At 56.1% G+C, this 115,343-nt stretch carries 92 protein-coding genes and 1 tRNA gene (1 of these 93 running past the window's edge); 35 read left to right on the forward strand and 58 right to left on the reverse strand.

From position 1 onward, the window contains the following. Positions 1–377: 377 nt before the first annotated feature. The 6 genes from pepT to Q1Q75_RS01135 all read right to left on the reverse strand — a co-directional run bounded on the left by pepT (position 378) and on the right by Q1Q75_RS01135 (position 7,895). Positions 378–1,622 carry a peptidase T gene (pepT, locus tag Q1Q75_RS01110; RefSeq protein ID WP_300667163.1) on the reverse strand — a complete coding sequence of 415 codons (1,245 nt, stop codon included), beginning with the start codon at positions 1,620–1,622 and terminating at the stop codon, positions 378–380. Between the two features lie 67 nt (positions 1,623–1,689). After that, the gene (locus tag Q1Q75_RS01115; protein WP_300667164.1) at positions 1,690–2,682 is read right to left on the reverse strand and encodes an oligopeptide/dipeptide ABC transporter ATP-binding protein; all 993 of its coding nucleotides are present in this window, start codon (positions 2,680–2,682) and stop codon (positions 1,690–1,692) included. Further along, positions 2,679–3,653, reverse strand: a complete 975-nt coding sequence (locus Q1Q75_RS01120) for an ABC transporter ATP-binding protein (protein ID WP_300667165.1) — start codon at positions 3,651–3,653, stop codon at positions 2,679–2,681. The genes Q1Q75_RS01115 and Q1Q75_RS01120 overlap by 4 nt, the downstream gene beginning before the upstream one ends. Positions 3,654–4,102: 449 nt before the next feature. Continuing rightward, the gene (locus tag Q1Q75_RS01125) at positions 4,103–4,957 is read right to left on the reverse strand and encodes an ABC transporter permease (RefSeq protein ID WP_300667166.1); all 855 of its coding nucleotides are present in this window, start codon (positions 4,955–4,957) and stop codon (positions 4,103–4,105) included. A gap of 9 nt (positions 4,958–4,966) precedes the next feature. Continuing rightward, positions 4,967–5,896 (reverse strand): nickel ABC transporter permease, encoded by a 930-nt coding sequence (gene nikB, locus Q1Q75_RS01130; RefSeq protein ID WP_300667167.1) that lies wholly within the window; start codon positions 5,894–5,896, stop codon positions 4,967–4,969. A 454-nt stretch (positions 5,897–6,350) separates the two neighbouring features. Continuing rightward, positions 6,351–7,895, reverse strand: a complete 1,545-nt coding sequence (locus tag Q1Q75_RS01135; RefSeq protein WP_300667168.1) for an ABC transporter substrate-binding protein — start codon at positions 7,893–7,895, stop codon at positions 6,351–6,353. 553 nt (positions 7,896–8,448) lie between these two features. Here Q1Q75_RS01135 and Q1Q75_RS01140 point away from each other — a divergent pair. Beyond that, positions 8,449–8,751, forward strand: a complete 303-nt coding sequence (locus Q1Q75_RS01140; protein WP_300667169.1) for a Dabb family protein — start codon at positions 8,449–8,451, stop codon at positions 8,749–8,751. Positions 8,752–9,262: 511 nt separating this feature from the next. Continuing rightward, positions 9,263–9,640: a hypothetical protein gene (locus Q1Q75_RS01145; RefSeq protein WP_300667170.1), complete on the forward strand. Its 378-nt coding sequence runs from the start codon at positions 9,263–9,265 to the stop codon at positions 9,638–9,640. A gap of 90 nt (positions 9,641–9,730) precedes the next feature. On the opposite strand, the gene Q1Q75_RS01150 is transcribed toward Q1Q75_RS01145, so the two are convergent. The 8 genes from Q1Q75_RS01150 to Q1Q75_RS01185 form a co-directional block, all read right to left on the reverse strand. Beyond that, positions 9,731–10,390, reverse strand: coding sequence for a TetR/AcrR family transcriptional regulator (locus Q1Q75_RS01150; RefSeq protein ID WP_300667171.1), 660 nt, complete (start codon positions 10,388–10,390; stop codon positions 9,731–9,733). A 213-nt stretch (positions 10,391–10,603) separates the two neighbouring features. Further along, positions 10,604–12,385, reverse strand: a complete 1,782-nt coding sequence (locus tag Q1Q75_RS01155; RefSeq protein ID WP_300667172.1) for an acyclic terpene utilization AtuA family protein — start codon at positions 12,383–12,385, stop codon at positions 10,604–10,606. A 285-nt stretch (positions 12,386–12,670) separates the two neighbouring features. Continuing rightward, positions 12,671–13,450 (reverse strand): enoyl-CoA hydratase-related protein, encoded by a 780-nt coding sequence (locus Q1Q75_RS01160; RefSeq protein WP_300667173.1) that lies wholly within the window; start codon positions 13,448–13,450, stop codon positions 12,671–12,673. 143 nt (positions 13,451–13,593) lie between these two features. Continuing rightward, a complete protein-coding gene (locus Q1Q75_RS01165; RefSeq protein ID WP_300667174.1) occupies positions 13,594–14,118 on the reverse strand; it encodes a biotin/lipoyl-containing protein in 525 nt (174 codons plus the stop codon). Positions 14,119–14,766: 648 nt separating this feature from the next. Then, positions 14,767–16,254 carry an acetyl-CoA carboxylase biotin carboxylase subunit gene (accC, locus tag Q1Q75_RS01170; RefSeq protein ID WP_300667175.1) on the reverse strand — a complete coding sequence of 496 codons (1,488 nt, stop codon included), beginning with the start codon at positions 16,252–16,254 and terminating at the stop codon, positions 14,767–14,769. A 373-nt stretch (positions 16,255–16,627) separates the two neighbouring features. Continuing rightward, on the reverse strand, positions 16,628–18,244 hold the full coding sequence (locus Q1Q75_RS01175; RefSeq protein ID WP_300667176.1) for a carboxyl transferase domain-containing protein: 1,617 nt from the start codon (positions 18,242–18,244) through the stop codon (positions 16,628–16,630). A 276-nt stretch (positions 18,245–18,520) separates the two neighbouring features. Next, entirely contained in the window at positions 18,521–19,558 is a 1,038-nt protein-coding gene (locus Q1Q75_RS01180) for an acyl-CoA dehydrogenase family protein (protein WP_300667177.1), read from the reverse strand. Between the two features lie 13 nt (positions 19,559–19,571). Further along, complete coding sequence (locus Q1Q75_RS01185) at positions 19,572–20,714, reverse strand: acyl-CoA dehydrogenase family protein (RefSeq protein ID WP_300667178.1); 1,143 nt, start codon at positions 20,712–20,714, stop codon at positions 19,572–19,574. A gap of 1,013 nt (positions 20,715–21,727) precedes the next feature. Here Q1Q75_RS01185 and Q1Q75_RS01190 point away from each other — a divergent pair. Together Q1Q75_RS01190 and Q1Q75_RS01195 are read left to right on the forward strand one after the other, a co-directional pair. Continuing rightward, positions 21,728–23,377, forward strand: a complete 1,650-nt coding sequence (locus Q1Q75_RS01190; RefSeq protein WP_300667179.1) for a BCCT family transporter — start codon at positions 21,728–21,730, stop codon at positions 23,375–23,377. Positions 23,378–23,397: 20 nt separating this feature from the next. Then, on the forward strand, positions 23,398–24,081 hold the full coding sequence (locus Q1Q75_RS01195; protein ID WP_300667180.1) for a serine protease: 684 nt from the start codon (positions 23,398–23,400) through the stop codon (positions 24,079–24,081). 142 nt (positions 24,082–24,223) lie between these two features. On the opposite strand, the gene Q1Q75_RS01200 is transcribed toward Q1Q75_RS01195, so the two are convergent. The 3 genes from Q1Q75_RS01200 to ispG all read right to left on the reverse strand — a co-directional run bounded on the left by Q1Q75_RS01200 (position 24,224) and on the right by ispG (position 29,153). After that, positions 24,224–26,374: a bifunctional (p)ppGpp synthetase/guanosine-3',5'-bis(diphosphate) 3'-pyrophosphohydrolase gene (locus Q1Q75_RS01200; RefSeq protein ID WP_300667181.1), complete on the reverse strand. Its 2,151-nt coding sequence runs from the start codon at positions 26,372–26,374 to the stop codon at positions 24,224–24,226. A gap of 129 nt (positions 26,375–26,503) precedes the next feature. Beyond that, positions 26,504–28,024 (reverse strand): proline--tRNA ligase, encoded by a 1,521-nt coding sequence (gene proS, locus Q1Q75_RS01205; protein ID WP_300667182.1) that lies wholly within the window; start codon positions 28,022–28,024, stop codon positions 26,504–26,506. Between the two features lie 55 nt (positions 28,025–28,079). Beyond that, entirely contained in the window at positions 28,080–29,153 is a 1,074-nt protein-coding gene (gene ispG / locus Q1Q75_RS01210) for a flavodoxin-dependent (E)-4-hydroxy-3-methylbut-2-enyl-diphosphate synthase (RefSeq protein WP_300667183.1), read from the reverse strand. Between the two features lie 473 nt (positions 29,154–29,626). Here ispG and Q1Q75_RS01215 point away from each other — a divergent pair, with 473 nt between their 5' ends. Both Q1Q75_RS01215 and Q1Q75_RS01220 read left to right on the forward strand, forming a co-directional pair. After that, positions 29,627–30,025, forward strand: a complete 399-nt coding sequence (locus Q1Q75_RS01215) for a hypothetical protein (protein ID WP_300667184.1) — start codon at positions 29,627–29,629, stop codon at positions 30,023–30,025. 159 nt (positions 30,026–30,184) lie between these two features. Next, positions 30,185–30,394: a rubredoxin gene (locus Q1Q75_RS01220; protein ID WP_300667185.1), complete on the forward strand. Its 210-nt coding sequence runs from the start codon at positions 30,185–30,187 to the stop codon at positions 30,392–30,394. Between the two features lie 213 nt (positions 30,395–30,607). Here the strand turns inward: Q1Q75_RS01220 and Q1Q75_RS01225 are convergent, their stop codons facing one another. From Q1Q75_RS01225 to rpmF, 13 genes are all read right to left on the reverse strand, one after another. Then, the gene (locus Q1Q75_RS01225; protein WP_300667186.1) at positions 30,608–31,234 is read right to left on the reverse strand and encodes an MBL fold metallo-hydrolase; all 627 of its coding nucleotides are present in this window, start codon (positions 31,232–31,234) and stop codon (positions 30,608–30,610) included. Between the two features lie 172 nt (positions 31,235–31,406). Then, entirely contained in the window at positions 31,407–31,811 is a 405-nt protein-coding gene (gene nusB / locus Q1Q75_RS01230) for a transcription antitermination factor NusB (RefSeq protein ID WP_300667187.1), read from the reverse strand. Next, on the reverse strand, positions 31,812–32,291 hold the full coding sequence (gene ribE / locus Q1Q75_RS01235) for a 6,7-dimethyl-8-ribityllumazine synthase (protein WP_300667188.1): 480 nt from the start codon (positions 32,289–32,291) through the stop codon (positions 31,812–31,814). A 101-nt stretch (positions 32,292–32,392) separates the two neighbouring features. Next, on the reverse strand, positions 32,393–33,622 hold the full coding sequence (locus Q1Q75_RS01240; protein WP_300667189.1) for a bifunctional 3,4-dihydroxy-2-butanone-4-phosphate synthase/GTP cyclohydrolase II: 1,230 nt from the start codon (positions 33,620–33,622) through the stop codon (positions 32,393–32,395). Positions 33,623–33,681: 59 nt separating this feature from the next. Continuing rightward, complete coding sequence (locus Q1Q75_RS01245; RefSeq protein ID WP_300667190.1) at positions 33,682–34,338, reverse strand: riboflavin synthase; 657 nt, start codon at positions 34,336–34,338, stop codon at positions 33,682–33,684. A 79-nt stretch (positions 34,339–34,417) separates the two neighbouring features. After that, a complete protein-coding gene (ribD, locus tag Q1Q75_RS01250; protein WP_300667191.1) occupies positions 34,418–35,518 on the reverse strand; it encodes a bifunctional diaminohydroxyphosphoribosylaminopyrimidine deaminase/5-amino-6-(5-phosphoribosylamino)uracil reductase RibD in 1,101 nt (366 codons plus the stop codon). Between the two features lie 49 nt (positions 35,519–35,567). Beyond that, on the reverse strand, positions 35,568–36,029 hold the full coding sequence (gene nrdR, locus Q1Q75_RS01255) for a transcriptional regulator NrdR (protein WP_300667192.1): 462 nt from the start codon (positions 36,027–36,029) through the stop codon (positions 35,568–35,570). Positions 36,030–36,072: 43 nt separating this feature from the next. Further along, positions 36,073–36,528, reverse strand: coding sequence for a cytidine/deoxycytidylate deaminase family protein (locus Q1Q75_RS01260; protein WP_300667193.1), 456 nt, complete (start codon positions 36,526–36,528; stop codon positions 36,073–36,075). 81 nt (positions 36,529–36,609) lie between these two features. Then, on the reverse strand, positions 36,610–37,854 hold the full coding sequence (glyA, locus tag Q1Q75_RS01265) for a serine hydroxymethyltransferase (RefSeq protein WP_300667194.1): 1,245 nt from the start codon (positions 37,852–37,854) through the stop codon (positions 36,610–36,612). Positions 37,855–38,307: 453 nt separating this feature from the next. Further along, positions 38,308–38,769, reverse strand: a complete 462-nt coding sequence (gene rpiB, locus Q1Q75_RS01270) for a ribose 5-phosphate isomerase B (protein ID WP_300667195.1) — start codon at positions 38,767–38,769, stop codon at positions 38,308–38,310. A 122-nt stretch (positions 38,770–38,891) separates the two neighbouring features. Next, positions 38,892–39,122, reverse strand: a complete 231-nt coding sequence (gene acpP / locus Q1Q75_RS01275) for an acyl carrier protein (protein WP_300667196.1) — start codon at positions 39,120–39,122, stop codon at positions 38,892–38,894. 17 nt (positions 39,123–39,139) lie between these two features. After that, positions 39,140–39,889 carry a 3-oxoacyl-[acyl-carrier-protein] reductase gene (gene fabG, locus Q1Q75_RS01280; protein WP_300667197.1) on the reverse strand — a complete coding sequence of 250 codons (750 nt, stop codon included), beginning with the start codon at positions 39,887–39,889 and terminating at the stop codon, positions 39,140–39,142. A 77-nt stretch (positions 39,890–39,966) separates the two neighbouring features. Next, a complete protein-coding gene (gene rpmF, locus Q1Q75_RS01285; RefSeq protein WP_300667198.1) occupies positions 39,967–40,149 on the reverse strand; it encodes a 50S ribosomal protein L32 in 183 nt (60 codons plus the stop codon). 344 nt (positions 40,150–40,493) lie between these two features. Here rpmF and gltX point away from each other — a divergent pair, with 344 nt between their 5' ends. Together gltX and Q1Q75_RS01295 are read left to right on the forward strand one after the other, a co-directional pair. Then, on the forward strand, positions 40,494–41,897 hold the full coding sequence (gene gltX / locus Q1Q75_RS01290) for a glutamate--tRNA ligase (RefSeq protein ID WP_300667199.1): 1,404 nt from the start codon (positions 40,494–40,496) through the stop codon (positions 41,895–41,897). A gap of 271 nt (positions 41,898–42,168) precedes the next feature. Beyond that, a tRNA-Gln gene (locus Q1Q75_RS01295) sits at positions 42,169–42,242 on the forward strand. Between the two features lie 123 nt (positions 42,243–42,365). On the opposite strand, the gene amrB is transcribed toward Q1Q75_RS01295, so the two are convergent. The 9 genes from amrB to Q1Q75_RS01340 all read right to left on the reverse strand — a co-directional run bounded on the left by amrB (position 42,366) and on the right by Q1Q75_RS01340 (position 54,767). Next, the gene (gene amrB, locus Q1Q75_RS01300) at positions 42,366–43,220 is read right to left on the reverse strand and encodes an AmmeMemoRadiSam system protein B (RefSeq protein ID WP_300667200.1); all 855 of its coding nucleotides are present in this window, start codon (positions 43,218–43,220) and stop codon (positions 42,366–42,368) included. A gap of 443 nt (positions 43,221–43,663) precedes the next feature. Next, positions 43,664–45,217: a carboxyl transferase domain-containing protein gene (locus tag Q1Q75_RS01305; protein WP_300667201.1), complete on the reverse strand. Its 1,554-nt coding sequence runs from the start codon at positions 45,215–45,217 to the stop codon at positions 43,664–43,666. A 201-nt stretch (positions 45,218–45,418) separates the two neighbouring features. Beyond that, a complete protein-coding gene (locus Q1Q75_RS01310; RefSeq protein ID WP_300667202.1) occupies positions 45,419–46,771 on the reverse strand; it encodes a sodium ion-translocating decarboxylase subunit beta in 1,353 nt (450 codons plus the stop codon). Between the two features lie 57 nt (positions 46,772–46,828). Continuing rightward, complete coding sequence (locus Q1Q75_RS01315) at positions 46,829–48,892, reverse strand: biotin/lipoyl-containing protein (protein ID WP_300667203.1); 2,064 nt, start codon at positions 48,890–48,892, stop codon at positions 46,829–46,831. A gap of 17 nt (positions 48,893–48,909) precedes the next feature. Continuing rightward, complete coding sequence (locus Q1Q75_RS01320; protein ID WP_300667204.1) at positions 48,910–49,146, reverse strand: OadG family transporter subunit; 237 nt, start codon at positions 49,144–49,146, stop codon at positions 48,910–48,912. Positions 49,147–49,915: 769 nt separating this feature from the next. Then, positions 49,916–51,097, reverse strand: coding sequence for a pyridoxal phosphate-dependent aminotransferase (locus Q1Q75_RS01325; protein WP_300667205.1), 1,182 nt, complete (start codon positions 51,095–51,097; stop codon positions 49,916–49,918). Positions 51,098–51,930: 833 nt separating this feature from the next. Continuing rightward, positions 51,931–53,058, reverse strand: coding sequence for a tRNA guanosine(34) transglycosylase Tgt (gene tgt, locus Q1Q75_RS01330; protein WP_300667206.1), 1,128 nt, complete (start codon positions 53,056–53,058; stop codon positions 51,931–51,933). 467 nt (positions 53,059–53,525) lie between these two features. Further along, positions 53,526–54,578 carry a tRNA preQ1(34) S-adenosylmethionine ribosyltransferase-isomerase QueA gene (gene queA, locus Q1Q75_RS01335; protein ID WP_300667207.1) on the reverse strand — a complete coding sequence of 351 codons (1,053 nt, stop codon included), beginning with the start codon at positions 54,576–54,578 and terminating at the stop codon, positions 53,526–53,528. A 3-nt stretch (positions 54,579–54,581) separates the two neighbouring features. Then, complete coding sequence (locus tag Q1Q75_RS01340) at positions 54,582–54,767, reverse strand: DUF2065 domain-containing protein (protein ID WP_300667208.1); 186 nt, start codon at positions 54,765–54,767, stop codon at positions 54,582–54,584. An 871-nt stretch (positions 54,768–55,638) separates the two neighbouring features. Between Q1Q75_RS01340 and gatB the strand changes: the two genes are divergently transcribed. After that, entirely contained in the window at positions 55,639–57,084 is a 1,446-nt protein-coding gene (gatB, locus tag Q1Q75_RS01345; RefSeq protein WP_300667209.1) for an Asp-tRNA(Asn)/Glu-tRNA(Gln) amidotransferase subunit GatB, read from the forward strand. A 1,374-nt stretch (positions 57,085–58,458) separates the two neighbouring features. On the opposite strand, the gene Q1Q75_RS01350 is transcribed toward gatB, so the two are convergent. Then, on the reverse strand, positions 58,459–59,610 hold the full coding sequence (locus tag Q1Q75_RS01350; protein WP_300667210.1) for a hypothetical protein: 1,152 nt from the start codon (positions 59,608–59,610) through the stop codon (positions 58,459–58,461). 636 nt (positions 59,611–60,246) lie between these two features. On the opposite strand from Q1Q75_RS01350, the gene Q1Q75_RS01355 reads away from it, so the two are divergent. Then, complete coding sequence (locus tag Q1Q75_RS01355; protein ID WP_300667211.1) at positions 60,247–61,689, forward strand: VCBS repeat-containing protein; 1,443 nt, start codon at positions 60,247–60,249, stop codon at positions 61,687–61,689. A gap of 393 nt (positions 61,690–62,082) precedes the next feature. Continuing rightward, complete coding sequence (gene sat, locus Q1Q75_RS01360; protein ID WP_300667212.1) at positions 62,083–63,354, forward strand: sulfate adenylyltransferase; 1,272 nt, start codon at positions 62,083–62,085, stop codon at positions 63,352–63,354. 620 nt (positions 63,355–63,974) lie between these two features. Here the strand turns inward: sat and Q1Q75_RS01365 are convergent. From Q1Q75_RS01365 to aprB, 6 genes are all read right to left on the reverse strand, one after another. Continuing rightward, positions 63,975–64,157: a hypothetical protein gene (locus Q1Q75_RS01365; RefSeq protein ID WP_300667213.1), complete on the reverse strand. Its 183-nt coding sequence runs from the start codon at positions 64,155–64,157 to the stop codon at positions 63,975–63,977. A gap of 773 nt (positions 64,158–64,930) precedes the next feature. Next, complete coding sequence (gene qmoC / locus Q1Q75_RS01370) at positions 64,931–66,103, reverse strand: quinone-interacting membrane-bound oxidoreductase complex subunit QmoC (protein ID WP_300667214.1); 1,173 nt, start codon at positions 66,101–66,103, stop codon at positions 64,931–64,933. A gap of 100 nt (positions 66,104–66,203) precedes the next feature. Continuing rightward, a complete protein-coding gene (locus Q1Q75_RS01375) occupies positions 66,204–68,528 on the reverse strand; it encodes an FAD-dependent oxidoreductase (protein WP_300667215.1) in 2,325 nt (774 codons plus the stop codon). 6 nt (positions 68,529–68,534) lie between these two features. After that, positions 68,535–69,806, reverse strand: a complete 1,272-nt coding sequence (locus Q1Q75_RS01380; RefSeq protein WP_300667216.1) for a CoB--CoM heterodisulfide reductase iron-sulfur subunit A family protein — start codon at positions 69,804–69,806, stop codon at positions 68,535–68,537. A gap of 324 nt (positions 69,807–70,130) precedes the next feature. Continuing rightward, the gene (aprA, locus tag Q1Q75_RS01385) at positions 70,131–72,110 is read right to left on the reverse strand and encodes an adenylyl-sulfate reductase subunit alpha (protein WP_300667217.1); all 1,980 of its coding nucleotides are present in this window, start codon (positions 72,108–72,110) and stop codon (positions 70,131–70,133) included. Between the two features lie 66 nt (positions 72,111–72,176). Next, positions 72,177–72,614, reverse strand: a complete 438-nt coding sequence (aprB, locus tag Q1Q75_RS01390; protein WP_300667218.1) for an adenylyl-sulfate reductase subunit beta — start codon at positions 72,612–72,614, stop codon at positions 72,177–72,179. 856 nt (positions 72,615–73,470) lie between these two features. On the opposite strand from aprB, the gene Q1Q75_RS01395 reads away from it, so the two are divergent. Together Q1Q75_RS01395 and Q1Q75_RS01400 are read left to right on the forward strand one after the other, a co-directional pair. Continuing rightward, the gene (locus tag Q1Q75_RS01395) at positions 73,471–74,196 is read left to right on the forward strand and encodes a YkgJ family cysteine cluster protein (protein ID WP_300667219.1); all 726 of its coding nucleotides are present in this window, start codon (positions 73,471–73,473) and stop codon (positions 74,194–74,196) included. A 244-nt stretch (positions 74,197–74,440) separates the two neighbouring features. Then, a complete protein-coding gene (locus tag Q1Q75_RS01400) occupies positions 74,441–75,259 on the forward strand; it encodes an SDR family oxidoreductase (RefSeq protein WP_300667220.1) in 819 nt (272 codons plus the stop codon). Positions 75,260–75,611: 352 nt separating this feature from the next. On the opposite strand, the gene Q1Q75_RS01405 is transcribed toward Q1Q75_RS01400, so the two are convergent. From Q1Q75_RS01405 to Q1Q75_RS01415, 3 genes are all read right to left on the reverse strand, one after another. Further along, entirely contained in the window at positions 75,612–76,388 is a 777-nt protein-coding gene (locus tag Q1Q75_RS01405; protein ID WP_300667221.1) for a YkgJ family cysteine cluster protein, read from the reverse strand. A 106-nt stretch (positions 76,389–76,494) separates the two neighbouring features. Then, positions 76,495–77,076, reverse strand: a complete 582-nt coding sequence (locus Q1Q75_RS01410; protein WP_300667222.1) for a YkgJ family cysteine cluster protein — start codon at positions 77,074–77,076, stop codon at positions 76,495–76,497. A gap of 83 nt (positions 77,077–77,159) precedes the next feature. Then, complete coding sequence (locus tag Q1Q75_RS01415) at positions 77,160–78,218, reverse strand: deoxyguanosinetriphosphate triphosphohydrolase (protein WP_300667223.1); 1,059 nt, start codon at positions 78,216–78,218, stop codon at positions 77,160–77,162. A 265-nt stretch (positions 78,219–78,483) separates the two neighbouring features. Between Q1Q75_RS01415 and Q1Q75_RS01420 the strand changes: the two genes are divergently transcribed. From Q1Q75_RS01420 to Q1Q75_RS01510, 19 genes are all read left to right on the forward strand, one after another. Next, entirely contained in the window at positions 78,484–79,041 is a 558-nt protein-coding gene (locus tag Q1Q75_RS01420; RefSeq protein WP_300667224.1) for a type I restriction enzyme HsdR N-terminal domain-containing protein, read from the forward strand. 91 nt (positions 79,042–79,132) lie between these two features. Continuing rightward, entirely contained in the window at positions 79,133–79,648 is a 516-nt protein-coding gene (locus Q1Q75_RS01425) for a nucleoside deaminase (protein ID WP_300667225.1), read from the forward strand. A gap of 660 nt (positions 79,649–80,308) precedes the next feature. Further along, positions 80,309–80,803: a translation initiation factor IF-3 gene (infC, locus tag Q1Q75_RS01430; RefSeq protein ID WP_300667266.1), complete on the forward strand. Its 495-nt coding sequence runs from the start codon at positions 80,309–80,311 to the stop codon at positions 80,801–80,803. 255 nt (positions 80,804–81,058) lie between these two features. Beyond that, positions 81,059–81,256 carry a 50S ribosomal protein L35 gene (gene rpmI, locus Q1Q75_RS01435; RefSeq protein WP_300667226.1) on the forward strand — a complete coding sequence of 66 codons (198 nt, stop codon included), beginning with the start codon at positions 81,059–81,061 and terminating at the stop codon, positions 81,254–81,256. Between the two features lie 213 nt (positions 81,257–81,469). Then, the gene (gene rplT, locus Q1Q75_RS01440; protein ID WP_300667227.1) at positions 81,470–81,823 is read left to right on the forward strand and encodes a 50S ribosomal protein L20; all 354 of its coding nucleotides are present in this window, start codon (positions 81,470–81,472) and stop codon (positions 81,821–81,823) included. A gap of 192 nt (positions 81,824–82,015) precedes the next feature. Further along, positions 82,016–83,023, forward strand: a complete 1,008-nt coding sequence (gene pheS, locus Q1Q75_RS01445; protein WP_300667228.1) for a phenylalanine--tRNA ligase subunit alpha — start codon at positions 82,016–82,018, stop codon at positions 83,021–83,023. Between the two features lies 1 nt (position 83,024). Next, complete coding sequence (gene pheT / locus Q1Q75_RS01450) at positions 83,025–85,454, forward strand: phenylalanine--tRNA ligase subunit beta (protein WP_300667229.1); 2,430 nt, start codon at positions 83,025–83,027, stop codon at positions 85,452–85,454. A gap of 306 nt (positions 85,455–85,760) precedes the next feature. Further along, positions 85,761–86,090: a MerR family transcriptional regulator gene (locus Q1Q75_RS01455; RefSeq protein ID WP_300667230.1), complete on the forward strand. Its 330-nt coding sequence runs from the start codon at positions 85,761–85,763 to the stop codon at positions 86,088–86,090. Positions 86,091–86,452: 362 nt separating this feature from the next. Continuing rightward, positions 86,453–86,983: a ribosome maturation factor RimP gene (gene rimP / locus Q1Q75_RS01460; protein WP_300667231.1), complete on the forward strand. Its 531-nt coding sequence runs from the start codon at positions 86,453–86,455 to the stop codon at positions 86,981–86,983. Further along, positions 86,983–88,530: a transcription termination factor NusA gene (nusA, locus tag Q1Q75_RS01465; RefSeq protein ID WP_300667232.1), complete on the forward strand. Its 1,548-nt coding sequence runs from the start codon at positions 86,983–86,985 to the stop codon at positions 88,528–88,530. The genes rimP and nusA overlap by 1 nt, the downstream gene beginning before the upstream one ends. A gap of 104 nt (positions 88,531–88,634) precedes the next feature. Then, positions 88,635–91,580 carry a translation initiation factor IF-2 gene (gene infB / locus Q1Q75_RS01470; RefSeq protein ID WP_300667233.1) on the forward strand — a complete coding sequence of 982 codons (2,946 nt, stop codon included), beginning with the start codon at positions 88,635–88,637 and terminating at the stop codon, positions 91,578–91,580. A 149-nt stretch (positions 91,581–91,729) separates the two neighbouring features. Beyond that, positions 91,730–92,146, forward strand: coding sequence for a 30S ribosome-binding factor RbfA (gene rbfA, locus Q1Q75_RS01475; protein WP_300667234.1), 417 nt, complete (start codon positions 91,730–91,732; stop codon positions 92,144–92,146). A 105-nt stretch (positions 92,147–92,251) separates the two neighbouring features. Further along, positions 92,252–93,214: a bifunctional oligoribonuclease/PAP phosphatase NrnA gene (locus tag Q1Q75_RS01480; protein ID WP_300667235.1), complete on the forward strand. Its 963-nt coding sequence runs from the start codon at positions 92,252–92,254 to the stop codon at positions 93,212–93,214. Positions 93,215–93,221: 7 nt separating this feature from the next. Then, positions 93,222–94,133, forward strand: a complete 912-nt coding sequence (gene truB, locus Q1Q75_RS01485; protein ID WP_300667236.1) for a tRNA pseudouridine(55) synthase TruB — start codon at positions 93,222–93,224, stop codon at positions 94,131–94,133. A 262-nt stretch (positions 94,134–94,395) separates the two neighbouring features. Next, positions 94,396–94,665, forward strand: a complete 270-nt coding sequence (gene rpsO, locus Q1Q75_RS01490; RefSeq protein WP_300667237.1) for a 30S ribosomal protein S15 — start codon at positions 94,396–94,398, stop codon at positions 94,663–94,665. A 230-nt stretch (positions 94,666–94,895) separates the two neighbouring features. Then, positions 94,896–97,109 (forward strand): polyribonucleotide nucleotidyltransferase, encoded by a 2,214-nt coding sequence (locus Q1Q75_RS01495; protein ID WP_300667238.1) that lies wholly within the window; start codon positions 94,896–94,898, stop codon positions 97,107–97,109. Continuing rightward, entirely contained in the window at positions 97,027–98,352 is a 1,326-nt protein-coding gene (locus Q1Q75_RS01500) for a pitrilysin family protein (RefSeq protein ID WP_300667239.1), read from the forward strand. The genes Q1Q75_RS01495 and Q1Q75_RS01500 overlap by 83 nt, the downstream gene beginning before the upstream one ends. Positions 98,353–98,541: 189 nt before the next feature. Beyond that, a complete protein-coding gene (gene dut / locus Q1Q75_RS01505; protein ID WP_300667240.1) occupies positions 98,542–99,000 on the forward strand; it encodes a dUTP diphosphatase in 459 nt (152 codons plus the stop codon). Between the two features lie 302 nt (positions 99,001–99,302). Beyond that, the gene (locus tag Q1Q75_RS01510) at positions 99,303–100,103 is read left to right on the forward strand and encodes an MBL fold metallo-hydrolase (RefSeq protein WP_300667241.1); all 801 of its coding nucleotides are present in this window, start codon (positions 99,303–99,305) and stop codon (positions 100,101–100,103) included. 1,968 nt (positions 100,104–102,071) lie between these two features. On the opposite strand, the gene Q1Q75_RS01515 is transcribed toward Q1Q75_RS01510, so the two are convergent. The 4 genes from Q1Q75_RS01515 to Q1Q75_RS01530 all read right to left on the reverse strand — a co-directional run bounded on the left by Q1Q75_RS01515 (position 102,072) and on the right by Q1Q75_RS01530 (position 107,428). Further along, positions 102,072–102,647: a TetR/AcrR family transcriptional regulator gene (locus Q1Q75_RS01515; RefSeq protein ID WP_300667242.1), complete on the reverse strand. Its 576-nt coding sequence runs from the start codon at positions 102,645–102,647 to the stop codon at positions 102,072–102,074. Positions 102,648–102,669: 22 nt separating this feature from the next. Then, positions 102,670–103,725 carry a two-component system response regulator gene (locus tag Q1Q75_RS01520; protein ID WP_300667243.1) on the reverse strand — a complete coding sequence of 352 codons (1,056 nt, stop codon included), beginning with the start codon at positions 103,723–103,725 and terminating at the stop codon, positions 102,670–102,672. Between the two features lie 75 nt (positions 103,726–103,800). Further along, positions 103,801–104,820, reverse strand: coding sequence for a two-component system response regulator (locus Q1Q75_RS01525; protein WP_300667244.1), 1,020 nt, complete (start codon positions 104,818–104,820; stop codon positions 103,801–103,803). Then, positions 104,807–107,428, reverse strand: coding sequence for an ATP-binding protein (locus tag Q1Q75_RS01530; RefSeq protein WP_300667245.1), 2,622 nt, complete (start codon positions 107,426–107,428; stop codon positions 104,807–104,809). Before Q1Q75_RS01530 ends, Q1Q75_RS01525 begins: the two co-directional genes overlap by 14 nt. Positions 107,429–107,736: 308 nt before the next feature. Here Q1Q75_RS01530 and Q1Q75_RS01535 point away from each other — a divergent pair, with 308 nt between their 5' ends. From Q1Q75_RS01535 to Q1Q75_RS01545, 3 genes are all read left to right on the forward strand, one after another. Continuing rightward, positions 107,737–108,135 (forward strand): acyl-CoA thioesterase, encoded by a 399-nt coding sequence (locus tag Q1Q75_RS01535; RefSeq protein WP_300667246.1) that lies wholly within the window; start codon positions 107,737–107,739, stop codon positions 108,133–108,135. Between the two features lie 53 nt (positions 108,136–108,188). Continuing rightward, positions 108,189–108,869: a zinc metallopeptidase gene (locus tag Q1Q75_RS01540; protein ID WP_300667247.1), complete on the forward strand. Its 681-nt coding sequence runs from the start codon at positions 108,189–108,191 to the stop codon at positions 108,867–108,869. 99 nt (positions 108,870–108,968) lie between these two features. Beyond that, positions 108,969–111,152, forward strand: coding sequence for a cation-translocating P-type ATPase (locus Q1Q75_RS01545; RefSeq protein ID WP_300667248.1), 2,184 nt, complete (start codon positions 108,969–108,971; stop codon positions 111,150–111,152). Positions 111,153–111,297: 145 nt separating this feature from the next. On the opposite strand, the gene rsxA is transcribed toward Q1Q75_RS01545, so the two are convergent. The 5 genes in view from rsxA to Q1Q75_RS01570 are tightly spaced (at most 19 nt apart) and all read right to left on the reverse strand, a layout consistent with a single transcriptional unit that may run on beyond the window. After that, entirely contained in the window at positions 111,298–111,873 is a 576-nt protein-coding gene (rsxA, locus tag Q1Q75_RS01550) for an electron transport complex subunit RsxA (RefSeq protein ID WP_300667249.1), read from the reverse strand. 19 nt (positions 111,874–111,892) lie between these two features. After that, positions 111,893–112,486, reverse strand: a complete 594-nt coding sequence (locus Q1Q75_RS01555; protein WP_300667250.1) for an electron transport complex subunit RsxE — start codon at positions 112,484–112,486, stop codon at positions 111,893–111,895. After that, a complete protein-coding gene (gene rnfG / locus Q1Q75_RS01560) occupies positions 112,486–113,091 on the reverse strand; it encodes an RnfABCDGE type electron transport complex subunit G (protein ID WP_300667251.1) in 606 nt (201 codons plus the stop codon). The genes Q1Q75_RS01555 and rnfG overlap by 1 nt, the downstream gene beginning before the upstream one ends. 1 nt (position 113,092) lies before the next feature. Further along, a complete protein-coding gene (locus Q1Q75_RS01565) occupies positions 113,093–114,049 on the reverse strand; it encodes an RnfABCDGE type electron transport complex subunit D (RefSeq protein ID WP_300667252.1) in 957 nt (318 codons plus the stop codon). Then, positions 114,042–115,343: the 3' portion of a 4Fe-4S dicluster domain-containing protein gene (locus Q1Q75_RS01570; protein ID WP_300667253.1), read on the reverse strand. The gene runs 3 nt beyond the window's last position; only the last 1,302 of its 1,305 coding nucleotides appear in the window; the start codon falls outside the window, past its right edge; the stop codon is at positions 114,042–114,044. Before Q1Q75_RS01570 ends, Q1Q75_RS01565 begins: the two co-directional genes overlap by 8 nt.

The raw sequence follows: 115,343 nt of genomic DNA on the forward strand, positions 1-115,343 counted from the left end.
TGGCTCACCTCGCCGCCGGAGGCCACCCGCTTTCGAGGTGGCTCACCTCGCCGCCGGAGGCCACCCGCTTTCGAGGTGGCTCACCTCGCCGCCGGAGGCAACCTGCTTTCGAGGTGGCTCACCTTGCCGCCGGAGGCCGCCAAGTTGAAGAGGCCTCCGGCAACCCTGCCGGTGGTCAAACTTTTGCCAAGTTTGACCACCGGGGTTTGGCAAACAGGTTTTAATCATCAATCGACGTCATGGCACCTTGGGTCACTGGCGACCCCATCAGCGAATGTGATCGCCCTGAGGAACGAAGGGTGGGAGCATTCGCCACCCGCTTTCAAGGTGGCCCACCTTGCCGCCGGAGGCTTTTTTTCATCCCTTCATCTTTTCCCCTACTCCGCCCAATACCCCACCACGCGTGCGCAGATCAGTAAGGCCTTATCCATGTCCTGGAGGCTGACCCATTCCATGGGGCCGTGGGGGTTTTGCATGCCGCAGAAGATGTTGGGGGTGGGGATGCCTTTTTCGGTCATGAGGGAGCCGTCGGTGCCGCCGCGGAAGGCGAGCATATTGGGGATAAAACCCTCATCGAGGTAGGCTTTTTTGGCGAGTTCGACGGGGCGCATGTCGTTTTCGAGCCAGTAGCGCATGTTGCGGTATTCGGGTCTGATGGAGCAGGTGATGCGGGCGCGGGGCTCGGTTTTGGCGACGAGGGCGCAGGTTTCGTTGAGGAGTTCGGCCTGTTTTTCGAGGCCGATCAGCTCGAAGTCCCGGAGGTTGAGTTTCAAGGTGGCTTCGGCGGCGTTGCCGGAGATGCTCTCTGTGAAGATAAACCCTTCGCGGCCTTGGGTGGATTCGGGGCTCAGGCGGTGCTTGGGCAGGATCTCGATGATTTTGGAGGCGAGGTAGAGGGCGTTAACCAGGCGGTCTTTGGCGCAGCAGGTGTGGATGGAGACGCCTTTTATGTTGATCTCGGCCTGATCGGCGGAGAAGGTCTCGGCCACGAGGTCGCCGGGGTTTTCACCGTCCAGGGTGTAGGCAAAATCGGCGTGGATATCTTCCATGAAGGCGTCGGTGACGCCTCTGCCGATCTCTTCGTCGGGGGTGAAGCCGATGCGGACATCGCCCCGGGGAATTTCCGGGTTATTGCGTAAATAATCGATGAGGCCCATGACAATGGCGACCCCGGCCTTGTCATCGGCGCCCAGGAGGGTTGTGCCGCTGGCCGTGACAATGTCTTCGCCTTTTTTGCCTTTCAGGTGCGGGTTCTCCTCGGGATCGATGACCACTGCCGGATCGTCGGGCAGCACCATGGTGTTTCCGTCCCAGCCATGATGCACAATGGGTTTTACCCCTGCCGCATGAAAGGAGGGGGCGGTGTCCACATGGGCCACAAAGGCGATGGTGGGGATCTTTCGGTCCGTGACGTTGCCGGGGAGGGTACCGAACACGGCCCCGTAATCCGTGAGGTGGGCGTCTTCAATGCCCACGGCTTTTAACTCTTCCACCATCATGCGGGACAGGTCCATCTGGCAGGCCGTGCTGGGGGCCGTGGGAGAGGACGCGTCGCTCTGGGTGTCTACTTTGCAGTATCGGACAAATCGTTCTTCAAGTGTTTTTATGCGTGGGTCAGACATGGTGTCTCCTTTGATTTGATGCAGAGAGAAAGGGACAAAAAAGCGTGCCTCCGGAGGCATGCCCTTTTTAACCGGCATTCACCGCGTTCGGCATCTCCTTTGCCATGACGGCTTCGGCCAGGTGGCAGGCGACGAAGTGGCCGGGGTTGACCTCTTTGAGTTCGGGGGTTTCGCTGGTACAGGCTCCGATTTTTTTATAGTAGCAGCGGCCTGCGAAGCGGCATCCGGGGGGCGGGTTGATGGGGCTGGGGACGTCGCCTTCGAGGATGATGCGTTCTCTCTCGAGGTTGGGTTTGGGGATGGTGATGGCCGAGAGGAGCGCCCGGGTGTAGGCGTGGACCGGGGCTTTAAAGATGGTTTTATAGTCGGCCATCTCCACGATGCGGCCTAAGTACATCACAGCGATACGATCCGACACGTGGTGGACCACGGAGAGGTCGTGGGAGATGAAGAGGTAGGTGAGGCCCATCTCTTTCTGGAGGTTGTCCAGAAGGTTCAGGACCTGGGCCTGGATGCAGACGTCTAAGGCCGACACGGGTTCGTCCAGGACGAGGAACTCGGGGTTCAGGGCCAGGGCGCGGGCGATGCCGACGCGCTGGCGTCGTCCGCCGTCGAGCTCGTGGGGGTAGCTGTTGGACAGGCGATTGCCTAAGCCCACGATGTCCATGAGTTCCCGGACGCGTTTGGCGCGGTCGTCGCTGGAGCCGATCCCTTTAACGTCCAGGGGCTCGGAGATGAGATCCGAAACGGAGAGGCGGGGGTTCAGGCTGGAGTAGGGGTCCTGAAAGACCATCTGCATTTTGGAGCGCATGGCCTTCATCTCTTTTTTCGGCAGAGGCAGGATGTCGTTGCCGTTGAAGATCACCTGGCCTGAGGAGGGCTCCAGGAGCCGGATCACGGCCCGGCCCGTGGTGGACTTTCCGCAGCCGGATTCACCGACCAGCCCTAAGGTCTCGCCTTTTTGGATGTCAAAGCTGACATCGTCCACGGCGTGCAGGGGGCCTTTTTTGGTGTCGAAGTATTTTTTCAGGTTCTGAACCTGGATAAAGGGCGCGGTCATGCGGCACCTCCTTGGAGAAAGCAGGCCACCATGTGACCGTTTTCAAGGGTGACGGGTTGTGGGGTCTCAGTGCTGCAGCGAGGCATGGCGTTCTTGCATCGGGGGTGAAAGGGACAGCCTTTGGGCATGTCCGTGGGGTCTGGGGGCAGGCCCGGAATAACGGCGAGGCTTTCCCGCTCTTCTTCCACGTTGGGGATGGAGGCGAAGAGGCCCTGGGTGTATGGGTGTCTGGGCGTTTCAAAGAGGAGCTCGGTGGTGGCCTCTTCCACGATGCGTCCTGCGTACATGATGGCCACGCGGTCGCAGGTTTCGGCCACGATGCCGAGGTCGTGGGTGATCATGATCATGGCGGTGTTGAATTTTTTCTTCAGGGCTTTCATGAGCTCCAGCACCTGGGCCTGGATGGTGACGTCCAGGGCGGTGGTGGGCTCATCGGCGATGAGCAGGGCCGGGTTGCAGGCCAGGGCAATGGCGATGATGACCCGCTGTTTCATGCCCCCGCTGAACTGGTGGGGGTATTCGCTGGCGCGTTCCGGCTGAATGCCCACGGTCTCCAGCATGGTGAGGGCCGCTTTCAGGGCCTCTTCCGCGGAGAGCTTGTTGTGCAGGGCGATCATCTCCGCCACCTGCTCGTCCACGGGCATGATGGGGTTTAAGGAGGTCATGGGATCCTGGAAGATCATGGCGATCTTGCCGCCCCGGATTTTTCGCATCTCCGCGTCAGAGGCCTGGTTCAGGTCTGTTCCCTCAAAAAGGATCTCTCCGCCGGTGATGCGGCCGGGAGGATCTGCGATGAGCTGCATGACAGAAAGGGCCATGGTGGTCTTTCCGGCCCCGGTCTCCCCCACAAGGCCCAGGGTCTCGCCCCGGTCGATGGAGAGATGAAGACCGGCAACCGCCTCGACGGCCCCGTTGTCTGTTGCGTACCGGACGCTCAAGTCTCGGATGGATAGTAAGGGTGTGTTGGACATATATAGTTAACTCCGGTTAGGGCTGGGTTAAAAAAGCAAGCCTCCGGCGGCGAGGTGTGCCACCTCGAAAGCAGGTTGCCCTTGCGCTTCGCCCGCCATTAAAGCGGGTGGTTGTTCGGGTATTGCCACAAGTTTCGAGAGGCTGTGTACCCTCTGTCGTGACTCTTTGTGGGGCATCAGCGGCAAGCGTCGCTACGTTGGGAAAAATCATCTTCAAAGCGGGCTATTCTGCTCTTAACTCATGGCTTCCATCGACCTCACTGACGTGAGGTAAATGCATTCACAACGTCAAGGGTCTTGTGACACAATTTGGGTTACCTCCAGCCTTGGAGGCGGGCGCAGCCCGCAGGGAATGCGAATGTAATTTGGCCCGAGGAACGAGGGACAAAGTGCATTCGCTATCTGCTTTCAAGGTGGCCCACCTTGCCGCCGGAGGCTCGTTTTTCCCCTTAGTTTCTCAATTTAGGATCCAAGGCGTCCCGAAGGCCGTCGCCCAGGAAGTTGAGCCCCAAAATGGTGATCATGATGGCCATGCCGGGGAAGATGGTCATGTAGGGGTAGTCCCGGATGAACTCGCGTCCGCCGGAGAGCATGGCACCCCATTCCGGTGTGGGGGGTTCCAGGCCGAGGCCGATAAAGCTTAAGCCTGCGGCGGTCAGGATGGCAAAGGCGACCCCTAAGGTGGCCTGTACGATGATCGGGGCCATGCAGTTGGGCAGGATGTGGCGGAAGATGATCCGCAGGTCGCTGGATCCCACGGAGACGGCGGCTTCCACAAATTCCTGGTCTCGGATGGAGAGGACCGAGGCCCTGACAAGACGCGCGTATTGGGGAATCGCAGCGATGCCCACGGCCAGCATCAGGTTCAGGAGTCCGGGTCCCAGGGAGGCGGCCACCGAGATGGCCAGGAGCAGCTGGGGAATGGAGAGCAGGATATCCATCAACCGCATGAGGATGTTGTCGGTGCGCCCGCCGTAATACCCGGCCACAGCGCCGATAAAGCCGCCGACCATAACGGAGAATCCCACGGCCACAAAGCCCACCTGCAAGGAGATGCGGCTGCCGTGGATGATGCGGCTTAAGATGTCCCGGCCGAATTCATCGGTGCCGAACCAGTGAAGCTTGGACGGTCCTTCCAGGGTGGCGAACAGGTCCTGCTCGTCAAAGGGGAAGGGGGCGATGATGTCTGCCAGGAGGGCGGTGGCAAGCAGGCCGAACAGAATACAGAGGCCTATCATGGCCATGCGGTTTTTTTTCAGACGGGCAAAGACCTGGCCCCAGAGAGAATTTTTCTTGGTCTGCACGGAGGCTCCTTATGAATATTGGGATTTAATGCGTGGGTCGAGCCAGGCATAGAGAAGGTCCACACCCAGGTTGACCAGGCAGAAGGCCAGGGCGATGAAGAGCACGCCCCCCTGGACCATGGGATAATCCCGCATCTCAATGGAACTGACCATGAGGCGTCCCAGTCCCGGAATGGAGAAGATGATCTCGGTGAGCACCGCGCCGCCCAGAAGAATACCGAACTGAATGCCGGCAATGGTGACCACAGGGACCAGGGCGTTGGGCAGGGCGTGCTTCCAGATGACCACGCTCTCCTTCTGGCCTTTGGAACGGGCCGTGCGGATGTAGTCCTGACGGACCACCTCCAGCATACTGGATCGGGTCATGCGGGTGATGATGGCCACGCTCTGGAGCCCTAAGGTGACGGCGGGCATGATCATGGCCTGGACGGAGTCAAAACCGGACGGAGGCAGCCAGCCCAGTTTCACCGTAAAAAGCAGGATGAGGAGAAGGCCTAACCAGAAGACCGGCATGGAGATGCCGATAAGGGCAAAGAGCGTGACAATGTTGTCGAAGATCGAGTATTGCCTCACCGCCGTCACAATACCGCAGGGAATCCCCACCAGCAGGGCGATGCCCATGGCCAGCGCGGAGAGCTTTAAGGTAACGGGAAAGGCCGTCATCAGCTCATTCCACACGGGCCGCTTGGTGATGTAGGAGCGGCCGATGTCTGCGTGAACCACGGCTTTGTATACATAGCGGCCGAACTGAAGAAGAAAGGGGTCGTTAAGGCCCATCTCCGCCCGCAGGTTGTCCACATCCACCTGGGGAGCCTGTTCTCCCAGCACCATGCGGGCCGGGTCACCGGGTGTGACGTACATCAGGGCAAAAACAATGAAGACAACGCCGAGAATCACAGGGATTAACATGGCGCATCGTCTCAGAATATAGCCGAGCAATTCGACCTCCTTACTGCAAGAGTTTTGAAAAATGGTGCCGGCAAAGGCTAATAAAGCCTGCATCCGGCGGCGAGGTGGGCCACCTCGAAAGCATATGGCGAATGCGCTTTGTCCTTCGTTTCTCAGGTCAAATCGTATTCGCCTTCGGCTCGGGCGTCGCCCGACTCCAGAGTTTGGAGATGATGCCAAGGGTGTCATACGTTTCAAAGGGTGTGGGGTTATACGAAAACCCGCTCCCTGGGTTACGACGTCTCATGAGGCAACGAACCAAGCGTCGGACTTATTTGGCCCATACTTCGGATGTCTCAGGATCGTGTCCACAGCCTTGAAATGATGGGGCTGCCTGTGTTCTCCTCCCGCATGAAAGGCAGTCGGAGGTTGCCCCGAGGGGCAACCTCCGACTGAGATAAGGGGTGCAGGGGATCGTCCCCTGCACGCCGGAGGCAATGGTTTACTATTTCTTCATCTTCACGTCATAGAGGGCGTGGAAGCCGTAGGGGCTGGGCTCGAAGCCTTCCAGGTAGTCCTGGACGCCATAGGCGATTTTTTTGTTGGCCAGGAAGACCCAGGGCGCTTTTTCACGGAGTTGGTCCTGGATTTCAAAGTACAGGGCCTTCCGGGCATCGCCGTCGGGGGTGATGCGGGCTTTATCGAGGAGGGCATCCACCTCGGGGTCGCCGAAGGCTGCGAAGTTGTTGCCGCCGATCTGCGAGGAGTGGAAGGTGGGGTAAACCGCCATGTCAGGGTCGGGAGTCTGGCAGGTCCAGCCCACGATGAAGAGCTCATGCTTGTTGTCTTTCAGGCCCTGGAGGTAGGCGCCCCACTCCAGTACCTGGATTTTGACGGTGACACCGATTTTTTTAAGCTGGGCCTGGATGATGGTGGCCATGTCCACGCGAACCTTCTTGGAGTTGGTCCAGAGGATGGTGGTCAGGCCGTCGGGGTAGCCCGCCTCGGCGAGGAGTTTCTTCGCTTTGGTGAGGTCTGTTTTCGAGGGCTCAAGGTCGGTGTTGGCATATTTGACGTTGGGGGCGATGGGGCCGAAGGCGGGGAAGGCGTTGCCTCTGAACACGGCTTTTACACTGCCCGGGATGTTGATGGCCAGGGTCAGGGCCTGACGGAGTTTTTCGTTGTCGTAGGGGGCCTTGCTGCAGTTGAAACCCATGTAGGTGGTGGCGGTGTCCACCAGGGTCTGGAGTTTCAGGTTTTTGTTGGCTTTTACGCGGGAGACGTCGAGGGAAGAGACCTCAAAGGCAATATCGATATCGCCGCTCTCCAGCTCAATGGTGCGGTTGGAGGCTTCGGGGATGACGCGCAGGACCATCTTGGGGAATTCAGGCTTGTTGCCGTGGTACCCTTCGAAAAGTTCCAGCTCGATGCGGTCGCCTTTTTTCCAGGCGGTGAGTTTGTAGGGGCCAGTGCCGACGGGGTTAAACCCGTAGTCGTTCCCGGCCGCTTCCACAGCCTTCTGGTTGAGAATGACTCCGCCACCGAAGTGGGTCAGGGCGGCCAGGAAGGAGCTCATCGCCTCTTTGGTTTTTACCTCAAAGGTGAGGCCGTCGATTTTTTTAAAGCCGTCCGGGTCGATGACCCCGAGGATGTGGCGGACAGAGGCCCCTTTTTCATAGGCGCGCTTCAAGCTGTAAAGGGCATCATCAGCGGTGAGGGTCTCTCCGTTATGAAATTTTACCCCTTTTTTCAGGGTGAACCGGTAGGTCTTTCCATCCACGCGATCAATCTTTTCTGCCAGGCTGGGGACGATATTGCCTTGGGCATCGATGGCCACGAGGGTTTCATAGATCTGGCGCATGGCGTTGGAAGAGGCCACGTCGTTGGTCATATAGGGATCAAGGGTCTTGGCGTCATAGGTGGTGGCAACCACCAGGGTATCCGGGTGTTTGGGCGTTCGGGCCAGGGCGCTTGGCACGGTGATCATGCTGGCGAGCAGGACCATGAGACCGCCTTTGGCCAGGCGGCTATACGAGATGTTCCAATTCATGGGTATACCTTTCCGTGTGATTAGAAATAGTGAGGGTTTTCAGTCGCATTCTTCATTTTTTCTATTCATTTCTTTGTCTTGTTATGAACCGCTTAAAATTTAGACAAAACAATAAAATCCTAATTGAAGAATATTTTATTACCATGCCTTTTGTTGTCTGGCACGGTTTTTTCATCGATGGCCTAAGAGGCCTGAAAATAGGGGCTTTGGGTCTGGGAATCAGAGAGGAACACGCGGTGATGCGGGGGTCTGGGTAAAATCAAGTAAGTTTTTAAGATGGATAGATCGTTTTGCCTATGTGGCGGGGGGCTTTTGATTTTGCTGATGACGATGGGGCAGGAGCGCTTCTGCGTGAAAACGAGCTGACAGCGTGTCGGCGGGCTGATACAGTCTGTCTGTTATACAAATGCTGTTTGAGAACAGGATACATGTTCTCTTGCCGCTCGAAGGAAAAGACCTTTATTGATGCCGTTTCCGAGACGTTTTACGGGAGACGGGATAACCGCATATCTCGCAGTCAAGGCTGCGGGATGACGAGACCAGGGAGGATTAAATGATCAAGCATGTCGTGGCATTTCGTATCAAAAAAGAGTTCAGTGAAAATGAAAAAACAGAGGCCATGAATAAAATGAAATCCCTTTTGGACGCCCTTCCTCCGAAAATTGCCGAGTTGAAAGCCGCCGAGGTGGGCCTTAATTTCAACCCCACCGATGCCGCCTTTGACGTGGTGCTGACCACCTCCCACGACAGCGTGGAGGAGCTCAACACCTATGCGGGGCACCCCGACCACCTGGAAGTACTGGCCTACATCCGTTCCGTGATCTCCGAGCGTGTTGTGGTGGATTACGAGGTGTAACGCAGCAGAACAAATATACTTCTCGGAAGACAATCCCCGGAAATATCCGGGATAGGGCCGTGATTTCATCCTGAATGGATGGATCACGGCTTTTTATGTTGCGCGGGTGTCCTGATCATCATGACATCCCGGTTCGTTCAATTTACTGAACAACTCTGCGATTCACCATAGTGAATTTCAGGTATTCACCCAAGATAGTGAACGTAAAAAAGTCAATTTCTATAAACAGTATACCTGCCGTTGCGAAATGCCGAACATTTTTCGGCTCGTTAAACCAATGATTTTTTTGAGTATTTTAGAGTTTTCTGCATCGTCCCACCCACTTGGAAAAGAGAATCCTGTTTTTTGCCAACAATGGAACAGAACGTGCAAATCCTAATAAGCAAGACTCCAGGTCACTCCCAAAGGCGCACCAATGGCTGAACCCTCGGCCCTCTCCTCCGACTCTATCTGACTGGCGCATGTTGACGACCTGGCGCACCACGTTCCATAAAAAAAACAGGAGTCGGCTATGAAATACCTGATGATTTTTATATGTGCGATGACCTTGATGGGGTGTGTTTCTTCTTCGGGGTGGAGAGTGGATACACAGGAGGTGGAACGCGAGGTGTCGAAAACCCTTCAGCTTTTTCCCTCCCAAACCAACTACCGGATCCTGATTGTGCCGGATACCGTGGCCGTGGCGGCCGAATACACCCGCATCTACGGTGGCTCAACCCAGGCCCCCGCCTTTTATTCGTCCATAGAAAACCTGATCGTGATTCCTCGAGAGTGCGAGCTGAATATTCTTCGTCATGAGATCGGACATGCCGTGGTCCAGGCCTACTTCAAAGCTCCCATTCCCACCTGGCTCCATGAAGAACTGGCCCAGCGGGCAGAACTCCCCTGAATCGGCTATTTCATTGAAAGCATCCCATGCCGTGGGCTGTTCCTGAAACAACGACTGTCGAGTGATGTCGTGGGTCGATGGCTTCAGCCTCTATGGCTTGAGAAACCGTTCCACCCCTGCCACCAGAAAGGTCACGGCGTCATCCCCCACTTTGAGAATATCCGCCTTGTCATCGTTCCAGAAGAGGTAGTTGTAGGCCACCCGTTCGTAGATCCCGACGATGCTGACGGCCAGCACCTCGGCGGATTCCGGCGTGGTTAACGGGCGGTTCATGTTTTCAGCCATGAAAAGGATCGCTTTTCGGACGTCCTCGGTGAGCTGGGTGAAGCCTCTTTTACGTGCTTTTTCCACCTCTTCGCTGTGGCCCACCGCTTCCCGGAAAAGAAGGGTGACTTTTTCAGGGTGAGGGATGCAAAAATCTTTGAAGAAGGAGATCCCGGCCCGCCTGAAACCATCCAGGGACCCGTCAGACTGGCTGAATTCAGATCCCACCAGCTTTCGCAGCTCATAGGCGATCTCCTCGGTGAGGCGGATGAGGAGGGTCTCCTTGTTTTTAAAATAGAAGTAGACCGTGCCCACGGAGACTTCCGCTGCGTTGGCGATCTCACTGGCGCTGGTCTGGTGAAACCCTTTTTCCACGAAGAGCGAGAGCGCCGCATCCAAAATGGTGCGTTCTCTGTAGGCTTTTTCCCGTTTACGCCGGGTGGTGGAGGGTTTCTCTTCTATGGGGGCTTGCGTGTTTTCCTGCATGCATCTCTCCAAAATCTGCAATTATATTTTGACTCGTCCACATTCCATAGCAAAATCCACAACGCGGGCCAACCCAAAGAGGCGCGTTGTTGGTTCTTTAGACGGCATGCGGTGCGCACGGCGCACCCTGCCAGCTGATTCGTGAAGTTGTGGGCCTCCCGGGGCCTGTAGGGTGCGGCTCCCGCACCTTCTGGCGTAGCGCAAATCAACGGCCTATGTTTTGACACTTTTTATAAGTGACGTCGGGACCTCGATGGTTTGGCACCGGAGGTATTCGCCTAAGGTCTTGGCCTGGGCATCGATGCGGGAGGAGGCGGCCACGCCATCGCCTAAGAGCCCCCGGATATAGAAGTTTACGGCCTTCAGATTGGGGAGGGTCCAGCGGTCGATGGGGTAGGGGGCCAGGTCCGGGAGGAGCTCTTTAAGGCGCGCCGGGGTGAGGGCCTCCTCCAGGAAGTGAAAGGCCTCCGGGGTTTTGGCCCAGACGCCTAAGTTGGCGTTGCCGCCTTTGTCTCCGGAGCGGGTGGCAAAGAGGCGGCCGAAGGGAAGGGCAACGGGGTCGGAGAGTTGGAGGGCCGGACTTTGGGGGTTGTCCGGCTGCAAGGTTCCGGCACCGTTGCCCTGAATGGGGTCGATGAGGAGGGTCTGGTGGTTGATGTGAACGGCTTCACAGAGGTTGCCCTTGTCGATGAGGGTCGGCCAGTGGATGATCTCGGGCACGGCCGGGGCCGGGGGGGCGGTGAGGTTGAAGCCGGGGATGGAGGAGAGGGCGAGCTCCACCACCTTGGCGGTGAAGGCGCGGCCCACTTTTTTTTCGTCCGGGTCCCGGACGGTGATGCGAAGAAGGCTCATGGCCTCCTCCATGCGGTGGGGGGAGGCATGACCGCTGCGCAGGAGCTGAGTCTCTACTGAGGCGAATCGCTCTCGCCCGCCCAGGCTGGTAAAGAGCATCTCTGTAACGATGCGGGCTTTTTCGTCCAGATCCAGCCCGGTGAGAAGAACCGAGACCGAGTTTCGGTATCCGCCGAGGGTGTTGATGCACACCTTGGCCGTGGCAGGGGGGGGTGTCCCCTTGCAGCCGGAGAGTCGGACCTGGTCTTTTCCGGCGGCCTGGATTTGAAGGGTGTCGAAGCGGGCGGTGACGTCCGGGTTGAGATAGGCCGGGGATTCGATCTCATAAAGAAGCTGGGCCGTGACCGTCCCCACGGAGACCAGACCTCCGGTGCCCCTGTGTTTGGTGATGACAGAGGAGCCGTCCGCTTCCATGATGGCCAGGGGGAACCCCATCTTCTTCCAGGAGGGGATCTCCTCAAAATGGGAGTAGTTGCCGCCCGTGGCCTGGGTGCCGCATTCAATGATATGACCGGCTGCCACCGCCCCGGCCAATGCGTCCCAGTCGTTTCGTTTCCACCCGAAATGCCAGGCGCTGGGGCCGGAGACCAGGGCCGCGTCGGCCAACCGGCCACCGATGACGATGTCTGCGCCCTGGCCAAGGGCTTCGGCCACTCCCCAGCCCCCTAAGTAGGCATTGGCCGTGATGGGAAAGACCCTGCCCTCGGAGAGAGCCGTGCCTCGGTCCAGGTGAATAAACTCCTCCCCGCCTTTCTGGAGACCCGCCAGGTTCGGCATGAGATCGTCCCCTTCAATGCAGGCGATTACCGGGGAGAGCCCCAATTCCCTGGCCAGCGCCTCAAGGGCGGCACAGAGTCCCTTCGGGTTCAATCCCCCTGCGTTGGCCACCACACGAATACCTCGATCCAGACAGGTCCCCATCACCTGCTCCATCTGCTTTAAAAAGGTTCCCGCATACCCCTGCGACGGGTCCTTGCGTCGGGACTTGAAAAGAAGGGCCATGGTCAGCTCCGCCAGGTAATCCCCGGTGAGCACATGGATCTCCCCCCCCTCCACCATCTCCTTCATGGCCGAAAAACGATCCCCGAAAAATCCGCTGCAGTTGGCAATGATTAACCTGTCGCTGGCCTGTTCGTGTGGCATGATCTCTCCTGTTGTCGGTAAAGGGGTGCGGTGGAAAGGCAAAAAAAACGTGCCTCCGGCGGCGAGGTGAGCCACCTCGAAAGCTGATTGCCGAAACGCTTTGTCCCTCGTTGCCATGCCCATCATGGGCGGTGATACCCGCCCCTGCCGGGAGTCGATGGCGTCGTGCCGATATGTTGGTCAATTGCCTGGGTAGAGGCTCATCAACCCATGATGGTTGCCACGGGCGCAGCCCGTCAGCGAATGAGATGGCCTGAGGAACGAAGGCCAGGAGCATTCGCGATCCTATGTTCCTGTAAACTCTGGAGCCCTTTTTTCCCTGAAGGCTTGAATCCCTTCGGCTGCGTCTCGGGTGCCGATGACACGGGTGAGGGCTTCGGCGAGGTGGTCGACGGCTTTGTCAAAGGGCAGGGTCTCCACGGCGGAGAAGGCCTCCTTGCCCAGACGCAGACCAATGGGGCTTTTGCCGGCCAGGAGGGTGAGGAGGGCGACGGTCTCTTCCGGCAGTTTTTCAGACGGGTGCACGGCCGTGACCAGGCCCATGGAGAGCGCTTCGTCGGCTTCGATCATCCGGCCGGTGAGGATCATCTCCATGGCTTTTTTTCTGGGAACGTTCCGAAAGATGAGGGCGCCGATCATCATGGGAAAAAGGCCCACGTTGACCTCCGGGGTTCCGAATCGGCTTTTTTCATCGGCCAGCACCATGTCGCAGGCGAGCATGAGCCCCATGCCGCCTGCCAGACAATACCCCTGGACCATGGCCACGGTGGGCTTGGAAAAGGCGTAGATCCGGTTGAGGAGCCGGGCGTAGGACAGGGCCGCGGGCAGGGCGTCTCCGGCAGCCTTCATGGCTGCGCCCAGGTCGGCCCCGGTGCAGAAGGCCCGCGTTCCAGCCCCCTTGATCATCACACATCGCACAGCGGCGTCTTTCTCCGCCGCATCCAGGCAGTCGTGGAAGAGGTCAATGGCCTCAGGACTCAAGGCGTTTCGCTGGGCCTCCCGGTTGATGACGATGCAGGCGACAGAATCGGTGACTTGATAAATCAGGTGGGGTGCGTCTGACATGAGAGTCTCCTTTATTGTGAAAAAGCGATGCCTCCGGCGGCAAGGTGTGCCACCTTGAAAGCGGGTTTGCGAATGCGCATCGGGTGACATAATTCTGGGATGAAAAGCGTCCGCATTCGCGTGAAGGGTGAGGGGGTGCCTCCTTATCCCCCGGTCCCCGTTTTTTCTTCCTCCGGGGTGATGGGTTCCAGATTGACGAGAATCTCGCCGGGCATCACCTGGTCGCCGGGGGCGGTGTTGATGGACGAGATTCTGGCGTCAAAGGGAGCGGTCAGGGTGGTCTCCATCTTCATGGCGGAGACGGTGACCAGGGGGGTGCCTTTATCCACCTGATCTCCAAGGGAAACGAGGATGGCCAGGACCACCGAGGGCATGGGGGGCGTGACGTCGCCGGGCATGTCGTCTTTTGCACTGCTGGTGTCGGGGAGCCGGTCGGCATCCAGGACCTCCACGGGGACGCCGTCTATGGTGATCCGCTTTCCGCCTTCGATCACTTCCACACAGGCCAGCCGGCTGCGCCCGTTTATAAAAAGGTGCATTTGCTTCTCACCCACGGGCATGGCAGAGACGATGAAGGGGGTGCCGTCTATTTCTGTGGAGAACCCCTTTTTGCGGGTGGTGCAGGAGAGGGTGGTTTCGATCATTCCTGTTTTGCATCGATAGTCCATGGAGGCCTCCATGCTGCATAAAAAGGTGTTTGGTTCCTGGTTCTTCGTTATGGAGTCGCTACGCTCTGTCAGTGAGAAAAAACGTTCTTGTTTGTGGAATCGCAAACCGCTTACGAAGCGGTTCACCTCGGCGGTGTGAGTCAAAACGACGCGGTGATGTGCATATAAGAGCTGGTGCCATTGCGTTCTTTCTGGGCGCGCCGTGCTCCGCCGCGGCTTTTTTTGTCGGGGGTTGGCCCCCGGTATGAACTGTCTCAACAGTCAAAACGTGCCATGCCCATGGTCTCTCATCCCCAACGAGTGATTAACCCGGCGGTTAAAGGCATGAATGTCGAGGGGCACGATCACCCCGACAACGCTGACATCTCTTCCACTGATGCCTTGCATATGAGCGCACCCAACTCGTGAAATATCCGGGTTAGGCCTCCGGCGGAGTTATTACGGTTAAACTCAACGGATGAGTTGAATTGTACCCACCTGCAGCATACGAACTTGCGACGCATTGTGCGTTCCCTTGCACTCCATGCGAATGCGGACGTATTTCAGCCCGGAGTTACGACACCCGAAGCGCATTCGCAAACCCGCTTTCAAGGTGGCACACCTTGCCGCCGGAGGCTGCTTTTCATGCGCTGAAGAGTTGCCCCTGCTTTATATCCGAAACGCTCCCAGCTGGGTCCATGGGGACGGTTGTTCTGTGGGGCCTGCCATGGAGGGTGCTTTTTGGCCGAAGAGGTCGTGGGCCACGTAGGCGAGCAGGGCCTCGGTGAGGGGAAGGGTTGGTTTCCAGTCGGAGAGCTCCTGGTCGATGGTATCGGTGGTGACCTCTCCCTTTTCGAAGGTCTCTGATTCCAAAAGTTCGATGAGAAAGGGGACCGGGCTTGCGATTCCCGTGATGACGGTTTGTTTGAGGGCCTGGATCATGCGCTGGGTGGCGGCTTTGCGGTCCGATCCGAAGGTGATGATCTTGGACAGGATGGGATCGTATTCCATGGGCACGGTCCATCCTTCGTAGACGCCGCTGTCCACGCGGACCCCGGGCCCTGAGGGCTCCACCAGGGTTTCCAGAGTGCCGGGGGAGGGCATGAAGCCGTTGGCCGGATCTTCGGCGTAGATGCGGCACTCCACGGCGTGGCCCCGGGGGATGATTTCATCCTGGGAGAGGGCAAGGGGGGCTCCGGCGGCGATGCGGATCTGTTCCCGGACCAGATCGACGCCGGTGACGAGTTCCGTGACGGGATGTTCCACCTGGAGGCGGGTGTTGACCTCCAGGAAGTAGAAATTCATCTCGGCGTCCACCAGGAACTCGAAGGTTCCCGCATTGGTGTAGCCGACGGCTTTTGCCGCTTTTACCGCAGCCGCGCCCATTTTTTCGCGCATGGCCTTGTCCACCACCGGCGAGGGGCACTCCTCCACGATTTTCTGGTGACGTCTCTGGGCTGAGCACTCCCGTTCGATGAGGTGAATCACGGTGCCGTGGGTATCCGCCAGAATCTGCACCTCGATGTGGCGGGGTGCTACCAGATATTTTTCAATATAGACCTTGCCGTTTCCGAAGGCGGCCTTTGCCTCTCCCGCTGCCGAGGCCAGGGCGGCTTCCAGCTCTGCCGGTCTTGCCACCGTGCGCATCCCCTTGCCCCCGCCGCCTGCCGCGGCCTTTACCACCACGGGATACCCCATGGAGAGCGTCGCCGCCTCCAGCTCTTTCAGAGTGTTTTCACCCCCCAGGGTTCCGGGGATGATGGGAAGCCCCTCCTCCGACAGCCGCTTCCGCGCCGCAATTTTGTCTCCCAACAGGCGAATCACCTCGGCCGACGGGCCGATAAAGATCAATCCGTGAGCCTCGCATTGCTCCGAAAAATCGGCGTTTTCCGCCAGAAACCCGTACCCCGGATGAACCGCCCCGCACCCCGTGGCACGGGCTGCCTGGATGATGGCCTCCATATTGAGATAACTTAAAGCCGCCTCGGCCGGACCGATGCATACCGCCTCATCAGCCATCATCACATGGGCCGCTTTGCGATCCACCTCCGAATAGACCGCCACCGTCCCGATCCCCATCTCACGGCAGGTCCGCATAATCCGAACCGCAATCTCCCCTCGATTGGCAATCAATATCTTATCAATGGTCTGGGTCATTTTTTTGCCTCGTATGGTCAACATCGGGTTAAAAAACATGCCTCCGGCGGCGAGGTGAGCCACCTCGAAAGCTGATTGCCATTGCGTTTCGCCCTTCGTTCCTCAGGGCAAATCGCAATGGCGTTCGCCGCGGGCTGCGCCCGCCTTGAAAGCTGATGACTATGCGGGTATTTTCACAAGCTCCGTAAGGGTAGGGGGACGGTGTTGTCACGTTGCCGTAAATCGGCTTTAATCTGGGTGGCTCCTCGTGCCCAAAAGCCGGTCATCGCATCAGCGAATGTGATCACCCTGAGGAACGAAGGGTGAGAGCATTCGCAACCCGCTTTCAAGGTGGCACACCTTGCCGCCGGAGGCTTTTTTTCTCTTCCCCTTTTTACATCCGAAACACCCCAAACCCCTCTTTGTCGTCGCGTAAGGGGGCATTGAGCGCGGCGGAGATAGAGAGGGCCAGGACGGTGCGGGTGTCTTTGGGGTCGATGATGCCGTCGTCCCAGAGGTGGGAGGTGCTGTAGTAGGCGTCTCCCTCCTTTCGGGCGGCGTCCATGACCGGGACTTTGATCGCATCGACCATCTCATCGGTTAAGGGGGGTTGGGCTTCCCGGGCGAGCTGGTCATTTTTAACGGTGACGAGGACGCCAGCGGCCTGTTCTCCGCCCATGACGCCGATCTCGTGGCTGGGCCAGCTCCAGAGGAGTCGGGGGCTGTAAGCTCTGCCGCACATGCCATAGTTCCCGGCACCGAAGGAGGCGCCGACCATGATGGTGAATTTGGGGACGGAGGCGGTGGCCACGGCGTTGACCATTTTGTGGCCGTCTTTGGTGATGCCCTGGGCTTCGTAGGCCTTGCCGATGATGTAGCCGTTGATGTTTTGAAGAAAGACCAGGGGAATGCCGCGTCGGTCACAGAGCTGGATGAACTGGGTGGCTTTGAGGGCGCTTTCGGAAAAGAGGATGCCGTTGTTACCGAGGATGCCTACGGGGTAGCCGTGGACGCGGGCGAAGCCGCAGACCAGGGTGGGGCCGTAGAGGGGTTTGAATTCGTGGAAGTCGCTGCCGTCCACGAGGCGGGCGATGATCTCCCGGACGTCGTAGGGGATCTTCAAGGCGTGGCTGGTGATGCCGTAGATCTCTTCGGGATCGTAGAGGGGATCCTTGGGGGGCTCCATGGAGAGGGCGCTTTTGCCGTTGCCGGGCAGGTGCCGGATCGATTCCCGCACCATGGCCAGGGCCTGGGCGTCGTTGTCCGCCTGGTAGTCTGAGACCCCGGATTCCCGGCAGTGAAGGTCGGAGCCGCCAAGCTCTTCGGCGGTGACCACCTCGCCGGTGGCGGCTTTGACCAGGGGTGGCCCTCCCAGGAAGATAGCGCCGGTGCCTTTGACGTGGATCACCTCGTCGCTCATGGCCGGAATATAGGCGGCCCCGGCCGTGCAGAGGCCCATGACCGCCGTGATCTGCGGGATGCTTTTTTTGGACATCATGGCCTGGTTATAGAAAACCCGGCCCCCGTCGTCGATGTCGGGAAAAACCTCGGACTGCAGGGGGAGAAAGGCGCCACCCGAGTCGATGAGGTAGACGGTGGGCAGGCGGTTTTCCATGGCGATGGCCTGGCATCGGAGGGTTTTTTTCACCCCCATGGGGTAGACGGTGCCCCCTTTGATGGTGGGGTCGTTGGCGTGGACCATCACCTCGCGGCCATGCACCACCCCGATGCCCATGACACTGCCCGCTCCGTGTACCTTGCCGTCATATTGCCCGTAAGCCGCCAGAGCCCCAATCTCCAGAAAAGGCGTGTTGCGATCCAACAGAAGGTCCAGGCGTTCTCGCACCGAGAGCTTGTTTTGCTGGGCCAGCCGAGACCTCGCCTTTTCCGATCGGGTCTCCCGTGCCTCATGGAGCCGCTCCTTTAACAACCCCACCCGCTCAGTCATCGTCTCAAAATTCTTTCGATAGGCGTCAGACTTCGTATCAACCCTGGATTTGATGACAGCCATAGATTCTCCTTTTAAAAAGAACGCCTCCGGCGGCAAGGTGGGGCCACCTTGAAAGCAGGTTTGCGAATGCGAGTCGGGGGGCGTCACTTTGGGCTGAAATGCGTCCGCATTCGCGCAGAGTGTGACGGACGGCATCGTCCGCCACGTGTGCCTGAGCTGTTGGTTTCCATTGCCCCGGAAAAGCGTGCCTTCTATGGTTAAAGATCGGGGAAGCCTCCGGCGGCAAGGTGGCACACCTTGCCGCCGGAGGCTTTTTCTTTCTTCCTTCCCTACCCCCTAATATTTCAGCAGCATGTTCCCAATGGCCTCTTTGGTCTGGCCCACGGAGGGGCCTTCCACGCGCAGGGCCTGGATGGCGGCGAGGCGATCGGCGGGGCCTCCTTTTTTAAAACCGTTTTCGCCCATGACCTCCAGGGCCGAGGAGATGATTTCATTGGCGGCATCGCTGCAGAAGACCCGGGCACAGCTGGAGGCCATGGCGGCGTCGCTTGCGTTTGCGTCAATAAGGCCTGAGGCGTTGGCCGACATGAGGCGGCTGGTTTGGAGCAGGGTGTACATGGTGGCCAGTTTGAAGCCGATCTCTTGTTTTGCGATGGGGGGCTTTCCGCCTTCGGGGCAGGTTTTAGCGGCGGTTTTGGCCTGGTCAAAGAGGGCGGCGGCGTGGCCGGTGGCCTCGGCGATCTGGATTCTGTTTTTCAGGAGGTCCAGGAAGGGGGCCAGGGGTGTTTTTTTGCTCAGAATGGCCACCTGGGTATCGGGAAGAAAGGTTTCATGGGCCGTGAGGGTGTACAGGCCGGTGGCTCCCTGGGTGAGGGAGACGTCTCCGGTCTCTTTTTGGAAAAGAAAAAGGGCCGGGGACTCCTCGACGGTCCCGGAGGCGAGGATCACGTCGGCGCTTATGGCTCCGGGAATGGCTGTTTTGGTTCCGTTGATGAGATACCCCTTGTCGTGGGGTTTACCGGTGAGGTCGGGTTCTCCTTCGGCTTGATCCAGGGCGGCGGTGGCCAGTATTTTTCCCTGTTGGATGGGCGTGACCCAGGTGGCGTGCCAGGCCTCGGGTCCAAATCGGCGCAGGGTGGTGGCTGCGATGCGCAGGCCGTATTCCATGGTGCGGTAGGCCGCGGGTTTCCATTGGGCCAGGCGCTCCTGGGCCCCGGGGAGTGCCCCTGCGAGACCGTTTTCGCCAAGGGTGGCGTATCCGGTCCAGGCGAGCTTTGAGATGAGATTTTTGGGTCGTACTTCGGTGGTTTTGCCAAGGATGGTTTCCAGGGAGTGAAACAGGTCGAGTTCGTCCTGGCTGTAGTCGAAATTCATGGGCGGTCCCCCCTTATATCATTTTAGAGATGATCATCTTTTGAACATCGGAGGTGCCGCCGCCGATGGGGGCCAGGCGGCCATCCCGGAAGATGCGCTCCATGCCGTATTCATGACAGTAGCCGTACCCTCCGTGGAGAAGGACGGCGTCGTTGCTGGGGCCGAGGAGCCAGTCCCCCACAAAGAGTTTGGCCACGGCCGCTTCCAGGTGATTGAGGGGTTTGCCCTGGCCTTTGCACCAGGCGATGCGATAGACGAGGAGTTTCGCCGCTTCGGCAAAGATCTTCATGGCGGCGAGTTTCTCTTTGGTGGCGTAGAATTTGCCGATGGGGCGACCGAATTGTTTGCGCCCTTTGGCGTAGGTCACCGACCGGGCCAGGGCGTGGTTCATGCCGCCCACCATGGGGGAGAGCAGGGCGCTTCGGTCCCACTCCACGGTTTGCATGGCCATGAGAAAGCCCAACCCCTCCATGCCGACCAGGTTCTCTGCCGGGATGACGCAGTTGGAGAAGAAGAGCTCGGATGTCTGGGAGCTGCGGCAGCCCAGTTTGTCCATGGGCGGACCCGCTTCGAATCCGGGGGTGCCTTTCTCTACGATAAAGGCGGAGATGCCGTCGTGGGCTTTTTCGGGGTCGGTTTTGGCATAGATCAGGGCCACATCGGCGATGGGTCCGTTGGTGATAAAGGTTTTGCTGCCATTTAAGACATAGGTGTCGCCCTTTTTGAGTGCCGTCGTCTTCATGGCTGAGACGTCGGAGCCTGCGTTGGGTTCGGTGAGTCCCATGCAGCCGATCTTGTCTCCAGAGATAAGGGGGGGGAGAAAGCGCGTTTTCTGGGCGTCGGTGCCGTGGCAGTAGAGGGTGTCGGCACAAAGGAAGGAGTGGGCGCCGTAGGAGAGGGTGAGCCCGCCGTCGACTCCGGCTTCCCCCAGGGCCTCTCCGGCCAGTACGGTGGTGACCACATCGGCGCCACCGCCTCCGTACTCTTCCGGAAAGTGGAGCCCGAGGAGGCCGAATTCGCCCATTTTATGGAAGGCTTCAAAGTCAAAGGTGTGGTTGCGGTCGTGTTCTGCCACCCGGGGGACGATTTTTTCCCGGGCGAAGCGAATGACCTCTTTTTTGAACATGAGCTGTTCTTTGGTAAACGCGAATTCCATAGGGCCTCCAGCGGTGTGTTGGATAAGTCCCGGCGATCAGGCGGGGCCGGGTGGGAAGCTTGGGTGAAACGCAATTCCAAAATTGAATGATGTTCAGAATAAAAATACAATTCATTTAAAATGTCAAGAGAAGAGTGATTTAAATAGGGGCGGGCAAGGGAATTAAGGCCCGATTATTATTGTTAATGGATCGGGCTCTCTGTCTGGCGGGACCCGGAGAGGTCCTTTCCCACTTAAATTAGGAAAAGGTGGTTTTTGAATAGCCTGTTGTGCGAAAAATATATTTTTAAAAACAGAAGGCTATGGCCATGATGGATGGCGCTCTGCCGAGAGATTGGCTGTGCTGATTGGGTATGTGTGGCCGTTAGCATTATAATAACAGGGGTTTTAAACCGGGGGAATATATGTTAGCCTGTTCACGTTAATGCGAGATGACTGATTTTGATGCATGTTTTGATATCTCATTTGTTTTACCTTTTTCAATAAAAGCAAATTGTTGTATTATGACTTGTGTAGTTCTTTTACCGCCGGACATTGTTTGTTGGTTTAAGGTATAAAATAAGGAATCATCCCGCACGCATATTCGTCCCCTGGGAAAATGCGGAAGACCCCACCCGTTGGAGGCTTCAGCCTTTGTGCAGGGGATTGGAATCCGGTTGTCCCGGAGAGATGCAAGAGCCTAGTGAATGAAGGTCCGGGGAGGGAATCCCACCGGGTGACCCAGGTTCTTGGGATGGAAAATGAGCCCGGCGGTAATGTGCAGTGGCTGTGCATAAAATTCAGAACATGGTTTCGGAAGGCAAGACGCATTCCGGCCGCCTGATTTTTTTGCATGGGTTCTGCGTGGCCGTTTTTCGGCAAGAGCACCCGAGGAAATCAGGCCATGAGGCTGTGGTTTCTTGGGGTGTACGGCCGGGTTTCATGATGTACCAAAGGCTTTTTAATTCGGCCTACGTTCAGGTATCGCCATCGCCTCTTCGGGTTTACATATTACACTCAGAAGAGGTTTTTTTATGGCTAACAGTGATTTGCACCTGCAGGACCCGCCCGGTCCCTCACCCGAGTCCTCAGACTCCGCCCCCCTTTTTGATGTTCACCCCCAGGTTTTTTTCTCCTCAGCGGCCATTATCGTAGGCTTTGTGATTTTCACCATTTTTTTTCATAAGAAAGTGGGTGACTTTTTTGGGCCTCTCCAGGCTGCGATCTCCACGAACGCCGGCTGGTTTTTTATCTGGACCATGAACATCATCTTGTTTTTTGCCCTTTATCTCATGTTCAGCCGGTATGGAGATATCCGTCTGGGGGGAGATGACGCCGAACCTGATTTCAGTACCAAGAGCTGGTTTGCCATGCTCTTTTCCGCGGGCATGGGAATCGGGCTTCTTTTCTACGGGGTGGCAGAGCCCATGTTTCATTTTGGTGCCGGTCCATTTCCCACCTCGACGCCGACGGAAGCGGCTCGCAATGCCATGGCCATCACCTTTCTTCACTGGGGGTTTCACCCCTGGGCGGTCTACTCCATCGTGGGCCTGGCGCTGGCCTTTTTCAGCTTCAACAAAGGGTTGCCTCTCTCCATTCGTGCGGTGTTTTATCCCCTTCTGGGAGAGCGGATCCATGGCTTCTGGGGAAACCTTATCGATATTCTCGCCACCGTGGCCACTCTCTTTGGCGTGGCTTCTTCTCTGGGGTTCGGGGTGCAGCAGATCAACGCGGGGCTTGCCCACCTTTTTGGCTGGGAACAAAGCGCCACCGTTCAGCTTCTGCTGATCGCAGGCATTACGGCCATTGCGACGACCTCGGTGGTGAAAGGCCTGGATGCGGGAATTCGAAGGCTTTCTGAGCTTAATGTCTGGTTGGCCTCGGGGCTGTTGCTCTTCGTCCTCGTGTGCGGACCGACTCTCTTTATTTTTAACGGGCTCCTTGAAAACATCGGGTCGTATGTTCAGAATTTTGCGAAACTGGCCACCTGGAGTGAGACCTTTGAGAACACGAGCTGGCAGAATGGCTGGACGGTGTTTTACTGGGGCTGGTGGATTGCCTGGTCTCCCTTTGTGGGGATGTTTATCGCCCGTGTGTCCAGGGGACGTACCATTCGAGAGTTCATTATGGGGGTTCTTTGTGTGCCCGCCTTCGTGACCTTTGTGTGGATGACGGTTTTCGGAAACACCGCGTTGTATATTGAGATGTTCGGTGGCGGCGGCATCGCCAAGGCCGTGGCCGAGAACGTTCCGGTTTCACTTTTTGTGCTTCTTGAGAACTTTCCCTTTTCAAACGTCTCCTGCATGCTGGGGATTCTTGTGGTGGTGAGTTTTTTCGTTACCTCCTCGGACTCCGGTTCCATGGTGATCGACATCATCACCGCCGGCGGAAATCCAGATCCACCCGTTCCCCAGCGTCTTTTCTGGGCGATCCTCGAGGGGGTGGTTGCCGCGACGCTTCTTCTCTGTGGTGGCCTGGCGGCCCTGCAGTCTGCGGTTATTGCCACGGGGCTTCCCTTTGCCGTTGTGCTGATCATCATGTGTGTGAGCCTTAAAAAGGGGTTGAATGAATACCTTGGGGTTCAGACCTTCAGTGTGAAAACCGGGAAAAAGAAGGGCGACGAGTTTGAAATTGAAGGGGCCGAGGCGCCCCATGTGATTTTTGGCCGTAAGAAAAGCGCCTGATCTGCAAAGGAGAAAATGAGATGCTACAAGATGTGAGTCAGAAATTTGCAGGTGGGTGCATGATGCTGGTGCGCAAGAAAGAGAGTGCGGTGGTTTTTCTGGGCACCGCCTTTCTCATGCACGAAGACGGTTATCTTTTGACGGCGGCTCATTTGCTGGAAGAGGACTCGGAAGGGCTGATGGTGGTTCCGACCTCCAATCCGGACGATTTTATGCCGATCAGCCTGGACAAGGTGTCCGCCATGAGTGTTTCTGTGCCGGCCGTGGACAAGATTCATAACGTCGCGGTCCTCGAAATTGACCGAAACCTGCGCATCAAGACCCCGGATCATCTGGGGGGGACCACCGAAAATTTTAGCATGGGGACCAGTGTCCTCAGCCTTGGGTTTCCTTTTGGTCATGATGAGATGCACAATCTGGTGGTGCAAAGTGCCATCTTGAGTTCCAAGGTGTGCTCCAGAAATGGGAACCGTCTGCTTCTTTTTGACGCCATGGTGTACGATGGCGTGGCCGGAGGTCCCCTGGTCAGTGGCGACAGCGGTCGTGTGGTCGGGGTGGTGATCGGGCGTTTTTCCCCTGTGGAAGATGGGGGCGATTTTGCCCGGGGCAGTCGTCCTTCCGGGTACGATACCCAGCTCAGCTATGCCGTTTCTATTGAGTATGGTCTCGCCCTGATGGAGAACATGGGGCTTGATGTGGTCTGATAAAGCCTCTTTGCATTGAGTGACGTGATAAAAAAAAACGCCTTCGGAGAATCCGAAGGCGTTTTTTTTATGAAATTTTCGGGGTGTTAAAGGGCTCTGGCTTCACTGTCAGGGGCTCGGAAGAGCTCCCGGGCGGGGCGTCTTAGTCCCCGATACGCCGTGCTTCCCGGACGGAGCGGAGGCGTTTGATGTTTTGAATGACCTTTTTGATCTGGTCGGTGTTGCTGACGTTCAGGGTAAAGGTGCATTCGTACCCGCCTTGTTCCTGGCGGCTCATGACGAGGTCCACGATGTTGGCGTCGCTGTCGCTGATGGCCGAGGTGATTTTGGCCAGGAGCCCCACCTGGTCTTGGGAGCGTACGAGGATGCTGACGGGAAGGCTTTCCTGGGTTTCACTGGCCCAGCTGACGTCCACGCAGCGTTCCGGGTTCATGGTCAGGGCGTTGATGCAGTTGCTGCGGTGGATGGTAATGCCCTGGCCTTGGGTCACGTAACCGCTGATGTCATCGCCTGGCACGGGGTTGCAGCATTTCCCAAGGCGGATGAGGATGTTGTCGATGCCTTTAACGATGATGGCATCGTTCTCCTTTTTCTTCTTGGACCGCCCCATGAGGCGGTCCAGGAGAGAGGGCTCCGAACGGGCGGATTTGGGATCCTGGGGGAGAAATTTATTGGCCACCTGCCGGGGGGTGACTTTGCCGTAGCCCACATTTTCGATGAGGGAGCTGATCCCTTTGTACCCGAAGGTGGTGGAGGCCTCTTCCATTTCCGGGGTGGCGGAGAGTTTGTTGAAGTTGAGGCTGTGCTTTCGGAACTCTTTTTCCAGAAGGTCTTTGCCAAGGGCCACGCTGTGCTCTTTTTCTTCGGATCGGATGAAGTGGCGGACACGGGACCGGGCTTTCACGGTTTTTACGAAACCAAGCCAGTCCTTGCTGGGGGTGTTCCCCTTGGTGAGGATGACCTCTACGGCATCGCCGGTCTGCAGCTCGTAGGTCAGAGAGACCAGGCGGCCGTTGACTTTGGCCCCGGTACACTGGTTGCCCACCTCGGTGTGGATGGCGTAGGCGAAGTCGATGGGGGTGGCGCCCTTGGGCAGGGTTTTTATGTCCCCTTTGGGGCTGAAGACGTACACCTCGTCCTGGAAAAGGTCGATGCGGACGTTTTCCATGAACTCCCCGGGGTTATTCACATTTTCCTGGTTCTCCACCAGGTCCTGAACCCAGGCGTAGGCTTCTCCCAGCTTGTCGTCGGCCACCTTCCCTTCTTTATACGACCAGTGTGCGGCGATGCCGGATTTGGCGACCTTGTCCATCTCCTTGGTCCGAATCTGCACCTCAATGCGCCGGCCTCCCGGCCCCACCACCGTGGTGTGAAGGGATTGGTACATGTTGGGTTTGGGGACGCCGATGTAATCTTTGAATTTGCCGGCGATGGGGCTCCAGATGCTGTGGATGATGCCCAGGGCGGTGTAGCACTCCGGGATGGTATCGAGGATGATGCGGAAGGCCACGATGTCGTAGATCTCATCAAAGGTGAGCTGCTGGGTGACCATTTTGTGATAGATGCTGTAGAACTGCTTGTATCGGCCCATGACCAGGCCTTGTAGGCCGGTCTCTTCCATGAGCTTCCGGATGCGGTTTTTGGTGGAGGTGACCATCTCTTCCCGCGCCAGCTGGTCGTCCTTCACCTGCTCTCGGATGTGCCGGTACTCTTCAGGCAGGAGGGTGTCAAAGGCCATGTCCTCCAGTTCCTGCTTGAGCCAGTAGATCCCCAGCCGTGAGGCGATGGGAACGTAGAGTTCCATCGTCTCTTTGGCGATCTGGCGTTTTTTTTCTTCCCGTTTATGAAACTTAAGGGTCCGCATGTTGTGGAGGCGGTCGGCCAGTTTGATCAAGATCACGCGGATGTCATTGGCCATGGCCAGGATCATCTTGCGGATGCTTTCGGCCTGGCGCTGCTGGGAGGTGGCAAAGCTGAGTTTGCTGAGTTTGGTGACACCGGCCACGATGTGGCAGACACCGGTCCCAAAGTACTGGGCGATCTCCTCTTCGGTGGCGTGGGTGTCTTCCACGACGTCGTGGAGCAGGGCGGCGGCCACGCTCTCCACGTCGAGTCTCATGTCGGCCAGGATGTAGGCCACTTCCAGGGGGTGGGTGAGGTAGGGTTCTCCGGACAGTCGTGTCTGGCCGTCGTGGACGCGTGCAGAAAAGATGTACGCTCTCTCCACAATGTCCAGATCGGCATCGGGATGGATTTCAATAATTCTGTCCAGAATATCGTTAATACGGATCATCGTTGTACTGCTGCCTCACCACATGGCCGACGAAGGCCGTTTCGGGGTTGGTGACGCACAGGCTTGGCCTGTGGGTCGGGGGCCAAAAAAGAACGGGGCCTTCACACAAGGCGAAGGCCCCGTGGGGTATCAATAGGCTTTGGCAAAGACCACGCGTTTTCTGCTGGGTTTTCCGCAGCAGATACAGGTGCCGTCCTCTTCTTCCCCTTCAAAGGGGATGCAGCGGATGGTGACCTTCAGGTCGTTTTTAATGCGCTCTTCACAGGCGGCATCGCCGCACCAGTGGGAGAGGGCAAAGCCGCCATGGATTTCCGGCTTCTCTTCGCTCGTGGGGGTGAACCAGGCGTAGAAGGCCTCCTTGTCATCCATGCGGGTGGTGTTCTCCTTGCGGTATGCAAGGGCCCGGTCGTAAAGAGTGGCCTGGATTTCGTCCAGAATGTCGGGGAGGGTGGCCAGGAGTTCTTCCCGCGTTACGCCGCGTTTCTCTTTGGGGGAGAGGTCGCGACGGGCCATGAAGACGGAGTCTGAGGCCATGTCCCGAGGGCCGATCTCGGCTCGCACAGGGATTCCTTTTTTAATCCAGTCCCAGCCCCGGGCACCGCCGATCTCGCGTTCGTCCACCTCCACCTCGATGTTTCGGCCGTGGTAGCTCACCTGGGAGAGCTCTTCGGCCAGGTTGCGGGTGTAGGCCAGGACCGCCTCTTTCTCTTCGGGTTTCCGGAAGATGGGGAGAAGCACCACATGGGCAGGAGCGATACGGGGGGGCATGATCACGCCGTCGTCATCGCCGTGGGTCATGATCATTCCACCGATGAGGCGGGTGGAGGTGCCCCAGGAGGTGGTCCAGGCATGCTCTTCTTTTTCGTCGGCGCTCTGGAAGGTGATGCCGGAGCTCTTGGCGAAGTTCTGACCGAGGAAGTGGGAGGTTCCGGCCTGAAGGGCTTTTCGGTCCTGCATCATGGCTTCGATGCAGAGGGTGTCCACCGCGCCGGGGAAGCGTTCGGAATCGGATTTTCGACCGCGGATCACGGGGATGGCCAGGAACTCTTCGGCAAAGCGGGCGTACACTTCAAGCATCTGTTCGGTGCGGGCGAAGGCCTCTTCGGAGGTGGCGTGGGCGGTGTGGCCCTCCTGCCAGAGGAATTCGCTGGTCCGGAGGAAGGTTCGGGTGCGCATTTCCCATCGGACGACGTTGGCCCACTGGTTGATGAGGACGGGGAGGTCTCGGTAGCTGGAGATCCACTTGGAAAAGGAGTCGCCGATGATGGTCTCGGAGGTGGGCCGTACGATGAGGGGTTCGGCGAGTTTGCCGGCCGGAACCAGGCCGCCGTCAGGCCCCGCTTCGAGGCGGTGGTGGGTCACCACGGCGCACTCTTTGGCAAATCCTTCGACGTGTTCCGCCTCTTTTTCAAGGAAGCTCAAAGGAATAAAGAGGGGGAAATAGGCGTTTTTCACCCCGGTCTTTTTGAACAGGCCGTTCATGGCTTGCTGGATGTTTTCCCAGAGCGCGTAGCCCCAGGGTTTGATCACCATGCAACCGCGTACGGGGGAACTCTCGGCCATGTCGGAGGCCTTGACCACCTGCTGGTACCATTGGGGGTAGTCTTCGGTTCGGGTGGGGGTGATAGCTGTCTGCACCTGTTTTGCCATTGTTGTCCTCTTGCGTAGAGCGGCCGGCGCTGTGAGCGGGCCGTCAGTGTTTAAGTCAGATTTTCTTTTCAAAGGTGTCGATGGCGGCCAGGAGCACCTCCACCAACTGGTCTTCGGGAAATTTTTTGACCAATTTCCCCTTTTCAAACAAAATGCCGATGCCGTTGCCGCCTGCAATGCCGATGTCGGCTTCTTTGGCTTCACCGGGGCCGTTGACCACACAGCCCATGATGGCAATCTTCACCGGTGTTTTTCTTCCCAGCAGAGCCTTGTCTACCTTTTCTACGATGGAAAAGAGATCGATGTTGCAGCGGCCACAGGTGGGGCAGGAGACAATCTCCGGCCCGAAGCGCCGGAGCTCCAGTGATTTTAAGATCTCCTGGCCCACGCGGATCTCCTCCACGGGGTCCCGGGTCAGGGAGACGCGCAAGGTGTCACCGATCCCCTCGGCGAGGAGCATGCCGATGCCAAGGGAAGACTTCACCACCCCCGGGAAAAGAGATCCCGCCTCGGTGACCCCGACATGCAGGGGGTAGTCCACCTGACGGGAGAGGAGGCGGTAGGCCTCCACGGTTCGGGTGACGTCGGAGGCTTTGAGGGAGATCTTGATATCGGAAAAATCCAGATCCTCCAGAATACGAATATTCTCCAGGGCGCTGGCCACCATCGCTTCCGGGGTGACCCCGTTAAAACGATCCAGGATTTCCTGGGAGAGGGAGCCGGCGTTGACCCCGATGCGAATGGGCAGCCCGCGTTCTTTGGCGCAGGAGACCACCGAGACAACCTTGTCACGGCTACCGATGTTGCCGGGGTTGATCCGCAGGGCATCGGCCCCGTGTTCCGCCGCAGCCACGGCCAGTCGGTGGTCGAAGTGGATATCGGCCACCAGGGGAATGGAGATCTGTTTTTTGATGGCGGAAATGGCTACGGCCGCTTCCATGCCGGGGACGGCCACCCGAATGATTTCACATCCCACCTCTTCAAGGCGGTGGATCTGTGCCACGGTCGCCGTGATGTCTTCGGTATGGGTGTTGGTCATGGATTGAACCGATACCGGGGCGTCACCTCCCACGGCCACGTCACCCACATGGAGGGTTCGGGTCTTTCTTCGTGTCTGAACCAAGGGCATGGGTCTTGTCTCTTCCGCCGGAAGGGCCTGTCGGGATGCGAGTAGGGCAGGCCAGAGTGGGCCTTGGGGGGGTCACCCCCGGCGATTCACTGCGGGCTTCCGAAAGCGCCTTTCAGCTGGTATTGTATCAGACGGGAGCGACGTGAACCAGATGGTTCTCCAAAATCCCGTCACGATGGGTGTTTGGGAATGATCATCGCAATGCGTCGGTCAACCCGACCGCCTTTTCCGAAAACCATGGGAGAGGCCCCTGTCCCTGGGGCGCGGTGTGCCCCTCCGATGTATCGAAATCACCGGCCGGTTAAGAGGATGGGGGGGCCTTGCTGCTGGCGGAAACCATCACGATAAATGTTGGAAAAGAGTATCAGAACAGCCCAGCCCATGGCAAGGGAAATGAAGCTGGGCAAAGGCCCGTCACATGGGCGCTTGACGCAAACACCAGACCAGAGATCAGATTATGAGGAGGACGCGGCATGGGGTTGATAAATGAAGCGGTGGAACAAGGCCTGGCAGCGGTTGCCAGGGAGGGTCGCATCAGCTGTGCAGCGGCCCTGGCGACGGCCTTTCGTTGCGGTATTACGCCAGGGGAAGTCGGGGACTGTATCGATGCGATGGGGCTTCGCATTCATTCCTGCCAGTTGGGCCTGTTCGGCTACGGACCTGGAAAGCAGAAACGAATCCTGATGCCAGAGGTTATTTCTGACGAGGTGGCGGCTTGGGTGTCGCGTTGCGCCGAGGCGAAAGGCCACGTTACCTGTGAAGAAATTTTTACCCGGGCCAAGGGAGAGGGGCTCTCTCGCGCGCTCCTGGCCGGGGCCTGTGAAAAGACGGGCGTCAAGATTCGAGAGTGTCAGCTGGGGGCCTTTGGTTAACAGGCACGGAGCTCCGTTCCTGCCGCGGTAAAACAGGTTGGAATATTAATGAAAAACTTGATATTCTTATTCCGTATTCCCATTCCGTCTGATCGTTTGACCGCAAGACCTGCCCATTTCCCGTTTTAGATTTTTTAACCTATCGAAGGAGGTGTTTTCATGGCCTTACCCAAAGACATGTATCAATGCCAGGTTCACAACTGTGGGTATGTTTACGACCCGGATCAAGGGGAGCCGAAGACAAGCACGCCTCCCGGAACAGCTTTCAAGGATTTGCCTGAGGACTGGGCCTGCCCCTTCTGTCAGGCGTCTAAGAAAAGCTTTCGGCCCCTGGCCGGACCGGGGTCGGTGATGGAGGAGGGGGTTTGAGAGTGCCGTAAGGTACCCGATATCCTGGGGTGCCGAATGAGAATGGGCCGTGCCTGATCCGGAAAAGGGTTGGGTACGGCTTTTCTTGTCGGGGAAAAGGGGTGAGCGGAGACTTTAAAAAGGGCGATGGTGGCGGGGCCTGTGAGAAGGGGGGGTGCCGTGATAGGCCAGGGGGCTGCCGAATGGGCGGATCCCCTGGCCGTCGGAGGCGTCTTACTTCAGAAAGGGGTTGTACTGCTTTTCGGTGCCGATGGATGTTTTCGGGCCGTGTCCGGTGTAGATGACGGTGGCATCGGGGAGAGAAAACAGCTGATTTTTAATGCTGGAGATGAGGGTCGCGTAGTTTCCGCCAGGCAGGTCGGTGCGCCCAATGGAGCCATAGAAGAGGGTGTCCCCTGCGAAGGCGACATTGTCCTCTTTGCAGTACAAGGTGATGCCGCCGGGCGTGTGGCCCGGAGTGTGCAGGACAGTCAGGCTCTTCTCACCAAAGGTGATGGTGTCTCCGTCCGCTATGAAGCGGTCGGCGGGGGGAGAGTTTTCCGCCTGCAGTCCGAAGGCCATGGCTGTGACGGAGAGCTCCTGAAGCATGCCGGCGTCGGCTTCATGGATCAGGATGTCAGCGCCCGTGGCCTCTTTGAGGCGTTTGTTGGCACCCACATGGTCAAAATGGCCGTGGGTGTTGATGATGGCGGTGACTGTGAGGTGCTCGTCGGCCAGGGCTTTTAAGATACGGTCGGCGTCGTCACCGGGGTCGATGACGGCGGCCTGGCGTGTGGCTTCACATCCGAGGATGATGCAGTTCGCGCCGATGGGGCCTACAACAAGATCTTTGATCAGCAAGGTCGGATCCTCCTTGACTCTCTGCAGCGAGAGGATGGTTGGTCCAGACCTGTTATGGCCTCAGAGAGGGCCTCTGGGGCGTCATGTCGGTCCGGGATCGGATTCCACTTGGGTGGCGAAGGCCCGGGAGGGGTCAAACGGGGTTGGACACCCTCCCGGCGTTATCGGTGTTTCATTTGTTGTCAGCGGATATGGCGTCTAAAATACCGTTGATAAAAGCGCCTGACTCTGCGGTTCCAAAGTGTTTGCCGATTTCAATGGCTTCGTTGATAGCCACCTTGTCCGGCACGTCGTCCAGGAACAGGATCTCAAACACCCCCACGCGCAACGCGTTTCGATCCACGGAAGACATGCGGTAGACCTTCCAGTTCTTGGATCGGTTTGCGATGGTGGCGTCAATCTCCTCCCGGTGAGTCATCACACCTTCTGTCAGCGTATCGAAAAAGGGAAGAAACGCTTCTCTGGTGATAAAATGCTCGCGAAAGAGTGCCACCGCCTCGTGGCGGTCATTGGTCTGTATGTCCGCAAAAAAGAGAGCCTGTAGTGCAAGCTCCCGTGCGCCTCGTCTTACTCCCATTTACTTCTGTCCTTCATCCATGACGGTCATGAGGTTGGCCATCTCAATGGCAGCCAGGGCGCAGTCAAAGCCTTTGTTCCCTGATTTGGTGCCGGCCCGTTCGATGGCCTGCTCGATGGTATCGGTGGTAATGACTCCGAAAATGACGGGGATGGACGCATCCAGGCTGACCTGGGCGACGCCTTTGGAGACTTCGGCGCACACATAGTCAAAGTGGGGTGTAGCGCCTCGGATGACGGCTCCCAGGCAGATCACGGCGTCATATTTTTGAGTCTGCACGGCTTTTTTGGCCAACAGGGGAATTTCATAGGCGCCGGGGACTTTGATGATGTCGATGTCGGCGTCGTTTGTCCCGCTTCGTGTCAACCCATCCACGGCACCGCCCACAAGGCGTTCGGTGATAAAGTCGTTGAAGCGGCTCACGACGATGGCAAATTTTTTGCCTTCGGAAATCAGGTTGGATTGAATAATATTGGGCATGGTGAGTCCCTTTTCCTCTATGGTGTCTGTCAAAATGTGAAAACAGGAGCGACGATGGGGCCAATCGCTCCGGGTTCATTTTTGGGCGCTTGTCCCTCTCCCTACATGTTGTGGGAGTCTTTTTTTGTCTCAATTTTCAGGGTGTGACCCATCTTAAGCTTTTTGCACGACAGGTAGCCCTGATTGTGGATGTTGGTGTGCACTTCAATGGGCACCTGCTCTACCACGGAGAGCCCATAGCCCTGAAGGCCAACCATTTTCTTCGGGTTGTTGGTCATCAGGCGCATCTTGCGGACCCCGATATCGGCGAGCATTTGAGCCCCGATGCCGTAGTCCCGGAGGTCGGCCTTGAATCCGAGTTTTTCGTTGGCCTCCACCGTATCGTATCCCTGGCGCTGGAGCTCATAGGCCTTCAGCTTGTTGACCAGGCCGATGCCGCGTCCTTCCTGGCGCAGGTAGAGAATGACCCCGGCCCCTTCATCGTTGATGCGGGCCATGGCGCGTTGGAGCTGGTCGCCACAGTCGCACTTCAAGGAGCCGAAGATGTCGCCGGTCATGCATTCGGAGTGAACGCGGACGAGGACGGGGTTTTCCGGATCGATCTCCCCTTTGACCATGGCGATGTGGGTGAGGTTGTCCAGATCGTTCTCGTAGGCGATGATGCGGAAATCCCCTCCAAAGGAGGTGGGGATGACGGTTTCCGCAGCCCTTCGAACAAAGGACTCTTTTTTCATGCGGTATTCGACCAGATCCGCCACGGTACAGATGCCGATGCCATGCTCTTTGCTGAACGCCTCCAGGGAGGGCATGCGGGCCATGGTGCCATCGTCGTCCATGATCTCACAGATCACGGCCGCGGGTTTCAGGCCGGCCAGGCGCGAGAGGTCGACGGACCCTTCGGTTTGCCCCACGCGGACCATGACTCCACCGTCGCGTGCACGCAAGGGGAAGATGTGGCCTGGGCGGGCGATGTCGGCGGCCGTGGTTTTGTCGGCCACCGCCGTGAGGATGGTGGTGGCGCGGTCTGCCGCAGAGATGCCAGTGGTGACGCCCTCCTTGGCTTCGATGGAGACGGTAAAACCGGTACCGAACTGGCTGGTGTTGTCATCCACCATCATGGGCAGATCCAGATGATCACACATCTGGGAGGACATGGGCAGGCAGATGAGACCCCGTCCGTATTTGGCCATGAAGTTGATGGCTTCGGGGGTGACCGCCTCAGCGGCCATGGTGAGATCTCCTTCGTTTTCCCGGTCTTCATCATCGGCAAGGATGACCATGCGACCGGCGCGAATCTCTTCAATGGCTTCTTCAATGGAAATAACGGGCATAGCAGACTCCTCATTACACTCTATATGAAAGAGGCCAGGGAGCGGCCCCTTTTTCTCACTTATAAAAACCCTTTTTCGGCCAGAAAGGCGACGTCGATGGACGAGGGTTTCGTGTCTGGGTCACCTTTTGGGGTCATGAGAAATTTTTCGATGTACTTTCCCACCATATCCGTCTCAATGTTGACTATGGAGCCCGGTTGTTTGAAGCCGATGCTGGTGATGTCGGCGGTGTGGGGGATGATGCTCAAGGTGAAGGTGGTGTCCGTGACCTCGTTGATGGTGAGGCTGATGCCGTCCACGGCAACGGACCCTTTTTCGATCATGTAGCGGGAGAGATGTTTGTCAACGGCGATGGTTATGATGACGGCATTGGAGAGGCGCTCTTTGCTGACGATGGTGCCGACGCCGTCCACATGGCCAGAGACGATGTGGCCGTCCAGCCGGTCGGAGAGGCGCAAGGCTCGCTCCAGGTTGACCCGGGAGCCGGGGCGGATGGAGGAAAAGACAGTGCGGCGGATGGTTTCGGGGGCGACGTCCACTTCAAAGCGCTGGCCGTCAAGGACCACAGCTGTGAGGCAGCTGCCGTTGACGGCGATGCTGTCCCCGAGCTTGACACGGTCGAGGGAAAAGTCGGCCTCAATGGTGAACCGGGACCCCTGGCCTGTGGGGCGAATGTCCCTGATGGTTCCGAATCCTTCAATAATACCGGTGAACATACCTCATCGCCTCTTTCAAGAAAGCCTTTTCTGTGGGGACTCACATCCAGCATGCCCCAAGCGGGGAGCCGTGGAATCTCTACAGGTAGCCCTCGATCATTACGTCATTGTCAAAGTGTCGAACGGCAACACGGGAAAGGGTCAGTGCCTCATTCATGGAGAGGGGTCCTTTTCCTGCCGTGATGGGAAATCCGTCGTCTCCGGTGAGGAGTTTGGGCGCGAGGTAGATGCGGAATTTGTCCACGATCTTCGCGTCCAGGGCGGATTTGAGAAGGGTGGCCCCCCCCTCGATGAGGAGACTCTGAATCTTCTCTTTTCCCAGAATGGCCATCAGAGAGGCGAGATCCACACGCTGATCCTTCAAAGGAACCTCCAAAACGCGCGCGCCGGCGGCCTCTAATCGGGCCTTCTTTTGCCTGGCTTCACAGGGTTCCTCGGGGATCTTGCCGCAAACAACGATTGTATCAGAATCGGATTTGAGCTGCAATACCCTCGCGTCTTCATCCATGGAGAGGCGGCTGTCCAGAACGATGCGGATGGGATCTTTCCCGCCAGTCTCCAGGCGACAGGTGAGGGAGGGGTTGTCGGCTTTTACCGTCCCGATCCCCACCATAATAGCGTCCACCGCATGTCTCAGCTCGTGGACATGGCGCCTCGATTTTTCTCCGGTAATCCACTGGGAGTGGCCGGTGGAGGCGGCCGTCCGTCCGTCTAAGGTCGCGGCGCTCTTGGCGATGACAAAGGGGCGGCCTGTCTGGACATGTTTGATGAATCCCTCATTGATCGCCTCGGCCTTCTCCCGGAGAAGGCCACAGGTCACCTCAACGCCTTGGGCCCTGAGGCGGTCGATGCCGCCTGCGGCCACCGGGTTGGGGTCTTCCATGGCGATGAAGACGCGCCGTATGCCGGCGGCGAGAATCTTTTCCGTGCAGGGCGGGGTTTTGCCGGTGTGGTTGCAGGGCTCCAGGGTGACGTAGATGTCGGCTCCCCTGGCTTCCTCGCCCGCTTCGTCCAGGGCAAAGACCTCGGCATGGGGGCCGCCGCAGACTTTGTGCCGCCCGCGTCCCACGACCTGTCCGTTTTTGACCACCACCGCTCCAACGGCGGGGTTGGGGGAGGTCCACCCGATGCTCCGTGTTGCCAGAGCCAGGGCCATCTCCATATATTCATGAGCCTCCATGGCTCCCCCTTTCTGTGTCGCTTGTCTCCTGCCGTGCCGGCAGGGGGTGTTACTGCTCCTCTTTGGAGAGGAGGCCTTTGAGTTCCATGACGAAGTCGTTGACGTCTTTGAACTCTCGATAGACCGAGGCAAACCGGACATAGGCGATGTCGTTTTTGCCGTGGAGCCAGACCATCACCTTCTCGCCGATTTTCTGGGAGGGGATCTCTTTCTCCCCGGTTTCCCGTAAGTCCCGCTCCAGCTCATCTAAATACGCGTCGATGGCGTTGACGCTGATGTCCAGCTTTTCGCAGGCCCGGTAGAGGCCGGAGGCGACCTTGTCTCTATTAAATTCTTCTCGACGGCCATCTTTTTTTACGATCATGACCGGCAGTTTTTCCACATGCTCATAGGTGGTGAAGCGTCGGTTACAGGCGAGGCACTCCCGGCGCCTCCGGATTTCATTTTTGTCCTTTGTGTCCCGCGAGTCCACGACTTTGGTATTGTCTTCTGCGCAGTAGGGGCATTTCATGGCATTCTCCTTGTCACAGTGGTCAGACGGTTGAAACTCCGGTTCAGGGGACCTGAATCACTTCGATATCGGCTTCATTGAGCATCTCTTTGGACATGGCATCGGCGTAACCTGACTTGTAATAAATCCGGCGAACGCCTGCGTTGATCAGCAGCTTGGCGCAGATAGAGCAGGGCAGGTTGGTGCAGAAGAGGGTCGAGCCATTGATGGAGACTCCGTGGTAGGCGGCTTGCACAATGGCGTTCTGCTCGGCGTGGACACCGCGGCAGAGTTCATGGCGCTCTCCGGATGGGACGCCCAGTTGTTCTCTTATGCATCCGGTTTCGGAGCAGTGGCGAACGCCGCTGGGGGCTCCGTTGTATCCTGTGGCCAGAACACGTTTGTCTTTGACAAGCACGGCCCCCACCGCACGGCGTGTGCAGGTAGATCGTTTGGCCACCAGTTCGGTGATGTCCATGAAGTACTGAGTCCATGAGGGGCGCTTGAGTTCTGGTTCCATGTGGGTGGCTCCTTGGCGGCCAGAAGGCCCGGATTCTGAGTCCGGGCCTTCTGGGCAGGTAACGATACGGGCAATCAACCCTTAGTCTGTGAACAGAGGGAAGGTGTTACAAAGGGCCTTCACCTCGAGACGGATGGTTTCGATGACGGACGCGTCGTCCCTGTTTTCAAGGGCTTTCGCCATGAACTCCGCCACCTGCTTCATTTCAGCTTCCTTCATGCCGCGGGTGGTGAGCACCGGGGTGCCGATGCGAATGCCGCTGGTGACGAAGGGGCTGCGGGTGTCAAAGGGGACCACATTTTTGTTGGCGGTGATGCCCGCACGGTCCAGGGTCTCTTCGGCGTTTTTTCCCGTGATGTTCATGCGGGTGAGGTCCAGGAGCATGAGGTGGTTGTCGGTACCGCCTGAGACGAGATCAAATCCCCGGGCCATGAGCTCATCGGCCAGGGTGGCGGCATTCTTGACAATCTGGGCCTGGTAGCTCTTGAACGCATCGGTGGACGCCTCTTTAAAGGCGATGGCCTTGGCCGCGATGACGTGCATGAGGGGGCCGCCCTGGATGCCGGGGAAGATCTGCTTGTTCATGATGCCGGTGAGATCGGTGCCGGAGAGGATCAGTCCTCCACGGGGACCCCTGAGGGTCTTGTGGGTAGTGGAGGTGACCACGTCCGCGTAGGGGATCGGGTTGGGGTGCACGCCGCCGGCGACTAGGCCTGCAATGTGCGCCATGTCCACCATCAGGGACGCGCCGGTGCGCTTGGCGATCTCGGAAAAAGCCTTAAAATCAAGGGTTCGTGGGTAGGCGCTGGCACCCACAATGATCATCTTGGGCTTGCAGTCGCGCGCCATGGACTCCACATGATCAAGATCGATCATGCCGGTCTCTTTTTCCACGCCGTAATGAACGAAGTTGAAAAGTTTTCCGGAGAAGCTGGCAGGGCTGCCGTGGGTGAGGTGTCCGCCGTGGGCGAGGTCCATGCCCATGACGGTATCGCCGGGCGCAAGGAAGCCGAAAAGGGCCGCCATGTTGGCCTGGGAACCGGAGTGGGGTTGGACGTTGGCGTAGGTCGCGCCAAAGAGCTCTTTGGCACGGTCGATTGCAATGGCCTCGGCGGTGTCTACGTGGGTGCATCCGCCGTAGTAGCGTTTGCCGGGGTAGCCTTCGGCGTACTTGTTGGTCAACGGAGAGCCCATGGCCTCCATGACCGGCGCGCTGACGGCATTTTCCGATGCAATGAGTTCAAGGTTATTTTGCTGCCGTGAGATTTCATTCTCAATGGCAAGGGCAATATCCGGATCCACATCTCTGATACACTTCAGGTTCACCTTTGCTTCCTCTTCAGCCGTGTGTTCGGCTTGTCAGCCGGGATTGGGCTTGTCCGCCGGGTTTTCGGTTGGTGAAGGACACCGCGTCTCATGGATCAGGATACCTTAAGCCGGTGACTTATGGTCCGGTTCGGTTTAATCGGCCATCCGGCGTGTGCGGAAAGGCCATGCCCGAGGCCGGGTTCAGTCCCAGGGTATCCATATTGTTCCTTCAAAGAACGATCGCTGACTGTCGACACGGGTCACAGCTTTTGGGTTCACCGCCTGCGTTCCCAGTCTCAGGGGGCCTGCCGGGCAGGCCTTGGTTCCGGGGTCGCTCCCCATAGAAAAGCGGTGTTGTCGGACAGCCTCCGTTGAAGGGCGCTGCCGACGGCTTGTGTTGCCTCTGCCTCCTGTCCCGCGCCCTGTTGAGCCGTAAGGGCTGGCGGGGTCAGGTCAGGAGGATTGGAACGTTTACTTAAATGAATCGAACATCTGGAGGCGGTCCAGGTGACGGCCCCCTTCAAAAGGGGTCTCCATCCAGGTCTGGACCAGATCCAGGGCCAGGGACTCGCCAATGACTCGGGCGCCCATGACCAGGATGTTGCTGTCGTTGTGCATGCGGCTCATGCGCGCGGAAAAACCGTCGCTCACCAGGGCCGCCCGGATTCCCTTGAAACGGTTGGCGGCCATGGACATGCCAAGGCCGGTACCGCAAAGAAGAATGCCCCTGGGGTAGGTCCCGTCAGAAACTTTCCCCGCCACTTCTTTCGCAAAGTCGGGGTAGTTGACGGACTCCAGCCCGTGACATCCGGCATCCACAACGTCCACGCCTTTTTCCTGTAGAAAGGCTTTTATCGCCTCTTTCAGGGGGTAGGCGGCGTGGTCACAGCCAATGACAACCGGGGATTCGTACGGGGTCTTGTCTTTACTCATGAACTCATCGTCCTTTAAATGCAAGGAAGGGTGGGAATAGCCCACCCTGTCAACCTGATCGTCATGGTTTTTAGTGTCTCACTCCCCGGAGGGGGATCTTCCTGTCGGCCGTGGCCGGCAAGTTACATGCGTGCTTCGATGTACGCGATGGCGTCTTTGACGCGGACGAGTTTTTCGGCCTCGTCGTCAGAGATCTCGATATCGAACACTTCTTCCATGGACATGATCAGCTCTACGAGGTCCAGGGAATCGGCCCCCAGGTCGTTGACGAAGTGGGCGTCGGGAACCACGTCACCCGCCTCGACTTTCAGTTTTTCAGAGACTACTTTTTTGATTTTATCTTCTACAGACATCGCTACCTCTTGTTTCTTTAGGATGTAAACATGCCCCCACTGACGTGAAGAACCTGCCCGGTGATGTAGGCGGCCTTGTCGGAGGCAAGAAACGATACAACTCCGGCTACCTCGGAAGGCGAGCCGGAACGTTGCATGGGAATCTGGTCAACGATGGACCGGATGGCGTCCTCCGAGAGGGTGGCGGTCATGTCGGTGTCGATGAAACCCGGTGCCACGGCATTGACGGTAATTTGTCTGGATGCCAGTTCACGGGCTGCTGAGCGGGTCAGGCCGATAAGCCCTGCCTTGGAGGCGCAGTAGTTGGCCTGGCCAGCATTGCCCGTCACCCCCACCAGGGAGGTGATGTTGATGATGCGGCCGGAACGCTGCTTCATCATCGGGCGTGCTGCGGCTTTTAGGCAGAAAAAGGCCCCTTTGAGATTGGTGTCACACACCGTATCCCAATCGGCCTCTTTCATGCGAACAAGCAGCCCATCCCGAGTGACTCCCGCATTATTTACAAGGACATCAATTCGCCCGGTGTCGTCTACGACCTTTTTAATAAAGGCGGAGACCTCCACTTCGGAGGTGACGTCCACACGGACGCCAACCGCCGTTCCGCCCTTTTCAGCAACAAGGGCTTCGGTAAGCCTTGCCGCCTCTTCGGACGACGCATAATTAAAAAAAATGCGGGTATCGGGCCCGGCAAATTCGAGGCAGACCGCGCGGCCAATGCCCCGGGAACCTCCGGTGACGACGATGCAGCGTGCGTTGGTGTCAGACATGGACCCTACACTCCAGGGAATCAACGTGGCCCTTACACGTTAAACAAAACGTGTGGGTTCGACACATTGTGTGATCGCTACTCTTCGTCTTTAGCCAGAACATTGCGGCCTTTGTAGCTTCCGCAACCGGGGCACGCCTGGTGCATCATTTTGGCTTCGCCACATTCGGGGCAGACAGAGACATTGGGAGCCTCAGTTTTGTAATGGGTGCGGCGTTTTTTCGCTACGGACTTGGAGGTCTTATGCTTGGGTACAGCCATGGTTATCTCCTAACTCATTCATTTCTTTAAAAAATTATGTATAATGACGGAACAGTCTTAACCGCCTTTATTTATTTTATTTAAAAGCGATTGTCAAGAATATTCACGTGCTTAGATTTTGGACACTTGTGCTGCTATACCAACTGTGGTAATTGGCCATGAGCCGTAGATACCGCAGATCCCTATCTATTCACAATGTTTTTTTTATGTGAATGCGGACCTCGGGCGGTAAAAAAAAGTTGATTGCAGCCGTCTGCAGCCAGTGGCTGCCGTGTCCTGCAAGCGATTGTCGGGTCAACCAAACTAATTACCATTCTTTTTTAATACATACCACAGGAGATGCTATGGGTGAGATTATAACGCGGTTTCCTCCGAGCCCTACGGGCTACCTTCACGTCGGAGGGGCTCGAACCGCTCTGTTCAACTGGCTCTACGCGAGAAAAACCGGCGGGACCTTCATCCTCCGCATCGAAGACACCGACCTGGAACGCTCCACCGAAGCGTCCGTTCAGGCCATCTTCGATGGGCTGGAGTGGCTGGGGATCGACTGGGATCAAGGCCCCTTTTATCAGACCCAGCGTTTTGACCTTTATAAAGAGGTGATCGCCAAGCTTCTCGAGGAGGGCCACGCCTACTGGTGTACCTGCACCCCCGAAGAGATTGAAGAGATGCGGGAGACGGCCCGGGCCAACGGCGAAAAACCCAAATACAACGGGAAATGCCGTGAGAGGCACCTCGGTCCCACCGAGGGTGCCGTGGTGCGTTTCAAGGTGCCCCTGGCCGGTGCGACGGCCTTCGAAGATATGGTGAAGGGACGCATCTCCATCCCCAACGCCGAACTCGATGATTTTATCATCCAGCGAAGCGACGGCTCTCCCACCTACAACCTGGCGGTGGCCGTGGATGACCTCACCATGAAGGTGAACACCATCTTGCGGGGCGATGACCACGTGAACAACACCCCCAAGCAGATTTTGATTCTTCAGGCCATGGGGGAGACGGTGCCCACCTACGGCCACGTTCCCATGGTTCTGGGGAGCGACAAAGCCCGTTTGAGCAAGCGCCACGGGGCCACCAGCGTCACCGAGTACCGGGACATGGGAATTCTGCCCGATGCCATGATCAACTATCTGGCACGCCTGGGCTGGTCCTGCGGGGACCAGGAGTTCTTTACCCGGGAAGACCTGATCGAAAAATTCAACCCGGACCACATTGGCCGTTCTCCCGGCGTCTTTGACCAGGAAAAGCTTCTGGCCATCAACCATGATCATATCCAGCAGAAACCTGCGGAAGAGATCACCGAAGCTCTCCTTCCCTATCTGGAGAAAGCCGGTATTCAGGTGGCGGATCGAGATCAACTCGTCAAGGCCGTGAAGACCCTGGCCCCTCGAAGCCATACCCTGGTGGAGATGGCCGAGAACGCCCGCTTCTACTTTGAGGGGATTAAAGAGTACGACCCCAAAATGGCCAAAAAGGCTTTTAAGCCCGCAGCGGTTGATGCCCTTCTTGCGATGAAAGAGGCCCTGGCTGCCGTGGACGAGTTTACCGAGTCCCATCTTGAGGCCCCTTTTCATGCCGTGATGGAAAAGCTTGAGGTGGGCTTTGGCAAGGTGGCTCAGCCCCTGCGCCTGGCTGTCTCCGGTACCGGCGCCAGTCCCGGTATGTACGAGATGCTTGAGGTCCTCGGCAAAGAGGAGACCTTAAAGCGTATTGATGACGCCGTGGCGCATATCCGCGCTCTCGGGTAAGGCCAAGAAAGGGTGGCGACGCCACGTGGGCTAAAATATCGTGAAAGCGTGTTGCCGTTGGGCGTTGCCCCTCGTTCCTCGGGGTGACGTCCTGCGGCATTCATTCTGGATATCCGGGCCATTTTTTTGAGGTTGGGCGGGTGGGAAATTTATTTTATTAAAGGGCGGTTGCGTTCCGACGTGAGAAAAGGCAATTAAGCGATGCTTTTTTTTCTTGACTCGCGGGGGGCCCCTGGCCTATAAACCCACTCGCAACCCATGCGTTGCCTGCTGGGATATCGTCCAATGGTAAGACTACGGTTTCTGATGCCGTCTATCGGGGTTCGAATCCCTGTATCCCAGCCACAATTTTTAAAGGCCCCTTCGATTTACGTCGAAGGGGCCTTTTTTATTTCTGGCTGAGGTGATTTTGTCTCATCGAAGCGTATGATTCTCATCTCAGCCCCAAACCTATCGAGTCCTTTTCTTTTAAAACACCACCCCCGTGTACCCAACGAAGCTGTCCGACGGGCTTTTTGCGTAGCTGGTGGTGTGGGCGATTTCAACGCCGCCCGGGCTGCCGAGGGCTTTGGCGGCGGCGAGGGTGGCGGTGACGGCACCGGCGCAGCAGGCGTTTTGGCGCAGGAGGGCCTCATGGGTGAAGTAGGGGGCATCCAGGGCGGTCATGTGGTCGATGGCCTCACGGTCGTTGCATTCGTTGACCCAGGTCCGCGATGCTTCTCCTTTGCCCTGGGGGGTAAAGGAGAAATTGGGGCCGTAGTGGGTCAGGTCGGTGGAACCGATGACTTTTATCGTGAGGCCCAACTGATTGGCGGTGTTGACCACGGCCAGGCCGGTGAGGGCAGCCTGTTTGTTGGGGGCGACTCCCAGGAGGCAGACGGCGGTCTCGCCAAAGAAGAGCCGGACAAAGGGAAGCTGGAGTTCCAGGGTGTTTTCCGGGGCCATGAAGGGCCCCATCTCACGCCGGATAAAGGGGGTTTTGCTTAAGGCCTCGGAGAATTCGGTGTGGACGGTGAGGTCTCCAAAGGGGGTTTCCAGAATGCCTTCGGTCATGACGTTGGTGGGGGCGGAGGGACCCAGGTGGTGTCCGAAAAGGACCACGAGGTCTGGTTTCTCTCCTTTGGCCAGGGTTTCGATCACCCGGCAGGCGAGGCTCCCTGAAAAAAACCACCCCGCATGGGGGACGATCCCCGCTCGGTAGTGATCCCCCTGGGGCCGAGTCATCCACCCCTCCTTTTGAAACCCCTCGATCTCTTTGAGGCAGGCCTCCCTGCTCTCCGGATACCATTGCCCGCGAAGGGCTGCCCGCTTTCTTGCACCCATGATTTTATCTCCCGAATGGTTATAATAAAACAATACAATATCACAGGGTTTTCAGGAAGAAAAAGCGGGCCTTGATCATCGTTTCGGCCACCTTCGTGTATACGTTACTATCCGTATCATAAAATACCGGCGGTATCCTATATCCACCATGGGTTCCCGCCTTCGCGGGAAAGACGGGAAAGACGGGAAAGACGGGAAAGACGGGAAAGACGGGAAAGACGGGAAAGACGGGAAAGACGGGAAGACGCGGTAAGCCACTTTTGGATCGACGGTGGAGCACCGGTAACTCACGCACTTGCGACGCACGGTGCCGTACCTTACACGTCGCGCGAATGCGGACGCATTGCAGCCTCAAAAGACGAGAACCGATGCGCATTCGCAAACCAGCTTTCGAGGTGGCACACCTCGCCGCCGGAGGCACGCTTTTGTCCTTTCCTCTGTCCCTATAACGGGATGTTTCCGTGTTTTTTAGCGGGGCGGGTTTCGCGTTTCGAGCACATGATATCCAGGGCGTCGATGAGATGATTTCGGGTCTCCGACGGGAGGATGACGGCATCGATATAGCCCCTGGCCGCGGCGATATAAGGGGTGAGAAAGAGGTCGTTGTATTCGCTAATTTTTTCGTCTCGCATGGAGGCAGGGTTGTCGGCGCTGTTGATCTCTTTGCGGTGGATGACGTTGGCGGCTCCCTGGGCTCCCATGACGGCAATCTCCGCTGTGGGCCAGGCAAAGGCCATGTCGGCGCCTAAGTGGCGCGAGCTCATGGCGAGGTAGGCCCCGCCGTAATCCTTTTTGGTGATCAAGAGGAGCTTGGGCACGGTGGCTTCGGAGTAGCTCCAGAGAAGTTTGGCTCCGTGCCGGATGATGCCTCCCCACTCCTGCTGGATGCCGGGAAGAAAGCCGGGCACGTCGGCAATGGTTAAAAGGGGGATGTTGAAGGCGTCGCAGAAGCGGATAAAGCGGCTGGCTTTGTCCGAGGTGTTGATGTCGAGGCAGCCGGCCAGCACCTTGGGCTGGTTGGCGATGACGCCCACCGTCCGGCCTTCCAGGCGGATGAAGCAGGTGATGATGTTCGGGGCATAAAGGCTGTGAGGTTCAAAATAGGTCCCGTGATCGGCGATGGCCCGGATCAGGTCGAACATGTCGTAGGGCTTCATCGGGTTTTCCGGGATCAGGCTGTCGAGTTCGGGGCAGAGGCGATGGATCGGGTCTTCGGGGAGGATTCGAGGCGGTTCTTCCGTGTTGTTGGCGGGAAGGTACGAAAGAAGAGTTTTTATGCGGGTGATGCACTCCCCGTCGTCTTCGCAGGCGAAGTGGGCCACCCCGCTTTTGGTGCAGTGCGTCACGGCCCCGCCGAGTTTATCAAAGTCTACATCTTCCCCGGTGACGGACCGGATGACATCCGGGCCGGTGATGAACATGTGGCTGGTTTTTTTGACCATAAAGACAAAATCGGTCATGGCCGGGGAGTAGACGGCGCCGCCGGCTGTGGCCCCCATAATGGCAGAGATTTGGGGGATCACACCGGAAGCACCCGCGTTTCGGAAGAAGATCTCTCCGTATCCGGCCAGGGCATCCACCCCCTCCTGGATCCGGGCGCCGCCGGAGTCGTTCATGCCGATGATGGGGACCCCGGCTTTCATGGCCATGTCCATCACCTTGCAGATTTTTTTGGCATGCATCTCCCCCAGGCTTCCCGCTCGCGAGGTAACGTCTTGGGCATAGGCGAAGACGGGGCGGCCGTCCACCAGGCCGTGGCCGGTCACGACGCCGTCGGCAGGGATCTCCACCTGCTCCATGCCGAAGTTGGTGCAGCGGTGGGTGACAAAGCGGTCGATTTCCCGAAAGGAGTCCCTGTCAAAGAGGCGATCGAGACGTTCCCTTGCGGTGAGCTTGCCTTTGGCCGTGTGCTTTGCAACGGCCGAGGTGCCCCCCATGGATAGCGTCTTTGCGTCTTTCTCCTTCAGGTTGTGGATCATTTTCTGGACGCGATTCATGCGTTCTCCTTCAGGTTCCCAGTTGATGAGGATGATGCGCCTGGTGTACGGGCGACAATCGAGGTGAACATTATTATCATGAAAGTCGGGTCAGGGGAATGGTTCCCCCTATTTTATGGTGCTCCGGTCGCAGGGGATGGAAAAAAAAAGGCCCCGTTCACTGTGAACGGGGCCTTTTTATTTTTTATTTCGGTGCAGGGATTACCCGCAGAGTGCGAGGAGAACACCTGCGGCCACAGCGGAGCCGATGACACCGGCGACGTTGGGACCCATGGCGTGCATCAGCAGGAAGTTGTGGGGGTTCTCTTCAACACCCACGCCGTTGACCACACGGGCTGCCATGGGAACGGCAGAGACGCCCGCAGCGCCGATGAGGGGGTTGATCTTCTCTTTGCTCATGCGGTTCATCAACTTGGCCAGAAGGACCCCTGCCGCGGTTCCGATGCAAAAGGCAACGAGACCCAGAAGGAGAATCCCGAGGGTTTCAAGCTGTAAAAATTTTTCTGCGGCCAGCTTGGAGCCTACGGCGATACCCAGCAGGATGGTGACGATGTTGATGAGTTCGTTGGCCGCGGTCTTGGAGAGTCGCTCCGTCACACCGCACTCCTTGAGCAGGTTGCCGAACATCAGCATTCCGATCAGGGGGGTGGCGTCCGGCAGCAGCACGATACAGATCCCGAGCACCATGAGAGGGAAGACAATCTTCTCCACTTTATTGACGTGGCGAAGCTGTTTCATCTCAATGGCCCGTTCCTCCTTGGTGGTGAAGGCCCTCATAATAGGGGGCTGAATGATGGGCACCAGGGCCATGTAGGAGTATGCGGCAACGGCGATGGCTCCCAGAAGATCCGGCGAGAGCCGTCCCGCCAGGAAGATGGCCGTGGGGCCGTCCGCGCCTCCAATAATCCCGATGGCTGCGGCGTCCTGCAGGGAGAAGTGGATCCCGGGTACCACCTGGGTCAGCACCAGGGCGCCGATCAGGGTGGTAAAGATGCCGAACTGAGCCGCGGCTCCGAGGAGCGCGGTTTTCGGGTTGGCGATGAGGGGGCCAAAATCCGTCATGGCACCGACCCCCATGAAGATCAACAGGGGAAAGAGCCCTGTCTTGATCCCAAAGGCATAGATCAGCCCCAGAAATCCTTCCGGACCGGCGATGGCTGCCACCGGAATGTTGGCCAGAATGCCGCCGAAGCCGATGGGGATCAAAAGAAGGGGTTCAAAGCCCTTGCTGATCGCAAGCCAGATGAGGATCCCGCCCACGATGATCATGATGAGCTGGCCGATGCCCAGGGGAATCAGCTGGTGATCGCCGCTTTTTTTGTCGGCAAAAATCTCTTTGGCACCATTGACAAAGGCGTTCAGGCCCGTGCTTTTCCAGAGTTTTTCCACCTTTCCCATGGAGGCGTCCGAGGCATCCGAGGCGGGCGCCGGGGCCGGTGCGCTGGCTGCGCTCGCCATGGAGATCCCGGTGAAGAGGCAGAGAGCGAGAATCGCTGCCACAATCGCCAGGGGCCGGGTGGAGAACTTTTTTGTGTATCTCATATCTCGAGTCATGGTTCTATCCTGTCCATTCAGTCGTTGAAGGCATAAAGAGTGCGTGGGTCAATTACCTCAGGCAATGGTGACCAGGCTCTGGCCGGAGGCCACCTGATCGCCGGCAGAAACCGATACACAGGTCACGGTGCCGTCCACAGGTGCCTTGACCTCCACTTCCATCTTCATGGCTTCCTGAACGAGCAGGGTATCCCCGGCTTTTACGGCAGACCCATTGTCAACCAGGACTTTTATGACGGCACCGGGCATCTGGGCTGTCACCTCTTCCCCGGGGCCTGTGGGAGCCGCAGGGGCTGCCACGACAACGCCGGGAGCGCCTTCGGTTTGAATCTGGATGAGGAGCTGGTCAGCGTTCACCTGATCGCCGGTGGCGACAAGGAGCTCAACAACGGTGCCACCCATGGGGGCTTTCACCTCCACTTCCATCTTCATGGCTTCCTGAACAAGCAGGGTGTCTCCGGCGTTGACCTTCGTGCCTTTGGCAACCAGGATACGAACGACGGCGCCGGGCATCTGGGCCTTGACGGCTTCGATGGCGCCGGGGGTCGTGGTGACCGCCGCAGGCGCTGCGGCCAGTCCTTCAGCGACGTTGACGTTGTATGCCTTGCCGTTGACCACGGCGGTGTCGCCGTCGAGTTTGACGGTGTAGGTGCTGCCGCCTACCGTGACGGTGTAGCCTTCAGGGGCTGCTTTGGTTTCGGCTTTTGCCGCTTCAGGGACATTTTTGCGGACCCCGAGGGTGGCTTTGCCGAGGAGATAATTGATGCCCTTGTCACCGCAGGAGGCGGTGATGAAGAGGTTCTCATCGGTAACGGGCAGCCCGCTTTCTTCGAGTTTCTTCTGCGCACAGCCGAGTCCCTTGGTGGGGTCTTCTTCGTTGATATCTAAGGGGCTGCGTGTGGTGGGCTCAAGGCCCAGCTGCTCGGAGGCGATCTTGATGATCTCGGGATCGGGGGCGACCGGGGTCTTGCCGAAGTAGCCGAGGACCATTTTTCCGTAGCCTTCGGCGACTTTGTTCCATTTGCCCATCATGACGTTGTTAAACGCCTGCTGGAAATAGAACTGGCTGACCGGGGTCACGGAGGTGCCGAAGCCGCCGCGACGGACCACTTCGTCCATGGCTCCGATCACTTCGGGGAAGCGGTCCATGATGTTGTTGTCGCGCATCATCTGAGAGTTCGCCGTCAGGGCGCCGCCCGGCATGGGAGACCAGGGAATGATGGGCTCGACCGCTTTGGCTTCGGGAGGCAGGAAGTAGTCTTTCATGCACTCCTTGAACACTTCTTCGGCTTCGCGGATCTTGTCGATGTCCACGTCAAGCTCGTAGTCGGTGCCTCTCAAGGCATGCCACATCGTCATGATGTCTGGCTGGCAGGTTCCGCCGGAGCAGGGGGCCATGGAGAGGTCAATCACGTCGACGCCTGCCTCGATAGCGGCCTTGTAGCCGATGACACCGATTCCGGCGGTGTCGTGTGTGTGGAACTGAACGGGGATATCCGCAGGGATAATCTCCTTGGCCCTTTTGATGGTCTCGTACACAGTGGCCGGAAAGCTGGTGCCAGAGGCGTCTTTAAAGCAGATAGAGTGGTAAGGAATGTCTGCATCCATGATCTGCTTGAGCATGTTGACGTAGAAGTCTGCGTCGTGTGCGCCGGTGCAGCCGGGAGGCAGGGCCATCATGGAGATGACCACCTGGTGCTTGAGACCGGCTTCGGCGATGCACTGCCCGCTGTAGATGAGGTTGTTGACGTCGTTTAATGCATCAAAGTTACGGATGGAGCTGATTCCGTGCTTTTTGAACATTTCGGCGTGCAGCTTGATGACGTCCTTGGGCTGTGAGTCCAGCGCCACCACGTTGATGCCGCGGGCCAGGGTCTGCAGGTCTGCGTCGGGACCGGCCGTCGCGCGGAAACGGTCCATCATGTCAAAGGCGCACTCGTTGCTGTAAAAGTAGAGTGACTGAAAACGAGCGCCACCGCCTGCTTCAAAGTAGTTGCAGCCCGCAGCCGTTGCGGCTTCCACGGCGGGCATAAAATCGTCAGTAAAAACGCGCGCTCCGTAGACCGACTGAAAACCATCACGAAACGCTGTATTCATAAAACGAACTAATTTCTTAGCCATAATCTTTTATCCCCTTATTAGCTGCGCGCGCAGGCTTTAACAGCCGCAATGGCCACCGCGATCTCCGCCAGGTCATCTCCCGCCTGTTGGAATGTTGCGGCTCTTGGTTTTCCCAAAGGTCTACCCGTCACATCGGCATCGGTAAAACGCTTCAGTACCTTTGCCGAGATCATCATGGCAAAGACCAAGAGAGTCAGAAACGCGAAGACCACTCCCATGCCTGCAACCATCAATCCCAGACCTTCAACAATCATACTCTATCCCCTCCACATAATAATCGATGTCTTTCATCTTCGGCGCTTCATCTCAGTGTGATGAATACGTGGGGTCGACGGTGCGGCCGATACATCCCACGGAAGGCAAAGCCACGCCCGGTGCGAAAGCATCTTTTCTCATGATGATGCCTTAAAAAAGGGGCATCAATGTATGCCGAATGGCACCTGCCCGTATCCCATCGGGCAGGAGGCACTCACGCATCAATTTCTATATCAATAAGGAGAAATCATTCCCCTTAAAAAAGACAGCAGATAATGGATCCATGGAGGCAGTACTCCCTTATGGTGAAAATCATCACCTTGGAAGAGGCGCCCGTTTCTTTTTTTATCGTCAGACGTAGGCTGAATATGTCGTCCAGATCGAGGCTACGGCCATCGTGGCACTTAAAGTATATTACTAGAATCGAATAATTTGATATATTCTCAGGGTAATGTCAAGTAAAAAAATACTGTGCTATTGTAAGATGATACCTTGGAAATCACCTGGGACGAGGGGGGCGGTAACTTGGCAAGCCTCGGGAATCATGACCCCTTATCGGCTCGAAAACTCTGTTTTCGGTGGGCTGCGGGTGATGTGGATGTCGTCGCAGGGAGGAGGATAATGAATATGATATAGGTTAGTTATTTTTTTGCGAGGGGTGTGGCGAATTGATGAAAAAGCGGAAAGATATACGAGTAAACATCTTTCCGCTTGATAATCATCCGAAGACAGCCTGAAAGTTGTTGACGAGCCTCCATAAAATGCATTTTATTTGTACTTTTTCATGACCTTGGCAAATCCAGGGAGGGCTCCTGTGATCGTTTTTTCATCGACGCAGAAGGAGATTCGGAAATGGCCCGGGCCGACAAAGCCGCTGCCGGGGACGACAAGGATCAGCTCTTCTTGAAGTTCGCTCACAAAGGCGACATCATCGTCGATGGGGGCTTTGGGGAAGAGGTAGAAGGCGCCCTTGGGGGCTGTGAACTCGTAACCGGCGTCGGTGAGGCCGTCAACAAGCAGCTGGCGGTTTTTTTCATAAGGCGTCATGTCTACGTTGACGCCCTGAAGCTCTGCAATCACCCGCTGCATGATGGCCGGGGCGTTGACATACCCCAGGATACGGTTGCACAGGGCCAGTCCGCCCACGAAAATGCCCTTTCCTTCAAACCCAGGATGCATGGCGATGTAACCGATGCGCTCGCCGGGAATGGAAATATCCTTGGAGTAGGAGGTCACCACCACGCTGTTGACATAACTCGTCATGATTGAGGGCACGGAGATGCCGTCGTAGGTGATTTTTCGGTACGGTTCGTCGGAGATAAGAACAATGGGGTGGCCGATGTCCTGGCTTTTGCGTGCGAGCATTTCCCCTAAGGCATCAAGGCTGGCCTTGTCATACACCTGGCCGGTGGGGTTGTTGGGGGTGTTGATCAGGACCGCTTTGGTCTTTTTGCAGACGGCCTCCTCAAGGGTGGCCAGATTCAGGGTGAAGTCCGGATTGGTTTTGACAGCTTTTACCACGCCGCCGTGGTTGTCGGCGTAGAAGTTGTACTCCACAAAATAAGGCGCCGGGCAGATTACCTCATCCCCGGGGTCAAGGAGGGTCTTGAGGACCACATTCAAGGCACCGGCCGCTCCGCAGGTCATGATGATGTCGTTTTCATCTAAGGTGACCTCCTGCTGGGCTGAGACAAACTCAGCCACCGAGGCGCGGACAAAGGGGTACCCGGTGTTGGGCATGTAGGAGTGGATGCCTTCGCCCGACGACGCGGCCACCTTCATGAGGGTCTCTTTAAACGCCGCAGGGGGGGCCAGGTAGGGGTTGCCGAGGCTGAAGTCGTACACCTTGTCTGCGCCGTGCTCTGCCTTGAGGCGGGCCCCCTCCTCAAACATCTTGCGGATGAATGATGATTTCTCGATGGCACCCTTGATCTTTGTCGAAATGGTCATGGAATCCTCCGGTCCGTGGAATTTGAATGAAGCCTGATGAACCACGAAGCCCAAGAAGGACATGAAAATAACAGGGGGGTTCCTCGGGCGTGTGCTTCGTGGCGCAATGTTTTTTGCTGTCCAGCCGATCTGTTTGCAGCAAACCGAACGGGATGTTTGATGAGATCGACTGAAGTACTTTTATTTCACAGGATGCGGAAAGAAATCAAAGAAATTTATCCATGAAGCGGAATGGGGGAGGACAAATCGGGGAGGGGGCAGGGTAAATTTCTGAGAGTGTTGGGTCGGATCGTACGCGTGCGAACCGTCTTCGCGGGATAAGCCACCTTGATTCGAGACACATGGTGAGTAAGCATACCCTGCGCCTCGTAAAAGCATGATGAATACGAAGCGGTCCTCCGGGATACACGAAGGACGCTGCGTGTTCTTCACCGCTGCAACCCGTTCTCAAGGTGATTCTATTGGCAGTGGCGTCGCCACCCTTGCCACCAGAGGTCTTCTGGTTAAGGTCGTCAACAGCCAGCGTGAATCCAAATGAGTGTTGGAGTGCGCACAGGGTTCCCCCAATCAATGGGTCGTACAAAGGGTGTTCTGTTTTATAATGATAAAGCAGCACATCGGTCCCCACGTCTCCTGCAGTGGGGGAAGATGATACGGATCATGGCCTGTTAACCTGTTTTTGATCTGGCACATCTCGCCGGAGTCACCCAGGTTAAAGATACCTTTGGCCACAGGCTAGGTCATCAGCGAATGTGAACACCCTGAGGAACGAAGGGTGAGAGCATTCGCAACCTGCTTTCAAGGTGGCACACCTTGCCGCCGGAGGCTTGCTTTTAGATGATGTCGCCTTCCATGGCCGCGTAGAAGCCTTTTCGCCAATCCATGAAGCGGTCGTCTAAGATGGCCTGGCGGATTTCCCCCACGAGGTTCATGTAATAATGAAGGTTGTGGATGGTGTTGAGGCGATAGGACAAGAGCTCCTTGGACTTGTAGAGGTGGCGTAGATAGGCCCGTGAGTAGTTCCGGCAGGTGTAGCAGGTGCAGACCGGGTCCAGGGGTTTTTCATCGGTCCGGTAGCGCTGGTTGCCGATGTTTAAAGCCCCCTGGGAGGTAAAGAGTTTTCCGTTTCTCGCGTTTCGGCTGGGCATGACGCAGTCGAACATGTCGGCACCCATGGCAACCAGCTCCACGATGTCGGAGGGGGTGCCCACGCCCATGATGTACCGGGGCTTCTCTTCCGGCATGAGGGCCAGGGTGTGATCGCCCATCTCCATCATCAGCTCCTTGGGCTCGCCCACGGAGAGGCCGCCGATGGAGTAGCCGGGGAAATCAATGCCGCAGATCTGCTCCACCGAGGCGGTGCGCAGCTCCTTGTGCATTCCGCCCTGGACGATGCCGAAGGCGTTGTTTCTGAGGTCGGTCTCCTGCTGCCAGAAGTCGTAGCAGCGCCGGGCCCAGCGCGTGGTCAGCTCCATGGATTCTTTGGTGGCCTTATAATCAGAGGGGTAAGGCGTGCACTCGTCCAGACACATCATGATGTCTGAGTCGATGTGGTTCTGTACCTCGATGCATCGTTCCGGCGTAAAGACGTGTCGGGATCCGTCGATGTGGGATTGAAAAGAGACCCCCTCTTCGGTTCGCTTGGTGAGCTTGGCCAGGGAGAAAAATTGAAATCCGCCGCTGTCGGTTAAGATCGGGTGCTTCCAGTTCATGAAATCATGGAGACCCCCGAAAAGGTCGATCACATCCGTGCCGGGCCTTAAGTACAGATGGTAGGTGTTGCCCAGAATGATCTGCGCCCCCGCCTCCTCAAGATCCTCCACCGAAACGGCCTTCACAGACCCCACCGTGCCCACCGGCATGAAAATAGGGGTCTTGATCTCGCCCCGACGCGTTTTAATCGTGGCTGCCCTCGCCCGACACTCCGTCGACTGGGCTTCTTTGGTATATGTAAGTCTCATCGTCTTCCTTAATTTATTAAAAAGCTGCCTCCGGCGGCCAGGGGCTGAGCCCCTGGACCCCAGGTTGCGAATGCTCCCGACCCTCGTTCCTCGGGTCGATCACATCCGCTAAGGGCAATGTCCGGCTTTACAGCAGGGGGGTGGGTATATACAGCATAGTGTCGTGTTTCAAATAGCGTTTGGAGCGTTCTTGGGTTCATTGGTGGCATATTCGAAACCGGAGGGGATACGACACCGTATCCCCAGCCTTGCGGAGCTTGTAAAAATGCCCGTATAGTCATCAGCTTTGGTGGCGGGCGCAGCCCGCGGCGAACGCCATTGCGATTTGCCCTGAGGAATCCGCCTACGCCCGTGTCTGCGTGTCACCACCTATCCAACGTAGGTGGGCTAGGGTGCGACACGCGAAGGGCGAAGCGCAATGGCAACCTGCTTTCGAGGTGGCACACCTAGCCGCCGGAGGCATGCCTTTAGTCAATAAACATCGCGTCGCCGTAGCTGAAGAAGCGGTATTTTTGCTTAACGGCTTCTTCGTAGGCTCGGAAGATGGTGTCCCGTCCGGCGAAGGCAGAGACGAGCATGAGCAGGGTCGACTCCGGGGTATGGAAGTTGGTGACCATGGCGTCCACACATTTGAACTGATAGCCGGGGTAGATGAAGATGTTGCAGGGGCCAGCGTCGGGGGCGAGGGTACCGTCTTCGGCGGTGGCGAACTCCAGGGTGCGCACGGAGGTGGTGCCCACGGCGACCACGCGGCGGCCTTCGGCTTTGGCTTTGTTGACGGCGTCGGCCGTCTCTTGCGGGACTTCGTACCACTCGGTGTGGATGGCGTGGTCCCGGATATCGTCCACCCGGACGGGTTCGAAGGTGCCATAGCCCACATGGAGGGTGAGCTCGGCAATCTCCACCCCTTTTTCACGAAGGGTCTGCATGAGCGCGTCCGTGAAGTGGAGCCCTGCGGTGGGCGCGGCCACGGCGCCTCGGTTTTTGGCGTAGACCGTCTGGTAGGTCTTTTTGTCAAAGGCGTCGGCGTCCCGCTTGATGTAAGGGGGCAGGGGCATTTTTCCGTAGGCTTCGAGCTGGGCGTCGAAGTCGCCCTCGGTGAGAAACCGGAGGCGGTAGATACCCTGGTCAAAGTGCTCCACCACGGCCGAGAACCCGTCTCCAAAAGAGATGAGGGTGCCGGGTTTGACGCGCTTGGAGGCTTTGAGGAGGCATCGGCAGGAGAAGTCCCCGCTCGCATTTTTTGCAGCCATGCCTTCCCGGTAGTCCAGGATCAAGACCTCTACTTTTCCGCCGCTTGCTTTGTGGCCGATGAGCCGGGCGGGGATGACGCTGGTATTGTTCACCACCAGAAGATCCCCTTGATTAAGGAGGCCTTTGATGTCGGTAAAATGGCTGTGGTGAAGTGCACCGGTTTTGCGCTCCAGATGGAGGAGCCGTGAGTCGGTGCGGGTTTTTTCCGGGTGACGGGCAATGAGCGCCTCCGGAAGATCAAATTGGTAATCACTGAGTTGGTACATCTCTTACATATTCCCCAGGTAGACGAGGGCAAGCCCTCCAAGCATCATAAACAGTCCCATCCTTCGCAGGAGGTTTTCCGGCTGCGTGGCCAGGGTCAGAATGATCTGGCGTGCCTTGTTTGGGAATCCGAACCAGGGAAGTCCCTCGATGATCATCACCATTCCGATAACGCAGAGAAAATATTTCATAAGGCCTGTGTTGCGTTTGCTGGCATCCCGGTCAGGGTGGGCCACATGCGTGGGGTAGCCTGGACGGGATGACGGTTTCTGTATCCTTCATTAGGATGCCTCTGGACCCTGTTTCTACTGCGACGGGCCTGGCATGAACCGGCATCAAAACAGTTTGAAAACCTATATTTATAGTATGGGGTGCGGGGTTTGTCAAAATCAATATAAGCGGTGGGGCCGGAAGGGGCATTCAGAGGTGGGGCTTAAGGGGGGTATGCACCTGGAAAAGACGCCGAAGCACCCGTTTTCAAAGGGACTCCTTTGGCTGCTGGTCGGGTGTTTTTTGTTATCAAAAAGGTAACTGTTCAACCCATGAAAAGCAGCCTCCGGCGGCAAGGTGGCGCCACCTTGAAAGCGGGTTTGCGAATGCTCTATCGGTGTCGGAACTCTCAGTGCCTCGCATCCGCATTCGCGTGAAGTGCGAGGAAACGCACAGTGCGTAACAAACGCGTGGGCTGTAGGTGTTCAGAATCCAATTCAACCGTTGACTATAACCGGAATAACTCCGGCGGCAAGGTGGCGCCATCTTGAAAGCGGGTTTGCGAATGCTCTATCATTGTCGAAATTCTCAGGACCTCGCATCCACATTTTGTTCGACGTGAATCTGAGATAGGTATGAAGACCTGTTTATCAAACTTTTCAAAAGTTTGGTCCCCGGCAGGGCCGCCGGAGGCGTCAGCTCAATAGTGACTCAAAAAGAGCGGTATGGGCGAATAAGGGTTTGTCATGAAACCTTAAATCCATTATAATCCATACTTTTAAATATTCACCGGCCTCTTTTTGTGAGGGGCCGGTTCTTTATGATGGTACCGTCCCTGAAGTGGAGTCAGATATGGAATATGAAGTCGTCATTGGCCTTGAAATACACGCCCAGCTGAAAACCAACACGAAAATCTTCTGCGGCTGTTCCACCGCCTTTGGGGCGGAGCCCAACAGCCAGACCTGTCCGGTCTGTACCGGGATGCCTGGTGTGCTGCCGGTGTTGAACAAAACGGCGGTGGCCTATGCGGCCCGGGCCGGGGTGGCCACGAACTGCACCATCAATCGGGTGAACCGGTTTGCCCGGAAGAACTATTTTTACCCGGATCTGCCCCTGGGCTATCAGATCACCCAGTTTGCACTGCCCATTGCCGAGCACGGTCATCTGGATATCGAGCTGCCGGACGGCGGTACCAAGCGTATCGGCATCACCCGGATTCATATGGAGAATGACGCTGGCAAGCTTAACCACGATCCCATGCGTCCCATCAGCCTGGTGAACCTCAACCGGGCCGGGGTTCCCTTGATCGAGATTGTCTCCGAGCCAGACATGCGCTCCGCCGCAGAGGCCGGCGTTCTCGTGCGGAAGATGCATCAGCTCGTGCGGCATATCGGGGTGTGCGACGGCAACATGGAAGAGGGGAGCCTGCGCTGTGACGCCAACGTCTCCCTGCGTCCCAAAGGCCAGGAAGAGTTCGGGACCCGCACCGAGATGAAAAACTTAAACTCCTTCCGAAACATCGAGCGGGCCATTCGCTACGAGATCAGCCGCCAGACCGATATCCTGGATAACGGGGGCGAGGTGATCCAGGAAACCCGCCTCTGGAACGCCGACAAGGAGATCTCCACCTCCATGCGCAGCAAAGAGGATGCCCACGATTACCGGTATTTCCCCGATCCCGACCTCCTGCCCGTGGTGATCGATGATGCCTGGTACGATGAGATCGTGAAGAGCCTGCCCGAACTGCCCGATGCCATGAAGGCGCGTTACGTGGAAACCTTAGGTCTTCCCGTGGGCGATGCCGAGGTGCTGACCTCCACCCTCGAACTGGCCACCTATTTTGATGCCTGCCTGGCCGCACTGGGGACCCCAACGCCCAAACAGGCCAAGCTGGCAGCCAACTGGGTCATGGGCTCGGTGCTCGCCCTGCTGCACACCGAAGGCATGAGCCTGGCGACGGTCCCGGTTTCAGCCGACATGCTGGCCGGACTCCTCACCCTGGTGGAAAAAGACGTCATCAGCGGCACCATGGCCAAGACCGTCTTCGAAGAGATGGCGGCAACTGGCAAAGAGGCCAAAATCATTGTCGAGGAGAAGGGCCTCGCCCAGGTCTCCGATACCTCCGAGATCGAAGGCATCGTCGATACCATCCTCGCCAATAACCCCAGCGAAGTGGAAGCCTTCCGCGGCGGCAAGAAAAAGCTCATGGGCTTCTTCGTGGGCCAGGTCATGAAAGCCACCAAAGGCAAAGGCAACCCCAAGGTGGTGAATCAGCTCCTGGGCGAAAAGCTGAAATAGCGAAAAGATAAAAAAAAGCCTCCGGCGGCCCTGCCGGGGGCCAACCTTTTGCCTGATTTTATAAAGACGGGTTTGCCAAACAGGTTTTAAGGGATCCGTCGGTGGTGGGTGCCTTTCGGGTGATACTTTAAAGCCCCTGCTCTTCAAAGAGAGCAGGGGCTTTTTTTGTTGGCTATGGGGGGCTTTAAGGGGGCCGGTGGTGAATCAGCGCTTAGGCGAAAAGCTAAAAAAGTGCCTCCGGCGGCCCTGCCGGGGGCTAAACTTTTGCCTGATTTTATAAAGACGAGTTTAACAAACAGGTCTTAAATACATGTTTCTGATTTACGTCGACTCAGGCGCGTATGTGATTTGACCCGAGGCATCCGCCTTCGCCCGTATCTGTGTGTCATCACTCAATCCGCATCGGTGGGCTACGGCGCGACAAGGGATCCGTCTTCGCCTTCGGCTACGCCGTGACATGGGGGGAAAACGCATTCGCAAATCAGCTTTCAAGGTGGCCCACCTTGCCGCCGGAGGTTTTTTTTGCTGAACACGGCGCACCCAAGAGGGTGCTGTGGTGCATCGACTCCAATGCCAAAGCCCTGTCAGTGTTTCCGTTCGGCGGGAGCCATCTCTCTTCAATTTCTCAACGGTGTTGTTTTTCGGGCGCGCCGTGCTCCGTCGCGGCATTTACGTGATACCGGTGGGAGGGAGTCGTTCGTTGGGATGTGATAACGGATGCGAGGCAAGTTTTGGCTGTTACTGTGGTTCGGGCCGGGGCCAAGCCCTCAGCAAAAAAGCCGCGGCGAAACACCCGATACCCCTCGTCCCTCCACGTCTTCCCCGGCTGCACGGGAAAACGGATCCGATTGTGCCGTTTCTCAGTCCGATACTTGCCACCTTTTGTATCGCCAAGTGACCGGGGATCCATGCCTGGGTTTACGCCACACATCAACATGATGGAGGCCTTGGTCATCGTTTGGGCCGCGACCTTTAAAAAACCGAGAAAGACGAACCGAATCGGAGCGCCGCACTCCTGTGCGGCTTTTTAGTTCGTCGTTGTCCATGCTGCACCGGAGTGCGGCGTGCAAGGGGGATGCGAGGGAGAGTGCGCCTGCGCACCGCGAAGAATCGTAATGTTCATGAAAGCCCATCTACGGATGACCCGGACGCAGCATATAAATGGCGAGAGGTGTTGGTTTTCAGGACAAAGGAGGGGGTCGCCTGAGGTGGATTGGGCGGAAAGGGTGACAACGATGAAGTAACGATTTAGCTTGTGCCTCCGGCAGGACTGCGGGGGCACAAGCTCACCCGTTAAGAAAAATCAGCAAAAAAAAAGGCCCGCCAAATGGCGGGCCTTTCTTAATCAACTCAGCCGATCAGGGTTGCTTTAAATTAGAAAGCAACGTTGATTTTGGCGTAACCGTCGATTCGAGCATCTTTCATGTAGTCGAGATCCAGGGTAGCGATTCCGCAAGAGAGAGTTACAGCATCAGACGCTTTGAAATAAGCGTTGAGATCTGCTTCGTAGCCATCCTGGTTATTGCCAGCTGCGTTGTCGTCCAGATTGTCGAGGATTGCGGCAACAGCACCGTCAACGGAGATCTTTTCAGTCAGGCTTTTGGAAACGCCCACTTTGAAGAGGTTAGCACCGTCGATTTCAACGTTATCAGTTGCGATGTCCATGATGGCAAGCTCATCACCAGTTTTGAAGGCTTTGTTATCGTCTTCGGAGCTGTAGATACCGGCAACGGTAACACCAAGAGCTGCAACAGTGGTGTCAGCCTGTACGTAAAGACCATAGGTTTTCGCATCACGTGCTTCGTCATCTTCGTAAACTACTTCAGCGGTCAGGTCGACGTTGGCGATTTTACCGGTAGTGTAGACCATCATCTTGGTGTTGGTTTTGTCAGCCAGCTGCTTGTCCAGGTAGTAGAAGGCAGGTGTGATCTCGAAACCGCCAGCCTTAAGAGTAAGGGCAAGCTGATACGCATCGGTATCTTTGTCAACAGCATCGGTTTCGTCAATTTTTTGTGTCTTGGCAGTTACGGAACCGAAGGGGAGGTCCATGGTACCCTGGAGGAAGTATTCTTTGTCGGCATCATCGTTGAAAGCAGTACCAAAGCTGTTACCGTTTCCATCGATACCACCGGAGAAGGCGAAGCCGTTCCCGAAGTTGTGATCCATCTTGGCCGTGGTGACCTGGAGGTGGTTCTGAGCTTCACCTGAAACAGCAGAGCCTTCTTTTGTTGTATCGAAAGCTCCATCATCATCAGAATCTACAAGAACCTTTACAGGAACTGAATCAGTACCAACGCCTTTATCCCAGTTGTTGTCGAAGGCTTCAACAACGATAGTGGCTGAGGTGTTTTCATCAACGATGAACTGAGTTTTTACTTCAAAGTCAGATTCGTAAGTACTAACATCTTTCCCAGTATCAACGTAGTTACCTTTGATGAAAAAAGAACCGTTCATCTTTACTTCTGCGAAGGCAGGAGCAGCGATGAAAAGACCAGCGAGCATTGCAGCGAACACTTTCTTGAACATTTAAAATCTCCTTATCGTTCAGGTTTCGAGTCGTCCCCCGGCGCGTTGGCCTTGAAGCTTTTGGACAGGTCCCTTGAAGGCGCGTCAGACCGATCGTAGGCAGCAAGCACGAGAGTGCCGGATTTGACCATGTCTCCGATTTCACAGGAAAGGTGTCACATGTCTATTGAGGAAGATGCTCATAAAAATCAACGATTAACCTTCCGGCATGTGACAACAAAGCTGCTTGGCGGATCTTACAAAGTAACATTTCAATCATTGTTACCTTAATTAAGGTTATGTTTTTAAAAAATTTAATGGTGAATGTCAATATAATTTTATGATTTTTGAGGGGATTTCTGCTTGATGATCATCCATAAAAACAAAGGGATATACATAACATGTTCACTGATTAGAAAAAACTTCACCCCACGGGAATATGGTGATAGTCTCAAAAAATCGAAAAATTTTCATGTTGACACCCGAAATTATTAACCCTGCGGGTAAAGCAGCGATAGCTGATGAATGCAATCATTTTAATTAAACTGATATTTTCACCGCCTGATCTGCCATGCGTTAAATGGCCGGGTTGATACATTAAAATTGTATTTTTTATTTCAGGCTGGATGCGGTGTTTCTACCGAAGAGAGGATGGTTATGAATGTGTCTATAAAGAAGCGGGTTGTCGGCTTGATGACAACGATGGTGTTCCTGTTTGCCGGCGTGGCCATGGGGGCTCAGCCCTGTCTGTCCATTCATGAGGTGTCCTATAACGGACCCGAGTCGAGTCGGTATTTGAAAACTGGGGTTTCTCAGATGGTGGAAAACCATCTGGGAGAGGCCGGGGTCTCTGTTCAGGACACCTGCGAGGGCGGAGCCCTGGCGATCAGTGTCACCCTGTTCGGAGGGACGGCCAACCTGGGGGCGAGCATTGAGAAGACCGGGTATCACTTCTCCCGTTCGGGGACGGAAGCGGAGTTGATCGGCTTTGTTCAGGAGCTCGCCAGCGAGGTGGCCGGAAACATCACCGGAACGGTTCCCCCGTCTTCTGTCCCGGCCTCTGATAAAAAGGCAATACGACCCACGGCTCCTGTGCCAGTGCCCTCGGTCGAAGCCTATCGAAGTGATGTGTTTCCCTTGCAGATCCAGAGTGTGGCCATGGGGGACCTTGACGGGGACGGCGTCATGGAGGCCGTGGCCGCTTCTCAGGGAACCCTGCAGCTCCTGTCGGTTTCCCCTGATGCCATTGCCGAGACGGCGCGCGTGAGCTTGCCCCATTACCTGAAGCCCGTGCGCCTGGATCTCCTCGATTTTGATGGGGACGGAAAACCCGAGGTGATTTTGTCCACCCTGCATGCCGCGAGTCAGGCTCCGTTGTCTTTGGTGTATCGGCATGATGGGACCACCCTGGTTCAGGTCGGGAAAGCTGCCCCATTTATGACCGCTGTGGTCAATCTTCCTGAAGGGCACGGGCGCGGTTGTATCGCTCAGAGGCTTCAGGGAATCGATTTCTGGGGTGATATCTATCAGGTGACTCTCGAGGCCCAGGGCTTGGCGTTGGGGCAGCCACTGGACATGGGGGATGACTTTACCCTTTTGGGCTGGGGCCGGGCACCGGTTCAAAAAAGTGAGGAACAGGGTCTGTACCGGCTCTCCGAGGAAGGACGCCTTGGGTTTTGGAACGACACCAAGACCAGTGTCTACCGAAGCGATGAAAACTTTGGCGGGTCCCAGATTTTTCTCTCCAAAACAGAAGGGTCGAATGAGCAGGAGGAGCGTCGGTACCTTGTGTCCCGGGTGCAGGCCGTGGAGACGGACCTTATTAAAGGGGTGGGGGTCTCGCAGAACAAAGACGCCCTGGGGCATTTATTCCAGGGTATGAGGCGATACAAAGACGGCCGCGTGGTGGTCATGGGCTGGAATGGGTATGAGCTGGCCCCCCTGGCGACCACGCCTTCATTCAAAGGCTTTATTTCCGACTTTAGCGTTGTGGACCGTAACGGAGACGGCGAGCTGGAGGCTTTCTTCTCTGTCGTGAACAAAAAGGGGGGGCTTTCCGGAAAAGCGCGTTCCTATTTTGTTTTGTCTCCTCTGAAGTAATGTTCTGAAGGACGTTCTTTCGGGAACACCTGATTTGACGTGGAAAGATGGCGTCACCCCAAACGGGGGGTGACGCTATTTTTTTTGTGCGCGGAGGGGCCGGGCATTTTTGAGGCGCACCCCTTGCGTTGCGTGGGATGCTTGTCGGATAAATGTGAGCGACTGGGGCTTAAATAAGATAAAACTCTGGAAATAAAGGGTAAGCGGTGCTTTTTGCCGTGGCGAATGATCATCTGCGTTGATGAAGGTCCTAAATTCAACTTGACAAATGGGGTCGTCTTTCCTATTCATCTACTTTAATAATATTCACCTCGCACATGAAGTAAATGTGAAGCACATTTATTCAATTATATTTCCAAGTCATTTTTTTCTCTAACGAAAGGAGACGTGCACATGTCCAATTTAGTTGCTCCCCATGGCGGAAAAGGTCTTACTATTTGCCTTCTTGAAGGGTCTGAGAAGGAAGCGGAACTGAAAAAAGCGGAAGGTCTCAAAAAGATTACCATCAGCCCCCGTGCTGAAGGCGACCTTATTATGATGGGTATCGGCGGCTTCAGCCCCCTGACAGGTTTTATGGGTAAGGCTGACTGGAAAAGCGTTTGCGATAACTTTCTGATGGCTGATGGTACCTTCTGGCCCATCCCCGTAACCCTCGACGCTTCCAAAGAAGACGCAGCCGCCATCACCGCGGGTGACGAGGTTGCACTGGTAACTGCTGCCGGCGAGATTATGGCCACCATGAAGGTCTCCGAGAAATTTGAGATGACCGAAGCGGACAAGCGTTACGAGTGCGAGAAAGTCTTCATGGGCGAAGGCACTCCGACTGCTGAAGAGTTCTGGAAAATTGCCGAAGAAGATCACCCCGGCGTTCAGATGGTCATGAACCAGAAAGAGTTCAACCTGGCCGGTACGGTTAAGGTTCTCTCCGAAGGCGAATACCCCGAGAAGTACAAAGGGGTTTACCTCACTCCCGCAGAGTCCCGTGCTATCTTTGACGAGCGTGGATGGAGCACCGTTGCAGCCCTTCAGCTTCGTAACCCCATGCATCGTTCCCATGAATATCTGGCAAAGCTTGCCGCTGAGGTGTGTGATGGCGTGTTCATCCACTCTCTCGTGGGTAACCTCAAGCCCGGGGATATTCCTGCGGAAGTTCGCGTTAAGTGCATTGATACCCTCGTAGACAAGTATTTCGTTAAAGAGAACGTTCTGCAGGGTGGATACCCCTTGGATATGCGTTATGCCGGTCCCCGTGAAGGACTCCTCCACGCCACCTTCCGTCAGAACTACGGTGTCTCCAAGATGATCATCGGCCGTGACCATGCAGGTGTTGGCGATTTCTACGGCATGTTCGAAGCTCAGGATCTTTTTGATAAGATTCCCCAGCCCGAAGAAGCCGGCAAGCGTCTCCTCTGCGAGCCCCTGAAAATCGACTGGACCTTCTACTGCAAGAAGTGCGACGGTATGGCTTCTCTGCGTACCTGCCCCCACGGCAAAGAAGACCGCGTGATTCTTTCCGGCACCATGCTTCGTAAAGGCCTCTCCGAAGGGACCGTGATTCCTGATCACTTCGGTCGTGAAGAAGTTCTCGTTATTCTTCGCGCCTACTATGCCGGTCTGACTGAAAAAGTTGAGATCAAAACCCACGCTGCCGCTCTCGGCAAATAGCATGGGCTTTCACCCCTGACAGGGTGATATCGTTTGTTTGAAAAAGGGCGGTGCAGCAATGCACCGCCCTTTTTGTATTTATCGGAGAAGTAAGGGTCATTCTGGGGTCCTGGTCATTAACCTGAGAAAGGGTCTGGATTCAGACGTTTCATCCTTCCTCCGGGTGACCGCAATCTTTTTAAAATTCGCTTGTCAAACCTATCGAAAAAAATGGGCTAAAGTCCGCTGGAGGCACAAGCTGAATAGGAACTGTTATTGTAACTATTCAGCGATCCATTTTTTCTTTATGGCCCCCGGTCTGACATCACCCTACGCTTTTCGTCTTTCCCGCGCAGGCGGGAATCCATGTATGAAAATCCGTATCGTCCTCATTTTTACAATGACGTACCGGGTGGATGCATAGGGGTGCGCCGTGCGCACCGTCAGGCGTATCGTAAACCGGAAACACCGCATTTTGAAATAAGACTCGTGGTCATCGTTAACTTGCGAGGCTGAGGGTCCTCTCTACGGTAGAAGGTGCGGGAGCCGCACCCTAGGCGGTGATGAAAAGACGCGACGTATTGGCATTTGAATCTTTCTGTCATTTGCCTCGAACGACCTGGCGAAGGCAAGCTGAATAGTTACCTGTTATTTAATGTTTGGTCTTTGCTGAATCGGTCGCAGCTTAAGTCTTGCAGCAGAGCGATTTTTTCCTGAAATTGGTTTTTAGCTAAAATTGACTGGATCGTCGTTTTGATCCATGCTCCTGCCCCCGTTTTGTGAACGGTCCCTTCTTTTAATATCGTGTATTCCCTGTCTGTCATGAGTTCGAGGTTCCCCTTCAGGGCAGATGGTTGAGCGTTTTTCTTGCACTTTATCGCATGCTCTGCTTTTTCTTATTGTGCAATTTTTGTGGGGGGCGAAGCGCTCAGTATGCCTTTTTTGTGCGGGACGTCAGTGTGCCCGAAATGATGGCAAAAGCAAAAATGCCCTTGGACGAACCACCCTAGCAGCCAAAACCTGTCTCTCATTCGTTATCACATCCCAGCGAGCGACTCCCTCCCGGCGGTATCGCGCAAATGCCGCGACGGAGCGCAGCGCGCCTGAAAAACAGCACTGTTGAGAAGTTGAAGAGAGATGGGACCCACAGAACGAAAACACGGTCAGGGCGTTGAGAATGCTGGCACCACGGCATCCTCCTGGGCGCGCCGTGCTCCGCCGCGGCTTTTTTTGCAGGGGACTTGGCCCTATCCCGGACCACCCTCCCAGCCAACACTTGCCTCTCATCCGTTATTACACCCCAACGAACGACTTCCTCCCGGTTGTATCGCTCTGCCGGGGGCCAAATTTTTATCAATTTGTATGAGCTGAGCTTGATAAGCAGGTCTTAATGCATATTTCAGATTTAGATCGAACCTGCTTTCAAGGTGGCTCACCTTGTCGCCGGAGGCAATTTTTTGGGTCAACTTATTATGTGTTCGTTCCTTAGCGGTGTCGCCGCATCGGAGGCATACGCAGAATCGTAACAAAAAAAGGGGCTCTGCGCTGTGCGCGGAGCCCCTTTATAACGGATGGTGTGGCATTTAAGCCACTCCCCCTACTTGCGGTTTGCGTATTCAGCGTAGGTCATGCCTGCGATGCGGTAGACAAAATGCGCCAATTTGGAGAAGGGCACGTACGCAAAGAGGTGGAAGACCAGGATCAGGTGGAGATAATAGACCAGGTAGGTTCCGAAGGTGGAACCGGCCAGTCGGGCCATTTCTGTGAGAAGACCGGTGGCTCCCAGGAGAATGACGAGGCCGAGGAGGTACCAGTCTTTGTAGCCGCTGGACTTGTCTTTGCCCAGACGGTCTTTGATCATCAGAGCGGCGCCCAGAACGATGAGAATCCCGCCTAAGTTACCGAACCACTTGAGGGGGTTGATCTGGGAGTAGGGACCGGCGGTTCCTGCGAGATAGAGCAGCGAGCCGGCAATGACGGTGGCGATAAAGCAACCGACAAACCCGTAGAGGACCATCATGTGGGCCGTGCCACGGGATTTGTTCTCACCACACTCATTGAACTGCTGGTGCTTGAGGATCTTTGGAATCACGGTGGGGACGGTTTTAAGGAGCTCTTTGATGTCGAGGTCCTGCTTGTCGGTTTTTCCTTCGGTCAGGGCATTTTCGTGCATGTCATTGATCATGCGCTTGAGGCCGAGGTAGAAGATGACGACCGATGCGGTGGCCAGAGGCACGAAGGTCGCGTCCACCAACCATGTCGAGACAAAATTGGCATGGGCGATGGGGGCATCCGTGTGGTGAATCCAGTGGACGCCGAAGAATCCGAAGATTTTCTCCATGGTTCCACCGAAGAACATGGTGATGATGGCCATCAGGGCAAACCAGGCCGCCGGAATGGCAGTGAGGATGCCGAGCTTGCTCTTGTCGGTGACCATTTTGGCCAGTTTTTTGGGCCGGGCGTACTCGGAGATGGCGTATGAGCGAATGGCGGAGAGAACATCGCCAGGCTGGGCGCCTCTGGGACACAAGGTGGAGCAGTCGCCGCATTCATGGCAGAGCCAGATGTCAGCGCTTCCCACCACACGGTCCTTAAGGCCCCATGAGGCTGCGATCATCTCTTTTCTGGGGAAGGGTGAATCTTCAGGGGCGATGGGGCATGCGACGGAGCAGCTGGCACACTGAAAGCACTTTTTCAGTGAGTCGCCACCGAGTCCCACGACTTCATCAATGAACTCCAGGTTTGGATTCACAAGGGTATTGTCGGACATGAGAATTCCTCCTCATTGTATTCTGCGTTAGAAACTCGCTTGAGGGGGCCTCTTTCCGTACCGAAAAAGGCCCCCGATCATTCCAGGAAACAGCCGGAGCTTAGAAACCCTTGAAGGGGTTCGGGCCCAGAGCCACTACCTGGTCAACAAAGGCGTTGACGATTTCAGGCAGCTTGTCCGCTTCATCGATACCGATCTCGAACTGAGCCACACGCTCTTCTTCCAGGGCGAGGGAGGCCAGGGCGTCACCGATTTTCTGCATGCGGACATCGGCAAGTTCAGAGCCTTTAACGAAGTGGCACTGATAATCGTCTCCGTGCTTGCAGCCGAGAAGGAAGACGCCGTCCATGCCCTGGGAAAGGGCATCCTTGATCCAGACCACGTTGACGGAGCCAAGGCAGCGCACAGGGATAAAACGCACCTGGGCGTCAATTCCATGTCGCTTCATGGCGGCCATGTCGAGGGCCGGCAAGGCGTCGTTCTCGCAGATGAGACCCAAAATACGCATGGGCGGCTCGTAGTAATCGTCTTCACAGGGAACCCAGACAGACTTCACCTGGGATCCGACGGAGTCGACGCTGTAGTCGGCAAAACTGATGATGCGCTCAGGGCAGGCCCCCATGCAGGTTCCGCAGCGGCGGCACCGGGTGGGGTTCAGCTTCGGGGTCCCTCTTTCATCGTCATCCAGGGCGCCGAAGGGGCACTCTTCAGTACAGCGTTTGCACTGGGTGCAGCGCTGGAAGAAGAAGTCCGGGAAGGTCATGTCGCCACTTCGGGGATGAACCGCCACGCCACGATCGACGGAGGCGAGGCACTGGATCGCCTTTAAGGCGGCTCCGGAGGCATCTTCAATGGACTCTTCCATGGTCAGCGCACGGCGGATGGCGCCGGCAGCGTAGATTCCGGTTCTCTGGGTTTCGTAGGGGAAGCAGATAAAGTTGGAATCTGCGTACCCATCGAAAATGTCGTTGTCACGGAAACCGGGGCCCTGGCGGTAGGCGAGGTTGATGACGGCGTCATCGACGGTCGCCGGAACCATCCCGGCGGCCAGGACCACGAGGTCTGCCTTGACCTTGAGGTTGTCACCGAGAAGGGTGCCATGGACTTCCACGGTAAAGCTTTTCCCCTCTTTGGTGACGGCGGCGATGTCCCCTTTGGTCATGAAGACGCCGTTGTCCTGCTGCATGCTCTTGTAGAAGTCCTCGGTGAGACCGGGGGTGCGCATGTGCTGATAGAAGATGTACGCCTTCCCATCATCGTAGTCTTCACGGACGTATTTGGCCTGTTTCAGGGCCACGAGGCTGGTGACGGAGCCCGCGTACTCGAAGTCGCGGTCACTGCCAGCGCCGGGGCTCTGGATAAAGACGACGTTTTTGGCTTCCTTGCCGTCGGAGGGACGGACAAGTTTACCGGCGGAAGCCATCTCTTCGAACTGGGCGTTGGTGACCACATCGGGGTCGCCGATGGAGAGGTGGGGGTAAGCCTCTGCCGTCAATTCGGCAGGGCGCCATCCAGCTGCCAGAACCACAGCACCGAATCGCTCGCCATTGGGGTCCAGGGTGAGGATGTCTTCCCGCCCTTCGTTGTACTCTTTGTATTTGACGGCCAGGGCCTCGGCGTCCAGCTCGTTGCCCGCTTCATCCACCTTCATCTCCGCGGGGAGGGGGAAGGGGACGTCAAAGGGGATCTTTTCGCCGGGAGTTTTCAGGGTCACCGTGAAGTCACCGGGCTGGCCGGCAATACGAGCCACGATCGTACCGGTTTTTACGCTGATGTTGGAGAAGGTCCCCAACTTGGCGATGGTGTCCCCCACGACCGGAGGCAGCAACTCGGTATAGGGCTCGCCCTGGGGAATCTGCTTGCGCATCTTGGCTGCCCAGCCGCCGAGTTTGGCTTCTTTTTCCACGATGGTGACGTCGGCACCGGTTTTGGCAGCGTCGATGGCCGCGTTCATGCCGGTAATCCCGCCACCGATGACCAGAATCTTGTTGCTCTGGTTTTCCAGCTTGAAGGGCTCGGGAAGCTCGACTTTGTCCAGACGGGCAAGGCTCATGCGGAGGTAGTCGTTGGCGGCCAGTTGGATGTTGTCCACAAAGTAATCGTCGTCATCGGGGCCTTTGGCGGGATACTTTTCCCGGCTCATGGTCCAGATGACCTGCTCACGGACGCTGGCGCGATCCACCAGGCAGTTGTCCCATTTGAAGACGTCGTAGTTGACGCGTCGGGAGCAGCCCACAATGGAGAGGGTGTTCACGCCGTCATTGACATCGGCGTTTAAGAGTTCAAGGCCGGCTTTGCCGCAAAGGCACTCGTGACGTTTAACGGTGAAGCCGTCGTCTTCAGCCACACCCGCCAGCTCGTCCACATTGAGGACATCGCCGATTCCACAACCTGTGCAGATATATACACCATATTTTTTAGCCATGGTTATTTACCTCCCTACTACGGTTTGAATCGCTTTCAGGGCCATACCTGTAGCATTCTGGTTGGAAGAGACAACGTCGGCGGGCTTGTTGGCACAACCGCAACCGAACATTCCACCTTTTTCAAAGTCGTTTACGATGAAACCGCTGTCGTTGAAGGTGAGATCCGCCTGGGGCTTCTCTGTGGAGAGGCTGGGCTGCATGCCGGTGGCCAGAACAACGAGGTCGGCGGTCTGGCGCACTTTTTTACCCGTGACAGCATTTTCAGCCACCACAGTCACGCAGGCGTTGTCGGCTTCGGATACTTCGGCCACTTTGCCTTTGACGAAAAAGACCTTCTCATCCTGCTTCAATTTTTCATAGAATTTTTCATAGCGCTGACCCGGGGCACGCAGATCAATATAATAGATGGTGATCTCGCAATCGGGGTACTGGGCGCGCAGGTAGGTGGCGTGCTTGAGGGAGGCCATGCAGCAGATGTAGGAGCAGTAAGGGAGATGGTTCTCATCCCTGGATCCCGCACACTGAACAAAGACGACGGATTTTGGCGCTGCATTGTCAGAGGGACGAAGAATTTTGCCTTCTGTGGGGCCGGTGGATGACGCCATGCGCTCCAGCATCATGTTGGTGATGATGTTCTGGTGGCGGCCAAATCCCAGGTTGTCGATACGGGTCGCGTCGTAGGGCTTCCAGCCGGTCGCCCAGACCACGGAGGCCACCTTGACGGTGGTCGTGGTTTCCGTCATGGAGAAGTCGATGGCTCCATACTTGCAAGCCTCTTCGCACCTTTTCTTGTCATCGCTGCTGATGTATTCGCTGATGACATAGGTGGCGGGGAAGGCCATGGGGTGGGGCAGGTAGGCCGCCTTGGTGCGGTCCATGCCGAAGTTTAATTCGTTTTCAATTTCGCCTTCACACGCGTCGGCACAGGCGCCGCACCCGGTGCAGTTGCTGTTGACGAAGCGAGGACGGGTTTTCAGGGTGACCTCGTAGTTCCCCGGGGTGCCTTCCACTTTAACCACTTCTGTCATGGTCTGGACGTGGATGGCTGGGTTGTCCTTGATTCTGCGGAAGTTGATCTCAAGGCCGCAGGTGGGAGGACAGAGTTTGGGAAAATACTGGTTCAGCTGGAGAACACGTCCGCCAAGGTAGGCATTTTTTTCAACGAGGATCACCTCGTAGCCAGTTTCAGCGGCTTCGAGGGTGGTGGTCAATCCGCTGATTCCACCGCCAACGACCAAAATGCTTGCACTAGCAGGGGCTGCTTTGTCGATTGTCATGCTATCCCTCCATGCATAAATGTTTATAAACTATTAAAACCTAAGTATTTGCTACTCTTTTAGTGTGCCCGGGGGGGACAGGCCTGTGTCTTTGGTACCCTTCCCTTCGTATCGTGGAGTGCGTGTCCACATTCCGTCGGGCTTCCGCGACGTCGCTGAAGCCCGCAAAAATCTGGACACAACATTTCGGATAAGGAAAAAATGTTTACGGACCTGAATAAAGTCTGCCCCGTGAAAGAGTATTCTGCATTAAAAAAAGCCTCCAGACATCATAAGGGACATCTGGAGGCTTATTTAAGCTAATTCATCACAGTACCCTTTGAATTACTTCATGGGGATGATTCTGTGGTAAGGCTCTTTTTTCATGGTCCATTCGTTGGCCTTCCTGTCGTAGGAAGAGTTCACGAAGCAGAACCATTCTTCGTCGTCCTGGCCGGGGAAATCCGCCTGGTAGTAGAAGCCAGGGTAACGGGTTTCTTTACGGAACTGGATGTGACGAACGTGGGCTTCTACCGTGTAAAGACGGTGGAAGATTTCCCAGCATCTCATGAGTTCATGCAAGTCGCCGGCTGCGAGTTTTTCGCAGTCTTCGTGCATCATGAAGAGCAGGTCATCGATGAGAATCTCGAGGGCCTTTGAGCTGGTCTGGTAGTAAGTGGCTGTACCCCCGCCGTATTCGTTGGTGGCCTTCATGAGACGAAGAGCCATGCCGTCAGGCTTGCAGTAGTTGGGGTTCAGGTTCTGAGCGGTGGTGAATTCGCAGTTGTCGAGGTACGTGCGAACGGGCTTCCATACAAGCTCAACCAATTCTTCTTTGGTCTCGGCCAGCTCAGGCTTGAAGGGGTTGTCCGTGATGTACTGGACCATGCCCTTGGCAGCCACACGACCTTCGTAGTGTGATCCGGAAGAGAACTTATGACCGGAGCAACCCACGCCGTCACCTGCGGTGAAGAGGCCGGGTACGGTGGTCATACGGTTGTAAACCTTGTCGCCAACACCCCATTTGTAAGACTCGGGAACCCAGTCCTCATCGGGACCAGAGCACCAGAGGCCGCAGCAACCGGAATGTGATCCGAGGAGGTACGGTTCGGTCGGCATAATCTCGGAGTCTTTTTTCTCGGGCTCTGTGTTGGTGGCGCACCAGAGGTTCGCCTGGCCACAGGTCATGTCAAGGAAGTCTTCCCAAGCTTCGGATTCGAGGTGCTTGAGCTCTTTCTTGTCCATGGTCTCGCCGAGTTTGGCAAGAGCGAGGGTGGTCTTCATAATGATGGGGCCACGACCGGCTTTCATTTCGAAGATCATGAGGTGGTTACGCAGGCAGGTCGGAGTGATCGCTGCGGTACCATAAGGAGCGAAGTGTGCGAGCTCCTCTTTTGAACGATCGGAGGCGGCGTAGTTTTCGCCGATACCGTTTTCAAGGTGCGCTTTGAAGAGGAGGAACCAAGCACCCACAGGGCCGTAACCATCTTTGAAACGGGCAGGGGTGAAACGGTTTTCCATCATGGAGAGCTCAGCACCGGCTCGGAGGCACATGGTGTAGGTGGAACCTGCGTTCCATACGGGGTACCATGCACGGCCCTTGCCTTCACCAATGGAACGGGGCTGGTAGATGTTTACCGCGCCGCCACAGGCAACCATCATCGTCTGGCACTTGATGATGTAGATTTTGTTCTCACGTGTGGAGAAACCAACGGCACCAGCGATCTTCGAGGGATCGTTTTTGTCGTTTAAGAGCTCAACAATGAATACACGCTCAAGAATGTTCTCTTCGCCGAGGGCCTTTTTGGCGGCTTCAGCAACGATACGCTTGTAGGATTCACCGTTGATCATGATCTGCCATTTACCTGTACGAACAGGCTTGGCACCATCTTTAAGAAGACCCATTTTCAGGCCCTTCTTTCCGTCCATGGTTTTTCCCTCTGCGGATTTTTTCCACATGGGGAGGCCCCACTCTTCAAAGAGATGGACGGAGTCGTCTACGTGACGGCCTACGTCAAAGGAGAGGTCTTCACGGATGATCCCCATGAGGTCGTTACGGACCATACGGGTGTAGTCATCGGGAGTGTTCTCACCAATATAGGTGTTGATGGCGGAGAGGCCCTGAGCGACCGCACCGGAACGTTCCATGGCGGCCTTGTCGCAAAGAAGAATCTTGGTGTCATCGCTGGCCCATTTTTTAACTTCAAAAGCGGTCCCGCAAGCGGCCATACCGCCGCCGACAATCAGAATATCAACTTCCATTTCGACGACTTCAGGGTCGCGAACAGCTTTCAGTTCTCCCAAAGGCTTGTTAGGTAATGCCATTATTATTTCCTCCTAAAAAGAAACTTTTTGTCGTAATCAGAAACACTGGGTAGTGACCAAAAAACCTTAGGCAAGCTCAAGGGGCCGCGCAAGTGTCGCGCCGTCTGCTTCCTCAGTGGCGAGGAGAGCGGAGCTCAGGTCTTTGCCTTTGAGGTCGTTGTAGGCGTTGGCGGAGCCTTCAGAAGTGGTTCTGATGGGGAACTTAAAGCGTTTGATGACGCCGTTGCGGAACTTACAGGTCCACATGATGTCTTCGGTGCCCATCATGGGCATGATGCTGGAGCCCATGGGCACGAAGTCAGAGTAACCTCGGACTTCAATGGCCTGAGAAGGGCAGATCTTGACGCAGGAAAAGCATTCCCAGCATTGATCAGGTTCTTGATTGTACGCTTTCATGGCGGTGGGGTCTAAGACCATCAAGTCGTTGGGGCAGATGTACATACATGCTGTCTTATCCCCGCCTTTGCAACCGTCACATTTTTCAGCGATTACATAGCTTGGCATTTGCTATACCTCCCTGATAGGGCATTGATCACCTGTTCAATGCCTCGTTAACTTTTGGCGATGCTCCCGAGTGGATGCACAACCACTGACACTATTTGCCTGAAGTGTTACAACTCCTGGCTACAATAATAAAAATCATCTATCCACAGAGTTCGTCCTCTCTGTAGACACACAATGTTTTTCTCGAATTGCTTTAATTAATAGGTGATATTTTCTATCAATCCTACTTCCCTTTTTAATAATTAAGCTGCAAAGTATCACCGGGCATAGGGCTTGTCAACAATTTTTAAGGGCCGAAAATCCTTTGAAAAATAGCCTTCTCCTGTGTTTTTCGACCTCTATCCATATCTTCGATTCTGAGTAGACGTTCATACCAGATATAGGTATCTGCTGGAATTTAAATGGAAAGTTTTGACATGGGGGAAGGGCCAGGCTTCGGCGGTAACATCCCGAAGATGCGGTGGGTTCGCGTTATTTTTTAGAATTTTTGCGGATTCGTTAAAAGGAATTTATCATAAGTTGATGTGAACGATGTTCTAGTAAATCAATAATATTGAAGGTTTCCATCAGTGAATTCCCGCTCATCGCCCGGTGGCTCTGCAACAGGGTTTATTTTTGGTTCAATTAAGGTGCCACTCGAAGTGGATGGAGCGCGCGGGCGCGTCTTGACTTTGGTCCGGGCCTGGGAGACCATGGCGGTGTGTGTGTCCTGATTTCCCGATATTCGTAGCTTTCAGCGTGAAATGGGGCGGTGTCGCTTTGGGGTGTGTTGCTTCAACGTGGCTTCGGGAGACGGGATGGCTAATGATTAAATAATGCCGGCTGATTGGCAGATTAAAGAGCAAGCGGAGGTATGATGAGTGGTGAACCACAATACATCGGAATTGACGAATCTTTGACCTTTTCATGCGGTCCTCACAAAGGGTGCTTCAACCAGTGCTGCTGCGATGTGAACCAATTTCTTTATCCCTATGACATCCTCCGGTTGAGCCGGGCCTTGGGGGTATCGACCGGAGAGTTCATCGAGACGTATACCTATATATATATAGGAGACACCACCGGGCTTCCTGTGGTCTCGTTTAAGACCTCTTCACAAAACAATCATGCCTGTCCTTTTGTTACGGAGCAGGGGTGTTCGGTGTATGAGGATCGTCCGGCCTCCTGCCGAATCTTTCCCCTGGCACGGGCTCTGGCACGTTCCCGTGAGGACGGGACCCTTTCCGAATATTTTGCGGTGATCGAAGATCCGATCTGTGAGGGCTTTCAGGGCGGGGCGGTTTGGACCCCGAGGCAGTGGGTCAAGAATCAGGGCCTCACGGCTTACAATGAGCGCAATGATAAGATGATCGAGCTGATCAGCTTAAAGCAGCAGGTGATGCCAGGCCGCCTCGAAGGAGATGATCGCAAAGATTTTGAGTTGGCCTGTTACGATCTCGACGGATTTCGAGCCCGCGTGGCCGATGGCACCCTGGCCTTCGAAGAGGGCCAGAAAAAAGCGATCCTTGAAGACGATGATGCCCTTCTGCATGGGGCCATGGATTGGCTTCGGGAGCGCCTTTTTGGGACCCGTCGGGCCTCATGAGGGTGTGAACCTTAGCCCGGGGGATGAGAAAATCAGACAGAATACCGTGGATTACATTTTGCATTTTTGAATTGTCCGCATTTTTCTTGATAACCTGTTGTAATAACATATTGTTGCTTTTGCACGGTCGTTTTCTCATGAAATATCCGGGTTAGAGCCATTGCGACTCTGGTGCGCAGGGCGGGGGCCCTGCACGCTTGAGGCGGTTTTTTTAAGATCAGATACTTTTGGGAAGGCATGCGCAATGAATGAGGAACGTGTGGCGTTGGTGCTGGGGGCTGTGAAGGGGATTGGGCGTGAGATCGGGCTATCGTTGGCCCGGCGCGGGATTCGGACGGTGCTCACCTGGCACGACTGGGAGGAGAGCCTGCCAGAGATGAGGGCGGCCTTTGAGTCCATCGGGTGTGACCATGAGATTGTTCGCGTGAATTTAACCGATACCGAGGCGGTCCCCGGTCTCATTGAGCGGGTGATGGCGCGGTTCGGACGCCTGGATATCCTGATCAACAATATTGAGCGCGGCGGCATGCCCGTGGTCCACGGCGGTTATACAAAAAATCAGTGGGAGCTGGAGGTGGCCACCACCCTCACCGCCAAGCGGTGGGTCTTTGAGGAGGCCCTGCCTCACTTGAAGAAGGCTCCGGACGGCTGCGTGGTGAATCTCTCCTCTATCTCCGGTATTGTCGGCAGAAGCGGGCCTGCCAGTTACATCTTCAATGAAGGCTACTCAGCCTTGAATCGCGGTCTCTCTCTCTTGACCGAAACCTGGGCCCGGCTGGGAGCCCCCACCGTTCGGGTGAACGAGCTCATGCTGGGTATTATGGACACCCGTCACGGGAAGGCCACCCGTGGCTGGGGCATGTACCCTGATGAGGTGAAAAAGGGGCTCATCGACCACACCCTTCTGGCGCGGACCGGGACCCCGGAAGACGTGGTCAGGGCCGTGGAATTTTTGGTTTTTTACGCCCCCTTTATGACAGGCTCTGTGATTCGCCTGGATGGCGGGTATGTCCTGGGGGGGGATCGGGTGTGGCCCATGCCGGAGGGTGTAGAGAAACTGTAACGTTTTTTCAGTAACTATTCAGCTTGTGCCTCCGGCGGCCCGGCGGCCCTGCCGGGGGCTAAACTTTTGAAAAGTTTAACAAACAGATCTTAAGAATTATCCTCGATTAAATTCCAGTTTAAAAGCGGATGTGATTTGCTCCGAGGAGCGAAGGGAAAAACGCATCCGTAACTTGCTTTCAAGGTGGCACACCTTGCCGCCGGAGGCTTTTTTAGGTGCTGAATAGTTACTTTTTTCTTCGGCTGACATATGGAAAAGGCAGGCCTTCATCGGCGGGGTGGCGCCCCGTGGAAGCGGGTTTGCGCAAGCACTGTTCCTGTCTCCCCGCCCATTCTCGGTGAGCCCTGTTTCCCTATTTCATTTTGATTGTTTTCGACGGCAGACCAAAGAGAAAAACTCGAATCCATTCGAAGCCGAACTTCATCATGGCTGTATCATCCCGTTTGAGTTTCATTTTGAGATCGGACTTTATCTTGCAGCGCTTCAAAAAGGAGCTTTCGAAGATGAAGCTCCTGAAATCATCGACGTTGTAGGCCGCCATGAAGGCCATTTTGGCGCGTTGGCCCGATGGGCCCTCGGCTCCCCATGGGTTATTTTCAAAAAGGGCTTCCACCTCTCCCCAGAGTTCGTTCATGGCATTGTGTTGTTCGGCGTGCTGGTCTTTTTGCCAGGCTTCCGGGGTGAGCTCCCGTTCCTCGTGAATCCCCTCGCAGAAGGTCGGCGGGCGCAGAAAGAGGATCCGCTCTTTTTTTCCTTCGGCGTTGAAAAAGAGGCCGTGCTCGGCTGGAAAGGTCCGGCAGGTGTCGGGGCGGTGCTCGTAGGCGGTGCAGCCGGCATCTGAAAGGAAGACGCAGGTGGCCTCGGCGTCATCCTTCATGCGGAGCAGGAGCTCGGGGAAGTGTTTTCCCTCTCGCAGGAGGGCGTCGGTGTACTGGTCGATGAACTCACCGGCAGAGATGCCGAGGCCCTGTTTCAGGCGCAGTACATCGTAGGGGCTTAAAAAGAGGTTTAAGTTCCGGCAGCATCGGTTATAGCAGGAAAGGCCTGCGTGGCAGCGGAACCGAAAGGTCTCGCCTTTTTTGATGCGGCCGGGAAGGTTTTCAAGGATGTCGGCGTCCAGTTGTTTCATGGTATGTCTTGCTCCGTTCTGAGCCGTCTGGCGGAACCCGCTTTCCAGGTGGTTTTTGCGATAGTGGCCTGGCCACCTTGCCGCCGGAGGCAGGTTTTTTGTCCCTTTACAGTAAAATCATTTCGGCGATGGTTAGTTTCAGGCGATCCGTGAAGCCGGTTTCCTGTCTCAGCGTTTTTTCAAGATGGGCCATCTCTTTATAAAGGGGCGTGCGGTTCAGGGGGCGGTTGTCTGCCGCGGTCTCTTCGTAACGTGAACATCCGGGGCCTTTGAGGACGGAGCCGTCGGGCCGCTCCAGGAAGTGGGCCACGCCGTGGAGGCGACAGACCATGGGCCGATGGGTGTAGAGAAGGCATTGTCCCTCCTCCATGAGGGGGCAGGGAATTTTTTCGAGGGTCTCATCTTCAGCGCGTCGATGGAGGCGGGGGACGGCCTCCTGGGCACGAAAGGTGACGGTGTTGAGGGTCTCTTCTGACAGGCTGTTCAACCCCTCCCTGAGATAGAGCAGCTCCAGCAGGGTGTGGTGGTAAAAAAGCGAGAGGCAGCAGTTTTCTTGACAGCCCGTGCAGGAGAACTCGCCGGCCTCGGAGGCCTCCGCATAGCTGCGATCCATTTTTTTAAACAAAAGGGCGATTCGGTTGATCCATTCCGGGTTTTCGATGGTGATCAGGGGACGGGATGTGTGCATGGGACGTACAGTCCTTTGTCTTGGATGACAGGGGCAGGCCTGGGGCTGCGACCCTGGAAGTGTCGGAGATTTCGCAGGTGGGCTTACACCAGCGACGATGGAAAAAAGAGACGCGCATAGAGTTCCAGGGCATAGCGGTCGGTGATGCTGGCGATAAAGTCGCACACGGCGCGATCTTTGGGCCGGCCTTCTTTTTGTTTTGGCATCTCAAGGGCTAAGAGCTCACTGGTGAAGATCGCATCATTTTCCGGTTGAAGAAAGAAGGTGTAGAGCTCCCGGAGGAGTTTTTTGGATTTGACGAATTCGTTGTGGACCTGGGGGGAGCGGTAGACGTTGTGGTAGAGAAAATTGCGCAGTTCATCCATGGCCCGATGGACCTCGTCTGTGATCTGAAGTTTCATCTCCCCGTTTTCAGGGTGTGAGGCGTAGATAAGATCCCGGACCATGGTGGTCGCTCGTTCTGGATGGGTTTTGCCCAGGACACGCACGCATCGTTCGGGAATTTGCGCCTCACAGATGACGCGGCTTCGAATGGCATCGTCCAGATCGTGGTTCAGGTAGGCCATGATATCGGCTACGCGCATCACCTGTCCTTCCACGGTACAGGCTTTTTCCCGTTTGGTCTCCGGGATGATGATTCCATATCCTTTGGCGTGTTTGAGGATGCCGTCCCGCACTTCATGGGTCAGGTTCAGGCCCTTGCCGTTTTTCTCCAGAACATCGATGACGCGGAGGCTCTGGATCGGGTGAGAAAAATTACCGGAGTAGATCTCTTTTAAAACGGTTTCACCGCTGTGGCCAAAGGGGGTGTGGCCGAGGTCATGGCCCAGGGCGATGGCTTCGGTTAAGTCTTCATTCAGGCGCATGGCACGCGCAGCGGTGCGGGCGAGCTGGGCCACTTCAAGGGTGTGGGTCAGGCGGGTACGATAGTGTTCGCCCAAGGGGGAAAGAAAGACCTGGGTTTTATGCTTTAAGCGTCGGAATGCATTGCAGTAAACGATGCGTTCCCGGTCGCGTTGGAAGTCGCTTCGAATGGGGCACGCCTCTTCCTTCCGCACACGACCCCGGGATTGGGAGCTGGGCAGGCCGTAGGGCGAGATGAAGCTTTCTTCTCTTTTTTCGAACTCTTCTCGTGCTGTCATGATGGCCTCGTTTATGGCTTCAGAACCATCTGTGGTGACGAAAAACACCCATAGAGACATGTTTTTTCGGTCCGCTTGCGTTGCCATTCTCCAGGACAGGCGATCGTCCATGTGCTCGCCAGGCCCAAACAAAATATTCTTTATATAACAGGGCGGGGGGGAAATACAATGGGTGGTGCCGATTCGCCTTGGGGGGGGGGCTTGTGCCGGCCGGTGGGATCGGCTAAAATACGAGCGAGAAGCATGCATTGAAGGAGGCGTCAAGATGACGGAAGGACATCACCTGGTGCTGGGGTCCCTGACGGACTGCCTGACGGGCCGGATCCTGCCGGACACCCACGATGAACGGTATCGGCAAAAGATCGCCCGGTATCTTCTGGGGCGGTGCGGGTTTGCGGTGGCAGAGATTGACGCGTCCCGCATGCTTGAGGTGGTTGCCGGGGAGAAAAAAGCAAGCCTTCCCGTGGGGTTTATCGTCTCTCTCGAGGGGGTCGCGGCCATGGTGGTGCGTTATGGGCCTGGCTCCATGGTCACCCGGCATCGGCCCGGTCGGGCGCTTTGTCTGGTGCTGGCTCCCCATGAAATTCCTGTGGCGGTCGTGACCAACGGCAAGGATGTCGATGTGTTGAGTGGGCGCACCGGTGAGGTTATGGGGCGTGGGTTTGAAGCGATCCCCACCCGGCATGCCCTGGCCCGACTTCTCTCGGAAAAAAAACGGGTGTGGGTCCCCGATGGTCACCGGGAGCTGGCCCATCGCCTTCTCTACGCCTTTGAGGTCGACGGCAGCTGCCCGTGTGATACGTCCATTTGCAAGCTGGATTAAGGGGCGGATTTGTCCATGGGGTTCGCTCCGGCAGGACCGATCGAGGTATTCTCGGCAATCGTTACAGACAGGATTTATTCGGAAGTGGGGTGTGACAGTGGGTGGTGAGGACGATCGTTGGATGAGGGTGGCTCTGCAGGAGGCGAAAGGGGCTCTGGAGGGTGGGGATTTTCCGGTGGGCTGTATCGTTGTGGCCCAGGGGCGTGTGGTGGCGTCGGGACGTCGCAGTGGAACGGCAGAGGGCCCGGGAAACGAGCTGGATCATGCCGAGGTGACGGCTTTGAGGCGCCTGCTGGAGGCCGGGGGGGTGCCGGACGGCTCGGACGCGACCTTGTATTGCACCATGGAGCCCTGCTTGATGTGCTTCGGAGCTATTTTACTCAGCGGGGTCTCTCGCGTGGTCTGGGCGTATGAAGACGCCATGGGGGGCGGGGCCTCCTGTGACCTCTCCAGCGTGGGGCCCTTGTACCGTGAGGCCGGCGTTGCGGTCCAGGGCCGGGTCCTTCGCGGGGAAAGCTTGGCGCTTTTTAAAACCTTTTTCTCCAATCCGGACAACGGGTACTGGAAGGACAGTTTTCTGGAGAGGTACACGCTCACGACGGTGTAGGGGCGGTGGGCGTGGTTTCCTTGTGCTGGCCATCGATCCGCTGGGGACACCGAACCCATCTCGGTTGTTGCGCGCATCCATGGCTTTATCCCCTTTCTCTATTTGTTTTTTTCTGACATTTACTTTCTCCTTTGTTGAAATTGAGCTAAAACAGATATGGCAATGCCACATAACCTTTGGGTAATTTGCAAAACACATGCCATTTATAGAGAGGTGGCTTTATCGCAAGGCCTTGTAATAACGAGGTATCTGCAAGATGGCCTCTCGGAGAATAGAGGGAAAAGTGTCACGAAATCAGGTAGAATGCCTGAATGATTCCCTCGGTGGGTGGGGTGCCTAAGCAGCTAAAAGGGGCCATAGAATCCGTGCCCGATCTGGAAACGGGTCCCGGTGAAAAATCGGGACTCAAGGCAGGAATTCTCTCTTGTGGGCCGTGTGTTCAGGGGTGACAGGCCGGTTTGGCCTCCCAAGAGTGGTAACACCTGGGGGAATCCGATTAACAACCCGGAAAAAGTAACTTTTTTTTCTTGCATTTATTTCGAATCTTATATAAATAGAACGGTTGTGAATGATACATTATCCGCAAAATAGACTGTGATTGCGGAATGATAGCTTGAAACAGTAGACCACGAGGAGGAGAACATAGCTAACCGCAGCAAAATCAACGTCAACAACAAGATCAGGGCAAGAGAAGTGCGCGTGATTGGTTCCGATGGAGCCCAGCTGGGCGTACTTCCAATTCAGAAGGCATTGAGTACCGCCGCTGAGGGCGGACTCGATCTTGTTGAGGTGGCACCGAACTCAACTCCTCCTGTTTGCAAAATTATGGATTTTGGTCGTTTCAAATACGAAGAGACCAAAAAGCGGCAGGAGGCGAAGAAGAAGCAGAGCTCTTTCCAGATGAAGGAGATCAAGGTCCGGCCCAAGACAGGTGACCATGACCTGGAAACCAAGGTCGGTCACATCAAAAAGTTTATCGATAAAGGGAACAAGGTCAAGGTAACGTGCATGTTTCGAGGGCGTGAAATTACACTTTCCGCCTTGGGGCGTGAGTTGCTTGCCCGTGTCGCCGAAAAGACTGCAGACGTAGCGACGGTTGAGCAGATGCCCAAGTTTGAAGGGCGGACCATGTTCATTATCCTCGCCCCCAAGTAAGACGCCTTTGCAACGCGTAAGCGAGCGCCCGCCTGGGCCGCCGGTGTTTTCGGCCGGTCGGCAGGTGTGTTGCGCTTTTTTGCAGGGCCATCATAGTGCCTGCGACACCGGGGCCCCCGTTTCCCGGTTCGGGGTTTTTTAACGTGATGACATTCGGCACAGGCGGCATCGTGCACGTTCGGTGCGCCTGTATTTATGGGGCCTTCGGGCGACATATGTCTGTGCCGGCTTAAAAAGTGAAAGAGGTTTGACACCATGCCTAAGATTAAGACCAACAGAGCGGCTGCAAAGCGCTTTAAAATTACCGGTTCCGGTAAAATCAAGTTCAACAAGTCCAACTCAAGCCACATCCTTACCAAGAAGACCACCAAACGTAAGCGGTCTTTGAGGCTTGCTCAGGTCCTTGATGCGACCAACATGAAAGCTGTCAAGAGAATGCTCCCCAACGGGTAGTTCTCTGACGGAAGGCGACCGCCCCGCCTGGAATCCGTGCCGAGTCTGGCTGTGATCGTCAGGTTTAAGATAGGGTTGGGTCGAAGGTTTTTTGCGTTATCGGACTGTAATTGAACCCGGTTTCAGCACCAAGCACACTTATTTAAAAAAACGGTGGACATCACGGTCTTTATTAACAACAGGCCCTGATGTAACGATGGAGATACGAAGACAATGAGAGTAAAAAGAGGAACTAAAGCGAGGCAGCGCAGGAATAAGATTCTTAAACTGGCCAAAGGTTTTCGTGGGGGGCGCAGTAAGCTGTTTCGTACAGCGGCCGACTCCGTAGACAAGGCGCTGATGTATGCTTACCGTGATCGCAAGCAGAAAAAACGTGATTTCCGTAGGCTCTGGATTGCCCGAATTAACGCAGGCGCTCGAATGAATGGTCTTTCTTATAGCAAGTTCATTCACGGCCTGAAGCTGGCCAACATCGATCTGGACCGTAAGGTTCTGGCTGAACTGGCCGTCTCTGACCCTGCAGGTTTTGCAGCGGTTGTTGATCGAGCGTCCCAGCAGCTTCAGTAGATCGATCTCCCTGCCACAGTCGGGTCGTGCATAGCGGCCTTGGTGCCACGTGTGTCGACCCGCTCTTTCGGATGGGACTTTTTCGGGGTAAGGAGGCTTGTAGTAAATACAGGCCCTTCTTGCCTCGTTTTTTTAACAGGTCCCGACCCTCTTGAAGGTTGAGGCCATCCAAACTGGACACGTAGCGCGATCGTGGAAAATAATATTGAACAAATCTACAGTGAGGCGCTTTCCGCAATAGAAGCGGCCTCCGATGAGAAAAGCGTGAAAACCCTTTCCACCCTCTATTTGGGTCGAAAGGGTTTTGTGACTCAGTACCTTAAAAATATTTCCTCGCTTCCTGAGGGAGATCGGCCCCTGGCAGGAAAGCGGGCCAATGAAATGAAGCGGGGCCTTGACGGTGCCATCGCATCTCGTCTTGCCGTCCTTGGGGCGGAAGCCGAGGCCTCCGATCCTGGGATTGATGTCACCCTTCCCGGTCGGTTGTCGGCCTCTGGCTCTTTTCATCCGATCACTCGTATCACCACAGAAATTTGTGAGATTTTTACCCGACTCGGGTTCTCTGTGGTGGAGGGTCCAGAGGTTGAAAGTGATTATTACAACTTCGAAGCCCTCAACATTCCCAAGCATCACCCCGCCCGGGACATGCAGGATACCTTTTACATCTCCCCTGAGACGGTCCTTCGAACCCACACCTCTCCGACCCAGCCCCGTGTCATGGAAAAGAGCGAGCCGCCCGTTCGGATTATCGCTCCTGGCAAGGTCTATCGGTGTGATTCCGATTTGACCCATACCGCCATGTTTCATCAGGTGGAAGGTCTCTATGTGGATAAAAAGGTCTCTTTCGGGGATCTGAAGGGGGTTCTTACCTCTTTTATTCATCAGATGTTCGATCCAGGGATCTCCCTTCGTTTCCGACCCAGTTTTTTCCCTTTTACCGAACCCAGTGCCGAGGTGGATATTAAGTGCGTCATCTGCCGCGGAAAAGGGTGCCGTGTCTGTTCTCATACCGGATGGCTCGAAATTCTGGGCTCCGGCATGGTGCATCCTGCGGTGTTGGAGAACGTGGGGTACGATACGGAAAAGGTGAGCGGATTTGCTTTTGGCATGGGGGTGGAGCGTATTACCATGTTAAAATATGGCGTGGATGATATCCGGAAATATTTCGAAAACGACATCAGGTTTCTGAGGCAATTCTAAGATGAAATTCAGTCTAAGCTGGTTAAACGAATACATCACCCTGGGTATGGGAGTGGACCGTCTTGCGGACGGGCTCACCATGGCCGGCCTTGAGGTCGACTCCGTCACGCCTCTCTATGACTCTCTCGAGGGTGTGGTGGTGGCCCGGATTGTAGAGGCGAAACCCCATCCCAACGCGGACAAGCTTCGGCTCTGTCAGGTGGATGTGGGGGCCGAAGAGAGGGTGGGTATTGTTTGTGGCGCGCCCAATGCCGCCGAGGGACTCGTGGTGCCTTGCGCCCTTCCCGGTGCGGTGCTCCCCGGGGGGATCAAAATTAAAAAGGGGAAAATTCGGGGTGAAAAGTCCGGCGGGATGCTTTGCAGTGCCCGAGAGCTGCAGCTGGCGACCGATGCCTCTGGTTTGATGGAGCTTGCCTCTGACCTGGTCCCCGGAATGCCTGTTAAAGAGGCCCTGGCGCTCAAGGACTCCATGGTGGAGATTGACTTGACTCCCAACCGTCCCGATTGCTTGAGTGTGATCGGGATCGCGCGTGAGGCCGGTTCTTTCCAGGAGCCCCCCGTGAAGGTTTCGTATCCTGAGGTTTCGCTTCCCGCTGCGGACGCGTCCCTGGGGACCATTGCCGATCACACCTCGGTCACCATTGATGATGGCGATCTTTGCTGGCGCTACGCGGCGCGTCTTGTGTTTGATGTCACGGTTGGGCCGTCTCCCGCCTGGCTTCAGCGGCGCCTTCTCTCTGTGGGGTTGGCCCCTATCAACAACATCGTGGATATCACCAACTTTGTGATGCTGGAGACCGGCCAGCCCATGCATGCCTTTGACTTTGATCGTCTGGCAGAAAACCGTGTTGTTGTGAAACGTGCGGCCGAAGGAGAGGCGTTTACCACTCTGGATGGTAAAGAGCACACGCTGACCTCAGAGATGCTGATGATTTGTGACGGCGAAAAATCTGTGGCCATTGGCGGTGTGATGGGCGGCGTGAACTCCGAGATTGGGGAGGGGACCACCCGCGTGCTTCTTGAGAGCGCCTGCTTTAATCCCACCTCCGTTCGTAAGACCTCGAAGCTTACAGGGATCCACTCTGATGCCTCCCATCGTTTTGAGCGCGGCAGTGACCTTGAAGGGGTGTTGTTTGCCCTGAATCGTGCGACGGCTCTCGTGGCAGAGCTTGGCGGCGGGGCCCTGGTGGACGGTCTTATCGATGAGAACCCCATGCCGTATGCCCCCCGGACCATTCGCGTGAATGTCGAGTCCCTGAACAGTCGGCTCGGCACCTCCCTTGGGGCGGTTGAGATGCAGGAGCTTCTTTGTCGCGTTGAGTTTGCCGTCGACGTGTTGGATGAGAACACCCTTGATGTGGTGCCTCCCTCCTACCGTGTGGATGTGGAGAGGCCGGAAGATCTCTCAGAAGAAATCGCCCGTCTCTGGGGGTACAATAACATTGAGACCTCCTACGCCAAGGTGGTGGCCTCCAATGAGAGTTATCCCCCAGCCTTTTCCGCCCGCCAGGCGGTCCGCAGTGCCTTTGTCGGGATTGGTTTCAATGAAGCCGTGAACTACAGCTTTATCCGGGAAGATGCCGTCGATCGCCTTCGCTTTGCTGAAGGAGATCCCCGAAGGCGTCTGGTCACCATCGTGAATCCGATCTCCGAAGAGCAGAAGGTGATGCGCACCTCTCTGATCGCCGGGCTTTTGGCTTCTGCGGTTCGAAACATCAGTGTTCAGGAGCGCAGCCTGCATCTTTTTGAGGTGGGGGCGACCTTTATCGCCGGTGAGGGGGAGACTCTCCCTGAAGAGCCGGAGATGTTGGCAGGACTTGTGACGGGTGACCGACGGTCTGCCTCCTGGTTCGGCAAAGAGGAGCCCTGTGACTTCTACGATCTCAAGGGAGCCCTCGAAGGCTTTTTTGATTCCCTGCATATTTTTGGGGTCAGCTTTCGCCCCATGGTTGCCGAAGCCTGCTGTTATACCCGTCCCGGCTATACCGCCGAGATTCTGGTGGACGGCGAGGTGATCGGGCTGGCGGGCAAGGTTCATGGCGAGGTGCTGAAGAGTTTTGAGCTGAAGCAGGACGTCTTTGTCTTTGAAATGGCCATGGGGCCTCTCGCGGCCCGTATTTCTGGAGATCGTCAGGCATCATCCATTCCGAAGTTTCCGTCCGTGACGCGTGATGTGACCATCATCTGTGATGCGTCTGTCTGTGCGGGGGATGCCATGGCGGCCATCGGGGATGAAAAGCAGGCTTTGATTGAGGGGGCCTGGCTTCTGGATCATTACGCTGGCGAGAATATTCCTGAAGGCAAGCAGAGCCTGACCTTCAGGGTGGTGTATCGTTCCGCCGACAAAACCTTGAACGACAAGGCCGTCAACAAAATACATACACGTATTATGGAGATGCTTCTTAAGCGGTTTGACGCGGTGCTTCCGTAATGACGGGTTGAATGCCGACCTCTTAAGGACGTGCTGTGATTTATCCGAAAAGGGGCGTCTATGGCGCCCCTTTTTTTTCGCCTCCCCGGCATGCGATTCCGCGGGGAGGCGGGGTCTCTTTTGCGCAGGACTTTTGCTGAAAAACGTGGAAAAGGCCTGCGGCACGCACTTGAACGTTTTTTACCGAATGTCTTTTTGATAGCACGGGGCCGCCGATGGATGAGCAGGCGGTCGGGAAAAGGAGGGTTGTGCGGGTGATCCGCAAAGGTGGCCTGTCTGCCTTGAAACCGAGGAGGGGAGTAGAAAATGGGTATTGTCCCTCAGAAAAAGTATTTTAAGATTAGTGAGGTCAGCAGCCTGACCGGTTTGGAAACCCATGTTCTGCGTTTCTGGGAGGGGGAGTTTTCCGCCATTCGTCCCAAGCGTACCGAGTCTGGCCAGCGTATGTATCGCAGAAAAGATATTGATGTGATTTTTGAGATCAAGAGGCTGCTTCATAACGAGCGTTATACTATTGAAGGCGCTAAAAAAATGATCTGCGCCAGAGGAAAAGAGAGCGAGGGGCCTCAGGGGGCCACCCGTGATGTTCTCAAGGAGATCATGGCTGAATTGAGAGTGATTCGAGCCTTGGTTTAGGTGAGTGGGCACGTGCGTGAACCGCGTCTCCGATTAATGTATTGACAATACACTTTTTTTATCTTATTAGATAAGGCTGGAAAGTTGAGGGAGCTGTACGCAACGAGGCTGTAAACACTGCCTTTGGTGGGCGTTTCGGGGTTAGACCCTGACGTTTTTACCATTCGTGCGCCCCCTGAGACAGTCCCTTTTTTCGGGGCTCTTGCTGGGTGTGCCCCGTTTCTTGAGGCCATTTGGCAATGGCGGATGCTTGCAAAGGCGTCGCCGTGACATGAAGGTCTGTTGCATTTGAGAACGGGCAAAGCGCCCGTTTTTTGTTTTTATATTGCGCTGTGTTACAGTGACATGAACGGATAGGCAGTATGAGCACCCGCTCCAAAAAACAGAAATTACAAAAAAAAGAGAACCGACCTCGTTCGGTTATCACCGGAAGGCATCTTGCCGAGGCACGCCATCTTGCCGATGAGTTGTGTGAGGGAGAAGGGCTGGAACTTGTCCATATTGAGACCGTCATGGAACTCAGCCAATCTATCCTGCGCGTTTATATTGACAAGGAAGGCGGGGTAAGCGTGGGTGACTGCACCTCCGTGAGCCGACAGCTGGGAGACGTGATGGATGTCTCTTTGGAAATTCGAGGCGAGTATCGCCTGGAAGTTTCTTCGCCGGGCCTGGATCGTCCCGTTTCAAAGCTGACAGATTTTCAGCGTTTTAAGGGTCGAGCGGCGGTGATCAAGACAGACTCTCCAGTCGGAGGGAAAAGTCGCTTCAAAGGCACGCTTCTCGGGCTGGCCCCGGGTGAGCTGGTATGCATAGACGTTGACGGAACAACGCACGAGATTGCACTTGAGAACATCAAACGTGCCAGACTTGTCGGAAATATTGGGGAGAGCTGATGCAAATTTCAGAGATCAAACGGGTTGTCGAGCAGGTCAGCAAAGACAAGGGCATCGATTTTCATGTGCTGATCAAGACAATGGAAGAAGCCCTTGCGTCTGCGGCCCGGAAGAAGTTGGGCAAGAATGCTGACATCGAGGTTCAGTACAACGAAGAATCTGGTGAAATTGAAGTCTTTCAATTTAAAGAGGTCGTGGACGAGGTGATCGATCCGGATGTGGAGATCACCATGGAAGACGGCCGCAAGCTCGACAGCGATTGCGACATGGGCGACAGCCTCGGTCTGAAAGTGGATACCTCTACCTTTGGGCGCATTGCCGCCCAGTCGGCCAAGCAGGTCATCATTCAGAAGATGAAGGATGCCGAGCGCGAAGCGATTTACGAAAGCTTTATCGATCGCAAGGGCGAAATCATTAATGGTATCGTTCAGCGTGTCGACCGCGGAGATTTGATCGTCAACCTGGGGAACACCGAAGCGATTCTTCCTGTGCGCGAGCAGATTTCCCGGGAACCCTTCCGTCGAGGTGACCGTGTTCGTGCCTTGATCAAGGATATCCTTTTAGAATCCCGCGGTCCGCAGGTCATTTTGACCCGGGCCAGCTCTGAGTTCCTCATTGCTCTTTTCAAGACTGAGGTTCCTGAAATCATGGAGGGTGTGGTTAAGATCAACGGTGCGGCCCGTGAATCGGGTGTTCGTGCCAAGATCGCCGTCAGCTCTATCGATTCAGATATAGATCCCGTTGGCGCCTGCGTGGGCATGCGGGGAAGCCGTGTGCAGAACGTGGTCCAGGAACTCAAAGGGGAGAAGATCGATATTATCCCCTGGCACCCTGACTCTGCTCGTTATGTCTGCAATGCCCTGGCTCCAGCTGAGATTGCCAAGGTGATTATTGATGAAGATACCCGCACCATGGAAGTGATTGTCCCTGTGGATTATCTCTCTGTGGCGATTGGTAAAAAGGGCCAGAACGTTCGGCTCGCATCTGTTTTGACCGGGTGGCAGCTGGATGTGGTCAGTGAAGAAGAACACAGCCGTTCTTTAAAGGACGAGTTTAATGCACTGATGAGTATTTCCGGCGTCGGCGCGGCTCAGGCTGAAGCGCTCCATTCCAGTGGGTTTTATACCCTTGAGGATGTGGCGGATGCATCAATGGAAGAACTTCTTGAAATTGATGGCTTCGATGAGGAGCGGGCGACCCAGGTTCTTGAATCCGCCCGAAATCCTGAATCTGATGTGACAGGCACGGAAGAAGACGAGGCCTCTGCAGATGATGAGGTCACAAGCGACATCGCTGACGAAGATGTGTCAGTGGATTCTGAGCTGGATCCTTCGGAGGCCGATGAGGTCGATGGGGAGTCCGACAGCCCGGAACAGGAATCAGGACCCGAGCCGGAATCCACGGAGGCCGATGAGGCCGACGGGGAGACCGACAGCCCGGAGCAGGAATCAGGACCCGAGCCGGAACCCACGGAGACCGATGAGGTCGACGAGGGTGACGACAGCCCGGAACAGGAATCAGACCCCGAGCCGAATCCCGACGCGTAAACCTTTATACCCGGGTGGGCGTCACACAAGGATTGGTTTTTCGGTAAGCCATGTGAACAGGGAGTTGTTGCAGAATATATTGCAGAATATATTAGGGGGATTGAATGGCAAAAATCAGAGTCTATGAACTTGCCAAAAGCCTGAATATGACCAACCGCGCGTTGCTCAATAAAATTGAGGCCATGGGCATTGAGGTTGGTAGTCATATGAGTTCTCTCGAGGATGAGACCGTCGAACTGATCCGAAAGAATCTCTTTGGCGATAAAGATCCGGAGTCTCGGGACAAGCGCGTTCGTAAGACCGTAATCAGGCGACGCAAGCGCAGTAACGATGAAGACGGCGCGGAGGCCGACGAGGATTCCGAATCCGACGCAGAACCCGCCGTTATGGCGGAAAATGAGGTGGAACGTCCCGAGGTCGATCCCCCTCAGTCAGAAATCGCTGAAGAAGCAGCTCCTGAGGTCACTCCCCCTGTTGATGAGGCGGTAGAGGCTGAGGAAGAGACCCCTGAGGCGAAGGTCACTACTGATTCCGTTAAACCCAAGAAAGCCAAGAAAAATGTGCCGGCCCGCATCATCAAGCGTCCCGAGTTGGAGGAACCTTCTGTGGAAGAGTCCTCTGAACCCGAGGTCGCCCCTGAGCCAGTTGAAGCGACGTCAGCCCCTGTTGTCGAAACACCGGAAGAACCGGTTGTTGAGGCTCAGAATCAAGAGGAGAGTGTCGCAGAAATGAATGCCGAACCCACCCAAGAGGTGGCACCGGTGGCTGAGAAAGTCGCTGAAAATGAAGTGGTTTCGACTCCTGAGACCGGAGATGCGAGCAAAAAGGGACAAAGTGATGAGGCGGAGACTTCTGCGACGGAGAAGGACGAGCCCAAAAAGAAGCGGAAAAAAGTGAAGAAATTCATGGCTGCGAAAATCATTAAACTCCCCGAGCCTGGGATCAAACCCGCTTTTCTTAAAGAAAAAGAGGAGGCGCCTCACCGAGGCAACGGCTATTCTCGTCCCGCAGCGCCTCAAGCGGATCGACCGGCCCGGGCGAAAGAGCCCGCCATGCCGCCTACAGGTGGTGAAACTGCCGGTGACGCACGCGCCAAAAAAGGGCGTCGCGGTCGACCTGGTGAAGTCAGTGGCGGCGATGCCTTCGGCGCTCGAAAAAAAGGTCGCAAGAAGACGGTGGTGGAGGGCAACGCCCTTTACTCCGAGGGACGCGGTCGCAAAGGGCGCAAGGGCGGCAGGAACAAGCAGCAGCCCGTGGGCCAGAAAACCCAGATTACCGTTCCCAAGGCCATCAAGCGTCGCATCAAGGTGGATGATACCATCGCGCTTTCTGAACTTGCCAAGCGCATGGGCATCAAGGCCAATGACATGATTATCAAGCTCATGGGTATGGGCGTCATGGCCACCGTCAACCAGACCATCGATTACGATACCGCCGAACTTGTGGCGACAGAGTTTGGTTTTGAGGTCGAACGTGCAGCGTTTGAAGAAGATACCATTTTAAGCACCTCCGTTGTGGATGAGGATCCCTCAAAGCGTGTGACCCGGTCTCCTGTGGTGACCATTATGGGCCATGTCGACCATGGTAAAACCTCATTGCTGGATGTGATTCGACATACCTCTGTGACCTCAGGGGAAGCAGGGGGCATTACCCAGCACATCGGGGCCTACCATGTCGCAACCGAAAACGGCACCATCGCATTTCTTGATACTCCCGGCCATGAGGCGTTTACCGCCATGCGTGCCCGTGGTGCCCAGGTGACCGACCTTGTTATTCTGGTGGTGGCCGCCGATGACGGTGTCATGCCTCAGACCGTTGAAGCGCTTAACCACGCCAAGGCGGCGAATGTGCCGATTATTGTGGCTGTGAACAAGATTGATAAGCCCGATTCCGATCCTGACCGTGTGAAACGTGAGCTCTCTGAGCACGGCGTTCTCGCTGAAGATTGGGGCGGCGAAACCATCTTTGTTAACGTCTCTGCCAAGACCCATGAAGGGATTAGTAACCTTCTGGATATGGTCCTTCTTCAGGCCGAAGTGCTCGAACTGGCTGCCAACCCCGATCGCCTGGCCATTGGCCACGTGGTTGAGTCCAAACTCGATATCGGACGTGGCCCCCTGGCCACCGTATTGATTCAGGATGGTACCTTGACAGCGGGTCAGTCTGTGGTCTGCGGGATGTACTACGGTAAAATTCGCGCCATGTTCAATGACAAGGGCGCTCAGGTGGTTGCAGCGGGTCCCTCCATGCCTGTGGAGATCATCGGTTTGACCGGTGTTCCCGAAGCGGGTGATGAGATGGTGGCGGTTAAGGACGAAAAAGACGCCAAGCAGGTCAGTGCTCACCGCCTTCAGAAATCTCGCGCTCGTGAACTGGCGAAGAACAGCCGGGTGACTCTGGAACGTCTCTTTGAACAGATGGAAGAAGGCGAGGTCAAGGATCTTAACCTGATCATTAAAGCTGACGTTCATGGTTCCATTGAGGCTCTCAGGGAATCGTTGGGCAAGCTTTCCACCAGCGAAGTCAAGGTCAACGTCATCCACGCAGCGACAGGGACTGTCACGGAATCCGACGTCTCTCTGGCGGCTGTTTCCAATGCTATCATCCTCGGCTTTGCCGTGCGCCCCGCGACCAAGGTCCAGAACATGGCCAAGGAAGAGAGCGTGGACATGCGCTTTTATGACATCATCTACGATGCCATTAAGGATCTGAAAGATGCCATGGTCGGGCTGATGGAGTCTACCTTTGTAGAGAAGATCCTGGGTCGTGCCGAAGTTCGGGACACCTTTGTGATTCCCAAGAAGGGTACCATCGCTGGATCTTATGTGACGGAAGGCAAGATCGTTCGTGGCAACAAGGTCCGTCTCCTTCGAGATGGTGTGATTGTCTACGACGGCAATCTCGGTTCTCTCCGGCGCTTTAAAGATGACGCCAAAGAGGTCGCTCAGGGTTATGAGTGTGGTATCGGCATCGAAAATTTCAACGACGTTAAACTCGGGGATACCATCGATTGCTACTACATGGAAGAGATTAAGCCCTCCCTCGATTAGAGCTAATTGATTAGATACGACGCCGGCCTTCGGGTCGGCTTTATCAGATGATTCTGTAAGATTTCTTCGTTGTAATGCCCCGCCATAGCCTTACTGGTTTTTCATGGCGGGGCATTTCAACGTTTGACACCAAAGGATACATACTCAGTATGAAGCCCTTTTCTCGTGCTGATCGGGTCAGCGTTCAAATTCAGGCCACCATCTCGGCGTTGCTGTGTAAAAAGATCAGCGATCCCCGTCTTGAGATGGTCACCATTACCGGTGTAAAACTCACCGACGACTTGCGCCATGCGCAGGTTTTTTTCTGCGTTTCCGGCGGGAAAAAAGCCAAATACGAGGCCCTGTCAGGGTTCAAGAGCGCCTCGGGTTTTCTGAAGAAATCCCTGGCCGGAACACTGGGTATGAAGTTTATGCCCGCATTAATCTTCCTTTATGATGAATCCCTCGATTATGGCTCCCATATCAACGAAGTGCTGAAATCTCTTTCCATTGAGGATGAGTCTGCTGCGCCTGGGGAGTCTGAGACTCCTGAGGATACAGACGCTTCTGAGGATACGGAGTCGTAACTCGGCAGCGATCGTGACTTCATCATGCTTTGTTTCAGGGTGCCGATGTGTTCCTGTGGTTTTTTATCAACGGATTGTTTACCGCTTTAAGAGGCCATCAGGACGATGATTCTCAAATCGCTGAAGGAGAGCAGACGTCTGCTTTTAGTGACCCATGTAAGGCCCGATGGCGATGCCATCGGTTCGATTCTGGCGTTGGGCCGTGGCCTCTCTCTGATGGGCAAGACCGTGCGTCTCTATAACGAGAGCCCCATTCCTGCCATTTTTCGTTTTCTTCCGGGGATTGAACAGATTGTTTCAGATCCCGGCCCTCTTTCTGACTACGATACCGCCGTCGCCCTGGACTGCAGTGACCTTTCCCGCGTGGGGGGGCTGGCTGATGCGGTGAGCCGGATCCCTACCCTGATTAATATTGATCATCATCTGACCAACACCGGTTTCGGTGCCCACCAGATGATAGATCCCGCGGCGTCCTCGACCGGTGAGTTGGTTTACCAGATTTTGATGGACCTGGGGATTGCGATCGATTCGGCCATGGCGTATGCCATCTACACCGCCATTTTCACCGATACAGGCTCTTTTCTGTTTCAGAACACCAATCCCAAGGCTTTTTATATCTGCGGGCGTATGGTGGAGCTGGGCGTGAACTCCTACACGGTCGCACAGAAGCTTTTTGCCACCTATTCTCTGGGGCGGCTTAAGCTGCTCAATATGGTGCTGGATACCATCCAGATTTCACGAAATGGAAAGCTCTCGGTCATGTATTTGACCCAGGAGATGCTGCGTGAGACCGAGACCAGCGTGGATGATATCAATGGCCTGGTGAACTATGCCAAACACATCGAAGATGTACAGGTGGCTGTTCTTATCCAGGAATCACAGCGCCTTCCCGGGGGGGGGGATCGCTCCCATTATCATGTCAGCTTACGATCCAACGGGCCTGTAGACGTGGCCGCCATTGCCGAGTCCTATGGGGGCGGTGGGCATTCGGGCGCTGCGGCCTACACGACCTATACCAGCCTTGCCGAAATCAAAAAAAACGTGTTTCGGCTTTCCGATATATTTTAGGGGATTCATGAAAGACGGTATTATATTGATCGATAAGCCGGCGGGAATTTCATCGGCTTCAGTGGTCTATCGCATCAAGAAGCGGTTCTCTTTTGCCAAGGTGGGCCACGCGGGAACCTTGGATCCCTTTGCGACCGGCCTGATGGTTATCACGGTCGGGAAAGCCACGCGGCTTTCCCGGTTTTTCCTCGATGCGGACAAACGGTATACCGGGCGTCTGGTTCTCGGGACCCTGACCGATACCCTCGACCCCGAAGGCGAGGTCCTCAAGACCGAAACACCGGAGGTGATGGCCGACCTTGCGTCGACGTTGGCGCTTCCTGAGATCCACAAGGTTTTTCACGCTTTTACCGGAGATTTTATGCAGGTGCCTCCGGTTTATTCCGCCCTCAAGCACAAGGGGGTGCCTCTGTACAAGCTGGCCCGTAAAGGGCAGCCGGTGGAGAAACCTCCCCGGCCTGTGACCTTGTATAAAAACACTCTGACGTCCTACGCTTTTCCGCACCTTGATTTTGAAGTCAGTTGTTCCAAGGGAACCTATATTCGCAGCCTGGCTCGGGATATGGCCGAAGCTCTCGGGACGGTGGGCCATCTCATCTCACTTCGTCGCATCGAGAGTTTGGGCTTCCATGTGGATGAGGCGCTCACCCTGGCCGAGGTGGAGGCGGAATCGATGGACTTCGAGCACCTGCCCCTGATTCCTATGTCGGACGCTGTGTCTCATCTGCCCGCTTTTGTGGTCGACGAGGTGGCTCGGGCCGCGGTCATGAATGGAAATCAGCTCCCCTGGCGCCCCTGCGGCGAGGACTCGGGAGCGGATTTTTGCCGGGTCCTTGACGGCGAAGGGCACTTGATTGCCGTGGTGGAGTCGGCTAAATGTGGTGCCCATCATAAATATTGTTGTGTTTTTAACGCATAAAGGTATAATTATTCGTTATTTGTGTAGCGATTTTCCTGTGAAGGAGGTCGTTTATACAGGCAAAAATAGAGAAGTAACCGCCCGATGATGCAGCCGGTCTGAATGGAATATCGGATTGGAGAAGGCCGAGCGGGGCTGACGGACGCGTTTGCCAAACGGTTTGTCGGTTTTCATTATTCCAGATTATTAATTAAGGACGACCCGCATGACGGAGTGGACAGAGTGCCCTCCCACGATGCACGTCCAGACAGGAGGCCGTACCATGGTATTTACCACCGAGCAGAAACTGGGAACCATCGAGCAGTACAAAACACACGAGTCCGACACCGGCTCACCCGAAGTGCAGGTTGCGCTTCTGACCGACCGAATCATCTACCTTACGGATCACGTTAAGGTACACAAGAAAGATCACCACTCACGTCGTGGCCTTCTGATTCTTGTTGGTCGTCGACGCCGTCTTCTGAACTATCTCAAGAAGAAAAACATCACGCGATACCGTGATCTGATTGCACGACTCGGTCTGAAACGATAGATGGCTTTTTGCGGAAGGCACGGGAAATTGTTCCTGTGTCTTCCGCAGTCCCATACCCCGTACCGCCGCACAAGAGGCAACTCTAAAACGAACTCCTTATTAAATAAGCACACCTGAGGTATCGACCCCTGTAAACCTGGGTGGATGGCTCACGCGTGCCGTTATTTATGAGGACGTTCGATGATAGGCCTCTAAAAAAGCAGCGGTTTCACCTAACCAAGGAGCATTAGATGCAAGAATACAGCTTTGAAACCGAGCTGAACGGAAAGACACTGACCCTTAAAACCGGAAAAATCGCCAAGCAGGCCTGCGGGGCCGTCATCGCACAGATGGGCGAAACCAGTGTCTTGGTCACCGTTGTCGGTGCCGATAAAAACAAGGAAGGCATCGATTTCCTTCCCCTCTCCGTAGAGTATCAGGAGAAGATCTACTCCGCGGGGCGTATCCCCGGTAACTATTTCAGGCGTGAGCAGGGACGTCCCAGTGAGAAAGAGATTCTCACTTGCCGTCTTATCGACCGCCCCATCCGTCCCCTCTTTGCTGATGGCTACGGCTGCGAGACTCAGGTTATCGCCACCGTCATGAGCATGGACAAGGAGAACGAACCCGACGTTCTGGCGATGATCGCCACCTTCGCGGCGCTTCATATCTCCGAGCTTCCCTTTGCTGGCCCCATCGCCGCCGTGCGTGTGGCCCGTGTGGGCGGTGAATTCGTTATCAACCCCACCTTGAGCCAGATTGCCGAGTGCGATATCAACATCGTTCTGGCCGGTTCCAAGACCGGGGTCACCATGGTAGAGGCCGGAGCCAAAGTGGTTTCTGAAGCCGATATGATTGCGGCCCTTGAAGCGGGTCACAATGCCATCCAGCCCCTCATCGAGCTTCAGGAGCAGATGCGTGAGGCGGTTGGCCGTGAAAAGCGTGTGGTTGTAGCCCCTGTGATGGATGAGGACCTTTATGCCTTCGTTGAAGGTCAGGTTTCTGCCAAGATCAAGGACGCCCTTCAGGTGAAAGACAAGATGGAGCGCAAAGCCGCTATGTCTGCCGTTAAGCTTGAGCTGATGGCTGGTCTGACCGAGGCACAGGCTGAGCGCAAAGGGGAAATTTCTGAAATTTTCAACAAGCTCAGCAAGAAGGTGGCCCGTGCCATCATCCTCGAAGACGGACACCGTATCGACGGTCGTGCCTTTGACGAGATTCGCGACATTACCTGCGATGTGAACGTTCTGGCCCGCCCTCACGGCAGTGCCCTGTTTACCCGTGGTGAGACCCAGGTCATGGGGATTCTGACCCTGGGCTCCGGCATGGACGAGCAGCGCGTGGAGACGCTTTCAGGGGATACCACCAAGCCTTTTATGCTTCACTACAACTTCCCTCCCTACTCTGTAGGTGAGTGCAAGCGTGTGGGGGCTCCCAGCCGACGTGAAATCGGTCATGGTGCCTTGGCTTTCCGAGCCATTGAGCCGATTCTTCCTGCCAAGGAAGATTTCGAATACACCGTGCGTCTTGTCTCCGAAGTGACCGAGTCCAACGGCAGCTCGTCCATGGGAACGGTTTGTTCCTGTGTTCTGGCTCTGATGGATGGTGGGGTTCCCATCTCCAACCCTGTTTCAGGGATCGCCATGGGGCTCGTCAAAGAGGGCGACCAGGTGGCCATTCTCTCCGATATCCTCGGCGATGAAGATCACACCGGCGATATGGACTTCAAAGTGGCGGGAACCGCCGAGGGCATCACGGCCCTGCAGATGGACATCAAGATCAATGAGCTCCCCAAAGAGATCATGATCAAGGCGTTGGAGCAGGCCAGAGCCGGTCGTCTTCATATCCTCGACAAGATGCTTGCTGCCATTGAGACACCCCGTGAAGAGATCTCCGTCCACGCACCCAAGGTGCATGTGGTCAAGATCAATCCCGACAAGATTCGTGACATCATCGGCCCCGGCGGTAAGAACATCCGTCAGATCCAGGCCGACACCAATACCCGCTTGGAAGTCTCCGATGACGGCACGGTGAAGATTACCGCCGTTAACGCCGAAGATGCAGCCAAAGCAGTGCAGATCGTCAACGACATCGGCACCGACCCAGAGCCCGGTGAAGAGTACGACGGCACCGTTGTGAAGATTGCCGATTTCGGCGCCTTCGTAGCGATCCGTCCGGGCATGGATGGCCTCGTGCATATCTCCGAGCTGGCCCATTACCGGGTCAACAGCGTCACCGACATTGTGAAGGAAGGCGACAAACTGAAAGTCCGTGTCCTTGAAGTGACCCGTGACGGGAAGATTCGCCTGAGCCACAAAGCCACTCTCCCTGTACCTGAAGGCACCGAGGTTCGTCCTCCCCGTGAAGATGGCGGCGAGCGACGTGAAGATCGTGGTGCACGCAGAGATGACCGCGGACGCGGCGGAAGAGGCGGTCGAGGGGGCAATGACAGGGGCCGTCGATAAAACCACACTCAAAAATGGTGTACGTATCGTATCGAGACGGATCGACCATGTTCGATCCGTCTCCATGGGTGTCTGGGTAGACGCAGGCGCCCGTGATGAGACCGTGATGGAAGGGGGACTTTCCCATTTCATTGAGCACATGCTCTTCAAGGGGACTCAGAAGCGTTCGGCCTACGATATCGCCAAGGCCTTTGACGCCATCGGTGGCCAGACCAACGCCTTTACCTCCATGGAGAACACCTGCTATCACGCTCGTGTGATGGACGAACATCTCGTGACCATGGCGGATCTGTTGAGTGATATCTTTTTGAACTCTACCTTTTCGGAAGAAGAGGTGGAGAGCGAAAGGCCTGTGATTCTTTCAGAGATCGGCATGGTGGAGGACAACCCCGAGGATCATATTCACACGCTGCTCGAAGAGTGTTTTTGGGGCGATCATGCCCTGGGACGATCGATTCTGGGCTCCCGTGAACAGATTATGGGATACGGCAGAGAGGATCTGGTGCGGTTTTTTTCTCACCTGTATCAGCCTGACCGGGTTCTGATCTCCTGTGCGGGACATGTCGATCACGATGAGATTCTCTCCCTGCTGGCTCCGGCCTTCGAAGGGATCAAGGCACGTGACGGTTTTCCGACGCGTGAGGTGCCCAAGCCTGTCTCCGGCGTGAATGTTCTCTCCCGGGATATCGAGCAGACCCATGTCAGCCTTGCCTGGCCGGGTCTTCCCGTGACCGACGAGACGCGGTTTGCCTCTTCTTTGATGAATACCATCCTGGGTGGGAACATGAGTTCCCGTCTTTTCCAGGAGATCAGAGAGAAGAGAGGCCTCGCCTATAACGTCTATTCATTTAACGCATCCTACGTGGACAGCGGCATGGTCGGCGTTTACGCCGGGGTGATGCCCGATAAGCTGACGGAATGCCTGGACGTGGTAAAAAGCGAGTTGGCTCGTATCTGTGAGCATGGGGTGGATGAAGAGACCCTTGAGGAGGCTAAGGCCTTCACCAAAGGGAACATTCTCCTGGCCTCTGAGAGTGTGGACAGCCAAATGGCCCGCCTCGCTTCCAGTGAGTTTCATTTCGGTGGACAGATTCCCATGGCCGAGGTGGTGGAAAAGATCGAGTCCGTTACCACGGAAGAGGTCCGAAAGATCGCCGAGTTCTCCTTTGTTCAAGAGCCGGCCATCGCCGTTCTCGGACCCTCACCGTCAGAAGAGAAGATTCGAAAGGTCTTCGGACTCTGATGGCCGGTCGGCAGTCGCCGCTTGAGACCGATAGATTTTAAAAAAAAAGGTACCTCCTTAATGGGGGGTACCTTTTTTTGTCTCTGCCTGTTACGGTAATTTTTTTGAGAACAGTCAACCTGATTTCAAGGTGGCACACCTTGCCATCGAAGCCTTTTTTATCCACATGATGCAATCCTGGAGTCAACAATGACCGACAAACCCCGGGTGGCCTTTAAGCGCCTTGATCCACAGAAAAACTGCGATGTCCCTCTGCCTTGCTACATGACCGAGGAGGCCGCCGGCATGGATATCCATGCCGCAAATGACGCGCCCATTACCCTCGCTCCCGGTGCCGTGGCCCTGGTCCCCACCGGCTTTTCCATGGCCCTGCCCAAAGGCTTTGAGGGCCAGATTCGTCCCCGAAGCGGCCTGGCCGTGAAACACGGCATCGGCATTATCAACGCCCCCGGCACCATCGACAGCGACTACCGGGGCGAAGTGAAGGTGGCCCTCATCAACTTCGGCGCCTCCCCCTTTACCGTCAATCGAAACGAACGCATTGCCCAGATGATCATCACCCGCGTCTGGCAAGCCGAAATCACCGTGGTGGAGGCTCTTGATTCCACGCAGCGCGGTGACGGCGGCTTCGGCCACACCGGGGTGTAAAGGTTCGCAAATGCTCCGTCCCTTCGTTCCTCAGGTCTGTCACATGTGCTGACGGGCGGCACCCGTACCTCGGTGTGGGTGACTCCAGCTTCATGGGTCCTATCCATTTTGGTGAGTGCCCGAGCATGCTGCACCATGTTACACGAAACCCGAATGCGGACGCATTTCAGTCCAACGTACCGAGAGCCAACGCGCATTCGCAAACCCGCTTTCAACGTGGCACACCTTGCCGCCGGAGGCTTGTTTTTTCCGATTTTTAACCATAGAAGGCAATGCCCTTTATCTATTTGGAATGATTTTTTATGACTGAGATTATTGAATCGGAAAATTGTTTTTGTCAGCTGGCCAGCGGGAGCAAAGGGAACGCTCTGTATGTGAAGGGAGGGGAGACGGCGGTGCTTTTTGACTGCGGGCTTTCCGGGCGAGAGCTTGAGCGGCGGATGGCGGAGCGGGGCCTTGATCCGACCACCCTTTCGGCGGTGGTGATCTCCCATGAGCACACCGATCATGTGGGCGGGGCCGGGGTGGTGTGCCGGCGGTTCGGGATTCCTCTGTTTATTACCGATGCGACCCGTACGGGCTCCACGAAAAAGCTGGGCAAGACCAAGTCCATGGATATTCAGACGATGGAATGCGGGCGTCGGTTTTCTGTGGGCGATCTTGAGATTCATCCCTTTTCTATCTCCCACGACGCGGCCGATGCCTCGGGGTTTCGGGTCACCACCCCCGGGGGTTCGGTGCTTGGAATCGCCACGGATCTCGGTGTGGCCGGGCACCTGGTGAAAGAGCATCTGTCCGGGTGTGATGCGCTGGTCCTGGAGTCCAACCACGACCCGGTGCGACTCTATGCCAACCCCCATTACCCCTGGCCTCTCAAGCAGCGCGTGAGAAGTCGGGTCGGCCATCTCTCCAACGAAGAGGCGGCCACGCTCTTAGACGCCCTGGACCGGCATCGGCTCTCTCACCTGGTTCTGGCCCACTTGAGCGAAGAGAACAACACGCCCGAACTCGCCCTTGAGGCGGCCTACCGCGTTTTAAACGGCAGCAACACCTCCATTACGGTGGCCATGCAGCACCGCCCCATTCCTGTGCTCTCTTTTTAGGAGGCCCTCCTCGGGGTGCCTTCGGCTCAAAAAAAATGCCTCCGGCGGCAAGGTGAGCCACCTTGAAAGCGGGTTACCGCTGGGTTTGCCTCTCGTTCATCGAGTCAAATCCCAGCGGTAGTTTATCCATCCATTGTCTCGTTATTTATTTGCGCCAGCCGTAACCCTTCAACTTCATCCTGGCTCTGCCTGGTCTCTTTTTTAAAAAAGTTTCGCAAAAACGTTTCAGCCCATGTCACATCGACACGGTGACCAAAGGTCAGACCCTTTATACGGTTTCCTTCTTCATCGCCCCTGCCGTATCGGTGTGTGGCGATTGGGTTGCGTGGGCTGAAGAGTGACCGCCAGCCTTACGTTCCCCTCGCTTCATACTCCCCCCCCCCCATGGGTTCCGCCTTTTTTAAGATGAATCTCTGTTCGGCGAAAAGGTGTCTAAAAGCCAGTACGCAAAAAAAACGATCATTTCAAATTATTGGCGCGTTCTATAGATGACCTGTGAGAGGTTTTTGTCAATTTTCTTATAAACGAGCGATCGTTTATGGGCGATTGTGCAGAAAATAGCGGGCTCAACAGGGGAGGGCGAGGGCTCGACCGAGAAAATGGTACAATCGTTCCGTCTTTTGTAACTATTCAGCTATCCATTTTGTCTTTATCGCCCAGGTCTGACAGCACCCTACGCTTTTCGTCTTTCCCGCGCAGGCGGGAATCCATGTATGAAAATCCGTATCGTCCTCATTTTTACAATGAAGTACCGGGTGGATGCGCCGTGCGCACCGTCAGGCGTATCGTAAACCGGAAACACCGCATGTTGAACTAAGACTCGTGGTCATCGTGAACTTGCGAGGCCGATGGTCCTCTCTACGGTAGAAGGTGCGGGAGCCGCACCCTACGCGGTGATGAAAAGACGTGGTGTATTGGCACTTGAATCTCTCTGTCATTTGCCTCGAACGACCTGGCGAAGGCAAGCTGAATAGTTACCGTCTTTTTTAAGATGAATCACTGTTCGGCGAAAAGAGGTCTAAAAGTCGGTGGGCAAAAAAAGATATTAGTTCAGTGGATTGACGGTTTTTTGGATGTCTCGTGATCGGTTTCTGTCAATTTTTCTATAAATGAACAATCGTTTATGGGCAATTGGTCATAAAAATAGAGGGCGCAACAGGGGAGGGATGCCAGTCGATTCAGGAGACGGTCACCGCAGCGGGCAAGATGCAGGCCGCACGGGAAGGGCGAGGGCGGGACCGAGAAAACGGTACAGAGCGTGATGCCCTTTTGTCTCCGGCGGCAAGGTGAGCCATCTTCAAAGCGTGTGACCGCTGGGGTTTGATATTCATCCATTGTCTCATTACTTATTTACGCCAGCCGTAACCCTTCAGCTTCATTCTGTCTTTGCCTGGTCTCTTTTTTAAAAAAGTTTCGCAACAACGTTTCAGCCCGTAGGGTGCGGCTCCCGCACCGTTAACGTCACGCAAACCACTGGCCCCGTCTCAACACGTATCACAGAATTCGGCGTTGCAGGTTTATCGGACGTTAAGCGGCGCGTACGGTGACATGGTTTCCTTCTTCATCGACCCTGCCGTATCGGTGTGTGGCGATTGGGTGGCATGGGCTGAAGAGTGACCGCCAGCCTTACGTTCCCCCCGCGTCATAACCCCCATGGGTTCCCGCCTTCGCGGGAAAGACGAAGACAGCGCGGGAAAGACGAAGACAGGGCGGAGTGATGGCTCCGGTCGCGCTGTTTGACCGTTCGGCTCTTGCCCCCTTATCGTTCCGTCTTTTTTAAGATGAATAAGTGTTCGGCGAAAAGAAGTCTAAAAGTCGGTGGGCGAAAAAAGACATTAGTTCAGTGGATTGACGGTTTTTTGGATGTCTTGTGGTCGGGTTCTGTCAATTTTTTTATAAATGAACAATCATTTATGGGCGATTGATCAAAAAAATGGAGGGCACAACAGGGGAGGAATGCTTGTGGGTTCAGGAGATGGCTACCGCGTCCCAGGCACATGAGAAGGCCGCTTCGAGGCCCTCATCGTCCATGGCGGTGCCTTCTTTCACATGCTGCTTTGCCAGCTGGGTGAGGGGATGGAAGGCGAAGGCCAGGAGAAGGTCCAGGGAGACCGGTTTGAGAACCCCCGCATCCTGCCCGCGTTCGATGAGGTGGGTGAAGGGGGCAAAGAAGCCCTCTGCATCCTCTTTTTCGACGGCATCCACGATGGGGGCGTTGCAGAACTGCTCGGCGAACACGAAATGGTCCGGGTAGGCGAGGTAATAGGCGTAGAGGTTTTCCCACATCAGGCGAAAGGCGTCCCGGATCTCCAGGTCGTCATCGAGGCTGTCAAGAATCGCACGGCTCATTTCCCGTTTGACCTCCACATAAAGAGTGATCAGGAGGTGGTCCTTGTTCTCGAAGTAGATGTAGATGGTGGCTGGCGAGACGCCGGCTTCCCGAGCGATTTTGGACATGGAGGTGTGGGCCAGGCCATAGGTGTTGATCAGCACCATGGCGCTGTTGAGGATTGCTTCTCGTTTGCTCTCGTCTTTGGGTCTCATGGATATTTAATTAAACGATCATTCATTTAATGTCAAGGCTCGAAGGGGTAATGGCGGGTGTGGAATGATCCGCGAGTCGTTCTTTGATGGCAACAATGGCGTCTAAAACACTTATAAAACAGGGTATTAGATCCGGCGCAAAGAGTTTGCCCGATTCATTCTGCATGTACTCCAGTGCCTTGGGGATGGACCATGCCTCTTTGTAGGGCCGCTTGGATGTCAGGGCGTCAAAGACATCAGCCACGGCCACGATGCGGCCTTCGATGGGAATCTCTTCGCCTTTTAAGTGTCGGGGATAGCCACTGCCGTCCCAGCGCTCGTGATGACTGAGGGCAATGGATTTCGCCATCAGAAGAAGGGGGGAGGGGTTGTCTCCGATAATTTCAGCTCCGATTTTGGGATGGCGTTTCATGATCTGCCACTCTTCGGTGTTCAGGGAGGTTGTTTTCTGGAGGATGTTGTCCGGGATGCCGATTTTTCCGATATCATGCATGGGGGCAGCATTGTAAATACGATCCACCTCCACCTCGGGGAGGTCGATGGCTTCACCCAGGATGCGGGTGTAGTGGCTCATGCGCAGAATGTGGAGACCGGTCTCATCGTCTTTATACTCCGAGGCCCTTCCCAGCCGCTGGATGATCTCCAGGCGGGTGTTGTTGAGTTCAATGGTGCGTGCTTTCACTTTGGCGTCCAGGACCCTGTTCTGGTTATACAGGGCCAGGTGAGTGACGATGCGTGCCTTGAGAATGGCTGGGCTGATGGGCTTGGTGATGTAATCCGATGCTCCGATTTCGAGCCCGGTTTTTTCATCTTCCATCTCTGCCATGGCGGTGACGAAAATAACGGGAATGTTGCGGGTGCGAGGATCCTTTTTTAGAGCTCGGCAGGTTTGGTAGCCATTCATCTCGGGCATCATCACATCCAGAAGAATGAGATCGGGAAGTTGGCTTGCGGCCAGGGTCAGAGCCTTGAATCCGTTTTCGGCGAAAATCAGGTTGTAATGGGCTTTGAGGATGTGTTTGATGACCTCTCGATTGATGGGCTCATCATCTACGGTTAAAATGGTCCATTTGTCCACGTCGGGTCTCCTGCTTGAGGGGGCGGTTTCCAGTAAGCGACTGGGTTGTTCTGACAGGCACAGGTGGGGGCGCAATTATTCTGCATCGCCCCACTTGGTCAGAACCCACTGGAGATGTTTCTTAATTTTCAGGAAGGCCGTCACCAGCGTGGGGTCAAAGTGGGCTCCGGCCTCTTCTGCGATGTGTTTCAGGGCCTTCTCTATAGGCCAGGCTTCCTTGTATGGGCGTTTGCTGGTGAGGGCATCGAACACATCTGCCAGGGCGACGATGCGTCCTTCGTAGGGGATCTTTTCGCCGGCCAGCCCCTCGGGGTAGCCGGTGCCGTTCCATTTTTCATGGTGGGTCAGGGCGATGATCCGGGCGTGTTTCAGTAGCTCCGAGTAGTCCTCACCGATGATCTCAGCTCCGATCTGGGGATGGCGTTTCATGGTGGCCCATTCCTCCGCGTTCAGGGGGCCTTTTTTTTGGAGAATGGAGTCAGGAATGCCAATTTTTCCGACATCGTGCATGGGTGCCGCGTTGAAGAGGCGGGCCGCCTCTTTTTGAGAGATTCCAGCCGAGAGGGCGGTCATACGAGCGTAGTGACTCATTCGGATGATGTGGGCACCGGTTTCGTCATCTTTATACTCCGAGGCCCGACCCAGGCGTTGAATGACTTTCAGGCGGCTGGTCTGCAGTTCATGGGTGCGCCTGTCCACGGCCTTTTCGAGCTCTCGGTTCTGGTTGTAAAGGGCCAGGTGGGTGGCGACCCGTGCCTTTAAAATCGGTGGGCTGATGGGCTTGGTGATGTAGTCCACGGCACCGAGTTGAAACCCCTTCTTTTCATCATCCACGTGGCCCATGGCGGTGACAAAAATGATGGGTATCCGTCGGGTTCTTGGGTCTTCCTTCAAGGCTCTGCAAAGCTCGTATCCATCGAGTCCGGGCATCATCACGTCCAGAAGCAGAAGATCCGGCACGTGTTTGAATGCGGCCTGAAGTCCTTCCTCGCCGTTGGTGGCGAAGGCGAGGTCATAGTGCTCCTTCAAGATGACCCGGATGATCTGAAGATTGGTGGGTTCGTCATCCACGGCGAGTATTTTATGCCTCTCCATCGTTTATTTCTCCATTGAGGGTGATGGCCATGTTACGGAGCACCTTTTGTGTGGCCTCCTCTGCGCCTCGAAAATCAAACTGATCAATTCTATGTTGAAGCCTCAAGCATTCGGTTTCCGGGATGCAGGCCGTCCCCGGTGCGAGCAGGGGGGCGACTTGGTCCGGGTTGTCCGAGGCCAGGGCGGTGAGTAATTGATGGAACCAGGCACGGCAGTGGTCGAGGGGGATGTCGGGTGGCTCCGATGAGGGGGACGGCGGTTTTTCTGACAGGTTTTCCAAGGCATTGGAGACGCTGTGGAAGGCGGGGGTCAGGCTTTCAATCAAGGGTCTTATGGACTCTGTGTCCCCTGTGGGCAGAAGCAGGGCGATGTCTTTACAGGTTTTGTGTACCTCTGTCATGCAGAGATTGGCCGCGGCCCCTGTGATGGCATGAACCTGTTCGTAAAGGGTGTCGATTTTGCCTTCCTCCATGGCGTGGATCAGGGTGCGGGGCGTTTTCGCGAATTTCTGAACAAAGGAGGAGAGGGATTGGAGATACACCGGGGGGTGCTGCCATGTTTTCATGGCTTGCGTGGTATCGACCCCCTTTATCTGAGGCCATGGGGTGGCCTGGAAAGGGAGATCCGTGACCTTGGTGGCGCGGGTGTGGGTGGCGATGGCGATATAGAGGCGCTCGAAATCAATGGGCTTGGTGATCACATCATTCATGCCGGCATTCAGGCACTCCTTGACATCCTGTTTGCCGGCACTGGCCGTCAGGCCGATGATGGGAATCTGGGGACAGGTCTCGCCGCAACGGATGGCCCGGGTCGCTTCAAGGCCATCCATTTCGGGCATGTGGATGTCCATCAGGATGAGGTCAAAGGGCTCCTCAGACAGGGCGTCAAGGGCCTCCCGGCCGTTGGGTACGGCCCGGGTTTTGTGGCCCTGTTGTTTCAGACGAATCATGATGAGTTTGGCGTTTTCAGAGATATCTTCAGCCACCAGGATGGAGAGGCGTGCGGGGGGAGGGTCGGGGTGTCGGGTTTCGAGGACCGGTGAAGGGGGCCGCAGTGCTTTGGCCTCGGGAAGGTGAAGGGCGATGTGAAAGGTGCTGCCGGTGTCCACCTGACTTTCCACCCAGAGGGTGCCACCCATAAGCTCCAGAAGCTCCCTGGAAATGGAAATGCCCAGGCCGGTGCCCCCGTAGCTTCGGGTGGTGGAGTCGTCGGCCTGGGCAAAGGGTTCAAAGATGCTTTTCAGTTTGTTTTCGGGGATGCCGATGCCTGTGTCTTTGATATAAAAGTGGATTTCATCGTCTTTCAGGGGCTCTACGTGAATGTCCACCCCGCCATGGTGGGTGAATTTCACGGCGTTTGACAGGAGGTTAAAGAGGACTTGCCTGAGGCGCATGGGGTCGCCAGAACAGAATTCGGGAAGGGGGCTGCCCATGAATAACTGGAGGGAGAGCCCCTTTTCCCGTGCAGTGATCTCCATGGTTTGGGTGATGTCACGGAGAAGATGGGCCAGATTGAAGGGGGTTTTGTCCAACGCCAGGCGTCCCCCTTCGAGTTTGGAGAGGTCCAGAATGTCGTCCAGAATGCCGAGCAGGCTCCAGGCGGAGCGGTGGGCGATGTCCAGATAGTGCCGAAGTTCTTCGGGCAGCTCCCGGTTTTCCAGGGTGAGGCCGAGAAACCCCAGTAAGGCATTCATGGGGGTCCGGATTTCGTGGCTCATATTGGAGATGAAGTTTGATTTCGCCTGGTTGGCGGCTTCGGCTTTTTCCATGGCTATTTTCAGATCTTTGGTGCGTTCGTGGATCATATTGCGCAGATTGTCCCGATGTTTTGCGAGCTCGGCATCCGCTTTTTTCTGGTGGGTGATGTCTGAAAGGGAGCCGACAAAGAGTTGTTCATCGGAGATGTTGATTTCGGAGACGGCGATCCAGATAGGGAACACGTCCCCATTTTTGTTTCTTCCCTTGACCTCCTGACCGGTCCCGATGATTTTTTTGATCCCGGACTGAAGATAACGATGCAGGTATGTGTTGTGGTTTGCCGGGTAGGGCATGGGCATGAGGTGGCGGATATTTTCTCCGATCATCTCTTCGGCCGTGTATCCGAAGATATGCTCTGCGGCTTTGTTAAAGGATCGAAGCGTCCCGGAGTGGTCGATGGTGACGAGGGCAGAGGCGGCGTTGTCGATGATGGCAGAGAGCTGCATCGCGTTCTCGGACAACTGTTTGTCCCGAACCTGGAGTTGGGTTTGCATCCCTTCGAAGGTATGAATGAATGGCCCGAATTCATCTCCCCTTTGGGGGGGGAGCTCTGTCTTAAATTCGCCGTCTGCGATTTTGCGGGCGGCCTGAGTCAGGTGATTTAGAGGTTGGGTTACCCCCCACGTGAGGCATAAAAGCAGGCCGACAAGCAGCAAGAGGGGGGCGACTATGAGAAAGATCCCCATGCGGATGGCGGCCTGGAGACGCCAGGCTGTGAAGAGTTCGAGCTCAGCCCCTGTGAAGACCTCAGGGGCGGGAGGGGCTCCGGGGAACCACCAGAAGAGAGAACCTGCCAGCAGGATGAGGGTGAAGCACATCACCCATAAGATGACTCTTAGACGAAGGCTCATGAAAGGCGATCCTTTGAAGGCTCGGAAAACGATGGATGGGTGGCCATGCCCGAAGGGCGGTTGCGGGTTGAATGGTCATGCTTTTGCCTGGGAGTGGAGGTCTGGATCCGTGTTCGGCGAATTGAAGCGAGAGGGGCTCAGGCGGAACCCGTTATGCTGGATGTGCTGGAGATACAAAGTATACCACAGATTGGGTGGGACCTTAAAGATTCATGAAAAAGTGCATTGAATCCTCTGAAGAGCCTGTGTAGAGTACGGAGACGCCATCCGTTAGTCCTTTTTACGCCAGACGTTGGAGAAGATCGTCCATGGATACCTATGCCATCGTTCGTCCCGAGCACCTGAATCATCATGGGTACCTCTTTGGTGGTGCCCTGCTTAAATGGATTGATGAATATGCCTGGCTTGTCGCCTCCCGGGATTTTCCCGGATGTACCCTGGTGACCATCGGCATGGCTGACATTGTGTTTAAGTATCGGGTCATCAGTGGCTCGATCTTGAGGTTTCAGATCGAACCGGTGAAAAAAGGAGGCTCCTCGGTGCGTTATGGGGTGGAGGTTTTCTCCGATGAGCCGGGGGCTACGCAGGAGAAACATGTGTTTTCCACCACCATCACTTTTGTCGGGCTTGATGAGCAGGGGAGAAAAACACCGCTTCCGGGGGATGTTCGATATCGATCCCTGGGTGGGAGGACGTTGACGGCTTGATGACATGGCCTCGGCAGGTGGGCAGTCGGAGTTTTAAATTTTAAGGGATCCCCATGTACCTTTTCGTTTTTGTCTTGTTGTTTCTGGCCATACTCTATGGCCCCCAGAGGTGGGCACGCCATATCCTGGCCCGTTATAACCGGAAAGAGTACTTTTCCGGTACCGGCCTGGAGTTTGCCCGTCTCTTGGTCGGAGCGCTCGATCTGAAGGAGGTCAAGGTAGAGGTCTCCCTTTCCGGGGATCATTATGATCCTGAAAAAAAGTGTGTGGCCCTCGGGCCAGCGTTTGCCGAGCGCCGAACCCTCGCAGCGGTCGTGGTGGCAAGCCATGAAGTGGCCCATGCCCAACAGGCCGCCCAAGGCTACCCTCCCTTTTATGCCCGAATACGCCTGATCAAGCTGGCCGAAGCGGTCGAGCGGGCCGGGTATCTTGTCTTTATCCTCTTGCCCTTGGTGGGTCTGGTCACGCGGTCTCCCATCATCGGCGTTTTTATGCTTGTCGGCGCGGGGTTCGTTCTGATCATGCCGCTTCTGGTCCACCTCATCACCCTGCCCGTAGAGCTTGACGCGAGCTTTCATCGCGCCCTGCCCCTCCTCATGTCCGGTCCTTATATTCCCGAAGAGGATCTTCCGGCGGCCCGCAGAATTTTGATTGCCTGTGCGCTCACCTATGTGGTGGCCGCTTTGGCTGGGTTTTTTAACCTCTGGCGATGGGCCAGGGTGCTGCGGCGTTGATTTTTCTTGCGGGTGGCACATCTCGCGCCGGAATCCATGCGTTATGAAACGTTAACCATTTTTTTTAGAAAAAATATACAAGGACAGTGAGGCAACGATATGGCCCGTACAAAGAGGATTCTTTCCGTCACCGGGATGCACTGTGTGAATTGCGCAAACGGTGTGGAGCAGGCGTTGTCGTCTGTGGAAGAGGTGACGGTGACCTGCCGGGAGGAGATGGCAGGTGAGGTGCTGGTGTCTGCCATTGAGGGGGCCGGGTTTTCGGCTTCTGCGGTGGATGAGTCCCTGGGGGACACCGGTGCGGAGGCGGAGGCCGCCTATCTGGCCGATGAGCGGAAAAAATTCCTGGTGGGTCTGGGGCTCTCCCTGCCCTTGTTTTTTATCAGCATGGGCCGTGATTTTTCCCTTCTGGGGGCTTGGAGCCACGGGGTCTGGGTGAGCTGGTTGTTTCTGGTGCTGGCAACGCCCGTGCAGTTCTACACCGGCATGGATTATTATAAGGGGGGCTGGACCAGCCTGAAAAACGGCAGCGCCAACATGGATGTTCTGGTGGCCCTGGGTTCCTCCGTGGCCTATGTTTATTCGATTGTGGTTCTGCTGATTCCAGCGGCAGGCGACCATGTCTATTTTGAAACCTCTGCCTTGATTATTACCCTGATCAAGCTGGGCAAGATGCTGGAAGCCCGAACGAAAAAACGGACCGGTGGCGCCCTACGTAACCTCATGGCCCTGCGCCCGGATACGGCCCTTCGGGTTGAGGGGGGCGTGGAGACCGAGGTGCCTCTGGACCGGGTGAAAGCCGGGGATACCCTGGCCGTCAAGCCCGGGGCTTCCATTGCCGTGGATGGGGTTGTGGCTTCCGGGGGCTCCACCGTGGATGAGTCCATGCTGACCGGGGAGTATCTTCCCGTGGATAAAGCCGAAGGGGACGCGGTGACGGGAGGGACCTTGAATATTGACGGGGCCTTTTATATGACAGCTCTTAAAGTGGGGCGGGAGACGGCCCTCTCCCGCATCATTGCCCTGGTCAAGGAGGCGCAAGGATCCAAGGCCCCCATGCAGCAGCTGGCCGATCAGGTGGCGGCGGTGTTTGTTCCGGCGGTGATTCTTATCGCCCTGGTTACCTTTGGTGTTTGGTTTTTTCTCACCGGTGAGTTCTCCGTGGCCATGATTCGCATGGTGGCGGTTCTGGTCATCGCCTGCCCGTGCGCCCTGGGCCTTGCCACGCCGACGGCGGTGATGGCCGGTACCGGCAAAGCCGCGGAGCGCGGGATTCTCTTTAAAAACAGCGAGACCCTCGAAAAATGTGCGGGGCTGGACACGGTGGTCCTCGACAAAACCGGCACCCTCACCGAAGGCCGGCCCCGCATCGCCCATGTGGTGCCCATGAACGGAGAGACCGAATCGCGTCTGGTGCGTCTCGCGGCGGCCGTGGAAGAGGGCTCTGAACATCCGGTGGGGCGTGCTGTCGTTGATTATGCAGGGCTCGTAGGCAACTTTAGAAGTCCGGCCACTGAGTTTCTCGCCCATGGGGGCAGAGGGGTCGAAGGGGTGGTGGATGGGGAACGGATTCGGGTGGGCAAGCCCGACTGGTTGCGATCTCTGGGTATTGCGTTTCACCATGAGGAAGAAGTGTTGGCGTCTCTGGAAGCTGGAGGCAACACCACCGTGGTCGTGGAGTCGCAAGGAAAAATCCTTGGTTTTATTGCGGTGACCGATACCTTGAAGCCCGATTCCGAGCGGGCCGTGGCCACCCTGCATCACATGGGCCTTTCCGTGATTATGCTCACCGGGGACAACGCCGCCAGCGCCCGGGTGATGGCCAAGGCCGCCGGGATCGATCGGGTGGTAGCCGATGTGCTTCCCCACGAGAAAGGCGAGACGGTGATGGGGCTTCAGGCCGAGGGGAAACGTCTGGCCATGGTGGGGGACGGCATCAACGATGCCCCGGCCCTGGCGTCTGCCGACGTGGGCATCGCCATCGGAACCGGTACGGACGTGGCCATGGAGACCGCCGAGGTGGTCCTCGCTTCGGGGAGCCTTTCCGGCATTGCCGAGGCCATCGGCATCGGGCGCGCGACCCGTCGTACCATTCGCCAGAACCTTTTTTTCGCCTTCTTCTACAACATCATCCTGATTCCCGTGGCCGCCGGGGCCTGGCATGGTGTGGAGGCCCTCCCCATGATGTTGCGTGAACTCCATCCCATCGCCGCGGCCGCCGCCATGAGCCTGTCCAGCGTGACGGTGGTCTCCAACAGCCTGAGGTTGTATCGTCGAAAATAGCGGACGGCGGGGACAAACAGAAAAGAAGCATTAAAGGATGACGGCTTGTTGGCATGGGCCGTGACAAAAAAAAGGCGGGCCCCCTCATGGGGACCCGCCTTTCTGTTTTCCAAACAGCAGGGCCAGAAGGCCTGTTTCTCCGCTGTTAGCCCATGCCCTTGAAGCCGAAGAAGGCCAGGGCGATGAAGCCGGCAGTGATGAGGCCGATGGAGGTGTCCCTTAAGGGGCGGGGCACTCGGGCCAGAATTACGCGCTCGCGGACGCCTGCAAAGAGGACGAGGGCGAGGCCGAAGCCGGTGGCGTAGCAGAACGAAGAGATCAGGGCCTGCAGAAAGGTGTACTCTTCGTTGATGTTGATGAGACAAACACCCATTACCGCACAGTTGGTGGTAATCAGGGGCAGGAAGATGCCCAGTCCGGCATAGAGGGAGGGCATGCTCTTTTTAAGGAACATCTCCACAAACTGCACCAGGGAGGCGATGATGAGGATGAAGGCCACGGTTCGCAGGAACTGAAGGTCCATGGGCTTCAAAATAGCCGCTTCCACCACCCAGGTGGTGATGCCCGCCATCACCAGGACGAAGATGACGGCCATGCTCATGCCCACGGCGGTGTCCATGCTCTTGGAGGTCCCCAGAAAGGGGCAGGAGCCCAGGTTCTGGGTAAGCATGATGTTGTTGACGAAGATGCAGCTGATGGCCAGCAGAATGTATTCGGTCATGGTTTTCGCGCCTCCTTATCTATTTCGACGATGCGATGTTCATGAGACAGAGGAGAATGCCCAGCCCGATGAACGCGCCGGGGGCCTCAACCATGAAGGTGAAGGGTTGAAAAGCGGCTCCGAAAACGGTGTGCCCCAGAAAAGTCCCTGCCCCAAGTACTTCCCGAAAGGCGCCGAGAACGGCCAGGGAGAGGGTGAAGCCCATGCCGATGCCCAGGCCGTCGGCCAGGGAGTGGGCCACGTCGTTCTTGCAGGCAAAGGCCTCAGCCCGCCCCAGAACGATACAGTTCACCACGATCAGGGGGATAAAAATCCCCAGCTTCAGGTAGAGGGGATAGGTAAAGGCCTGCATCAGAAATTCCACCACGGTGACGAAGGTGGCGATGATGGTGATAAAGCAGGCGATACGGATCTTCTGCGGAATGACGTTTCTCAACATGGAGATAAGCATGTTGGAGCAGACCAGCACGAAGGTGGTGGCAACGCCCATGCCGATGCCGTTTTCGACGGATCGGGTAACGGCCAGGACCGGGCAGAGGCCCAGCACCAGACGAAATGGGGGAATCTCTTCCCAGAGACCCTTGACGAACTCCTGGGTTAATGACTTGGCCATCAGTTGGCTCCTCCTTGCGATGCGAGGTTGTCCATGCTTTTTGAAAGTTCCGGCTTGAGGCGTTTGTACACCGCGTTGGCTTCGTTCACGGCCACGCAGACAGCGCGGCTGGTGATGGTGGCGCCGGAGATCGCGTCAATGCTGCCGCCGTCTTTGCTTACCGCGGCCACCTGATCCACGCCTGAGCCTTCGAACTGGGCGACGAAGGAGGGGTCCTCCTTGGCTTTGGAGCCAAAGCCCGGGGTCTCGGTGGAGATGGTGACGCCGCTGCCGACGATGGTGTCGTTGTCGAGGTCAAAGGCCACCAGGAGACCGACGTTTCCGGCAAATCCTTTGCCGAAGGCCTCGAGGGTGACAATGTTTTGATCGCCGATCTTGCCGGGGAAGATGGTGTGTGACACCTCGCCGTCTTTGATCTTGAAACGATCGTTCATGGGGTCATTCTCCGCATCCGCGAGGATGGCTCGAATGACCGGCTCTTTTTGGAATTTTAACTGCTGGTACTCGATGCGATCCATCGTCAGGCCCCGTACCCCGGCGAGGACGCCGCCGGATACGGCGGTGAACACGGCAAGCACCAGTACCATCTTAAACATGTCGTTCATTTTACACCTTTCCCAAAGCTTTCGGTCGGATCATGTCGAGAATGGGGTTTGCCAGGTTCATAAGAAGCACGGCAAAAAGAACTCCATCCACCCAGACGCCTTTGTTTCTGATCAGCACGGTGAGCATGCCGCCCCCGAAGCCGTAGATAAGCATGGGGATGAGGTTCACCGGTGAAGAGGAATCTTCCGTGGCCAGAAAGAAGGCCCCCACCAGCGTGTAGCCGGTGAGAAGGTGGAAGACAGGGCCTGCGTAGAGGTCCGGGTTGCTCATGTTGAACAGGAAGGCCGCAACAAAGACCCCGCCCAGAAAGGAGAGACAGATCTCCCAGCTGCTGATACCCCGGATCATGAGGAAAATGCCGCCGAGGATCAGCCCGGCACCGCAGACAGCGCCGATGCCTCCGGCCTGGTGGCCAAAGAGAAGCTCCAGGGGGGGGTAAAGGGAGGCGGTCTCTGCACCGAAAAATTTTACATTGATCAGCGGATCCACCATGGACCAGGCCATGTCGTAATTGACGAGCATGCCGTTAAAGTTCATGAGGTGGGGCCAGGAGACCGTCAGGACCGCTGCCGAAAGGGCCGGTGGGCAAAAGGGATTGCCCCCGATCCCGCCAAAGGCGATCTTGCTCATGATGATGGCCACAAAGGTGCCGGTGATGACCATCCACCAGGGGGCCGTGGCCGGCAGCAGCATGGAGAGGATCAGGCCAATCATGGCGGCGTTGCCGTCACCGATGGTGGGCTGCTGCTTCATGAGGGTGTTGGCGGTCAATTCCCAGAAAATGGACGATGCCACTGCCAGAGCAGACACCCCCACTGCCGGAGCCCCGAAGAGGAACCAGCCGGGAATCAGGGCCACCAGGGCGGCGGCCATGATGAGATAGCTGCGTTTCATCACGGTGCAGGCGTCCCTGTAGAAGGGCGCATGGGATACAATCAGTTTCGTTGAATCAGTCATTTGAGCCTCCCATTTCAGCACTTTTTTTACTCTCGGCAAGGGTGTGCCGCGCCAGCATAATCTGCTGGAACAGGGGCATTTTGGCCACGCAGATAAAGCTGCAGAGGCCACATTCCACACAGGCGTCGAGGTCGTACTTTTCCACCGCCTCTTCGTAGAGACCGTTTTCCAGCATGCGGATCAGAAGGTTCACCGGGATGTTGGCCGGGCAGACGCGCACACACTTTCCACAGTTGATGCAGTAGGTGTCGGTGAGTCGCGGCATGTTTTCGGGACCATGGCAGAGAATGGCGTCGGTGTCGGGGTCCACGGGAAAATTTGGGGTGTAGACCGAGACGCCGGTGAGGGGGCCGCCCACGATGAGGTGATCCCGCTTGACAAGTGTTTCTCCCGCTGCCTCAAAGATTTGCGTGATGGGGGTGCCGATGCGGGCATTCACCAACCGGGTCTCTTTGTTTTTCAGGGTGAGGGTGACGAGTTTTTCCTGGGGAAGGGAGCGGGTACGCAGGGCCTTTCCCGTGGCGGCCACCGCTTCGGCGCTGAAGAGGAGGAATCCCGATTCTTCGAGGGTTTTCCCCGCTTCAATGGGCTTGCCGGCAAGACGCCCTGCAAGGAGAATGGGGTTGCCGTTGGGGTAAAGGTTTTTAATCCCCACGGTCTCACATCCGGTATCCTGGGCCTCGGCTTCCAGATATTTGGGAAGGGCCAGAACCACGCGAGCCTTTGGAGCCAGCTCTTTGATGTAGTCCGCGCCCCGTTTAAAATCGGTTTTGCGGGCCAGAAGAGCATACTGGTTGACGTTGGTCAGGAGGTCTTGCTCCAGTGCGCTTAAGATGACGGTGTGGATGCCGTCGTTTGCCAGACGGGTGAAGGGGGGCCGTCCCGGAAGTTGGGAAAGAAAGGCCAGGCTTTCTGTTCCTTTGGTGTCTGCCTCCAGGGCGTCTGAAAAGGCGGGAGATGTTTCCCCCTCTTCGCTGGTCGCAATATTGATCAGGGCGAAGTGACGTCCATAGTTACCGGTGCGGGTTTCCACGCTGGTAATGGTGCCGGACACCGGTGCTGAGACGTTTTTTGTCTCTTCATCAAAAAGTCCGTAGAGTGCTCCTCGTTGAACCTCCACCCCTTTTTTCAGGGCAGTTTTCTTTTTATCCACGAGGCTTTTCTGGTCGGTACCCACCTGAATCTGGAGGGTGACTTCCCCGGGAAGAGCGGTGTCTACGGGGTCGGGGAGTCCGCCCTTCACCGTCTCGTAGGGCAGTTTTGCCGCCAGGTAGCCGAAAAACGATCGTCGTAT

It is taken from the genome of Desulfoluna sp. (assembly GCF_030145185.1).
Lineage (GTDB): Bacteria > Desulfobacterota > Desulfobacteria > Desulfobacterales > Desulfolunaceae > Desulfoluna.

Coding starts and splice junctions, on each gene's coding strand:
- pepT (WP_300667163.1), bottom strand. CDS start 1,622: ATGTCTGACCCACGCATAAAAACACTTGAAGAACGATTTGTCCGATAC.
- Q1Q75_RS01115 (WP_300667164.1), bottom strand. CDS start 2,682: ATGACCGCGCCCTTTATCCAGGTTCAGAACCTGAAAAAATACTTCGAC.
- Q1Q75_RS01120 (WP_300667165.1), bottom strand. CDS start 3,653: ATGTCCAACACACCCTTACTATCCATCCGAGACTTGAGCGTCCGGTAC.
- Q1Q75_RS01135 (WP_300667168.1), bottom strand. CDS start 7,895: ATGAATTGGAACATCTCGTATAGCCGCCTGGCCAAAGGCGGTCTCATG.
- Q1Q75_RS01140 (WP_300667169.1), top strand. CDS start 8,449: ATGATCAAGCATGTCGTGGCATTTCGTATCAAAAAAGAGTTCAGTGAA.
- Q1Q75_RS01145 (WP_300667170.1), top strand. CDS start 9,263: ATGAAATACCTGATGATTTTTATATGTGCGATGACCTTGATGGGGTGT.
- Q1Q75_RS01150 (WP_300667171.1), bottom strand. CDS start 10,390: ATGCAGGAAAACACGCAAGCCCCCATAGAAGAGAAACCCTCCACCACC.
- Q1Q75_RS01155 (WP_300667172.1), bottom strand. CDS start 12,385: ATGCCACACGAACAGGCCAGCGACAGGTTAATCATTGCCAACTGCAGC.
- Q1Q75_RS01160 (WP_300667173.1), bottom strand. CDS start 13,450: ATGTCAGACGCACCCCACCTGATTTATCAAGTCACCGATTCTGTCGCC.
- Q1Q75_RS01165 (WP_300667174.1), bottom strand. CDS start 14,118: ATGGACTATCGATGCAAAACAGGAATGATCGAAACCACCCTCTCCTGC.
- accC (WP_300667175.1), bottom strand. CDS start 16,254: ATGACCCAGACCATTGATAAGATATTGATTGCCAATCGAGGGGAGATT.
- Q1Q75_RS01175 (WP_300667176.1), bottom strand. CDS start 18,244: ATGGCTGTCATCAAATCCAGGGTTGATACGAAGTCTGACGCCTATCGA.
- Q1Q75_RS01180 (WP_300667177.1), bottom strand. CDS start 19,558: ATGAATTTCGACTACAGCCAGGACGAACTCGACCTGTTTCACTCCCTG.
- Q1Q75_RS01185 (WP_300667178.1), bottom strand. CDS start 20,714: ATGGAATTCGCGTTTACCAAAGAACAGCTCATGTTCAAAAAAGAGGTC.
- Q1Q75_RS01190 (WP_300667179.1), top strand. CDS start 21,728: ATGGCTAACAGTGATTTGCACCTGCAGGACCCGCCCGGTCCCTCACCC.
- Q1Q75_RS01195 (WP_300667180.1), top strand. CDS start 23,398: ATGCTACAAGATGTGAGTCAGAAATTTGCAGGTGGGTGCATGATGCTG.
- Q1Q75_RS01200 (WP_300667181.1), bottom strand. CDS start 26,374: ATGATCCGTATTAACGATATTCTGGACAGAATTATTGAAATCCATCCC.
- proS (WP_300667182.1), bottom strand. CDS start 28,024: ATGGCAAAACAGGTGCAGACAGCTATCACCCCCACCCGAACCGAAGAC.
- ispG (WP_300667183.1), bottom strand. CDS start 29,153: ATGCCCTTGGTTCAGACACGAAGAAAGACCCGAACCCTCCATGTGGGT.
- Q1Q75_RS01215 (WP_300667184.1), top strand. CDS start 29,627: ATGGGGTTGATAAATGAAGCGGTGGAACAAGGCCTGGCAGCGGTTGCC.
- Q1Q75_RS01220 (WP_300667185.1), top strand. CDS start 30,185: ATGGCCTTACCCAAAGACATGTATCAATGCCAGGTTCACAACTGTGGG.
- nusB (WP_300667187.1), bottom strand. CDS start 31,811: ATGGGAGTAAGACGAGGCGCACGGGAGCTTGCACTACAGGCTCTCTTT.
- ribE (WP_300667188.1), bottom strand. CDS start 32,291: ATGCCCAATATTATTCAATCCAACCTGATTTCCGAAGGCAAAAAATTT.
- Q1Q75_RS01240 (WP_300667189.1), bottom strand. CDS start 33,622: ATGCCCGTTATTTCCATTGAAGAAGCCATTGAAGAGATTCGCGCCGGT.
- Q1Q75_RS01245 (WP_300667190.1), bottom strand. CDS start 34,338: ATGTTCACCGGTATTATTGAAGGATTCGGAACCATCAGGGACATTCGC.
- ribD (WP_300667191.1), bottom strand. CDS start 35,518: ATGGAGGCTCATGAATATATGGAGATGGCCCTGGCTCTGGCAACACGG.
- nrdR (WP_300667192.1), bottom strand. CDS start 36,029: ATGAAATGCCCCTACTGCGCAGAAGACAATACCAAAGTCGTGGACTCG.
- Q1Q75_RS01260 (WP_300667193.1), bottom strand. CDS start 36,528: ATGGAACCAGAACTCAAGCGCCCCTCATGGACTCAGTACTTCATGGAC.
- rpiB (WP_300667195.1), bottom strand. CDS start 38,769: ATGAGTAAAGACAAGACCCCGTACGAATCCCCGGTTGTCATTGGCTGT.
- acpP (WP_300667196.1), bottom strand. CDS start 39,122: ATGTCTGTAGAAGATAAAATCAAAAAAGTAGTCTCTGAAAAACTGAAA.
- fabG (WP_300667197.1), bottom strand. CDS start 39,889: ATGTCTGACACCAACGCACGCTGCATCGTCGTCACCGGAGGTTCCCGG.
- rpmF (WP_300667198.1), bottom strand. CDS start 40,149: ATGGCTGTACCCAAGCATAAGACCTCCAAGTCCGTAGCGAAAAAACGC.
- gltX (WP_300667199.1), top strand. CDS start 40,494: ATGGGTGAGATTATAACGCGGTTTCCTCCGAGCCCTACGGGCTACCTT.
- amrB (WP_300667200.1), bottom strand. CDS start 43,220: ATGGGTGCAAGAAAGCGGGCAGCCCTTCGCGGGCAATGGTATCCGGAG.
- Q1Q75_RS01305 (WP_300667201.1), bottom strand. CDS start 45,217: ATGAATCGCGTCCAGAAAATGATCCACAACCTGAAGGAGAAAGACGCA.
- Q1Q75_RS01310 (WP_300667202.1), bottom strand. CDS start 46,771: ATGACTCGAGATATGAGATACACAAAAAAGTTCTCCACCCGGCCCCTG.
- Q1Q75_RS01315 (WP_300667203.1), bottom strand. CDS start 48,892: ATGGCTAAGAAATTAGTTCGTTTTATGAATACAGCGTTTCGTGATGGT.
- Q1Q75_RS01320 (WP_300667204.1), bottom strand. CDS start 49,146: ATGATTGTTGAAGGTCTGGGATTGATGGTTGCAGGCATGGGAGTGGTC.
- Q1Q75_RS01325 (WP_300667205.1), bottom strand. CDS start 51,097: ATGACCATTTCGACAAAGATCAAGGGTGCCATCGAGAAATCATCATTC.
- tgt (WP_300667206.1), bottom strand. CDS start 53,058: ATGAGACTTACATATACCAAAGAAGCCCAGTCGACGGAGTGTCGGGCG.
- queA (WP_300667207.1), bottom strand. CDS start 54,578: ATGTACCAACTCAGTGATTACCAATTTGATCTTCCGGAGGCGCTCATT.
- Q1Q75_RS01340 (WP_300667208.1), bottom strand. CDS start 54,767: ATGAAATATTTTCTCTGCGTTATCGGAATGGTGATGATCATCGAGGGA.
- gatB (WP_300667209.1), top strand. CDS start 55,639: ATGGAATATGAAGTCGTCATTGGCCTTGAAATACACGCCCAGCTGAAA.
- Q1Q75_RS01350 (WP_300667210.1), bottom strand. CDS start 59,610: ATGTTCAAGAAAGTGTTCGCTGCAATGCTCGCTGGTCTTTTCATCGCT.
- Q1Q75_RS01355 (WP_300667211.1), top strand. CDS start 60,247: ATGAATGTGTCTATAAAGAAGCGGGTTGTCGGCTTGATGACAACGATG.
- sat (WP_300667212.1), top strand. CDS start 62,083: ATGTCCAATTTAGTTGCTCCCCATGGCGGAAAAGGTCTTACTATTTGC.
- Q1Q75_RS01365 (WP_300667213.1), bottom strand. CDS start 64,157: ATGACAGACAGGGAATACACGATATTAAAAGAAGGGACCGTTCACAAA.
- qmoC (WP_300667214.1), bottom strand. CDS start 66,103: ATGTCCGACAATACCCTTGTGAATCCAAACCTGGAGTTCATTGATGAA.
- Q1Q75_RS01375 (WP_300667215.1), bottom strand. CDS start 68,528: ATGGCTAAAAAATATGGTGTATATATCTGCACAGGTTGTGGAATCGGC.
- Q1Q75_RS01380 (WP_300667216.1), bottom strand. CDS start 69,806: ATGACAATCGACAAAGCAGCCCCTGCTAGTGCAAGCATTTTGGTCGTT.
- aprA (WP_300667217.1), bottom strand. CDS start 72,110: ATGGCATTACCTAACAAGCCTTTGGGAGAACTGAAAGCTGTTCGCGAC.
- aprB (WP_300667218.1), bottom strand. CDS start 72,614: ATGCCAAGCTATGTAATCGCTGAAAAATGTGACGGTTGCAAAGGCGGG.
- Q1Q75_RS01395 (WP_300667219.1), top strand. CDS start 73,471: ATGAGTGGTGAACCACAATACATCGGAATTGACGAATCTTTGACCTTT.
- Q1Q75_RS01400 (WP_300667220.1), top strand. CDS start 74,441: ATGAATGAGGAACGTGTGGCGTTGGTGCTGGGGGCTGTGAAGGGGATT.
- Q1Q75_RS01405 (WP_300667221.1), bottom strand. CDS start 76,388: ATGAAACAACTGGACGCCGACATCCTTGAAAACCTTCCCGGCCGCATC.
- Q1Q75_RS01410 (WP_300667222.1), bottom strand. CDS start 77,076: ATGCACACATCCCGTCCCCTGATCACCATCGAAAACCCGGAATGGATC.
- Q1Q75_RS01415 (WP_300667223.1), bottom strand. CDS start 78,218: ATGACAGCACGAGAAGAGTTCGAAAAAAGAGAAGAAAGCTTCATCTCG.
- Q1Q75_RS01420 (WP_300667224.1), top strand. CDS start 78,484: ATGACGGAAGGACATCACCTGGTGCTGGGGTCCCTGACGGACTGCCTG.
- rpmI (WP_300667226.1), top strand. CDS start 81,059: ATGCCTAAGATTAAGACCAACAGAGCGGCTGCAAAGCGCTTTAAAATT.
- rplT (WP_300667227.1), top strand. CDS start 81,470: ATGAGAGTAAAAAGAGGAACTAAAGCGAGGCAGCGCAGGAATAAGATT.
- pheT (WP_300667229.1), top strand. CDS start 83,025: ATGAAATTCAGTCTAAGCTGGTTAAACGAATACATCACCCTGGGTATG.
- Q1Q75_RS01455 (WP_300667230.1), top strand. CDS start 85,761: ATGGGTATTGTCCCTCAGAAAAAGTATTTTAAGATTAGTGAGGTCAGC.
- rimP (WP_300667231.1), top strand. CDS start 86,453: ATGAGCACCCGCTCCAAAAAACAGAAATTACAAAAAAAAGAGAACCGA.
- nusA (WP_300667232.1), top strand. CDS start 86,983: ATGCAAATTTCAGAGATCAAACGGGTTGTCGAGCAGGTCAGCAAAGAC.
- infB (WP_300667233.1), top strand. CDS start 88,635: ATGGCAAAAATCAGAGTCTATGAACTTGCCAAAAGCCTGAATATGACC.
- rbfA (WP_300667234.1), top strand. CDS start 91,730: ATGAAGCCCTTTTCTCGTGCTGATCGGGTCAGCGTTCAAATTCAGGCC.
- Q1Q75_RS01480 (WP_300667235.1), top strand. CDS start 92,252: ATGATTCTCAAATCGCTGAAGGAGAGCAGACGTCTGCTTTTAGTGACC.
- truB (WP_300667236.1), top strand. CDS start 93,222: ATGAAAGACGGTATTATATTGATCGATAAGCCGGCGGGAATTTCATCG.
- rpsO (WP_300667237.1), top strand. CDS start 94,396: ATGGTATTTACCACCGAGCAGAAACTGGGAACCATCGAGCAGTACAAA.
- Q1Q75_RS01495 (WP_300667238.1), top strand. CDS start 94,896: ATGCAAGAATACAGCTTTGAAACCGAGCTGAACGGAAAGACACTGACC.
- dut (WP_300667240.1), top strand. CDS start 98,542: ATGACCGACAAACCCCGGGTGGCCTTTAAGCGCCTTGATCCACAGAAA.
- Q1Q75_RS01510 (WP_300667241.1), top strand. CDS start 99,303: ATGACTGAGATTATTGAATCGGAAAATTGTTTTTGTCAGCTGGCCAGC.
- Q1Q75_RS01515 (WP_300667242.1), bottom strand. CDS start 102,647: ATGAGACCCAAAGACGAGAGCAAACGAGAAGCAATCCTCAACAGCGCC.
- Q1Q75_RS01525 (WP_300667244.1), bottom strand. CDS start 104,820: ATGGAGAGGCATAAAATACTCGCCGTGGATGACGAACCCACCAATCTT.
- Q1Q75_RS01530 (WP_300667245.1), bottom strand. CDS start 107,428: ATGAGCCTTCGTCTAAGAGTCATCTTATGGGTGATGTGCTTCACCCTC.
- Q1Q75_RS01535 (WP_300667246.1), top strand. CDS start 107,737: ATGGATACCTATGCCATCGTTCGTCCCGAGCACCTGAATCATCATGGG.
- Q1Q75_RS01540 (WP_300667247.1), top strand. CDS start 108,189: ATGTACCTTTTCGTTTTTGTCTTGTTGTTTCTGGCCATACTCTATGGC.
- Q1Q75_RS01545 (WP_300667248.1), top strand. CDS start 108,969: ATGGCCCGTACAAAGAGGATTCTTTCCGTCACCGGGATGCACTGTGTG.
- rsxA (WP_300667249.1), bottom strand. CDS start 111,873: ATGACCGAATACATTCTGCTGGCCATCAGCTGCATCTTCGTCAACAAC.
- Q1Q75_RS01555 (WP_300667250.1), bottom strand. CDS start 112,486: ATGGCCAAGTCATTAACCCAGGAGTTCGTCAAGGGTCTCTGGGAAGAG.
- rnfG (WP_300667251.1), bottom strand. CDS start 113,091: ATGAACGACATGTTTAAGATGGTACTGGTGCTTGCCGTGTTCACCGCC.
- Q1Q75_RS01565 (WP_300667252.1), bottom strand. CDS start 114,049: ATGACTGATTCAACGAAACTGATTGTATCCCATGCGCCCTTCTACAGG.